This window comes from Arthrobacter halodurans, from assembly GCF_041877255.1.
GTDB classification, from domain to species: domain Bacteria; phylum Actinomycetota; class Actinomycetes; order Actinomycetales; family Micrococcaceae; genus Arthrobacter_N; species Arthrobacter_N halodurans.
This window is the reverse complement of record NZ_JBHDLJ010000005.1, coordinates 110,633-223,543: the sequence shown is the minus strand read 5'-3', so window position 1 is coordinate 223,543 and position 112,911 is coordinate 110,633. Positions and strand designations below refer to the sequence as shown.

Sequence of the window (112,911 nt, the reverse complement as noted above, 5' to 3'; positions counted from 1 at the left end):
CAAGGAGCGGCCCACCACACTGCACTATGACGTGGGAGCTATACGTGAACCATCGACTCAATGTCCTCGTTCGACTCGACCTCGATCCCCGCTCGGCCGTCGTCGTCGTCAGCGGCTGCCTGACCGAAGCCAACGTTCCCGCCCTGGTACCGCTCATCCGGCGGACGCGGGCCATCATTCCCGGCCTCCGCGTGACCGTCGACCTCGCCGGCGCGAAGCACATCGATCACCCCGCGGTCGAGACGCTGCAGCAGTTCGCCGACTCCGAGGGCCTCTCGCTCGACCCGATTCCCTCCCCGCCGCCGATCGTCCTGCGCATGCCGGCGCTGCTGCCCGACTGCCCCGCGCTGGCGCGGACGTACGCGGGCCTCGCCGTCGCCGCGTCCGCGGAAACCTCCGCCTACGCGCCCCGGCCCGTCCGGCGGGACGCCGGCCCGACGACGGCCGCGGCCCGCGCCAGGCGCCGGACCGCCCGGGTGGGCGAACTGGTCTCCTAAGCGGCGGCTCCCCGCGGGCGCACTCGTCGCCGCACCACGATCTGGACATCTTCTTGGGGGGTGTCCAGTCGTCCGTCCGGCCCAGATCGGCGCCGTGGGCGGGGTCCCGCCCCGCGGCGGGATCCGGCCCACGCCTGCGCCCAGCCGCGCCCGTGCCGCACGTCACGCGGCCGCGGGCAATCCGTAGACGCCCCCGGTTGCGAATGATCCCACGTGGCCCGCGCCGGGGGCGGGATCCGCCCTGCCGACCCGGGCCGCACGGGATCCCACACGACGGATCCCCGCGCGACGGCCGGGACCGCGACCGTTGGGGAGGTCGCCCGGCCTGGAGACCACCGCTCTTGGGGGCGGTGGCCCTCAGGCCGTGCGGCGGCCCACCAGGAAGTAGGCGATCGGCCCGGCGAAGTTCACGAACGTCGCGGCGACCCACGCGGTCTTCGGGCCGCGGACCAGGTGCGCCGGGCGGTTCACGAGGTCCTTCAGGGCAGCGCTCTGGAGGGCCACCTGCACGGCCGACAGCACGATGATGCGGGTCTTCTGCGGCTTGCTCAGGTCGTTCCACTTCTGCTTCGCGTTCATGGCGGACCTCTCCGATCGGTGTGGTGTTTCCATCGTAGGATGCGCCCCCGGCACCGGGAAGACCAGCGCCGGGCCTCCGCAGGGGGATAGAGTCGAAGCAACGGATACTCAGCGAGGCACTTGGAGTGAACGATGCGGAAGATGGACTCGACCGATTACCAGCAGGCGCAGTTGGCCAGGATCCACGACGAGAACATCGCTCCCGTCACGGAGCTCTGCCTCCAGCTGCGCGAGAAGCGGCCCGAATCCCCGGTGCCGTTCGTGGACCCGGTGCACGACGTGGACGAGGCGCGCATCATCAGCCTCCTGATCGCCCCCGGCGCGGGCACGGCCTCCGGCTTCCTGTCCCTCGAGAACGACGACGACACGGCCGAACGCCTCGCGGAGGTCTACGACGCCGCCGGGCTGCAGCCCCGGCACGGGATCCCGTGGAACGCCTACCCCTGGCAGCTGCCGGAGGGCCAGAAGCTCGTCCTCACGCCCGAGCAGGTCCACGACGGCATCAGGCCGCTGCGCCAGTTCCTGGAGATCGTCTACCGGGCCTCCGCCGTCGTCGCGCACGGCAGCGGCGCGCACAAGGTCATGGCCGCGTTCGCGAAGGCCGGCGGCGACCGCATCCTCAGCGAGCGCGTCATCAAGGTCTACAAGGTGGACTCCCCCGGCCCCATGGGCTCCGTGGGATCGGCCGCCCACAAGAGCCGGAAGTTCGACGAGATGGTGGCGGCGTACGCGGACGCGATGGGCGGGGTCGGGCTCCCCTCCAAGGGCAGGTAGCCCCGCTCCCCCGGAACCGCCGCCGGGGCTAGCGGTCGGCGTGCGCCTGCAGGAACTGGTAGACCTCGGTCTCGTCGACGCCGGGGAAGGCGCCCGGCGGCATGGCCGCCAGCAGGTGCGAGTTCGCCCGCGCCGCGGGCCACGCGTTGCCGGCCCACCGCACCGCCAGGTCCGCCGGCGGACGCCGGCAGCACGACTCGTCGGGGCACCGCGACGTGGACCGCTCCGTGGTGTCGCGGCCGCGGAACCACTTCACGTGCTGGAACGGGACGCCGATGCTCAGCGAGTACGTCCCCGAGGAGTGGCGCTCCGTGCGCGCGGTGCACCAGAAGGTCCCCACGGCGGTGTCGGTGTACTGGTTGTAGGCGCGGAACTTGTCCTCGACATCGAACACCTCCCGGCTGGTCCAGTACCGGCACACCGGCTGGCCCTCGATGGCGCCGGTGTGGTCGGCGGGGAAGTTGACGCCGTCGTTCTCGTAGGCCTTGTGGATGATCCCCGACTCGTGGACCTTCTGGAAGTGCGTGGTGATGCCCAGGTGCTCCGTGGCGAGGTTCGTGAAGCGGTGCGCCGCCGACTCGTAGGAGACCGCGTACGCGTCGCGCAGGTCCTCGATGGCCAGCTCCTTCGCGTTCTTGGCCTGCGCCAGGAACTCGACCGTCGAGCGCTCGGGCATCAGGAGGGCCGCCGCGAAGTAGTTCGTGTAGACCCGCTGGCGGAGGAACTCCGAGTAGTCGGCCGGCGTCTGGTGCCCCAGCACGTAGTGGCCCACGGCCTGCAGCAGCACCGACCGGGCGTCGTGGTCCTCGCGCCGGGACTGGGTCAGGTAGATTCTGCGGTTCTTCAGGTCCGTCACGGAGCGCGTGGAGTGCGGCAGGTCCCCCACGAACCGCAGGCCGAAGCCGAGGTGCTCGGCGATGTCCGCGGCGACGTGGTGCGAGAGCGGGCCGGAGCGGTGCCCGACGGCGTCGAGCAGCTCCTGCGCCTGGCGCTCGAGCTCCGCGTAGTAGTTGTTCTTCTCGCGCATCTCGCCGCGGATCTCCGTGTTCGCGCGGCGGGCCTCCTCCGGGGTCGCCGCCTGCTCGTCGAGCCGGCGCTCCAGCTCGTTCTGCAGGCCCACGAGCGATTCGAGCACCTCCATGGACAGCCGCGAGGAGACGCGGACCTTCGGCAGCCCGAGCGACCCGTACAGGGGCCCGCGCTGGGCCCGCTCCAGCTCGATCTCCAGCGCGGCCCGGCGGCTCGGCGGCTCCGCCCCGAGCAGCTCGTCCAGGCTGGTCCCGAGCGCGGCGGCGAGCTGGCGGAGCATGCTGAGCTTCGGCTCGCGCTTGCCGTTCTCGATGAGGGACAGCTGCGAGGGCGCGGTCCCCACCGCCTCCCCCAGCCCGTCCAGCGTCAGCCCCTTGGCCTTGCGCAGGTGGCGCACGCGGCGGCCGAGCGCGATCACGTCCAGGTCGGCGCCGCCGGCGGACGCCGCCGACGAGGGTGACTTGCGGGGCCTGTTCCAACTCGATGTGGGCATTTCTTAAGCTTACGCGAAGAATCGCGAATCTTTCCATGCTTGACCCCTAGTTTGTGGTCGAGAAGTGCCGGAACGTTGTTTCTACGAAGAACTTCGCCGGAGAACCGGGCACCGTCGCCCGGCCGAACAGCCCGACGAGAACACGAGGAGATCACGATGACCGAGAACCAGAACCCCACCGCGGACCGCGAAGAGGCCCTGGAGCTGGAGTGGAAGGCCAACCCGCGCTGGGCCGGCACCACCCGCGACTACTCAGCCTCCGACGTCGTCCGCCTCCAGGGCCGGGTCCAGGAGGAGCACACCCTGGCCCGCCGCGGCTCCGAGAAGCTGTGGAACCAGCTGACCGAGGAGGCCAAGACCGGCGGCTACACCAACGCCCTCGGCGCCCTCACCGGCAACCAGGCCGTCCAGCAGGTCAAGGCCGGGCTGCGCGCCATCTACCTCTCCGGCTGGCAGGTCGCCGCCGACGCCAACCTCTCCGGGCAGACCTACCCGGACCAGTCGCTGTACCCGGCCAACTCGGTCCCGCAGGTCGTCCGCCGCATCAACAACGCCCTGCTGCGCGCCGACCAGATCGAGTTCTCCGAGGACATCCAGACCGTCGAGGACTGGATGGTCCCAATCGTCGCCGACGCGGAGGCCGGCTTCGGCGGGCCGCTGAACGCCTACGAGCTGATGAAGTCGATGATCGCCGCCGGCGCCGCGGGCGTGCACTGGGAGGACCAGCTGGCCTCGGAGAAGAAGTGCGGCCACCTCGGCGGCAAGGTCCTCATCCCCACCCAGCAGCACGTGCGCACGCTCAACGCGGCCCGCCTCGCAGCCGACGTCGCCGGCACGCCGTCGGTGGTCATCGCCCGCACCGACGCCGAGGCGGCCACCCTGATCACCTCCGACGTCGACCCGCGCGACCAGGAGTTCACCACCGGCGAGCGCACCGCGGAGGGCTTCTACAAGGTCCGCAACGGGATCGAGCCCTGCATCGCCCGCGCCAAGGCCTACGCGCCCTACTCCGACCTCATCTGGATGGAGACGGGCACACCGGACCTGGAGCTGGCCCGCAAGTTCGCGGAGTCCGTCAAGTCCGAGTTCCCGGACCAGATGCTCTCCTACAACTGCTCGCCGTCGTTCAACTGGAAGAAGCACCTCGACGACGCCACGATCGCCAAGTTCCAGCGCGAGCTCGGCGCCATGGGCTTCACCTTCCAGTTCATCACGCTGGCCGGCTTCCACGCCCTCAACCACTCGATGTTCGACCTCGCCCAGGGCTACGCCGAGTCCGGCATGAGCGCCTACGTGGAGCTGCAGGAGCGCGAGTTCGCCTCCGAGTCCCGCGGCTACACCGCCACCCGCCACCAGCGCGAAGTCGGCACCGGCTACTTCGACAAGATCGCCACCACCCTCAACCCGGGCGGCAGCACCCTCGCCCTCGTGGGATCCACCGAAGAGGGCCAGTTCCACTAACGAGCACCACGGACGACGGCGGCCCGCCGCCTCCGCCACGCACGCAGCGGATCCCGCTCCGCGCCTCCGGCCCCGGCCGGGGCGCGGAGCGGGATCCGGCCACCGCGGCACCGCGCACGCACCGCCGTCGCACCCCCAGAATTCGACAAGGAGTTTCAGCCATGAACGATCCCATCACCCTCAACGGCATCACCCTGACCGCGTCGCCGATCTGCCGGCAGGAGGAGATCCTGACCCCGCAGGCCCTGGACTTCCTGGCGAAGCTCCACAAGACGTTCGACGGCCGGCGGCGCGAACTGGTCCGGGCCCGCGAAACCCGGCGCAACGACATCGCCCAGGGTCGGGATCCGCGCTTCCTGGAGGAGACCCGCTCCATCCGCGAGGACCCGAGCTGGCGCGTGGCGCCGATCGCCCCGGGCCTGGAGGACCGCCGAGTCGAGATCACCGGCCCCACCGACCGCAAGATGACCATCAACGCGCTGAACTCCGGGGCGAAGGTGTGGCTCGCCGACATGGAGGACTCCTCCACCCCGACGTGGCGCAACGTCGTCTCCGGGCAGCTGAACCTCCGGGCCGTGCTGGACCGCAGGATCGACTTCACCTCGCCGGAGGGCAAGGAGTACCGGCTCACCGGGAGCCGGCTGACGGACCTGCCGACCATCGTGGTCCGCCCCCGCGGCTGGCACCTGCCGGAGAAGCACCTGCTGGTCGGCGGCGAGCCCGTCTCCGGGGCGCTGGTGGACTTCGGCCTGTACTTCTTCCACAACGCGCAGCGGCTGATCTCGCAGGGACGCGGCCCGTACTTCTACCTGCCGAAGACCGAGAGCCACCTGGAGGCCCGCCTCTGGAACGACGTGTTCGTGCTGGCGCAGGACCTGCTGGGGATCCCGCAGGGCACCATCCGCGCCACCGTGCTGATCGAGACGATCACCGCCGCGTTCGAGATGGAGGAGATCCTCTACGAGCTGCGGGACCACGCGGCCGGCCTGAACGCCGGGCGCTGGGACTACATCTTCTCGGTCATCAAGAACTTCCGCTCCCGCGGCCCGCGCTTCGTGCTCCCGGACCGTGCGATGGTCACGATGACGGCGCCGTTCATGCGCTCCTACACCGAGCAGCTGGTCCGCGCCTGCCACCGGCGCGGGGCGATGGCCATCGGGGGCATGTCCGCCTTCATCCCGAACCGGCGCGACGAGGCGGCCAACACGGTCGCGTTCGAGAAGGTCACCGCGGACAAGACCCGCGAGGCCAACGACGGCTTCGACGGCTCTTGGGTCGCGCACCCGGACCTGGTCCCCGTGGCCCGCGAGGTGTTCGACTCGGTGCTCGGCTCCCGGCCGAACCAGCTGGACCGCCAGCGCGAGGACGTCGTTCCCGACGACCGCTCGCTGCTGGACATCGCCGGGACGCCGGGCCTGATCACCGAGGGCGGCATCCGGGCCAACATCGAGATCGGCATCCGCTACATCGAGTCCTGGCTGCGCGGCAACGGCGCGGTCGCCCTGCAGAACCTGATGGAGGACGCCGCGACGGCGGAGATCTCCCGTTCCCAGATCTGGCAGTGGATCCACCAGTCCGCCGTGACCGACGAGGGCGAGCTCGTCACCCGCGGCTGGGTGGAGGACCTGGTGGACGAGGAGTTCTCGCGGATGGAGCGCTTCGAGGGCGACCGCTTCGAGGACGCGCGCGAGATCTTCGAGGAGTGCGCGCTCCGCGACGAGTTCCCGGAGTTCCTGACGGTTCCGGCGTACGAGCGCTTCCTCTGCGAGTCGAAGGAGTCCCTGAGCGCCTGATCCGCTTCTTCCACCATCGGACGCTCCCCCTCATCGGACGCTCCCCGGCTTGCGCACCCTCTGGGCCCTCCAGAGACGGCACTTCCCGGGGAGCGTCCCTCCGTGACCCGACGCTCCCCGGCTTGCGCACCCTCCGGGCCCTCCAGAGGCGGCGCTTCCCGGGGAGCGTCCCTCCGTGACCCGACGCTCCCCGACTTGCGCACGCCAAGCCGCCCGCAATCGACCCACGACCCGGGGAGCGTCCCTCCGTGTCCCGACGCTCCCCGACTTAAGCACGCCTCGGGAGCCCGCGGCCTATCCTCCGCCTCGTCGCCGGTCTACCGTGTCCCGCATGGACATGAAACTGGAGCTCGTACCCGTGCCCGTGACCGACGTCGACCGGGCGAAGAACTTCTATGTGGGACAGGTGGGTTTCAACGCCGACCACGACCACCGGGTCTCGACCGAGTTGCGGTTCGTACAGCTGACACCATCCGGTTCGGCCTGCTCCGTCGTCATCGGCGAGGGCATCACCGACATGGCGCCCGGCTCGCAGCGGGGCCTCCAGCTGGTCATCGACGACGCCGACGCGGCGCGCGAGGAACTCCTCTCCCGCGGCGTGGAGGTCGGGGACGTCGACGAGCAACCCTGGGGACGGTTCCTGTACTTCGCGGATCCGGACGGCAACACGTGGGCGCTGCAGCAGTTGCCACCGAAGGCCGGCGCCGCCGCTGAGTGAACCGCGCGTGGAGGCATTTGCACGGGTCAGCAGGGGTCCGAGGGGTCTTCGGGGTCCGGACGGGTCCGAGGGGAATAGGCCCGTCTAGGCCAAGGTTGAAGCTTCCATGACTCAGTCCCGCCTCACCGTCGACATCTGGTCCGACATCGCCTGCCCCTGGTGCTTCATCGGCAAACGCCGTTTCGAGCAGGCCCTCGCCGGCCTCCCCTTCCGGGACGGGGTCGACGTCGTATGGCACAGCTACCAGCTGGACCCCTCGCTGCCCGAGCACTACGACGGCACCGAACTGGACTATCTCGCCACAGTCAAGGGGCTCGCGCCGGAACGGGTAGAGGAGATGTTGGCCCACGTCACGGAACAGGCGGCCGGCGTCGGGCTGGACTACGACTTCGGGAACCTCAAGGTCGCCAACAGCCTGACCGCGCACCGACTCCTGCACCTCGCCAAGGCGCACGGGCGGGCGGGCGAGCTCAAGGAGGCGCTGCTCTCCGCGCACTTCGAGCGCGGGCTCGACACCGGCGACCGCGCAACCCTGCGCGCCTTGGGCTGTCAGGTCGGGCTGCCGGACGACGACGTCGTGCGCGTGCTCGACGGCGACGCACACGCCGCGGACGTCGAGGCCGACGTCGAACAGGCCCGCGCGCTGGGCATCACCGGCGTGCCGTTCTTCGTCCTCGGGATGAAGTACGGGATCTCGGGCGCGCAGCCGCCGGAGGTCTTCGCCGACGCATTGACCGCGGCGTGGACGGAGGCGCATCCTCTCGAGCGCGTGGCCGCGTCCGACGGGGCCGCCTGCGGACCCGACGGCTGCGCTTGAGTCGCGGCAGGGCGACGCGGCCCTCTCCGGGACCTGCGCCGCGGCTTGCCCGGGACCGGACGACACGGACCACTCCGTCCGTCGCGATCGGGCTGACCACTCCCTCCGCCGCGAGTAGAGCCGGGTGCCCTCCGCCGCGGATCGGGCTGGCCGACGCCGCGGGAGGCGCTAGCCGCCCTCCGCCTCCCGGGCGGGCCTGGACGCGGCCGGCGCCCCGGAAGACCCCGCCGCCTCGCCCGCGGCCTTTTCCTCGGCCGTGGCGCGCGGGCAGCTGAGGCGGCCGTCCTTCGTGACGACCTTGGTGGTCTCGACGAACGAGCCGAACTTCTGGCCGACCACGAGGTCCACGGTCGCGGAGCCGCGCTCGGGATCCTTGACGAATTCGGTCCCCTTGATGTGGCGTTGCACGCTCATGGCGTGGGCGCGGCCTTCGGGACCGGAAACCACGGCGGCGACGATGTCGGGATCGTTCAGCGTTTTGTTGCCGATTTCGCCGATCTTGAAGCCCCGCTTCTCCAGCCTGTTGGCGGCGGCGCCCGCGAGGCCGGGGATCCGCGTCGCGTTGTAGACGTTGACGGTGACGCCGGCCGGCTCAACGTAGGCCAAGACGTCGCGGGGACACGCGGGCTCCAGGTCGGGGGCGGCGGCGACCTCCGGCTTCGGTTCCCAGGCCGGGATCACGAGTTGGCGGGTCATCACCAGATAAGCCCCCACGACGGCCGTGGCGACCAGTCCCAACAGCAGGACCAGGACGATGCCGTGCCGCAGCCGCTTGTTGCGGCGGCGCCGATGGTCGGCGTGCGCGGGATCCCTGTCGTCGAAGCTGCGGACCAGGTCGTCCTCCGTGACGATCCGGTGGCCGTGCCAGTCCCGCGGATCGCTCCGCTTGGTTCCCTGGACCACGGCGCTAGTCCTTCAGGACCAACACGCGCGCGTGCATGACCGACCGCTGGTGCAGCGCGGTGCGCACCGCGCGGTGCAGCCCGTCCTCCAGGTACTGCGTGCCGCGCCACTGGACGACGTGCGGGAACAGATCGCCGAAGAAGGTGGAGTCTTCGGCCAGCAGCGCAGCGAGGTCCAGGGTGCTCTTCACGGTCACCAATTCGTCCAGGCGGACCTGGCGCGGGGCGACGTCGGCCCAGTCCTTCGGCGTCACGTGTCCATGGTCGGGGTACGGCCGGGCTTCGCCGACGGATTTGAAGATCACCTCCCCAGCTTAGGGAACCGGGGCCGAACATAAAACGACCGGTGCGTGAACGCCGGCCGTGGCGGGCCCGGCCAATCCCCTGTCAAGCCCTCCGCAACAGGCCGTCATGTGACGGAACGGCGCGTCACAATGGCTGTTCGGGGTCCGTCATGCGGGCCTACCGTTGAGTCATGACTACAGTTCGCACCTCCGTTCCCGTTCTGGACATGTCCGCCGCGCGGACGGCGGACGGCAGCTTCGACCCCGACTTCATCGCCGCCCTGCGCGACGCGACGCACAACGTCGGGTTCTTCCAGATCACCGGCTACGGCGCCGGCGACGGGCAGGCGCGGGAGCTGCTGGACACAATCGCCCGGTTCTTCCGCCTGCCCCTCGAGGAGCGGCTCCGACTGGACAACCGCAGCTCCCCCCAGTTCCGCGGGTACACGCGCCTGGGCAAGGAGATCACCCGGGGACGCGCGGACTCGCGTGAGCAGATCGACTTCGGCCCGGAGCGGGCCCCGCTGGCGGAGGTCCCCGAGGACCGCCCCTACCTGAACCTGCAGGGACCCAACCAGTGGCCCGAGTCCTTCCCGGACCTGGAGCGCGTCGCGATGGAGTGGGCGGGGCTGATGTCGCGGGTCGGCGCGGACCTGCTGGCGGCGATCTCCGTCTCGCTCGGCCTGCCGGAGGACTACTTCGCCGAGCCCTTCGAATCCGCGCCCGCGTGGATGGGCAAGCTGGTGCACTACGTCGGCGGCGGCCAGGTGCCGGAGGCCGGCAACCAGGGCGTCGGGGCGCACGCGGACTACGGCTTCGTCACGCTCCTGCTCCAGGACCTGGTCGGCGGGCTCGAGGTCAAGCCCTACGGGCAGGACGAGTGGATCACGGTCGAGCCGATCGAGGGCGCCCTGGTGGTGAACCTCGGCGAAATGCTCGAGGTCGCCACGAACGGCTACCTGATGGCCACCATCCACCGGGTCACGGCGCCGCCGGCCGGCGTCGACCGCTACTCGGTACCGTTCTTCTGGTCCCCGCGCCTGGATGCGGTGATCGACCCCGTGCCCCTGCCGCCGGAGCTCGCCGCGGACGCCCGGGGCGCCTCGGACGACCCGTCGAACCCCATGCTGGCCTCCTACGGTGCCAACGTGCTCAAGGGCTGGCTGCGAGCGCACCCGGAAACGGCGGAGATCCACTACCCTCAGCTGTCCAAGTAGCCGCGGATCACCGGGCGGCGGGCACGGAGCCTGCCGAGCGAGGAGCCGAGACGGGCGAAGCCGGGGCCGCTAGTCCCGCCGCATCCGCTGGCGGGCTGTCTGCCTCCCGGGGCCGATCCGGACCCGGCGCGTCGCGGCGGCCAGTCCGAAGGGCGGCATGTCGCTGTACACCGACTCCAGGTCCGCCACGGGGACCTGGTAGGTCTCGTGCCATACGCCGACGTCCCCGCTGCCGGCCGTCTCGCGCATGAAGCGGCGCCACGCCTCGAGGTGCGGGGCGTCGCGGTCCGCGGCGAAACGCTGCAGATGCTCGGGGCTTTCCCAGTAGCTGAGCAGGAGGGTGGTTCGCCCGAACCACGAGTGGGCGCCCAGCAGACCCGCCCCGGGGTCCCGCGCCAGGTGGCGCAGCATCCGCGGCATGGCGGCCGCCGTGCGGGCGACAGCGCCGACCTTCCACCACCGGTTGGCGCGCATCCCGATCAGGAAAACCGTCACCGTGGAGCCCTGCGGAGCCGCCGTGAAGCGACCCCGGGAAACCCGCTGCGGCATGGTGCGCCCCCTTTCCGGAAGCGTCCGGCGACGCCGCTGACCGCGTCGCGGAACATCACGCTAGGAACACCGTCGCGCACCGGCGGCCGTGTGGCAAGACCCGCGGCATGCCGCTGAACTGCACGGCACGACGCCGGGCCGCCGCCAGTACATCCGGCACGACGCCGGGCCGCCGGGCCGCCACGCCGGGACCCCGGCGCGGCGACACGCGGTCAGGACGCGATCAGCGGCACGGAGCGCCGGGCCAGCATTCTCCCGGTGATCCAGTGGAACCACTCGATCGTCATGGTGTACTCACCGGCGACCTCCGGCCGGAGCAGTATGTCGTAGCGCTCGGCCGCGCCCATGGCGATGACGTGGGTGATCAGCCGCGCCCGCGGATCCTCGTGCATGCTCGTCGGTATGGCCGGCGCGCCGGGAACCGCGGTGTGGCGGAACGGCCGGCCGTCGTGGGAGATGAGCTCGGCGATGCGCGCCGCCGAACCGTCCGGCGCGAAGAACCGCACGCGGTTCGGCAGGTAGTTGCCATCCAGGAGGCGCATCAGCGTCGGCGCCCGCCCGTCGCCCTCGACGGCGATCGGCAGCTGCGTCGGCGCCCACACCGCCTCGTCCCGTTCCACGCGATCGTCCAGCACGCCCCCGGTGATGTAGAAGTTCGTGGGTTCGAAGCGGTTGAGCCCCACGTCCTCCCCCGAGAGCCCGGCGGCGTGGTTCAGCGTGTGCCACCGCGGATCCACCGAGAACGGCATCACCAGGGACTCCGTGGCCGCGTCGTACAGCGGTCCGTCGGCGAAGGCCCGCCGCATCCCCGCCGGCACCGGGAAGTCCGGCAGGACGATGGGATCGATGATGAGCGGGCCGAGCAAACCCATCTGGGCGTGGAGCGGCGTGTTGACGTGGCAGTGGTAGAAGTAGGTCCCCGCGGCGCCGTAGTTCGGGTCGCCGACACGTCCGCGCTCCGCCTTCCACTGGTACGTGTAGACGTCGTCGATCTCGAACGACGTGTGCCCGACGCCGTCGTTCCGCGGATCCGGCTCCATGCCGTGCCAGTGGATGGTGTGCGGGCCCATGCTCGGCTCGACGGTCGCGTGGAAGATCTCGTCCTCCCGCGGCCGCAGCGTGGGACCCGGGAAACCTCGGCCCGACGCGTCGTTGTCGAAGACCCACATCTCGAACTCGGCGCCGTCAGGGAACACCAGATCGCGGCTGGACACGCCGAGCTCCACCTCGTACTGGGGCTCCTCGCGGAACTCCGTCGGCGGGCTGTCCTGCTGCAGCTGGTGCGACGCGAAGTCGGCCTGCGAGTCGTAGTCGCGCTCCTCGCCGTCGTCGTCCGGCGGGCCGGTGGGCGACGCGGTGGTCGACGGGGCGGACGACGACGAACTCGCGGGGGCGCTCGTCGACGCCGGACCCGAGGAGTCGCTCGGCGACGCCGGCACCGATGTCGTCGGCGCGCTCGTGGTGGCCGGCGCGCTAGTCGTGGCCGGCGCGCTGCTGCTGGGCGGGGCGGACGACGTCGGGCCGGTGGGCGGCCGCGTCGGCGACTTCGTCGGTTTGGGCGACTTCGTCGGCTTCTTTTTGGCCCTCTCCGCCGCCTCCCGCTCCTTCTTCGCCCGCTCGGCCGCCTCCTTGGCGGCCTTCTCGGCCGCCTCCCGGGCCTTCTTGGCCGCCTTCTCGGCCGCCTCCCGGGCCTTCTTGGCCGCCTTCTCCTCCGCCTCCCGGATCTTCTTCGCCGCAGCCGCGCTCGCCTTGGCGGCTTTTTCCTCGGCCTTCCGTGCGGGATACCGGCCGGCAGGCGCCCGTCCCGCCACGCCCCTCACTGGTGTGCTCATGGTCCTAGTCCTCCGTTGCCATCGACTTGAGTTCCCAGTGCGCCACGAGGCCACCCGGATACATTCCGCCGGCGGCGGTCTGCGACGGCTCGGCGTGGCAGTGCATCGGGTACTTCCACGCGGTCGTGCGGTTCGCCCACACCTGGTCGGTGGCGTCCGGCGGCCGCTTCATCGGGATGATGCAGTCCTTGCGGTCCATGGGTTCGAGCTCGACCACGTCCTCCCACTGCTGGAGCACCACGTGTCCGTCGTCGTCCACGACGCCGAACTCGCGCGGCCACTCGCGGTTGTTGCGCCGCACGGTCCACAGGTGGTTCCCGTGGAAGTGGATCTGGTGGTAGACGAGCCCCGGATTGACGAGCCGCACCAGCTGGCCGGCCCGGATGGTGCCCGCGTCGATGTCCTCGCCGAACTGGCGGATGTCGATCTGCCGCGGATAGCCGGAGACCAGGGACTCCTCGTGGGCCGCGAGGTTGATGGCGCGGCTCGGCGAGTGGGCCAGCGCCTCGTAGCCGCTGCGGTCGTTGAGGAGGAAATAGCGCGGCACCGCGGGAGTGACCTCCGGATCCACCGTCCCCCCGGCGGCCTCGATGTCCCCCCATCCGGGATCCACCGCGTGTGTCACCCACAGCCACTGCCGCTCGAAGCCTGCCTGGTCCGGCGCCACCTTCCAGGCGTCGTCCGGATCCATGACGACCAGGCAGCCGAACAGCCCCAGCGCCCGCTGCACGGGCTCGTTGGTCGGATCGTAGTAGACGTACGTCCCCGCCGCCGGGGCATCGAACTCGAGCGTGGCCTCCCCGCCCGGGGGGATCTCGCCGGTCGTGAGGTCGCCCCCGCCGGACCCCGCGCCGGCGATCGCCAGCTCGTGCGGGCCGTTCAGCCGATTGAAGACCCGCAGCCGGACCGTAGAGCCGGTCTCGGCGATCATCGTGCGGGCCGGGAAGTAGCTGGCCCAGTAGTTGCGCCGGATCATGAACTGGCCCACGTTGGCGGCGTCCGGTCCGAGCGGCAGCGGCGTGCCGTTCGCGGGGACGGGCGCGCCGAGCGGATAGGTCCGCGACGTCACGACCTGCCCGTCGCGCGTGAAGACCCTCGGCCGGATCCGCAACGACGGCGATGCCGCGTTCCGCGCGGTCGGCGCGTCACCGAAGCCCCGCTGGTAGACGAGCGAGTCGTCGACCATCCTCGCGTAGCCCTCGTTGATGTAGAGGTCCAGGACTCCGGGCAGCGGCACGGCCGCCGCGGGCACGCGGGTCGCCGCCCGGACGGGCGACGCCGCCCGCAGGGGCGCGGCCGCGGCCGCGGGGGCCGCGGCGAACGCCGCGACGGCCGCGACGCCGGCCACCGCCCCGAGCCTCAGCGCGTCGGCGCGCGGGATGGGCCGCCGCCCGGGCGCCTCCGCGGCCGGGGCGGCGGGCACGGCGTGTTCCGTGTTCTCGGTCGGCTCACGCATGATCCGCCTCCAGGTATCCGGGCCGCCACGCGACCGCCGGCAGCGGCAGGTCCAAGGGGGGAGAACCCGGCGCCATGTCGTCGAACTGGACGCTGAAACGCGCGGCGTCTGAGGGGACCAGGAAACTGATGCTCGCGCTGGCGCGGCCCCCGGCCGGCAGCGCGCCGGCCGGCAGGTCGGAGCCCCGGTTCACCACCAGCCACGGCTGGCTGTCCGGCCGGACCCGGATCTGGCCGGGCGAGAAGAGGACGTCGTCGTCGGACTCGTTCACCGCGTCGACCCGCAGCACCAGATGGTCGCCGTAGGTCATGTTGACCGGCTGCGGCGACGAGCTGCCCGCCATCCGGTGGCCGCCGTGTGCGGCGCCGGCCTCGCCGGAGAGCCGGGACTGCCGTTGCGCGCTGGTGACGCGCACCTGCCCAAAGCTCGTGGGGATGCTCGTGGTCCCCGGGGGGCCGGACGCCGACAGCCCGACGGCCATGGCACTCAGGCCTCCCGCACCGACCACGACCGCCGAACCCATGACCAGGCTGAACCGCCTGCGAGACAATGTGAACTGTTCCTCCGCCGCCGACCCGGACTCCGCCGCGCCACGAACCACAGGCCTTCCCCAAGATGTCCGCACGATCTACCCCAACTTCCTCCGAGATGCCCCAGCATCAAAGGACGGACCCGACTGCCCCCAGCATGTGCGGGTGTTCCCCAACGCCCAACGCGATCAGTATGCATGGCTGTAAAATGGCTGTAAAGGGATTTGCGCAGTGCCTTGAATAACCGCCGGAACCCGCGCCGGAGGGGCTCGTCCGCACGACGGCGCCGCGGCACCGGGCGCGCGGGGGCGCCGCCACATCGTCGCGTCCGGCACGCGAGCGCACCGTGGCTCCCGGGCGCAGACGGCCTGACGTGGGCCGATGCGGGTCAGGGCGAGGCGGAGGCGGGGACCGCGGAATGCTCCTAGAGGGCCGCGCGCACGGCGGCGACGATCTCCGCCGACTGGGGATCGGTCTTCGGTCCGAAGCGCGCGACGATCTCGCCGTTGCCGTCGATGAGGAACTTCTCGAAGTTCCAGGCCACGTCCTCGATCTCGCCGCTCGGATACGCCGTCAATTCCCGGTACAGGGGGTGGGCGTTCTCGCCGTTGACGTCGGTCTTTGCCGCGAGCGGGAAGGTGACTCCATAGTTCAGCTGGCAGAACTCCTCAATCTCGGCGTCGCTGCCCGGCTCCTGTCCCATGAACTGGTTGCAGGGCACCCCGATGATTTCCAGTCCGAGGTCCTTGTGGTCGCGGTAGAGCGCCTCGAGACCCTCGTATTGCGGCGTCAGGCCGCACTTGGACGCGACGTTCACCACGAGCACCGCCTTCCCGGGAAAACGCTCGCCGAGGGTGGCCTCGGTGCCGTCGTTCAGGGTCAGGGGGATCTGGTGCAGGTCGGTCATGGGGGTCTCCATCCGGCGGGAATCGGTCCTTGCCAGTCTAGGTTCCAGCGCGGCCGGTCCGGGTTTCCCGTCGGCAGCACCAGCATCGCGGGCGCCTCGCCAGCTTCACGGGCGGCCACCCCGGCCCGGGCTCCGATAACGAGAGTCATCAACGAGAGCCTTTAACGAAAAAGGCCCCGCCACGAGGGCGGGACCTTTTCCGATCCGCGGAGGATGGGGGATTTGAACCCCCGAGGGCGTGAACCCAACACGCGTTCCAGGCGTGCGCCATAGGCCGCTAGGCGAATCCTCCAGATCGCTCAAAAGAGCAGCCTCCAGAGTAGCGGACATTTCCGTCCCTGCCGAATCGGGCCGTCTGGGGCGTGTGCGGGCGGGCCGCTGTGCGCGGCGGCGGACGCTCCGGACATCGGGTAGACTTTTCGACGGCCCCTCATGTGGTGTCATCCTGTCGAACTCCCCCAGGACCGGAAGGTAGCAAGGGTAGACGGGCTCTGGCAGGTGCATGGGGGGCCTTTAACTTTCTGTCCCGGCCCACCCGCCGGGCGCGCGGAGGAGGCGGACCATGGGCGCAGGACGCTTCGCCCCCAGCCCCTCCGGCGAACTGCACGTGGGAAACCTGCGCACCGCCGTCCTCGCCTGGCTCTTTGCCCGCTCCACGCGGCGGTCCTTCCTCCTGCGGATCGAGGACCTCGACCGGGCGCGCGCCGGGGCCGAGGACGCGCAACTGCGCGACCTCGCCGCCGTCGGGCTGGACTGGGACGGCGCCGTGGAGCGCCAGACGGACCGGCTGGACGGCTTCCACGACGCCGTTTCCACGCTGCGCTCCCGCGGCCTGCTCTATGAGTGCTACTGCACGCGGCGCGACATCGCCGAGGCCCCCTCCGCTCCGCACGCCGCCCCCGGCGCCTACCCCGGGACCTGCAGGAACCTCTCCGACGCCGAGCGGGCCGGGCGGCGCGCCGGGCGCCCGGCCGCCCTGCGGCTGCGCTCCGGCGTCGGGAGCTTCACGGTGACCGATGTGCTCCACGGCGAGTACACCGGGGTCGTGGACGACTTCGTGGCGGTGCGCAACGACGGCGTCCCCGCCTACAACCTCGCCGTCGTCGTCGACGACGCGCTGCAGGGCATCGACCAGGTGGTCCGCGGGGACGACCTGCTCAGCTCCGCCCCGCGCCAGGCGTACCTCGCGACGCTCCTCGGCACGGGTGTCCCGCAGTACGCCCACGTGCCACTGGTCCTCAATCGCGAGGGCCGGCGCCTGGCCAAACGGGACGGCTCGGTGACCCTCGCGGCCTTGGAGCGCGACGGCATCGCGCCGGCCAGGGTGCGGCAGCTGCTGCTGCGCTCGCTCGGCCTTCCCGAGGCCTCGCTCGCGGCCGCGCTGGCGGCCTTCGACCCCGCGCGGATGCCCCGCGAACCATGGATCTACTCCCCCCTCACAGCAGCCGATGCGGGATGCGATGACTAGGCCACTACAGATAGGGTGCAGGTTGTGAGTACAGCCCTTTACCGTCGCTACCGCCCCGATGCTTTTGCGGACGTGATCGGACAAGAGCACGTCACCACGCCGTTGATGGCGGCCCTGGAGAAGAACCGCGTCAACCACGCGTACCTGTTCTCCGGCCCGCGCGGCTGCGGCAAGACCACGTCCGCCCGCATCCTGGCCCGCTGCCTGAACTGCGCGCAGGGTCCCACCGACACGCCGTGCGGGACCTGCGACAGCTGCGTCGAGCTGGCGACCGGCGGCCCGGGATCGCTGGACGTCATCGAGATCGACGCCGCCAGCCACGGCGGCGTCGACGACGCGCGCGACCTCCGCGAGCGCGCCACATTCGCGCCGGTCCGCGACCGCTACAAGATCTTCATCATCGACGAGGCCCACATGGTGACCTCGGCCGGCTTCAACGCGCTCCTGAAGATCGTCGAGGAGCCGCCGGAGCACATCAAGTTCATCTTCGCGACGACCGAGCCGGACAAGGTCATCGGCACCATCCGTTCGCGCACGCACCACTATCCCTTCCGCCTGGTCCCGCCCGAGCCGCTCATGGCGTACCTGGAGAAGCTGAGCGGGTCCGAGGGCGTGGCGGTGGCCCCGGGCGTCCTCTCCCTCGTGGTGCGCGCGGGCGCCGGTTCCGTCCGGGACTCCCTGTCAGTGCTCGACCAGCTCATCGCCGGCGCGGGGCCGGCCGGGCTGGACTACGAGCTCGCCGTCTCGCTGCTCGGCTACACCCATGCCACGCTGCTCGACGACGTCGTCGACGCCATCGCCGCGCAGGACGCGTCCGTCGTCTTCGGCGCCGTGGACCGCGTGATCCAGACGGGGCACGATCCGCGCCGCTTCGTCGAGGACCTGTTGGAGCGCTTCCGCGACCTGATCATCGTCAAGGCCATGCCGGACAGCGCCGGCCAGATCATCCGCGGGCTGCCCGAGGACCAGCTCAACCGGATGCGCCAGCAGTCCGCCCAGCTCGGCCAGGGCGAGCTCAGCCGGTCCGCCGACGTCACCAACCACGCCCTCACGGAGATGACGGGCGCGACCAGCCCCCGCCTGCACCTCGAGCTCCTGTGCGCCCGTTTGCTGCTGCCCGCCGCCGACGCCACGGAGCGCGGGATCAATGCCCGGCTGGACCGGATCGAGCGTCGGCTCGCCTACGCGGGCGACGTGCCCGCCGGCGGGCCGGATTCCGGCACCCGGACCGCCGGGGACCAGGACGACGGCGCCGCCGCCGCGCGCGGCTTCGAGTCCCCGCGCGAACAGGGCGCCGCCCAAGTGCGCGAGGCGCTGCGCTCGGCGCGCCAGCAGGACCGGGCCGCGCCGGAGGCCGCCGATACCGCCGATCCCGCGCAGCTTGGCGTGTCCGCCGACGCGGGCCCGGAGACGCGGCCCGTCCGCGAGGCCCCCCGCGCCGCGGAGGCGCCGGCCCCCGCCGAAGCGCCGGCCGCGGAGCCGGCCCCGGCGCCGGCGGCACAGACCGGCGGGGCGCCTTCGGCCCCTGCCGCCGCGGCGACCGTTGCGCCGACGCCCGAGAGCCCGGCTGTCCCCGCCCACGCGACAAGCCCCGAGCCCGCGGCCGCTCCGGCACCCGATTCACACCGAGCACCCGCGGTCGAGGACGAGTCCCCGGCCGACTGGGGCGGCACGTGGGGCGCCTTCCCCGAGCGCACCCCGGAGCCCGAGGCCCCCAAGCCGACCGCCCCTGCCGCTCCTGCCCCCTCGGAGGGCCCGGAACTGGCGGACCGGTCGGCCGGCGCGGGGCAGCCCGCGACCGCCCCGCGCCCCGAGGACCAGGAAGCCGAACGCCCGGATGACGGACGCGGCCCGCGTACGGGGGACGCCCGGCGCGCGGCACCGCCGGCCGCCGGACCGGCCGACTCCGGCCCGCGGTCCGCCAGCGCGCAGGACGACCGCCAGGCCCCCGCAAAGGCCGACCGTCAGGCCCCCGCAAAGGCCGACCGTCAGGCCCCCGCGCAGGGCGCGCCGACGGCGTCCGCGCCCGGCGCCGGTTCCGTCGAGATGTTCCGCCGTGCCTGGCCCGAGATCATGGACGCGCTGCGGGCTGAGAAGAAGTTCGTTTGGCTGACCATCCAGCCGCACGCGTCGCTCGCCGGGTACGACGGGCGCACGCTGACCGTCGCCTTCGCGAATCCCGGCCCGATGAACGCATTCTCGAGCAAGGCCGAGAACATCGGCCTGCTTAAGCAGTGCATCCACAAGGTCTTGGGCGTCAATTGCGAGATCGTCGTCACCGCCGGGGGTTCCGCTCCGGCGGGTGGTTCGGCCCCAAAAGCTGAACGCCGGCCCACGCCGGCGGCCGCCTCTCCCGTAGCGAACCGCGCCGTGGCGCCGCCGGCCGCGCCCACCGTGCAGGCCGCGCGGGCGTCCGCCACGAATGCCCCGGCGGCAGCGGCGGAGGCGCCGGAGGCGCCTTCCTCGAACACGGCACCTCCGGCGCGTCCGGACCACTCCGGACCGGCGGCCGCTCCCGCACCGGGCACCGCACCGGCCGCGGCAGCCGAGCCCCGCGGCGCGGAGACCGCGGGCGCGCGTGCAGATTCGGCAACGCCCGGCCCCGCCGCCGTGCCGGCGCGGTCGCGCGCGACGCCGGATACCCCGGCGGCACCCGCCCCCACTGCCCCCGCCTCGACGGTGCCGGCAACGCCGCCTCAAGGTCCGCGATCCGCCGTGGCCTCCGCCCGCGCCGCCGCCGGACGGATGGGCAACCCGCAGGATCGGCGGTCCCGGGCCGCATCGACGTCGGCGGCCGCCGGCCCCGGCGAACCCGACTTCGGACCCGAGCCGGACTTCGGCCCCGAACCGGAGGACGAGGGCGGCTACGACTGGGGAGCGGACAACGTCCCCGTGCCCGACTGGGAACTTTCCCCCTCCGGATCCGCCACCGACGAATCCGGGAACACCGTTGCCCGTCCCGCGCCCGGGTCCTCGCACGCCCCGACGGCACAGGAGCCCTCGGGTCGGGGACCCGCAGCCCCAGCACCGTCGAACGCACCGGCCGCACCGGCGCCCTCGGACGGACGTCCCGCAGCCCCGGCACCGTCGGACGGACGTCCCGCAGCCCCAGCACCGTCGGACGGACGTCCCGCAGCCCCAGCACCGTCGGACGGACGGCCCGCAGCCCCGGCGCCCTCGGGCGAGCGTCCCGCAGCCCCGGCGCCCTCGGGCGAGCGTCCCGCGGCTCCGCCGCCCGGGGGCGCCGCCACCGCCTCCTCCCCGACCGCGGCCCCCGGCGCGCCCGCTCGCCCGGCGCCCGCGGAGGCCCCGCCGGGCACGGGACAGAAGCGCATGAGCCGCTACCAGCAGCTGCTCAACCAGGCCCGGGAGACCGGTGCCCCCGAGCCGCGCTCCCAGCAGCCGACCGCACCGTACGGCCGCCCTCCCGGCAACGCCGTAGACTCGAACTACGTTGAGGACATCCCCAGCGACGATGACATCGCGATCGAGGAGTCCGGCGTAGTGGGCCGGCCCGCCATCGAGCGCATCCTAAACGGACGCCTCATCGAGGAACGCAACCACGACGGTTCGCCCGTGAGCTGACTCCGCGTCCCGCGGGTCATCGCAGTCCCTTCCCAGCAGTGTGAGGTTTCGTGTACGAAGGCGCAGTCCAGGATCTGATCGACGAGTTCGGCCGCCTACCGGGCATCGGCCCCAAATCGGCGCAACGCATCGCGTTCCACGTTCTCGAGGCCGACCGCGAGGACATGGAGCGGCTCGCCGCCGCCATCCGCGCGGTCAAGGACAAGGTGAAGTTCTGCTCGATCTGCTTCAACGTGTCCGAGCAGGAGACGTGCAACATCTGCCGCGACCAGCGCCGCGACGAGACGATCCTGTGCGTCGTCGAGGAGTCGAAGGACGTGATGGCCGTCGAGCGGACGCGTTCCTTCCGCGGCCGCTACCACGTGCTCGGCGGGGCCATCAATCCCATCGCCGGGATCGGCCCCGACCAGCTGCACATCCGCGAGCTGCTGGGCCGTCTGCACGACGACAAGATCGAAGAGGTCATCATCGCCACCGACCCGAACCTCGAGGGCGAGGCGACCGCCACCTACCTGGCGCGCATGCTCAAGACGATCGGCATCAAGGTGACTCGACTCGCCTCGGGACTGCCCGTGGGCGGCGACCTCGAGTACGCGGACGAGGTGACCCTGGGCCGCGCCTTCGAGGGGCGCCGCAGCGCCATCGGTTAGGCGGTCCCGCACGGACGCCGCCGAACCGGGCTGGCGTCACCCTGGCGGACGCAGGCACCGCGCCGGGCGGACCGCCCGCCGCCGGGGACTTCTAGTGCAGTGCCTTGAGGCCGACCACACCGCCGACGATCATGGCCAGGAACAGGATCTTGAGCAGGGACACGGACTCCATGCCGGTGGCCATCGCGTAGACGACGGTGAGGACCGCGCCGATACCGACCCACACGGCGTACGAGGTGCCCACCGGAAGCTCCCGCATCGCGTAGGCGAGCCCGGCCATGCTCAGGATCAGCGCGACGGCGAAGACCACCGTCGGGGCGAGCCGGCTGAAGCCCTCGGACTTGCCGAGCGCCGTGGCCCACACGGCCTCGAGGATGCCGGAAACAACGAGTACAACCCACGCCATAGCAGTCTCCTACGGGCCGTCTTGTCGCACACCGGGTACGGCACCCATCGTCCGGGAGACCCATTGCGGGCTCCCCTCCAAGTTCTCACGCCGGGCGGAACAGTGGCAACCGGGGCCACGGGGACGGGCGCGGCCCTTGCCGCGGTGACGCACATGTAATAATATTCTTGCATATGTAACCGCGGACAATCCGCGGTGACCCGCTCAAGACGCCTGGGCCGGCACCTACCCCTGAGGAGACAAGACCGTGGACAACTTCGGAATACCCTGGTTCGCCTGGATCGCCATCGCCGCGATCATCGTCGGCTGCGTCAACACGATCTTCGCGAACCGCCGGTCCGCCGTGCCCGGCGAGGAGCTGAGCCTCCAGCTCGCGGAGAACGCGGAGCTCAACCGACGCCTGCTGGAGCGGCTGGACTCGCTGGACCGACGCGTGGCCGGCGTCGAGAAGACGCTCAGCGACATCCCCAACTAGCCGTGGGAGCCGCGGAAGGGCCGGAAACCGGCCCGCTCGTGGACCGGCTGGCGGCCGTGGCCAGCGCGCCGCGGATGCGCATCCTGGCCGCGCTGGCCACGGAAGACCTGCACGTGAGCGAACTGGCCCGGCGCATGGGAACGTCGCGCCAACTGCTGTACCTGCACCTGACCAAGCTGGAGCAGGCGGGCTACGTCGGTGGAACGCTGGAACTGGGCCCGGACGGCAAGGCCGTCAAGACCTACCGGCTCCTCCCCTTCTCCTTCACGGTGGACATCGGGACCGTCCTCGCCGAGGTCCGGGCGCACGACGCCGGAGCGGGCGGCGCACGGGCGCAGGACACCTGAGGGACAACTGCCCCGGATCCGCGTCGCCGTGGACACCGGCGCCTACTCAGGCGACCCGCGTACCCGCCGTCAGCCTGCCGGCCGGCGTCGCCAGCCGGCGCCGGCCCGACACCACGAGGCCGGATGCGAGCAGCATTTGGAGGCCCAAACCCAACGGCCAGCTGGGCGTCCCGTCCGGCAGCGGTTCGGCCCGCTTCACTCCGTCGATGCACGGCACCTGGTATGCGGGGCCGGCCTGGGAGAGTCGCACCGCCGAGCTGATGCTGGCCATCGGCCCATCGGAGGCCGTCCCGCCGAAGTCCGCGGCCGAGCCCTCATGGACGGCGCGAGTGGGGGCCGCGTCCGCCACGACCACGAAGGGGTTCGCCGCCAGCAGCCAAGTGATGCGCTCGGTGTGGAAGACGTCCTGCGTGTAGGTCGACCCGCTGCAAACGTAGTCGTTCGGATCCCATTCGACGCCCTGCGACTGCCGGTCGAGGTCCCGGAAGTAGGCGTCCTGGTCGGCGATCATGCGCCCCTCGGCGTCCAGCGCCCGCCCCTGCGCGTCGTACTCCACGGCCGACCAGGGGTCGTTGGGCCACGTCTGTTCGGCCACCCGGACCTCCTCGGCGACCAGGGGCATGCCCAGCCCAAAGCCGATCAGCGTCCCCAGCCCGAGGAGCGCCACCAGCAGGTACGTGGACATCACGGCGAACAGGGTGCGCGAGGCACGGGCGGAGACGCCCACGCCGATCGCGCAGGCCACGCCCAGTTCGACGGCGGTCATTCCCAGCAGCGCCGGAACGGCGGGCAGGTGGACGTCGCCGAAGGACATGGCCCAGAGGACCATGGGCAACGACACCACAAGGAACCCGAGCGACGCCACCCACGCCGCCACCCACTTGCCCCAGAGAAGTTGGCCGGGGGTCAGGAGCGTGTTCTGCAGGACCGCCAGAGTCCCCGAAGCCCGGTCTCCGGTGATGGAGTTGGCCGAGAGCGCGGGCGCCACGAGCAGACCGAACAGGAGGACGAACCCCATGACGAGTTCAAACATCATCTGCCCGACGCCCTCGCTGAAGCCCGTCGCGTAGGCGGCCAGCGCGGTGACCACGGCGATCACCGCGAACCAGGCAACCAGCAGCCCGTACCAGCCCCGCGAGCGCAGGCGCTGCTTCATCTCCAACTCGAAGACCGCCCGGACGCCCTGCCCGTAGGCCAGCCGCGTCGACGGTTCCGCGCCGGCGCCGGTATCCGGTGCTCGCGTGTCGGTGCTCATCGCGCCGCCTCCCCCGCCATCGTGCTCAGGTAGGTCTCCTCCAGGGCGCCGGACGCGGGAGCGAACGCAGTGACCGCGACACCGCCGGCGACCAGCCGCCGCAGCAGCTCGGCGGCCTCGGTCTCCGAGCCGACACGGACGACGGCCTCGTCCCGGCGCTGGGCCCGGTGGACGCCGAAGGGCACGGAGAGCGACTCCAGCCGGGCCGCGAGCCCCTGGCCGTCGAGGGCGCGGATGGCGTAGCGCCGAGCCTGCAGATCAGCCTCGGCCACGGACTGGCTGCGCACGGTCCGCCCCCCGGCCACGAACACGGCCCGGTCCGCCATCTCGTCGAGCTCGGAGAGGACGTGGGAGCTGACGACGACGGTGCACCCCTCCGCGGCCAGCCGGCGGAGCATGGAGCGCAGGTCGATCCGGGCGCCGGGGTCCAGTCCGGAGGCTGGCTCGTCCAGCAGCAGGACGCGCGGGCGGTGCATCAGCGCCCGGGCCAGCGAAAGCCGCTGCTGCTGACCGCGGGACAGCACCCGGCCGGGCTGATCCGCCAGCTGCGTGAGCCGCACCTGTTCGAGCAGTTCGTCGGCACGCCGGCGGGCGGCCGCGGCTCCGATCCCGTACATGCGGCCCACGAGGCCGAGGATCTCCCGGGACGTCAGCGACTCCCAGGAACCGAGCGTGTCCGGCATCCACCCGAGGATCGCGCGCACGCCACGCGGGTCGGCGACGGGATCGAGACCGTCCACGCGGATCGTGCCCGCGTCGGGCTTCAGCAGCGACGCGAGCATGAGCATCAAGGTGGTCTTGCCCGAGCCGTTCGGACCGATCAGCGCCGTGACCTCCCCCGGCGAGGCCCGGAAGTCCAGACCGGCCACGGCGCGCACCGCCCCGAAGCCGCGCTCCAGCCCCTCGGCCACGATCCCGCCGTAGTTTCCACCTTCTCCCACGTCAACCACCCTTTTTCCCCGTCCCGCACATACCAGCCGTTCCTGAACAGTAGCGAGGCCACGGCTCCCCCGGCATCATCCCGCGGGATGACCCGCTGGCCGCCCGGCGCCGGGCATTGTGACCCGTGCCGGTCACGCAATCGGGCCGCGGAGGGCTCCTCGCTAGACTGTTACAGCATGTGCCGAGCTCGACGGCACGCTGCCCACCATTCCCCACCCCCCTGGAGTGTGCGTACTCAATGAGCCTGATTGTCCAGAAGTTCGGCGGTTCCTCGGTGTCGGATGCCGACGGCATCAAACGCGTGGCGCGCCGGGTTATCCAGACCCAGGCCGCCGGCAACGACGTCGTTGTGGTCGTGTCCGCCATGGGCGACACCACCGACGAGCTGCTCGACCTCGCTGGCCAGCTGACCGACACCCCGCCGGCCCGCGAGATGGACATGCTGCTCTCCGCCGGCGAGCGGATCTCCATGGCGCTGCTCGCGATGACCATCAACGGCCTCGGCGGCAAGGCCGTGTCCTTCACCGGCAGCCAGGCCGGCATGATGACCGACGCGATCCACGGCAAGGCCCGCATCATCGACGTCTCGCCCCACCGCGTGCGGCGCGCGATCGACCGCGGCTACATCTCGATCGTGGCCGGGTTCCAGGGCATGAACAAGGAGTCCAACGACGTCACGACCATGGGCCGCGGGGGATCGGACACCACCGCGGTGGCGCTGGCCGCCGCGCTGCACGCGGACGTCTGCGAGATCTACACCGACGTCGACGGCGTCTACACCGCCGACCCGCGGATCGTGCCCTCGGCCCAGAAGCTCGACAGGGTCTCCAGCGAGGAGATGCTCGAGCTGGCCGCGTCCGGCGCGAAGATCCTGCACCTGCGCTGCGTCGAGTACGCGCGACGGTTCGGGGTTCCGCTTCACGTGCGGTCGTCGTTCAGCCAAAATGAGGGGACGTGGGTGCTGCCCAGCCCCGACGACCAGATCAAGATCGAAGAAGGAGAACCCTTGGAACAGCCCATCATCTCCGGCGTCGCCCACGACCGTTCCGAGGCCAAGGTCACCGTCGTCGGCGTCCCCGACATCCCCGGCAAGGCGGCGCAGATCTTCGGCGTCATCGCCGGCGCCCACGCGAACATCGACATGATCGTCCAGAACGTCTCGACCGCGGGGTCCGGCAAGACCGACATCTCGTTCACCCTGCCCGTCGTCGACGGCAAGGACGCGCTGGACGCGCTCCGCTCCACCCAGGCGGACATCGGCTTCGAGGCCATCGAATACGACGACCAGATCGGCAAGCTCTCGCTCATCGGCGCCGGGATGCGGTCCAACCCGGGCGTCTCCTACACGTTCTTCGAGGCGCTGCACCAGGCCGGCGTGAACGTGGACATGATCTCCACCTCCGAGATCCGGATCTCGGTCGTCACCCACGCCGACAAGCTCGACGACGCCGTGCGCGCCGTGCACGCGGCCTTCGACCTGGACGGCGAGTCCCAGGCGACGGTCTACGGCGGCACCGGCCGCTAGGCCGCCGGGGGCGGCGCGGCACCGGAGGGCACGTAGCCGCGGGCCTTGTCGACGACGTTCGCGAGCGGGCGCCCGGCAAGGTACGCGTCGAGGTTCGCGAGGAACTGGTCCGCCAGCGCGCCGCGCCATCCCTCCACGTCGCCGCTCATGTGCGCCGAGACGTGGACGTTCTCCATCGACCAGAACGGGTGCCCGCCCGGGAGCGGCTCGGCCGCGAACACGTCCAGCGAGGCCGCCGCGATCGCGCCGCGCCCCAGCGCCGCGACGAGCGCCGGCTCGTCCACGAGGGCCCCGCGGCCCACGTTGACCAGGTGCGCCGAGGGCCGCATGGCCCCGAGGACCTCGGCCCCGACGATCCCCCGCGTCTGGTCCGTCAGCGGCGCCGCCAGCACCACGTGGTCGGCCCAGCCGACGTGCGCGGCCAGCTCGGAGCTCGCGACCACCCGGCCGAAGTCCGGGTCCGCGTCGCGCGCAGTCCGGCCGGCGCCCCGGACCTCCAGGCCCACGGCCCGCAGCAGCCGCGCCGTCGCCCGGCCGATCCCGCCCGTTCCCACCACGAGCGCCCGCGACCCGGCGGTGCGCGCCAGTTCCCGGTGTTCCCACCGGCCGGCGTGCTGCAGCGACTTGCTGGCGTGGAGCCCCTTGTCGTGGGCCAGCACCGACGCCGCCACGAATTCGGCGATCGGCGTGTCGAAGAACCCGTGCGCGTTGGTGAGCACCGCGCGCGAGTCGCGCAGCCCGTCGAAGAGCATGGCGTCGACGCCGGCCGCGGCGACGTGCACCCATGCCGGAATGCCGCCTGGCCCGCCGCCGGTCCCGTCGGCGGGCCAGGCGTCGCGCAGCGCAGTGCTGAAGAAGTCCCAGAGGAAGACGACGTCGGCGTCCCCGAGCGCGCCGGCGAGTCCCGCGGCGTCCACGAGCACGACGTCGGCGCGCTCGCGCAGCGCCGGCAGGTTGTGCGGCGCGGGCACGCCGTCGGCGGTGAGCACCGCCACGCGCGGGCGGTCGCCGCGGAATGCGGCCGGGATGCGGGCGGGGTCGTGGGCTATCACGGAACCCACGCTACGTGATCGGTAGATTGTTGACAATCACTCGGTGTGGCGCGCACCATGGAAGCCATGACCAGCCTCAGCCCCCTCCTGAAGCAAGCGACGCCCGTCGTCGTCGACCATGCGCTCGGTTCCTGGATCTACGGGACCGACGGCCGCGAGTACCTGGACTTCACAACCGGCATCGGCGTCACCAGCACGGGACACTGCCACCCGAAGGTCGTCGCCGCGGCCCGCGAACAGACCGGCAAGATCATCCACGCGCAGTACACCACCGTGATGCACCGCCCGCTGCTGGAACTCACCGACCGGCTCGGGGAGGAACTGCCGTCCGGGCTGGACTCGGTGTTCTACGCCAATTCCGGATCTGAGGCCGTCGAGGCGGCCGTCCGCCTGGCCCGCATGGCGACCGGCCGCCCGAACATCGTCGTCTTCCAGGGCGGCTTCCACGGGCGCACGGTCGCGGCCGCGTCGCTGACCACGGCCGGCACCCGCTTCTCCGCCGGCTTCGCCCCGCTCATGGCCGGCGTCCACATGTCCGCCTTCCCCTACGCCTACCGCTACGGCTGGGACGAGGACGCCGCCGTCGCGTTCGCGCTGCGGGAACTGGACTACCTGCTGCAGACCCGCACCGCCCCGAACGACACGGCCGCGTTCCTCATCGAGCCCGCCCTGGGCGACGGCGGCTACCTGCCCACCCCGCCGGCCTTCCTCGAGGGCCTGCGCGAGCGCGCCACGGCCCACGGCATCCAGCTGATCATCGACGAGGTGCAGGCGGGCGTCGGCCGCACCGGACGCTTCTGGGGCCACCAGTGGTCGGCCGCGGAGCCGGACATCCTGGTCACCGCGAAGGGCATCGCCTCCGGCTTCCCGATCTCCGCCATCGCGGCGTCCACCGCGACCATGTCCAAGGGCTGGCCCGGATCGCAGGGCGGCACCTACGGCGGCAACGCCGTGTCCGCGGCGGCCGGCGTCGCGACGCTGGAGGTGGTCCGCGAGGAGTCGCTCGTGGAGAACGCCCTGCTGCGCGGGGAACAGCTCCACGCCGGCCTGCTGCGGCTCAAGGACCGGTTCCCGGCCATCGGGGACGTGCGCGGGGTGGGGCTGATGCAGGGCATCGAGTTCAGCGCGGCCGACGGCACGCCGGACGCCGCGACGGCCGGGGCGGTCCAGCAGGCCACCACGGAGCAGGATCTGCTGACGCTGACCTGCGGCCCGGCCGGAAACGTCGTCCGGCTGATCCCGGCGCTCGTGGTCACCGCGGCCGAGATCGGCCTGGGGCTGCGCCGCCTCGAGGCCGCGCTGGAGTCCGTCGCCGAGACGGCGCCCGGCACCGGACCCGCGTTCGGGCACGACGCCGGGTCCCGCCCCGGCGAGCGCGTCGCGGCCGGCGCGCGGTAGCCGGGGCCAGCCGTGACCGCCCCACCCTCCGACGCCGTGCTGCCTCGCGGCGGCCCCGCGCCAGACGACCGCCCCGACGACCTCGCCGGCGGGCCGAACCCCGGCGCAGCAACCGCCGGCGGGCCGAACCCCGGAGGTGCCCCGGCCGGCTCCGTCCTGTCCCGGCTACGCGACGCCGGCGTCGCCGCGGACGCCTCCCCGCGGCGCCTCGCGGAATACTCCTACGACGCCTCGAACTACCGGGTCCCGCCCGCCGCCGTCGTCTTCCCGCGCGGCACCGACGACGTGGTGCGCGCGGTGCGCGCCTGCCGCGACGCCGGGGCCCCGCTCATCGGGCGCGGCGGCGGCACGTCCATGGCCGGCAACGCGATCGGCCCCGGCGTCGTGCTGGACTTCTCGCGCCACCTCACCGCCGTCCGCTCGCTCGATGAGGACGCGCTGGTCGTCGACGTCGAGCCCGGCGTCGTCCTGGCCACGCTGTCCGCCGAGGTGGAGCGGCGCACCGGCGGCCGACTCACCTTCGCCCCGGACCCGTCGTCGAAGACGCGCGCGACCGTCGGCGGCGCGATCGGCAACGACGCCTGCGGGAACCACTCGGTGCGCCACGGGCGCACCAGCGACCACGTGGAGGAGCTCGACGTCGTCACCTCCGACGGTTCCCGGCTCACCGCCACCCACACCGGGGTGCGCGCGACCGACCCGGCCGACGCCCCCTCCGTCCGGCGCGCCACCGAGCTGACCGCGGGGCTGGCCGGGCTGGCCGCGGCGAACCTCGCCGAGTTCCGCGTCGGCCTGGGCCGGATCCAGCGGCAGGTCTCCGGCTACCACCTGCAGCACCTCCTGCCGGAGCGCGGCTTCGACGTCGCCCGGGCGCTCGTCGGCTCGGAGGGAACGTGCGCCGTGGTCGTGGGCGCCCGGCTCCGGCTCGTCCCGCGTCCGCCGGCGGAGCTGCTGGTCTGCGTCGGCTACCCGGACGTGGTCGAGGCCGCGCGCGACGTCCCGACGATCCTCGGCTTCGACCCGGCCGCCGTCGAGGGCATCGACGACGAGATCGTCGAGACCATGCGTTTCCGCCGCGGCGACGACACCGTCCGTGGGCTGCCCGAGGGACGCGCCTGGCTCTACATCGGGCTGGACGGCGCGAACCCGGAAGCGGTCGAGGCGGACGCCGAGCGGTTGCTGGCCGCCCTGCGCGCCAACGGCCGGATGGTCGACGGGCGCCGCGTCCCGGACGCGACCGAGCGCGCCAGCCTGTGGCGGGTCCGCGAGGACGGCGCCGGGCTCTCCTCCCGCCTGCACACCGGCGGGGAGTCCTGGCCCGGCTGGGAGGACTCGGCCGTCGCGCCGGAGCGCCTCGCCGACTACCTGGACGACTTCCGCTCCCTGCTGGCCGAGCACGGGCTGCAGGGCGTCATGTACGGGCACTTCGGCGCCGGCTGCATGCACGTGCGCATTACCTACGACCTGCGCAGCGATGCCGGACGCAGTGTGGTCCGCACATTCACCGAGGCCGCGGCGCGGCTGGTCGTCGCCCACGGCGGCTCGCTGTCCGGCGAGCACGGGGACGGCCGCGCCCGGTCCGAGTTCCTACCCCTCATGTACTCGCCGGCGCTGCTCGAGGCCTTCCGCGGCTTCCGCGCGGCGTGGGACCCGCACGGCATCCTCAACCCCGGCTCGCTGACCGAACCGGATGCCTTCGACGCGCACCTCGCGCTGGCCGGGGTGCCCGAACGGGAATGGCGCACCAGCTTCGACCTGCGCCCCCTCGGACGCCACGACGCCGGCGCGGGCCCGGTCCCCCCGGGCGGGGCGGCCACCGACGGCGGGGCGGCCCGCAACGAGCCCGCGCACCCGGAGACCGATGCCCCCGGCCCGCTGGACGACTGGGTCCACGCGCTGCAGGGCTGCATCGGCGTGGGGCGCTGCCGCGCGCCGTCGGGCGGCGTCATGTGCCCCAGTTACCGGGCCACCGGCGACGAGAAGGACTCGACCCGCGGCCGCGCGCGCGTGCTGCAGGACATGGTCCGCGGCGCCCGCACCGTCGACGAGGGCTGGCGCTCGGAGGAGGTGCGCGAGGCGCTGGACCTTTGCCTCTCCTGCAAGGCCTGCTCCAGCGACTGCCCCACGGGCGTGGACATGGCCACCTACAAGTCCGAGTTCTTCTCCCACTTCTACGCCGGCCGGCCGCGCCCGGCGGCCCACTACTCGCTGGGGTGGCTGCCGCGCTGGCTGGGGCTCGCCGGCCGGATCGCGCCGCTGGTCAACGCCGCGCTCGCGACGCCGCTGACGCGCCTGGCCCCGCTTGCCGGCGTCACGGCGCACCGCGCGATGCCGCGCTTCGCCTCCGCGGGGACATGGCGCCGGGAGCTGCGCGACGCGGGCGTGCTGCCCGCCGCCGCGCGGGGAGGCGCGGCGGACGGCCGCGTCGGGGGCGCCGGCGGGGACACCGGCGTGGTGCTGTTCGTGGACACGTTCACGCGCGGCTTCCGCCCCGAGGTCGCCGGCGCCGCGGCCCGCGTCCTGGCGGGCTCCGGCGAACCCGTGCAGTGCTCGGCGGACGCCTGCTGCGCGCTGACGTGGATCTCCACGGGCCAGTTGGGCACCGCGAAGCGCAAGCTGGCCCGCGCGGCGGCCGCCCTCGACGACGGCACGGACCGCCCGATCGTCGTCGTCGAGCCGTCGTGTGCCGCGGCCCTGCGCAAGGACCTGCCGGAGCTGGTCCACACCGACCAGGCGAAGCGCGTCGCGGCCCGCGTGCGCAGCTTCGCCGGGCACGTCGCCGAGCTCGCCGACCGCGGGACCCTGCCGCGGCCGGCAGTGCCGCTGCCGGAGTCCGTGGTGGTGCAGACGCACTGCCACGAGTACTCGGTGTTCGGCGCCGCGACGCAGCGCAAGGCGCTGGCCGCCGTGGGAGTGCCGGAGGTCTCCGAGGCGACCGGCTGCTGCGGCGTCGCCGGGAACTTCGGCTTCGAGAAGGAGCACTACGAGACCTCCATGAAGGTCGCCGAACAGGCGCTCGCGCCGGCGCTGCGGGCCGGCGGGGACGCCGTTCCCGTGCTGGCGGACGGCTTCTCCTGCACCCTGCAGGTCAAGCAGCTCGACGCCGCCCGGCGCGGCCGCCACCTGGCCGAACTGCTCGATCCGCGACACCCCATCCCCTCCCGAAGGAGCACCCCGTGACCACCGCGCAAAACCACGCAGCCCCCGCCGGCCTCAGCATCCTCCGTCCCGGGGAGGGCCCCGGGGCCGCCGCCGGCGCGGGGCGCTCCGAGGCCGCGCGTGCGGCCGTCGCGGCCGTCCGCACCGGGGTCTTCATCGACGGCACCTGGTCCGAGTCGGGCTCGGGCCGGCGCTTCGACGTCGTCAACCCGGCCACCGAGGAGGTCGTCGCGACCGTCGCCGACGGCGACGCCGGGGACGCCCGGCGCGCCATCGAGGCCGCCGGGCGCGCCCAGAAGGGCTGGGCCCGGACGCCCCCGCGCGAACGCAGCGAGATCCTGCGCCGCGCCTACGACCTCATCATGGCGCGGCAGGACGCGCTGGCGCTGGTCATGACCACGGAGATGGGCAAGCCGTTCGCCGAGGCCCGGGGCGAGGTCGCCTACGCTGCCGAGTTCTTCCGCTGGTTCTCCGAGGAGGCCGTGCGCATCGGCGGGGACCTGACCACCACCGGGGACGGCGCGAACCGCATCCTGGTCTCCAAGGAGCCCGTCGGCCCGTGCGTGCTGGTCACGCCGTGGAACTTCCCGCTCGTCATGGGCACGCGCAAGATCGGTCCCGCGATCGCCGCCGGCTGCACCATGGTGTTCAAGCCGGCCAACCTGACGCCGCTGTCCTCCCTGGCGCTGGTGGGGATCCTCGAGGAGGCGGGGCTGCCCGCGGGCGTGCTCAACGTCGTGTGCACCACGAGCGCGGGCGACGTCGTCACACCGTGGATGGAGAGCGGGATCGCCCGCAAGATCAGCTTCACCGGCTCCACGGGGGTCGGCATCCGGCTGCTGGAGCAGGCGGCGCGGCACGTCATGCGCTCGTCCATGGAGCTCGGCGGCAACGCGCCGCTGCTCGTGTTCGAGGACGCGGACCTGGACCGCGCCGTCGACGGGGCCGTGGCCGCGAAAATGCGCAACATGGGCGAGGCCTGCACCGCGGCGAACCGGATCTTCGTCCAGCGGTCCGTCGCCGACGAATTCGCCGCCCGCCTGGCCCGGCGCCTGGGCTCGCTGGCGGTCGGGGACGGCGTCGCCGAGGGCACGGAGGTCGGCCCGCTGGTGGAGGGGAAGGCGCTGGGGAAGGTCCAGGAGCTCGTGGACGACGCCGTCTCCCGGGGGGCGAGGGTCCTCTGCGGCGGCGGGCGGCCGGAGGGCCCCGGCTTCTTCTACAGCCCCACCGTCCTGGCCGGCGTCCCCGCGGACGCCGCGCTGATGACGCAGGAGATCTTCGGCCCGGTCGCCCCGGTCATCCCCTTCGACACCGAGGATGAGGTGGTCCGCTTGGCCAACGACACCCCGTGGGGCCTGGCGGGCTACCTGTTCACGTCCGACCTGGACCGCGCCTTCCGCGTCGGCGACGCGTTGGAGGTCGGCATGGTCGGGCTGAACACCGGGATCGTCTCCAACCCCGCGGCGCCCTTCGGCGGCATCAAGGCCTCCGGGCTCGGGCGCGAGGGCGGGCGCGTGGGCATCGAGGAGTTCCTCGAGACCAAGTACATGGCGATGCCCCGCGGCGGCTCCCGGGCGTGACGCCCAACGCCACACGCGGGGACCTTGTCACCGCCCAGACCCGTGGCTAGGATTGTCGACAATCTACCGCGTGAGGCGGATCATCGCGACGCCCGGCCCGCCGGGCGCGGTCCGAGCACCGAAGGAGACCCCGTGGACCCCACCGGCACCGCAACGCAGGCCTTTTCCGCCGAGGAGTTCGCCGGACGGCTGGCGGCGGTCCGCGCGCGCATGCAGGAGCAGGGGCTGAACGCCCTGGTCGTGACGGACCCGGCGAACATCTACTACCTCACGGGCTACAACGCCTGGTCCTTCTACACCCCGCAGCTGGTCTTCGTGCCCGACGACGGCGACATGGTCCTCTACGCCCGCGAGATGGACGCCAACGGCGCGTTCCGGACCACGTGGCTCGACGAGGCGAACATCGTCGGCTACCCGGAGAGCTACGTACACCGCCCGCACGTCCACCCGTTCGACTGGGTGGCCTACTCCATGCGGCAGCGCCACCTCGTCGCCAAGGCCGCGCGCGGCTGCGTCGGACTGGAGATGGACTCGCACTTCTTCTCACCCAAGGCCTACCGCGCGCTCTTCAACGCGATCCCGGAGTGGACCCTGGTGGACAGCTTCGAGCTGGTGAACTGGGTCCGGGCCGTGAAGTCCCCCGCGGAGATCGCGCTCATGCGCCGCGCGGCCAGCGTCACCAACCTGGCCATGCGCGCGGCCGGGGACGCGATCGACGTCGGGGTCCGCCAGTGCGACGTCGCCGCGGCGATCTCCCACGCGCAGATCACGGGCACGCCCGAGTTCGGCGGCGACTACACGGCGATCGTGCCGATGCTGCCCACCGGGGCCTCGGCGGACACGCCGCACCTGACCTGGAACGACGAGAGGCTGCGGCCGGACGAGGCCGTCATCGTCGAGCTCGCCGGCGCGGTCCGCCGCTACCACGTCCCGCTGGCGCGGACCTTCGTCCCCGGCCGCCCCGCGCAGCGCGTCCAGCGCCTCGCGGCGGCCGCCGACCACGGCCTCGCCGCGGTCCTGGAGACCGTCGCCGCGGGTGTGCCAGTCTACGAGCTCGCCCAGGCGTGGAACCACACGCTCTTCGAGTACGGGTACGAGAAGCCCTCCCGGATCGGCTACTCGATCGGGGTCGGCTACCCGCCGGACTGGGGCGAGCGGACCATCAGCCTGCGCAGCGAAGACCAGACCGTGCTGCGGGAGAACATGACGTTCCACCTAATGTGCGGCATGTGGATGGACGGCTACGGCTACGAGGTCTCCGAGTCCATCCGCGTGACGGACGCCGGCGTCGAGGTCCTCACCGACCACGCGCGCGGCCTGCTCCCCGCCGGGGCCGCCCAGCGCGCGGCCGCCATCCCCACCCCGAAGGACCAGCCATGAGCACGTTCACCCTCCCCCTCGCCGGCCGCGCCGGCCAGCTCGTCGGATCCGTGATCGATTCGAGCACCTCGCTGCTCGCCGCGCAGCGCCACGACGTCGTGCGCTTCGCCATGGGCTCCCCCGCCGCCGAGTTCGTCCCCGTCGGCGTCTTCAACGACATCGCGGCCACGGTGCACGACGCGTCCTCCTACGCCTACGGCGCGACGGAGGGCGAACCCCGCCTCCTCCGCGCCCTCCTCGGCCACCTCGCGACGACGCCGGAGCCCAGCTCGTCGGACCGCATCACCATCACCTCCGGCGGCATGCAGGGGCTGGACCTCGCCTGCAAGCTGTTCGTCGATCCCGGCGACCTCGTCGTCGTCGAGTCCCCCACCTACACGAACGGGTCGGCGACCGCGCTGAGCTACGGCGCCCGGCTGCTCGAGGTCCCGATGGACGCGGACGGCCTGGACGTCGACGAGCTCGAGCGCCTCGTCGCGGAGTCGGGGCGGACGCCCAAGGCCATCTACACCATCCCGAACTTCCAGAACCCGTCCGGCACCACGCTGTCCACCCCGCGGCGCATCCGGCTGATCGAGCTGGCCCGGCGGTGGAACGCCGTGATCATCGACGACGACCCCTACGGACTGCTACGTTTCGACGGTGAGGACCTGGCCGGCTTCCGCGAGCTCAGCGGCAACGATCCGCTGGTCTTCTCAGTGCGCACGTTCTCCAAAATCCTGGCCCCCGGGCTGCGGGTGGGCTGGGTCGACGCGGACCCCTCCCTGCGGCAACTCGTCATCAACGCCAAGCAGGCCATGGACACCTGCGCGAACGTCCCGGCCCAGCACGTCGTCGCCGAGTTCATCCTCCGCGGCGGCCTCGACGCGCACCTGGACCGGCTGCGCGTCGAGTACCGGCGACGCAAGGAGGCGATGATGGCCTCGCTGCACCGCCATCTCGCCGGACGGATCCGCACCACCGATCCCGAGGGCGGCTTCTTCCTGTGGGTGACCCTCCTGGGCGAGGACGCGGCGGTCGACACGCGCCGCCTGTTCGAGATCGCCCTGGCCGAGGGCGTCGCCTTCATCCCGGGCCCTGCGCTGTCGGCCGGCGGCCGGTTCGCCGACGCCTTCCGCCTCTGCTTCGCCTCCAGCGACCCGGAGCGCACCGACGTCGGGGTGCGCCGCCTGGCGGCGGCGCTGGACCTGGCGCGCGCCGAGGCCTCCCGGCCGTGAACGCGGCCGAGGCCGGGCTCCTGGCGGCCGTCGACGAGGACGCCCTGCTCCGGCTCGCCGCCGACCTGGTCGCCGCGGGCGGCGAGAACCCCGGCGGCACCGAGGCGGCGACCGCCGGCGTCCTGACGGAAGCGGCCCGGCGGATCGGGCTCGAGGTCGAGGTCGCCGAGGTCGCCCCCGGGCGGCCCAACGTCCTCGCTACGCTGCCGGGAACCGACCCGGACGCGGAGGGCCTGCTCTTCCTCGGCCACTCCGACGTGGTCCCCGCCGGGCCGGGCTGGAGCCGCGATCCGTTCGCGCCGCTGGTCTCCGGCGGACGCCTCCACGGCCGCGGATCCACGGACATGAAGGGCGGCCTCGCGGCGGTCCTCGCGGCGATCTCCGCGCTGCGCGCGTCCGGAACGCCGCTGCGCGGGCCCGTGACGCTCGCCTGCACGGTGGACGAGGAGGACCTCGGCCTGGGCATCCGCGCCCTGGTCGACGCGGGACTGGCGCGGCGCTACGCCGGCTGCGTGGTCGCCGAGCCGACGGATCTGGAGACCGTCGTCGCCTGCCGGGGCGACAGCTACCTGGAGCTCGAGGTGGCCGGGCGCGCCGCGCACTCCGGGCGGCCCTCGGACGGGCGCAACGCGATCGACGCGGCGTCGCGCATCTGCGCGCTGCTGCGCGAGGACCAGGAGAGGCTGCAGCGCGATCCCGATCCGCTCCTCGGCGCCGGGACGTGGAACGTGGGCGTGATCTCCGGCGGCCGCGGCACCTCGATCGTCGCGCCGTCCTGCCGGCTGTCCCTGGACCGGCGCCTAATGCCCGGCGAGGACCCGGACCTGATCCGGGACGGTCTGCTGCGCGGCATCTCCGAGGCCGGGATCGACGGCGGCGGGATCACGGTGGACGCCCGGGTCACCATGCGGATGCCCGGCTTCCGCACGCCCTCCGACCACCCGCTCGTGCGCGCGGCGACGCTTGCGGTCGCCGACGCCGGCGCGCGGACCCGGATCACCGGGTGGACGGCCGCGTGCGACGGCGGCTTCGTCGCCGAGTCGTTCGGCATCCCCACCATCGTCCTCGGTCCCGGCGGCCTCAACGACCAGGCCCACCAGGTCGACGAGTCCGTCGGGGTCCGGGAACTCGGCGCGGCCGCCCGCGCCTACGCGCTGCTCGCGCTCCGACTGCTCGGCACCACCCCATCCCGCCGGACCGACCACCGGCCCGGCACCCGCATGGAAGGCAGGACCAGATGAACGAGCAACTCCCCCCCGGGGGCGAGCCGATGGTGGAGGACCCCTCCGTCCCCGGCGCCGAACCCCAGACGCCCGAGGGCAAGAGCGAGCTGAAGCGGTCCATCCTCGGCTCGGCCCTCGGCAACGCCGTCGAGTGGTTCGACTACGGCGTCTACGGCTACCTCACGATCTTCATGGCGGTGAACTTCTTCGGCTCCGAGGAGGGCGACGGCGGGCTCGGGGTCACGCTGACGCTGGCCACGCTGGCGCTGTCCTTCCTCGTGCGGCCGCTGGGCGGGCTCGTGCTGGGGCCCCTCGGCGACCGGATCGGCCGACAGAAGGTCATGGTGCTCACCGTTACCCTGATGACCGTCGCCACCGGCGCGATCGGCCTGCTGCCCACCCTGGAGACGGTGGGCATCCTCGCCCCGATCCTGCTGCTGGTCTGCCGGCTGGTGCAGGGCTTCTCCGCCGGCGGCGAGTACGGCGGCGCGGCCGTGTACATGGCGGAGTACGCGCCCGACCGGCGCCGCGGGTTCCTGGGCTCCTTCCTGGAGTTCGGCACAACGGTCGGCTTCATCCTCGCCGCGATCGTGTGCACGTCGCTGATCACGATCGTCGGCGAGCAGGCCATGATGGACGGCTGGTGGCGCGTGCCGTTCCTGCTCACGGTGCCGCTGGGGCTGACCGCGCTGTACATCCGCACCCGCCTCGGGGAGCCCCAGGTCTTCTCCGAGGCCACCGAGTCGCAGGAGATCACCAAGAGCCCCATCCGCGACGTCCTCACCCGCCACTGGCGCCAGATCCTGGTGCTCATGGGCTTCGTGGTGCTGCTCAACGTGGCCTTCTACCTGATCCTCGGCTACATGCCCACGTACCTCAGCACCCAACTCGGCCACAGCGCGGCGCAGGGCAACTGGATGCTCGTGGCCATCATGGCGCTGATGCTGGTGGCGATCCCCCCGATGGGCTCGCTCTCCGACCGCGTCGGGCGCAAACCGCTCCTGCTGGCGGCGGCCGGCGGCTACGCGGTCCTCTCCGTGCCGGCGATCATGCTGCTGGGCATCGACAACCTGTTCCTGCAGTTCGTCGGCCTCGCGGTACTCGGGCTGCTGCTGGTGATCCTGGTGGCCTCCGTCTCCTCCACCCTCCCGGCGCTGTTCCCGACGGCAGTCCGGTACACCGGCTTCGCGATCGGCTACAACTTCTCGACGGCGTTTTTCGCCGGCCCGTCCCAGACGTTCGCGAACGCCCTGGTCGAGTCCACGGGGAACGTGCTGATCCCCGGCTGGTACCTGGCCATCGCCGGCGTCGTCGGCTTCGTCAGCATCCTGTGCATGCGCGAGACCTCGCAGGCGTCCCTGCGCCATGAGGACATCCCGGGGGACCCGGGCTCCGTGGGCTTCCCGAGCCGCGAATGGGTGCGCAGGAACCGGGCGGCGGCGGACGCCGGGAAGGCCCTGGCCGGCTGACCGCCGTCGCCCGTGCGGGGACCGTGCGGCGACCGGGTCCGGCCTGATCACGCCGGGTCGGGTCGGGTCGGGTCGGGTCGGGTCGGGCCCGCCCGGGCCGGGCCAGGCTATCCGAGCCTGGCCCGATCGGGCCCGGCCTGATCAAGCCGGGCCAGGTCGTGGACCCGCAGCTGGGCCAGGGCCAGCCGGGTCAGCGGGACCTCCATCCCCACCCGCTCGGCGACGGCCACGTACTCGCCGAGGAGGTGCTCGCCCTCGTGGTGCCGGCCGGCGAGCACGTCGCGGTAGAGGGACGAGGTGAAGACCGAGCCCTCCTCGGTGAACATCTCCAGGCTCGCGGCGTGCGCGGCCGCCGAGGGCGCGTAGCCGGCCGCCGCGGCCACCCGCTCGGTCTCGTCGATGACGTCCAGGATGAACTCCTTGCCGCCCGGGGCGGCGATCACGTGCCCGATCGCGCCGCGCATGAGGCAGGTGATGGTTCCCCCCGCCGTGATGAAGGCCCACTTGTGCCACATGGACGCCATGATGTTGTCCGCTACGGACAGGCGGAAGCCGGGCGCCGCCAGCTCCTGGCCAACGCGCGCGACCCGCTCCGTCGGGCGCCGGTCCTGCGCGCCGAAAGTCAGCGAGGCGTGCGGCTTCATCTGGAGGACCGCGCCGTCGGGCTGGACGGCGCAGACGACGCGGACGATCCCGCCCAGGACCGCGTCCTCGCCGAACCGCCGGTTGAGCCGCTCCAGGTGGGCCATGCCGTTGAGTAGCGGCAGGATCGTCGTGTCTGGGCCGACCGCCGGCGCGATGTCCTCCAGCGCTGAGTCCAGCGACCACGCCTTGACCATCAGCAGCACCAGGTCGTAGGGGCCCTCCAGCCGGTCGGCCGTGGCGGTCCGGACGGGCACCGTCTCGTCGTACCCGGGACCGTGGACCCGCAGTCCCGCGCGGAGTTGCTCCGCCCGGTGCGGATGGACCAGGAAGGTCACGTCCCGACCGGCCTGGGCCAAGCGCGTCCCGAAGTATCCGCCGGTGGCCCCGGCGCCGACTATCAACGTTCTCATGGCCGTTTCTCCTCTGGATCGGGGGTGGGTGTGGCAGGGCTGGAACGGGCGGGACCGGATGCGGCACGCCGGGACCCGGCCGTGCTGGCGGCGGCGCGACCGGACCCGGCGCGACGTCGTCGGCCGGGGCGCCACCTCGCCCCGGGGGCTTCGCGTGGCGCCCGGGGGCGCTCCCGGGGCGTGCGGATCCGCGTGCGGACCCAGTCGCTGGCGTCCGAGACGATCGTCTCGAGCGGTCCGCGGCCCATGCAGCTGCGCCACATGAGCGCGAACAGCATGAAGGAGATGACCTGGATCCACAGCGAGACCATGGGCTTGTCCTCGTCCAGCACCTCGAGGGACTCCACGATGACGTGGGCCGAGTAGAGCGTCAGGGTCATCGCCCCGATCGCCGCGAAGGGCGAGAACACCGCGCCTCCGCGGCGCGTCAGCAGCAGCATGATCCCGAGGGCGGCCACGGCCGCGCCCAGGTTGTGCAGGATGTTCAGCGGCGTGCTGGAGTAGGGCGAGACGGCCGCCAGCCACCACCACGTGGTGTCCGGCATCGTCACCCCGTCCGGCCCGTAGGCCAGCTGCCCGGCGATTTCCGCGCGCGTGTATTCCGGAGTCGCTGCGACCAGCCGCTCCATTCCCCCGGCGGGTCCCAGGAGGACCTTCGAGAGCACCCACATCGCGGCCGCCAGCGCCGTTCCCCAGCCCACCAGCGCCAGCGCGACCTTCACGGAGGTGAGCATCTGGCGGCCGATGACCATGCCCACGCAGATGTAGGCCATCCACATCAGCGCCGGATAGTAGCCGGTCAGCAACATGTCGACGGCGAAGGGCACCGGTTGCCCGAAGGCCGTGCTCAGCGTGTAGTCGGCCTCCGGATCCAGTTGCTCGGGGGCGGTGCCGCCCAGCACATGGCGGAGGACCGGCCCGAGGACGGCGAACAGCGGTGCCGAGATCAGCAGGAAACGGGACGAACGGCCGTAGAACGGCACGGCCAGGAGGAACAGGACGCCGAAGTAGGGGATGATCGTGACGATCGTGCTGTCCGCGTGCCCCAGCAGGAGGCCGACCAGGATGATCAGCAGCCCGCGGACCACCAGCGCCGCCCGGTCGGCCGCCAGGGTCCGGCCGTACAGCTGGCCGCGGGACCGCTTCTCCACGAAGGCGATGGACACCCCGGCCAGCACCGCGAACAGGGCGGCGGCCCTGCCCCCGAAGACGGCGAAGGCCAAGGTCATCACATCCTCGTCGTTGCTCTCCGGGAAGACGTGGACGGAGATCATGCCGATCAGCGCCACGGCGCGGGCCACGTCGACGCCGATCGCGCGCCGCGACGACGGAGCCGAAGGAACCCGCGGGGACGCCGCGGGCGACGGCGGGAGTTGTGGAGAGGACGCCGGAGCGGGCCTTGAACCTCTCATCGCGGACCTCGGGAATCGTCTCGGTGGCTTTCTGCTCGGCCCCCGACAGCGATTTTCTAACTCCGGCGTTACCGCCCCGTCACTGATCCGTTATCGGGCGCGCGCGAGGCCCCCGATGACGGGTCAGCCCGCGGTCGCGGCGGCGGTTTTCCGCCCCCCGGCGGGTGTCTTCCCGGCCGCGGTCTCCCGTCCGGCGCCGGCGCGCGCCGCGGACATCGTGGCCGAGATCTGCGCGACCGCGCCGTCCATGTGCCGGGCCAAGAGCCGGTGGAGCAGGGGCACGTCGGCGTCGATCATCGCCCGGGCGATGGCGCGGTGCTCGGCGACGCGGTCCCCGGGCGAGTAGCCCGTGTCCTCGAGCGCCGACAGGCAGATGCGCGTCTCCGTGACCAGCGTGCGGTGCATGCGGGAGAGCCGGGGGCTGTCCGCCAGGCGGACGAGCGTCTCGTGGAATTCGATGTCCAGCCCCGTGAGGTTCCGCGCGGTGGCGTTCCCCTCCGCCGCCAGGGCCTCCATGCGGTCCACGATGCCCAGCAGCGCCTCCCCGACCTCGCGGTGCCGGGCCTCGAGTTCGATGATCTTCAGGCACGCCGACCGCTCCACCGCGGTGCGGGCCAGATAGATGTCGGACACGTCCTCCGCGGTCGGCTGCACGACGAAGAGCCCCCGGTTGCGGATGCTGGTCAGCAGGCCCTCCTGCGCGAGCCGCTGCATCGCCTCGCGCAGCGGGCCGCGGCTGACGCCGAGCTGCCGCGCCAGTTCCGCCTCACCGAGCTGCTCGCCCGGCCTGAACTCCCCGTCGCCGATGGCCGCGCGGAGTTTCCGGGCGATGATCTCGGGCGTGGACTCCTGCCGGAGGGGTTCCAAGGGGCTGCGCGCGGGCATGTTCGGTCTTCCGGTTCCGGCCGTCCCGTGGGGGCGGCGTCGATGTTGTCCTGATGCAGACAATCCTACAAGGGAGTCCTCCTCCGCACCACGGAAAGGCCCCGACCGGCGGACCGGTCGGGGCCTCCCCCAGGCGCCGTGAGGGGCACCGGATGGCTACTTGCCGAAGGCGTTCTCCATCGTCGACTTCGGCAACTTCGCGAAGTCCTCACCCGTCACGACCAGCGGTTCGGCGGCCGGAGCCGCCGACGTCCCGACGTTGACCTGCACGGCGATCGCCTTCCCGGTCTCGCCGAGGACGACGGAACCGAAGTAGGTCCCGGTCGACAGGCCCGACCAGGCGGCGTCGATGGTGCTTGTGCCGCCGTTCGTCAGCGCCAGCGGATCCGGGGTGACCGTGAGGTTCCCGGCGTCTCCCTGGAGGGCGACGAAGTCCAGCGACGCCGTGGCCGGCCCGCCGTCGTTCGTCGCATACAGGTTGCCGATGATGTAGTACTGCCCGGGCGCCGGGTTCTTCAGCACGATCTGCTCGGACGCCGAGGCCGTCGCTGCCTGCAGGACCGCTCCCGTCTGGGCGTTGTACAGGGCCAGGTCCCAGTCGTCGGCCTGGTCGTCGGCGTTCACCGCGAACGTGGCGCTGGTGGCGCCGGCCGGGACGGTGACAGGCTTGAAGCCCGTGGAGGCGTTCGAGCCCAGGACCAGGGGCAGGCCCGGGACCTTCTCGATCACGGTGCCGTCCGCCTTGGCGAGGCCGTCGACGGAGAGGTCCACCGTCTTGTCCACGCCGCCGAGCACCTCGATGGAGCCGGAGCCCGCGGCGCCGCCGGAGAACGTGGCGACGCTCGGGGCGACCACGGTCACCGGACGGACGGACACCGGGCTGGTGACCGAGATGCCCCGGCCCTTGCCCGCGAAGTCCCAGGTGAGGGAACCGTGCGTGAACTTCTCCGCCGCTGCGGTGGCGTTCCTGAACGTGACCTTGAAGCTCTTGGTCTCGCCCGGCTTGAACGTCAGCTTGGACGGCGTGACCTTGACGTCGACGCCCGGCACGTTCGCGGACGCCGTGTACTTGCCCGGCACCAGGGCGGTGACGCTGCGGGTCACCGTGATCTCGCCGGCGAGCCCGCCGAGGGCGTAGGACGCGACGTTCATGTCGCGGGCCTGGATCTCGCCGTTGATCAGCGCGTTCCAGTCCTCGACGTCGTGGTCGTAGACCAGGCCGGGGTTGGCCATGGCCTTCGGGTCGACCATGCCGGCGCCCGTGGCGAAGTTGTCCGTGTCGGCGGAGCCGTCGGCGGTCACCGCGTCGTTGGCCGTGGTCATCATGGCGGACTTCACCGCGGCCGGGGACCACAGCGGGTTCTTGCCCAGCATCAGCGCGCCGAAGCCGGCGACGTGCGGCGCGGACATGGAGGTTCCGGACATGAAGCCGTAGTTGTTGCCCGCATAGGCGGCGGGCACGACGCCGGCCAGCACGTTGACCCCCGGGGCGGCGACGTCGGGCTTGAGCAGGTCCGAATTCGCGGCCAGGCTGGGACCGCGCGAGGAGAACGCGGCGATCTGCGGGAACGTGGTCGCCGGCAGGTCGGTGGTGTCCGTGTTGCGCAGGGCCGCCGTGATGCCGGGGTTGGCGGCGATCTGGTCCTTGATCTCCGTGCCGGTGATGTGCACGGTCGGGACTGCGTGCATGTCGGAGTCCTCGGATCCCGCCGTGACATTCACGAGCACCATGCCCACGGCGCCGGCGTCGCCGACCACCGTCGACTTCTCGGCGCGGGCGTTCTCGCCGCGGTCGCAGACGACGATCTTGCCGTCGGCCTTCGCGGGGTCGATGGTGCCGGGCAGGCAGAGGTTCGCCTTGGCGGCGCCGGCGAGCGCGGCGTCGGCCGCGAGCACCAGCTCGGTCTGCTCGACCTCGCGCGGGGCGATCGAGACGCCGCGGTACTTGGTGCCGTCCTCCATCTCGACGGTGCCGTTCAGCCCGCTGGTGAACGTGGCGGCGGCGACGGTGGTCAGCCACGGCGAGGCGTGGTTGACGGTGCTCACGGTGGGGCCGGAGTTGCCGGCCGAGGCGGCGACGAAGACGCCGGCGGCGGCGGCGTTCTTGAAGGCCATGGCGACCGGGTCGACGAAGCTGTTGTTGTTGCCGGAGATCGAGTAGTTCAGCACGTCGACGCCGTCGACGATGGCCGCCTCGATGGCCTGGACGGACGCGGAGCTGTAGCAGCCGCCCGTGTTCGGGTCCTTGTCCTCCCAGCAGACCTTGTAGACGGAGACCTTGGCCGAGGGCGCGACGCCGGAGCCGGACCCGAAGTCGCGGCCGTCGACGACCTGCTTGACGTTGTTGTTTCCCGCGGCGGTCGAGGCCGTATGCGTGCCGTGGCTTCCGATGTCGACCGGGGAGATGACTTCCTCCTCGGCACGGTTGGCCTCGGGGACGTACGTCGTGAAGTCGTCCGCGAAGTAGCGGGCGGAGACCACCTTGTCGTTGCACAGGGAGCCGTCGAAGTCCTCGCCGACCTGGCATTCGCCCTTGAAGGTGGTGCCGTCGGACTTGAGCATGGCGATCTGGCCGTCCGCGGCGCGATACGGCACACCGACGGCCGGGCTGGCGCCCGGCGCCAGGGGCCTGACGGGCGCGCCCGCGAGGAACGCGTTGCCGGGCTCGTAGCCGGTGTCGATGACGCCGACGACGACGCCCTTGCCGGCGAATCCTTCGCCGCCGTAGGTGGTGTCCCACGTGCCGCCCTTGCCGCGGAGCTCCAGGAAATCGGTGGACGAGTAGTCCGGCGCGTACTGGACGTTCTCGGAGACGGACAGGACGTTCTTGTCCTTCGCGAGTTCCGCGGCCTGCTCGGCCGTGAGATCCGCCTGGAACCCGTTGACCGCGGTGGTGAAGGTGCGCTCCGCGGACACGCTCTGGGTGGCCGCGACGGCCTTCTGGCGCTTCTTCAGGTGCGCCTCGTAGGCCTTGACGTTCGGCGCGCGCATGTCCAGCTTCTTGCCCTTGGCCGGCTTCGTCGCCGCGATGCCGGCGACACCGCCGTCGTAGCTGGCGACCGGATCGGCCTTGAGCAGAACGATGTAGTTGCCGTCCTTGAAGGACTCGAGCGCCGGGGGCGCGCTCTCGACGGTATCGGTGAGGGGGGCGCCGACGGCCTGTTGGGCTCCGAGGCCCATCGTGACCAGCAGCGGCAGGCCCATGGCCACCGCGGTGACGGCGCGCCACTTGGGCAGCCGTCCCCCCTGGCCTGAGACGTGATTCATGAGAAGTACCTTTCGTGGGTGCGGTGGCAACGCGTTCGGTGGGAACGCCATCCCCCGCGGCTTACCACGGTGACCCAACTCACACGCGGGGGATATGAAAGGAACCTATCGCAATGTCACCGGAAATGAAATGACTTCTTGACACTTTTGGTCCAATTTCCACAACGTCACACGGCGATGGCCGCGGGCCGGTGCGCGGACAGGTCGCGCGGCGGGATAATGGAGGCATGAGCGCGTCGACGACTCCGGCGACGGCAACGGTCGTCCTCCGGCCCGAGGAGTGGATGCCCCGTGCCGAGAACCACCGGACGCGTGTGGAGCGCTTCGCGGCGCCCTTCGTGGCGCGGCGCATGGCGGGCACGAAGCATCCCGTCGAGGATTTCCTGTTCACCTACTACACGCAGAAGCCCGGCCAGTTGCGGCGGTGGCACCCCGGACCGGGCGTTGTGCTCGCCGGATCCTCCGCCGGGGAGCGGCTCGGGTGGAAGTTCTACCGCGCGGCCGGCCACGACGGCGGCGCGGGAACCGGCGTGGAGCTGGACACCGCGGCCTTCGCGGCGGCGCGCGCCGACGCCGTCGCGTTCGCCCGGACCATCCTCGCGGGCACCGCCCTGCGCCCGGCGCAGTTCTCCTGTTTCGGGCTCCACGAGTGGGCCATGGCCTACCGCTCGGAGGAGAACGGGATCCGCCACGAATACCTCCCCCTGCGCCTCGGCGCGGAGGGCACGGACGAAGTGGTCGAACGGAACCGGATCCGCTGCACGCACTTCGACGCCTTCCGCTTCTACACGCCCCAGGCCACGCCCCTCAACGAGCTCCGCCCCACGCGCGAGACGCAGCGGGACCTGGAGCAGCCCGGCTGCCTGCACGCCAACATGGACCTCTACAAGTGGGCCTACAAGCTCTCGCCGGCGATTCCCAGCGAACTGGTGATGGACTGTTTCGAGCTGGCGTGGGACATTCGAATCATGGACATGCAGGCATCCCCGTACGACCTCGCCGCGTGGGGCCACGAGCCCATCCGGATCGAGACGCCGGCCGGGAAAGCCCGCTACGTCGAGTTCCAGCGGGGCTTCGCCGAACGCTCCCAGGCGCTGCGCGCGCGGCTCCTGGCGGCCGCCGAGGCGATCGGCGACGCGGGCGGGACAAGACCATGACCGGGCCCCGGAAGACCCGGCGGCCCGCCGCGGTCCTGGCCGCGGCGTGGTTCGCCGCCGCCTGCCTGGCGCTCGCCGCCTGCGTCCCGACCACCCCCTCCGAGGAGTCCACGATGACCGACGAACCCGCCACGTCCGCACCCGGCGCCGATCTGCGGGTGTCGCTGCGGCCGGACGGGGAGACCGTGGACGCGGAATACCGGCTGGTGTGCGTCGACGGGGTCCCGGCGGACGGCACCGACCACCCCAACCCGGAGGCGGCCTGCGCGTTCCTGAGCGGGACGGGCCAGCGCGTGCTCACGGCCGTTCCGGCGAAGAACCGGATGTGCACGCAGCAATACGGCGGCCCGCAGGTGGCCGTCGTCGAGGGAACCCTCGACGGCCGGCGCGTGCTGAAGACGTTCTCGCTGCGCGACGGCTGCCAGATCTCCGAGTGGCGCGCCTCGGAGGCGCTGATCGGCCCCGGCAGCGCGGGCGGCGTCTAGCCCGCCGTGTAGCGGTGTTCCGGCCGGCCGCGGCTGCCGTAGCGCAGGTTCAGCCGCAGGTGGCCCGCCTGGGCCAGCTGGGCCAGGTAACGCTGGGCCGTGGCCCGGGAGATGCCCACGACCTCCGCCACCTCCACCACCGTGACCTCGCCCCGGGCCGCGGCGACGGCCTGGAGCACCGACTGCTCGGTCGCGGCCCCGGACGCCGTGGCCGGGTCCTCCCCGGCGAAGAGCGCCTTCAGGGCCTTGTCGATCTCACCCTGGTCCAGCGTGGGCCCGGACGCCAGCACGCGCCGGTAGCGGGCGTAGGCGCGGAGCTTGAGCCCGAGCAGCTTCGGGTCGAACGGCTTCACGAGGTAGGCCAGCGCGCCGCGCCGCAGGGCGGTGAGCACCGTCGCCGGCTCCGCGGCGGCGCTGAGGACCATCGCGTCCACATCGATCTCGCGCAGCAGGTCCAGCCCGGAGCCCTGCGGCAGGTAGACGTCCAGCAGCACCAGGTCCGGGCGCAACTCGGCCACACGCAGCGGGACCAGCCGCGCGTCGTGCACCGGAGGCAGCGCCGTGAAGCCCGGCACGGCGTCGACGTAGCCCGCGTGGAGCGCTGCGACATGGAAGTCGTCGTCCACGATCAGGACCTTGAGGTCTCCGGGGTGCGCCGCCGTCATCGTCTCTCCTCGTCGGTCGTCAGGACTTGCGGGAGCCGCGCGCAGAACACGGCCCCCAGGCCGGGGGGCCTCCCCGGGTCGGCCAGCCAGACGTCGCCGCCGCGCTGCCGGGCGAGCCGCCGCGCGAGCGTGAGGCCCACTCCGTGGCCGTGCGCCGCGTCGCCTCCGCGAAGCGCCGTCGTGGCCCCGTCCGCGAAGACGTCCAGGCCCTCGGGCACCCCGCCGCCGGAATCGGCGACGGCGACGTGCAGCGTCCCGCCCTCGCTGAGCAGATCCACCTCGACCCAGGGCGGTCCCGCCGCCGCGTCCTCCGGGCCCACGGCCGCGACCGCGGCGGTGACCGCGTTGTCCACGAGGTTGCCCAGGACGGCCGTCACGTCCTGGGCGTCCGCGACCCGGCCGAACAGCGCCGTCCCCTCGCCCACGCGCAGGGCGACCCCGCGTTCGTGGGCCTGGACGCCCTTCGCGCCGAGGAACGCCCGGAGGTAGGTGTCGTGGACCGCGGCGAGGTTCTCGACAGGCTCGCGGACCGGGCCGGCGGTAATGACCTCGCCGAGGTAGGAGCGGGCGTCGTCGACGGCCCCGTTCTCCAGCAGCCCCGAGAGCGTGTGCAGGCGGTTGGCGAACTCGTGGCGCTGCACCCGCAGGGCGCCGGCCATCGCCTCGACCGCGTCCAGCTTCGTCCCCAGGCTCTCCATGGCCGTCAGGTCGCGCAACATGACGACGACGCCCAGCTCGCTGCCGCCGCGGCGCACCTCGCGCACGCGCGCCACCACCACGTGGTCCCCCAGCGGCAGCCTCAGCGGCCCGGGCACGCGGTCGGCGATGGCGCGGACCAGGCCCGCCGGCAACCCGGCGTCGCGGTAGTCCCGCCCCACGATGTCCCCGGGCTCGGTCCGCCGCGGCACGCCCAGCAGCTCCCGCGCCGCCCGGTTGCGCACGCTGATCCGGTGATCCGGGCCGATCCCGATGACGCCGTCGTCGACCCCGTAGAGCACGGCCTCCTGGTCCCGGAGCAGCTGGGACATGTCCTCCGGCTCCAGCCCCAGGGTCAGCCGCCGCAGCCGGCGCACCAGCGCCGCGGTGCCGAGCGCCCCGAGCAGGAGCGCGCCGGCCCCGACGCCGAGGACGGGAAGCACCGCCGCGCGGACCTCGCCGGACACCCGGTCCACGGCCAGCCCCAGGCTGACCTCCCCGACGACGGCGGGCGCCGGACCGGCCCCAGGCCCGGCGTCGGGCCCGGCTCCGGGCGCGAACACGGGCACCTTCGCGCGGACGGATTCGCCCAGGGTCCCGCGCTCGAGGGACACCGACTCCTCGCCGCCGAGGGCCGCCGGGTCCGTGCTCACCAGCCGCCCGATCTCCGCCGGGTTCGGGTGCGAGAGCCGGTAGCCCCGGTCCTCCGTGACCACCACGAACAGCGCTCCCGTGGCGGACCGGACGTCCTCCGCGCCCGCCTGGAGGGGCCCGGCGCGCAGCGCCTCCTCGTCCAGGTCCTCCAACTGCGCCTGGTCCGCGACGGCCCGGCGCAGCCCGTCGTCCGCCGCGACCGTCCGCGCGATGGCGAGCGCCTCCCGTTCCGCGTGGTCGTGCACGCGGGCGGTCGCCTGCCAGGCGGCCGCGGCGACGCACAGGCCGATCACGACGGCGACCAGTCCGAACTGCAGCGCCATCAGGCGGCGGACGAACGATCCCGGGCGCCGGCTGGTCTTCACCCCCACAGTCTAGTTCCCGGTGAGCAGAATGCACTTAAACAGCGCAATGGGCAGATTCGGGCGAAGCAATCACAAACGCGCCCCCGCCGGGCAGCGTCCGTAGCGTGGTGCGTCACGGCGTCGTGGGTCACAGGCCACTGTGCCCCGCGCCACACACCCCGTCCATCCCCGGACCTCAACGTCGAGGAGAACACCCATGCTGGTCATCCTTGGATTCGCGATGGTCGCCACCTTCATGGCGCTCATCATGACCAAACGCCTCACGCCACTGCTGGCGCTCATCATCGTCCCCACCGTCTTCGGCCTGTTCGCCGGGGCCGGGCTGGGCATCGGGGACATGGTCCTCGAGTCGATCGCGGACATGTCCTCCACGGCCGCCCTGCTCATGTTCGCCATCATCTACTTCGGCCTCATGATCGACGTCGGGCTGTTCGACAAGCTCGTCGCCGGGATCGTGCGGCTCGTCGGCCACGACCCCGCAAAGGTCGTCCTGGGCACGGCGATCCTCACCGGCATCATCTCGCTGGACGGCGACGGCTCCACCACCTTCATCGTGGTCACCGCCGCCCTGCTGCCGGTCTACCAGCGGCTGGGCCTGAGCCCCGTGGTGCTGACCTGCGTCGCCGGCCTGACCAACGGCACCCTGAACATCGTCCCGTGGGGCGGCCCGACCGCCCGCGCGGCCGCGGCCCTCGGCGTCGACGCGTCCGACGTCTTCGTCCCCATGATCCCCGCCCTGGCGGTTGGCCTGGCGTTCGTCCTGGCCTTCGCGTGGCTGCTCGGCGTCTCCGAGCGCCGCCGCCTGCAGCGCGAGGACCCGCTGCGCTGGGGCGCCGAGAACCGCCGCGGCGGCAAGCGCGCCGACGGGACGGCGGCGGATGGCGGAACCACCGCGTCCAGCGGCGTCTCCGGCACCCGGCCCGGGCCGGGCGCCGCGGGCTCCCGGCCCGCGCCGGGCGGCGCCCTGCGCGAGCCGTCGGGCGGCGTCGCCGTCCTCGAACGCGACGACGACGCCCCGTCCCTGGACGGGCTCGCCGACACCGTGCTGGACCCGAACCGCCCGACCCTGCGCCCCAAGCTGTTCTGGTTCAACCTGTCCATGACGGTCGCAATCATGGTCCTGCTGGTTCTCGACGTGCTGCCCCTGCCGTACCTGTTCATGGTCGGATCCGCCATCGCGCTGGTCGTGAACTTCCCCCGGGTCTCCGACCAGGCGAAGATGCTCACCTCGCACTCGTCCTCCGTGATCGCCGTGGTCTCCATGGTGCTGGCCGCTGCCGTGCTGACCGGGGTCCTCTCCGGCACCGGGATGGTCGACGCGATGTCGCAGTGGCTGGTCGCGGTGATCCCCGACAGCATGGGCCCCTACCTGGCCGTCATCACGGGGCTGATCAGCATCCCCGCCACGTTCTTCATGAGCAACGACGCGTTCTACTTCGGGATCCTGCCGGTCCTGACCGAGACGGGCGCCCACTACGGCATCCCCGCCGTGGACATGGCGCGCGCCTCCATCACGGGCCAGCCCGTGCACATGCAGTCCCCGCTGGTCCCCGCGATCCTGCTGCTCGTCTCGCTCGCCGGCGTCGACCTGGGCGACCACCACAAGAAGGTGCTCTGGCGCGCGCTGATCGTCTCGCTGGTCATGCTCGCCACGGGCGTGCTGGTCGGCGCCATCGGCTTCGGCTAGAGACCCGACGCCGCACCACCACCCACCAGCGCGGCCCACGACGCCGCGGGAACAGGAAGACGCACCGTGTCAAACCTCTACACCACCACCGAGTCCCCGTCGCCCCGCGCGCACGTCGTCGCCGAGTCGCCCGGCGTCGACGCGGCCCCGTCCGCGATTGTCGTCGCGTCGCTGCGCGGCGACCCGGGGCACGCGGTCCTCGACGAGGCCGTGTGCGAGGCCGTGTTCCGCGGGACGCGCGACCAGCCCGCCGCCCTCCACGTGGTGTCCTTCGTGACGGACCAGTCGGCGACCCCTGGGCGCGGGGAGTCGGCGGAGGCCCGCGAGATCGCCCGGCAGCTCGAGGAGGCCGGGATCGAGTACCGCGTCTACGGCGCCTCCGCCGAACCCGTGGACCAGGTGCTGGCGCTCGTGGAGGCGACGCGGGCGCAGCTGCTGGCGATCTCCGTGCGCAAGCGCTCCCCGATGATGAAGCTGTTCCTGGGTTCGGTGGCCCAGCAGCTGATCCTCGAGGCCCCCTGCCCCGTGCTCGCCGTCAAGTAGCCCCGACGGGTCGCGCCGGGTCACACGCCGGCACCGCCGAGGCGGTGCCGGCGTCGCCGTGGGACCATGTCCCCAGAAGGGGGAGCCCATGGAATTTTTGATACTGCTGGTGGGGCTGCTGCTGGGGACGGTGCTGCTCGCGGGGATCGGCGAGCGCATCCGCCTCCCCTACCCCGTGCTCATGCTGGTCTTCTCCGCCCTGGTCGCGTTCCTGCCCTTCCTGCCCGAGGTCCACATCGACCCGGAGCTCATCCTTCCCCTCTTCCTCCCGCCGCTGCTCTACGCGGCGGCGCAGCGCAGCTCCTGGTCGGTGTTCCGCCTCCGGTGGCGCTCGCTGGTGCTGCTGGCCGTGGCGCTCATCGTCGTCACGGTCGCCGTCGTCGCCGGCATCTCCTGGCTGATGGTCCCCGCGCTGGGGCTCCCCGCCGCCATCGCGCTCGGGGCCATCGTCGCGCCGCCGGACCCGGTGGCCGTCGAGTCGGTCGCCGGCAAGGTGAAGATGCCGCGCCGCCTGATCACCGTCCTGCAGACCGAGGGCCTGTTCAACGACGCGATGGCGATCGTCATCTTCCAGGCCGCCGTGGCCGCCGCCGTCAGCGGCGGAGAGGTCGGCTGGGAGGTAGCCCCGCGCTTCCTCGTCGGCGCCGCGGGCGCCGTCGTCCTGGGGCTCGGCATGGCCTGGCTCGTCGGCTCGCTCAACCGCTTCGTCCCGAATCTCGTGGCGCGCTCCGCCTCCACCCTCGTCGCGCCCTACGCCGTCTACCTGCTGGCCGAGGAGCTGCACTTCTCCGGCGTCGTCGCCGTCGTCGTCACGGCGCTCGAACTGGGCCGCCGGGCCCGCCCGCAGGACTCCGAGGAGCGGCTGACAAGGACGTCCTTCTGGGACGTCGTGGAGCTGTTGACCACCGGCGTCGCGTTCGGGCTGATGGGCATCGAGATGCGCTACGTGATCGAGGACGAGGGCGCCGACATCCTGGGGTTCGTCCCCGGCATCGCGGCCGTCTGCGGCGCCGTGCTGGCGGTGCGCTACCTCTGGATGTTCGCGCTCTACCGGTTCGGCGGCGCGGAGAAGCGGAACCGGACGCCCGGTTCGCCGCGGGAGGTGCTGGTGCTCACCTGGTGCGGGATGCGCGGCCTCGCGACGCTGGCCCTCGCCCTCGCGCTGCCGGCCACCACGCTGGCCGGGGAGCCGCTGCCCGGCCGGAACTTCATTGTCGCCTGCGCCTGCGCCGTCCTGATGGTCACCCTGGTCGGTCCCGGCCTGACGCTCCCGTGGCTGATGCGCGCCCTGCGCCTGCCCAGCGACCACGCGGCGTCGGAGCGCAACGAACGCCACCTCGCCCGCCGCGCCGAGAAGGTGGCGCTGGAGGCCATGAGGCGCTCGCCGGCGGCCACGCGCCTGCCCGCGGAGCGGCGGAACACGCTGGCCCGCCGCATGTCCTCCCTGCACACCCTGCTCGAGTCCGACTTCGAGCAGGACCCGGAGAAGATGCTCAGCCTCAAGTCGACCCTCGAGGTCATGGACGAGGTGCAGCGAGACGCCTTGAACGCCGCCCGCCAGGAGATGCTCTCCGCCCGCCGGGAACCCGGCGTGGACCCCGAGGCGGTGGACCGGGTGCTGCGCCGGCTCGACCTGCGCACGGTGACCCTGGACCCCCGCCACCACCACTAGGGACCGCGGCTACCGCCCGTCGAGGTAGTACCAGCGCCCGCCCTCGCGGACGAAGCGCGAGGTCTCGCGCTGCGTGCCGCGCCCGGAGTCGTCCCGGTAGTGCGCGGCGAACTCGACGAGGCCGTCCGCGTCGAACGGGCCGCCCGCCTCGCGGCGCAGGATCTCCAGCCCCGTCCAGGCCACGCCGTCGTCGAGCCGAAGCCCCGCGGGCCGCGTGGACGCGTGCCACGTGGCCAGGAGGTAGTCCGGCCGCCCGGCCGCGAACGCGGAGAAGCGCGAGCGCATCAGGGCCTCCGCGGTCGCCGGCCAGACGCCCTCGGCGAATCCGGCGTGGAAGGCGCCGCAACAACGGCCGTAGGTCTCCCCGGAGAGGCACGGGCAGCGCCCGGCGGCCGGGGGTCCCCCGGCGGGCGGTCCGCCGTGTTGGGCTAACGGCGTCGATGGTCCGGCGTCGCGGCGGTTCGCCACCTCGGCGCCGGCCTAGGCGCCGGCCCGGGGCCCCGGAGCGGCGTGCTTGGTGTGGGCGGTCCGATGGTGCGCCTTGCGCCGGTCGCTCTCGCGCTTGTGGATGACCAGGCGGACCAGGCCGGCCGTCACGGCGGCCGCCATGATGGGCAACAGCAGGGACGGGGGGCCCTCGCGGGGCTCTGAGCGCGCCGGTTTCTTCGCCATGGGAACACCATACGGCGGGACGGTGGCCCGCGTCACGCCCGCGATCCGGCGGTCCGCAAGCCGGTAGACTGGGCGGGCAAGCTCGCGGAGCGCCATCCTCCCCCGGCGTGAGACGGCACCTCCGCAGGCGTTTAACCAGACCTCGCGCACAGGAGACCCCGGATGCCCCGGATCGTTGTTGATGTTATGCCCAAGCCCGAAATCCTCGACCCGCAGGGCAAGGCGATCGTCGGGGCGCTCCCCCGGCTCGGCTTCGACGCCTTCAGCGGCGTCCGCCAGGGCAAGCGGTTCGAGCTGACCGTCGAGGGCGAGGTCACCGAGGCGGTCCTGGAGCAGGCGCGCTCCGCCGCCGCGACACTGCTGTCCAACCCGGTCATCGAGGACGTCGTCAACGTCGAGGTCGTCGCGGACTAATGACCCCCACCGACCTCCCCCTGATCGGCGACTACTCGCCCGCGCCCGGCGCCGCGCTCTCCGGCGCGCGCATCGGCGTCGTCACCTTCCCCGGCACCCTCGACGACCGCGACGCGGCGCGCGCGGTCCGCCTCGCCGGCGGCGAGCCCGTCATGCTGTGGCACGGCGACTCCTCGCTCGGCGACGTCGACGCCGTCGTCATCCCCGGCGGCTTCTCCTACGGCGACTACCTGCGTGCCGGGGCGATCGCCCGCTTCGCGCCGATGATGTCCCGGATCATCGACGCCGCGAACTCCGAGGCCCGCCTCCCGGTCCTCGGCATCTGCAACGGCTTCCAGATCCTCACCGAGTCCCACCTGCTCCCGGGCTCGATGATCAAGAACGACCACCTGAAGTTCATCTGCCGGGACCAGGTGCTGCGGGTGGAGAACAACGCCACCGCGTGGACGGGCGCCTACGCCGCCGGCCAGGAGATCACGGTGGTCCTGAAGAACCAGGACGGCCAGTACGTCGCGGACGAGAAGACCCTCGACGCCCTCGAGGCCGAGGGGCGCGTGGCACTGCGCTACGTCGGCTGGAACCCGAACGGCTCGCGCCGCGACATCGCGGGCATCTCCAACGCCGCGGGCAACGTCGTGGGGCTCATGCCGCACCCCGAGCACGCCGTCGAGGCCGGCTACGGCCCCGACCACACCGGAACCGACGGGCTGGGGTTCTTCACCAGCGTCCTGACCACCCTCGTTGGAGGCACGAAGTGAGCCAGCAGTTCAACATCGACACGGTCGAGCACGCCGCGGCCACGCCCGAGACGGAGCTGCCGTGGGCGGAGCTCGGCCTGAAGCGCAACGAGTTCGACGAGGTCGTCAAGGTCCTGGGCCGCCGCCCGACCGCCGCGGAACTGGCCATGTACTCCGTCATGTGGTCCGAGCACTGCTCCTACAAGTCCTCCAAGAACCACCTGCGCCAGTTCGGCGACAAGGTGACCGAAGAGATGAAGAAGGACATGCTGGTGGGCATCGGCGAGAACGCCGGCGTGACCAACCTGGGCGACGGATGGGCCGTCACCTTCAAGATCGAGTCGCACAACTCCCCGACGATGGTCGAGCCGTTCCAGGGCGCGGCCACCGGCATCGGCGGCATCGTGCGCGACATCATCTCCATGGGCGCCCGCCCGGTCGCGGTCATGGACCCGCTGCGCTTCGGCGCCATCGACCACCCGGACACCGCGCGCGTCATCCACGGCGCGGTGGCGGGCATCGGGGCCTACGGCAACTCCCTGGGCCTGCCGAACATCGGCGGCGAGGTGGTCTTCGACTCCGTCTACCAGGGCAACCCGCTGGTCAACGCCTTGGCCGTGGGCGTCATGCGCCACGAGGACATCCGCCTGGCCAACGCCTCGGGCAAGGGCAACAAGGTGGTCCTCTTCGGCGCGCGCACCGGCGGCGACGGCATCGGCGGCGCTTCCGTGCTCGCCTCGGAGTCCTTCGACGACACCAAGCCGTCCAAGCGCCCGGCCGTGCAGGTCGGCGACCCGTTCGCCGAGAAGGTGCTCATCGAGTGCTGCCTCGAGCTGTTCAAGGGTTCGCTCGTCGAGGGCATCCAGGACCTCGGGGCCGCGGGCATCTCCTGCGCCACCTCGGAGCTGGCCTCCAACGGCGACGGCGGCATGGAGGTCGAGCTGACGTCCGTGCTGCTGCGCGATCCCACCCTGACGCCGGGCGAGATCCTCATGTCCGAGTCCCAGGAGCGCATGATGGCGGTGGTCTCCCCGGAGAACATCGAAGCCTTCGAGGCCGTCATGGACAAGTGGGCCGTCGAGTACTCCTGGCTCGGCGAGGTCACCGACACCGGCCGGCTGATCATCAAGTGGGACGGCGTGGTCATCGTCGACGTGGACCCGCGCACCGTGGCGCACGACGGACCGGTCTACGACCGCCCGTACGCCCGCCCCGAGTGGCAGGACCGGCTGCAGGCCGACACCTTCAGGTCCTCGGCCGCCGGCGCCGACCTGCCCTCCACCGGCGAGGAGCTCAAGGCCGCCGTGCTGGAGCTCATGGCCTCCCCCAACATGTGCTCCAAGGACTGGGTGACAAACCAGTTCGACCGCTACGTCGGCGGCAACACCGCGCTGTCCGCTCCGGACGACGCCGGGGTGATCCGCGTGGACGAGGAGACCGGGCTCGGCGTCGCGCTGGCCACCGACGCCAACGGGCGCTACACGTTCCTGGACCCGTACCTCGGCGCGCAGCTGGCGCTGGCCGAGTCCTACCGCAACGTCGCCACCTCCGGCGCCGTGCCGATGGCGGTCTCCGACTGCCTGAACTTCGGCTCCCCCGAGGACTCCGACGTCATGTGGCAGCTCGCCGAGGCCATCCGCGGCCTCTCCGACGCCTGCATGGAGCTCGGCGTCCCGGTCACCGGCGGCAACGTCTCGCTCTACAACCAGACCGGCTCCACGCCGATCCACCCGACCCCGGTGGTGGCGATGCTGGGCAAGTTCGACGACGTCGCCCGCCGCACGCCGTCGGGCTGGCGCGACGACGCGGACGGCCAGGCGATCTACCTGCTGGGCGCCACGCGCGACGAGCTCGACGGCTCCGAGTACGCGAACCTGCGCGGGCACCTCGGCGGCCTGCCGCCGCGCGTGGACCTGGCGGCGGAGAAGACGCTCGGCGCGATCCTGGTCAACGCGTCGCGCGACGGCATGGTCGACTCCGCGCACGACCTCTCCGAGGGCGGGCTGGCGGCGACGCTCGCCGAGATGGCACTCCGCCACGGCGTCGGCGCGCGGGTCGCGCTGGACGACCTGTGCGAGCGCGACGGCGTCGATGCGTTCACCGCGCTGTTCTCCGAGTCGCAGGGCCGCGCCGTCGTCGCGGTGCCGCGCTCCGAGGAGGTCCGGTTCAACGACATGGCGACCGCGCGCAACTACCCCGTGGTGCGCCTCGGCGTCGTGGACACGCAGTCCGACGCCCTGGAGGTGCAGGGGCAGTTTGCGCTGGACCTCGCCGAGCTGCGGGCCGCCCACGAGGCGACGCTGCCGAAGTACTTCTAGGCGCTTCGGAGATACGGTGAGGGGCGCCCCGGCAACCGCCGGGGCGCCCCTCGCGCGTCGGTGCGGCGCGGTCGACCGCCGCCGCGCGCCGACGTCTGGTGTGATGGTGCCATGCGCATCACACGCCTTCTCGCGGCCCTGCTGCTCGCCGCCACCCTGTCGGCCTGCGCTGGACCCGCCGCGCCGTCGATCCCGGTGGACGAGGGGCTCGTCACCGGAGACCTGGCGGCCGACCTCGTCGCCACCGGCGTGCCCGCAGACGCCGCCGGGGACCGGGACACCATCGACTGGCACACCGCGGCGGTGTGCGGGTCCTCGACGGCGCGCGGCGACGGTGCGGAGACCGACTTCGCTGTCGCCGTCCGCGAGAAGCTGAGCGACGCGGGCATCGCGGCGGACACCCTGCGCGTCTTGGCGGCGTACGGCTGCCCCGAGCGCGGCGCGGCGCTCGAGACCGCCATCGCGGAGTCGGACGCCGCGGGGAACTGACCCGGTGTGCGCCGCCCGCACCGGCTTTGCCACCGGTCCGGTCGTGCTGGCAGAATGGAGGTGTCCGCGGCGGAACGCCGTGGGCCTTTTTCGTATCCGCACTCCCGTAGAAGGAACCGATGTCCACTCCCGGTGACAGTCCGGGGCACAGTCCGTGCCCCCCGCCGACGCGCGTCCACGCGCCCGGATATTCCGGTGGGGGGTGTAGTCGTTGGAAGTAGTCTCGATCCTCATCGGCCTGGTGCTCATTGCGGCCTGCGGCCTGTTCGTCGCCGCCGAGTTCTCCCTCATCACGGTCAACCGGAACACCGTCCGTGACGCCGCAGCGGCCGGCGACAAGAAGGCCGCGGGGGTGCTGAAGGGCCTCAACACGCTCTCCACCCAGCTCTCCGGCGCCCAGTTGGGCATCACGCTGACGAACCTTGGCATCGGGTTCCTGGCCGAGCCGGCCATCGCGGAACTCGTGGTCGGCCCGCTGACGGACGCCGGACTCGCCGAGCCGGTCGCGCGCTCCGTGTCCATCACCATCGCGCTGGTCCTGGCCACGGTGCTGACCATGGTCTTCGGCGAGCTGGTCCCGAAGAACCTCGCGATCGCCCGGCCGCTGGCCACCGCTCGCGCCGTCACCGGCTTCCAGCGCGGGTTCAGCACCGCGACCAAGCCGCTGCTGGTCTTCTTCAACGGAACCGCCAACAGGATCGTCCGCGCCCTGGGGATCGAACCCCAGGAGGAGCTCGCCTCGGCACGCTCCGCGGAGGAGCTGACGGTGCTGGTCCGCCACTCCGCCCGCCAGGGCGTCCTGCCCGAAGAGACCGCCGAGCTCATCCAACGCTCCTTCGCGTTCGGTTCCCGGCGCGGCCACGACGCGATGACGACCCGCACGCGCATGGTGGTCCTGGCCCCGGACCAGAGCGTCCAGCACATGCTCGACACCGCGGCGGCCACCGGCCACTCGCGTTTCCCGGTCATCGAACCCGGCTCGCACCAGGTGCTCGGCATCGTGCACATCCGCCGCGCCCTGGCGGTCCCGTTCCCCGACCGGCCGGACACTCCCGTGTCCGAGGTCATGGACGCCCCCACGCTCATCCCGGACACTGTCGAGCTCGATGACCTCATGGACACCCTGCGCTCCGGCGGCCTGCAGATGGCGGTGCTGATCGACGAGACCGGCGACGTCGCCGGCCTGATCACGCTCGAGGACCTCGTGGAGGAGCTCGTGGGCGAGGTCGTGGACGAACACGACCCCGACGACGACAGCAGCGAACGCCTGCCCTTCGGGGTTTGGCGGCTCGACGGCGCCCTGCGGCCCGACGAGGCGACCGCTGTGCTCGGCCACCGGATCCCCGAGGGAACCGAGTACGACACCCTCGCCGGCTTGGTGACCCTCCACCTGGGCCGCATCGCCGAACCCGGCGACACGGTCGAACTGGCCACCGAGCGCCACCACGACCAGCCCGCGGCGACAGTGGAGCTCCGCGTCGAGGAAATGGACGGCGCGCGGATCGCCAAGATCCTCGCCACCGCCACACCACGCGACAACGAAGAGGAGGGGACCCGCTAGTGGATGCCACCGGAATCATTCTGACCATCGTCCTGCTGGCCGCGAACTTCTTCTTCGTCGGCGCCGAATTCTCCCTCATCGCCGCGCGGCGCAGCATCATCGAGCCCAAGGCCCAGGCCGGCGGCCGGGCCGCGAAGACCACCCTGTGGGCGATCGAGAACGTCTCCCTGATGATGGCCGGCGCGCAGTTGGGCATCACGGTCTGTTCCCTGGCCCTGGGCTACGTCACCAAGCCCATGGTCGTGTACGCGCTCGAGGGGCCCTTCACCGCGTGGGGCGTCCCCCAGGGGTGGATCGACCCCATCGCCTACGCCATCGCGCTGTCCGTGGTGACCTACCTGCACGTGGTGCTGGGCGAGATGGTGCCCAAGAACATCGCGCTGGCCGGTCCCGAGCGGATGGCGCTGGTCCTGGGCCCGGCGCTCGTCGTCGTCGTCAAGATCCTGCAGCCCCTGCTGTGGGTGATGAACGCGATGGGCAACTCCATCCTGCGCCTGTTCAAGGTCGAACCGAAGAACGAGGTCGCCAGCGCCTTCACCCGCGACGAGGTCGCCGGGCTGGTGGAGGAATCCCGCGAAGGCGGGTTCCTCGACCGGCAGGACGAACGCCTCCTGCTCGGCGCCCTCACCTTCGAGGAGCGCTCGGTCGAAAGCATCGTGATCCCGCTGGGGAAGGTGACCACACTGCCGACCGGCTGCACCCCGGAGCAGATCGAAAGCGTGGCCGCCAACGGGTTCTCCCGCTTCCCTGTCCAGTCCCACGCCGGTGAACTCGACGGGTACGTGCATGTGAAGGACCTCCTCGGCCTCGGCGCTGCGGAACGGACCAGGCCGCTGCCGGGAAGCCTCGTCCGGCCGCTGCCGCGCGTGGACCTCAATGACGCCCTGCGCGCCTCCCTGCACCGCATGCAGCGCGAGGGCGCGCACCTGGCGCTGGCCGTCGACAAGGCGGGACAGCCCTACGGGATCGTGACCCTGGAGGACATGCTCGAGGAACTCGTCGGCCAGATCCGCGACGACAGCCGGTCGCCGAACACCGCGTAGCCCTCTCGGACCGCGCGTCGCGGGCCGTCCCACCCGGATTCGTCCAGGCGGGACGGCTCGCCCCGTCGGCGCCGGGGCCCGGGGCATGCCGGGCCCCGGTGCGGTCCACCACCGGCCCTCCCCGGACGGGGTCCCGACGCACCGCCCCAACACAACGAACGGGTCACCGATGCTTCCGCCGGAGGGCGGAGCCGGCGCGTCGACCGGTACCTTGGGAACATGGAGAACGTGGTTCTCGTGGGTGTCGATGGTTCCGCCGAGAGTCGGGAGGCGGCGGGCTGGGCCACGGCCGAGGCCGCTGCCCGCGGCTGGCCCCTTCTGTTCGCCAACGCCTGCCCGCAACCCGTGGTCGCCGACCCCTTGGTCGAAGCCGCCTACCTCCTTGCCACGGGACGCGCCGCCGAGCCGATGTTCGCGGATCTCGCCGCCGCCGCCAGGGCCCTGGGTGTGGTGGCGGAGTGCCGCGTCCTGAGGGGATCCGCCAGCGACGTGTTGGTGCGGCTCTCGGCCAGGGCCGGGCTGAACGTCGTCGGACGCAGGCCCCGGGCCGGCCTCCCGTCGCGTCTGGGCAGCGTTTCCTCCACCCTGGCGGCGCACTCCCACTGCCCGACGGCCGTCATCCCTTACCGTCCGCCGTCCGTCGGGCACCGGGACGGCGCCGTCTCTCGGTCCATGTTCGCCGGCCACGTCGTGGCGGCCGTGGAGCCCGGTCCTTCGGCGTCGGAGGTGCTGACGGCCGCCGCCGATCTGGCGCAGCGCCACGGACTGGTCTTGAGCGCGCTGACGGTCGATTCCACCGGCGACCGGGATCACGTTCCCTACCCGGCCGGCCACCTAACCCGGATCGGTCGCCAATATCCGGGGCTGGAATGCGGCTTCCACTCCCTGTCCGGCAGGCCCTCCCACGAGATCGCGCAGGTTGCGCGTCACGCGTGGATGCTGGTCGTCGGAACGCGCGGCTTCAGTGGCCTGTCGGGAATAGTGCACGCATCGGTCAGTCAGGCGCTGCTGCAGCATGCGTCGTCGCCGGTTCTGGTGGTGCCGCACGCGGCCAGCGAAAGGTAACGGGTGTAGCGATCCCCCGTGGTCCGGGCACGCGCGGCGGTCAGGCGACGGCGGCGCCGAGTCGGGACCGGAGGTGGGGCACGCCGGGTCCGTCGAGGTCCTCCAGATAGGCCTCGCGGCCGGCCATCGCCATGACCAGCGCGAGGGTCGGACCGGTGACCAGGGGTCCGGTCCCGCTCGCGAACGGCCCGTCGTCCGCCTGCAGGCGCAGGCCGGCGGCGCGGGTGCGGCTGTCGACCGTGAAGTTGCGGCGCGCGTAGAACTCGGCGACGGGCGTCAACGCCTCGACGCGCGGCACGCGCGGGATCCCGAGAGGGCGGCGGATGTCCTGCGCGTGCACCACCACCTCCCCGAGGTACGCGGCCGTGTCCCGGGACGGCGCGACGCTGCTCCCGACCACCGCGCGGAAACGATCCAGGGTCTCGTCCGGGGTGCCGCCGCGATGCTCCTCGAGCCGGCGGCGGTTGTGCACGTCGGGGCGGAAACGCGCGCCGGCCATGCTGCGCACCCACCGCCACCCGTTCAGGCTCGCCGCGGCCGTGAGGTGGGCGACGACCTGCTCCACGTCCCACCCACCGCAGAGGCTCTCCCGGCGCCACTGCCCCGGGCCCAGGCCCGCCAGGTCCTCCGCCAGCGCGGCGCGTTCGGCGTGCGCCAGGGCCCACAGGCGGTCGTCCTCGGGTTTTCCCATGGGGTGCCCCTCCTCGGTTCCCCGCCGAGTCTTCCACCGTCCGGCCGCGGGCGCTACAGGTCCCCCACGATGACGACGTCGAGCCGGCGGGGCCCGTGGACGCCCTCGACGCGCTCGAGTTCGATGTCACTGGTGGCGCTGGGTCCGGAGATCCACGTCTGCGGGCGCGTGGGGTCCAGCCGCGGCAGGGCCTCGGGGAGGATCTGGACGATCGAGGACGCGGCAACCACGCAGATGTGTTGGTCCGGGATCAGGCTGATGGCACGCCGGCCCTGGTCCGGGCCGCCGTCGAGCACGATCGTGCCGGGCTCGGCGACGGACACCGTGCTGGAGGTCAGCACCGCGTCGGTCGCGTCCAGCTCGGCCACGCCGAGCGGCGCGTCCGGGCCGACTTCCGCGCGCTCGACGCCCGCTTCCACGTGCTGCTGTCCTCGCTGGGCGGCAACGCGGTCATCGAGGCCATGATGGAGTCGATCCGGCTGTCCATCAGCGACTACGTGGCCGAGTCGATCCGCAGCGACGAGGCGTGGGAACCCGTCGCGGAGGTGCTCCGCGGGCAGCACCACGGCATCCTCGCCGCCTTCTCCGCCGGGGACGGCCGACGGGCCGCGCGGCTGCTCCACGAGCACATCGAGTGGTTCCACGCCGAAACCCACGGCTGAGGCGCAGGTCTGGCGGGACGAGGCGGGGCAGCCTCACCGCCCCCGCGTCACCGCGCACGCGCCCGGCCCCGCGAGAGGTTTCGCCGGTGCAGGGCCACCGCGAGGATGATCAGCGGAACGTGGATCGCCGGGAGGTTCCCCGCCAGCCACCGCGGCAGGTAGATGTCGGTGACGGATCCCGTTCCGTCGCCGAGGTTCCGCGCGACCGCCGTCAGGGGGCAGCGGAATCCGTTGGCCGCGAACACCGCCGTCTCCAGGGCCACGACGGCGGCCGCGAGCCCGGCCCGCCGGTCAGACCGGCCCCGGAGGCCGACGAACAGGACGTAGACCATGCAGGCCTCGATCGTGAACCACGCCAGCGTGTGGACCAGCTTCACCGCGGTGAGCAGCATGCCGCGTTCCTCCATGCCCCCATGATCGGGCACGGCGACGCATCCGTCGATGCCGTCCATCCCGACTCCTTGCCCCCCGGAGCCGGTCGACGGGGAGTCGGCGATGCCGCCGATGGTATCGCGGCGGCCGGGAGCCCGCCGGGTGGTTCCCGGCCGCCGACGCGGCTACCGGTAGTCGGCCAGCAGGTCCTTCATCACCTCGATCTCCGCCTTCTGGTCCTCGATCATCTTCGACGCGAAATCCACGACGTCTTGGTTGGTGCCGTTGGCGACCTCCCGCTCCGCCATCTGGACGGCCCCCTGATGGTGGACGATCATGTGGGTGAGGAAGACCCGGGCGGCCTCGTCTCCCTCCGCCGCCTCGAGTTCGGCGATACCGCGCTCGCCTGCCATTCCGCGCATCTGGCCCCGCCCGGACCCGGCCGGCAGGGTGGGCTGGCCCCACTCGGAGAGCCAGGATTCCATTTGCTCGATCTCGGGTTCCTGGGCGGCCTTGATCTTGTTGGCGAGGTCCACGATGGGTTCGTCGATGCCGCTCTTGGCGAGCACGATGTCGCTCATCTGCACGGCCTGCTCATGGTGCGGGATCATCATCCGCACGAACATCGTGTCCGTGGGGGTCCGGGTGCGGGAGGAGTTCCCGGGCATGGCGCCCATGCTCGAGCCTCCCATCATCGAGCTGCCGGGGGCAGCGGATTCGGTGGCCGCCCCGGTAACCGGCGATTCGGTGGCCGGCGGCTCGGTGACCGGCGGCTCGGAGGCCACGGTTCCTGTGGTCGCCGATTCAGTGGCGCCGGGATCGGTGCCACCGCCGGTGCAGCCGGTGAGGATCAGCCCACCCGCCAGGAAGGTGGCGGACAGCGCGGTGCGGTTTTTCGACATGTCAAACATTGCGGGTTCCTTAGTTCGTTGCGTCAATTCTTCGACACCGTCCCGCGTCGGGACGGGCTGGTGGGCCTGAGGGCCCGGCAAGACGGGCGCTGTTTCCTACGTCCGGCTGATCGAAAGCCGTAGCAACGACGGTCGCGGCGCAGCCCGGGACGCCGGCGCCGGGCGCGCGGACGGCACGGTCGGGACCCGTCCCGGAGCCGGTCGGAAGGCGCGTGCGGCGAGGTGCAGGAGCACCGGGCCGGCGGACAGGGCCATCGCGCACATCCCCGCCATGGCCATCTCCAGGTGGCAGCCGCCCACGCAGGCGCCGCCGGAATCACCGAACGTCCAGGGCGCGGCGGGCTGGTGCTGGCCGGTCGCCGCATCGGCCGCCGGTTCGCCCGCCCCGGCGTGCGCCGGGAGGGGTGCCCCGCGATGCACGGCAGCGGACGCGGACACGTGGCCGGCGGTCTGGTGCGGCACCCGGTGGTCGACGCCGAGGGTGTGCATGCCGAGCAGGCCCAGCACCAGGACCGCCAGCCCCAGGACGAGGGGAAGGAGCCTGCGCGGGGCCGTGCCGCGGTATCGGCGGTGCGGGTCCATGACCTGCTCCTCTCCCGTCGGGCGGTTGGCGGCCCGGTTGTCCGTGCCGTCGGGTGTCGGCGCTAGCCGATGCGTGCGGGGTCCAGGTCGATCCGGCGCAGCAGCTGCGCGTTCAGCGCCACCACGATGGTCGAGACCGACATCAGGACCGCGGCCACGGCCGGGGACATCACGACCCCGGCGAACGCCAGCGCGCCGGCCGCGACCGGCACCGCGACGACGTTGTAGCCGGTCGCCCACACGAGGTTTTGGATCATTTTGCGGTAGCTGGCCCGCGACAGGTCGATCATGGACAACACCGCACGGGGGTCGTTCCCGGCCAGCACGACGCCGGCGGACTCCATGGCGACGTCGGTGCCCGCGCCGATCGCGATGCCCACCTCGGCGCGCGCGAGGGCCGGCGAGTCGTTCACGCCGTCTCCAACCATCGCGACCCTGAGCCCGCGCCGCTGGAGTTCGTGGACCTTCGTGTCCTTGTCCCGCGGAAGCACTTCGGCGAACACCTCGTCGATGCCCAGGTCCTTGCCGACGGCGTCGGCCACCTGGCGGGCGTCGCCGGTCACCAGCGCGACCTTCACCCCGCGGCGTTGCAGCGCCTTGACCGCGGCCCGGGATTCGGGACGGACCCTGTCCTCCAGCGCCAGCGCGCCGATGATCCGCCCCTCCCGGACGACGTGGAGCACGCCCGCCCCGCGCGCCATCCATCCCGTGGCGGCCTCGCGGAGTTCCTCCGGCGTCGCCAACCCCAGCTCGCGGAGCATGTTCGGCCCTCCGACCGAGGCCTCCACCCCGCCGACGGTGGCGCGGACGCCACGCCCGGTCAGCGACGCGAAGTCGGAACCGCGCAGCCTGAGGCGCGAGGCGTCGTCGTCCGATGCCGCAGCGCGGACGATGGCGCGGGCCACCGGGTGCTCGCTGTCGGCCTCGACCGCCGCGGCCACGGCGAGCAGCTCCGCGGCCGAGGTCCCCGGCATGGGCGCCGTCCCGGTCACGGCGTGCCGCCCCTCGGTCAGGGTGCCGGTCTTGTCGAAGAGCACCACGTCGACGGTGCGCATCCGCTCGAGCGCCATGCGGTTCTTGATCAGGACCCTCGAACGCGCGGCGCGTTCCGTGGAGATCGCGATGACCAGCGGGATCGCCAGGCCCAGGGCGTGGGGACAGGCGATGACCAGCACGGTCACCGTGCGCACCACGGCCTCGTCGATGTTGCCCAGCAGCGTCCAGACGACGAACGTGATGATGCCGGCGCCGAGCGCGAAGTAGAACAGCAGGGCCGCCGCGCGGTCGGCGAGCGCCTGCGCCTTCGATGAGGACTCCTGCGCCTCGGCGACGAGACGCTGGATGCCGGCGAGCGCCGTGTCCGCGCCGACGGCCGAGATGCGCACGCGCACCGAGCTGTCGGTCGCCACCGTTCCGGCCACGACCCTCTCCCCCACCCCGCGCGCCACGGTGCGGGACTCGCCGGTGATCATCGCCTCGTCGAACTCCGCGGCGCCTTCGACGATGTCGCCGTCGGCCGGGACGCGGGCACCGGAACGCACCAGCACGACATCGCCGACCGACAACCGTGCGACCGGAACCGTGCGCACCCCGTCCCCGGTGACCAGGTCCGCCTCGTCGGGCAGCAGCGCGGCCAGCGCGTCCAGCGCGCCGGACGCCGCGCCGAGGGCGCGCATCTCCATCCAGTGGCCCAGCAGCATAATGTCGATCAGCAGCGCCAGTTCCCACCAGAAGTCCAGATCGAACCCCCCGATGCCCAGCGTGGTGGCCCACGAGGCCGCGAACGCCACCGTGATGGCCATCGCGATCAGCAGCATCATCCCCGGCCTGCGGGACCTGATCTCGGCCAGGCCTCCCCTGAGGAACGGCGCGCCGCCGTAGGCGAAGACGGCCGTTCCGAGGACCGGCGGTATCCAAGCCGACCCCGGGAACACGGGAATGTGGTAATCGAGCAGATGGCCGATCATCGGGCTGAAATAGACCACCGGCACCGACAGGGCAAGGCTCAACCAGAACCTGTTCCTGAACATGGCGGTGCTGTGACCGGCGTGTTCCCCGTGGCTGTGCACGACGTGGTCCTCGTCCACCTGGCGCTCGGCCGCGGACGCGGACGCGTGGCCCGCGGGAAGGTCCTCCGCAACCGGGTTTCGGGGGCGCGTCACCTCGTGGCGATGGTGCGGGTCCATGGTCTTCCCCTTTCCTCCGCCGGGCCGGGCTTCCCGCCGCGACATGCTCATCGTATACCCCTAGGGGGTATGAGTGAAGGGGTGGGGCGCATGAAAATGGGCGCCGTTCCCGGCGGCGCCGCGTACCATGGACTGGATATTTCCTCCCCGCGCCACCAGGACACGATGCAGACCATGACAGACGCCGCCGTGCCCGCCGGCTCCCCCGACAGCGGCGCGGCTCCGGCCCGCGGTCCGCGCCTCCTGGCGCTGGACGCCACGCGGGCGGCCGCCATCGTCGGCATGATCGCGGTGAACGTCGGCCCGCGCACCGGCGACGGGCCGGCCGCGTTCCTCTACCACCTGCCGCTGGGCCGCGCCTCGCTGCTCTTCATGCTCCTCGCCGGCATCGGCATGTCCCTGCTCACCCGGTCGGCGCGGCGCCCCGGGGGTTCGCTCCCCTGGCCGACGATCCTGTGGCGCGCGGCGCTCCTCCTCGCCGCCGGACTCGCCCTGCAACCCCTGCCCCACGATGTCAGCGTCATCCTCCCCACCTACGGGCTGCTGTTCATGGCGTGCCTGCCCCTGCTGAAGGCGCCGACGAGGATCGTCGCCGCGGTCACCGGGATCCTGTTCGCCGCCGGGCCGGTGGCGTGGATCGCCCTGCAGGTGGCCACCGGCGAAACCTACGACTTCACCGCACCCTCGATCACCGACGGCGCCGCGGACATCCTCCACGGCATCGTTCTGTCCGGACCGTACCCGGCCATCATCTGGGCCGCGCCCTTCCTCGCGGGCCTGCTGCTGGGACGCGCCGATCTGGGCAACCGCGCACTGCAGAAGCGACTCGCGTGGTGGGGAGCGGCGACCGCGGCGGGCGGGTACCTGCTCTACCGGGCGCTCGTCGCCCTGCTCGGCCAGCCCGGGGACGCCATGGGCTTCGACCACCTGGTGTCCGGGGTCAACCACTCCCAGATGCCACTGTGGATCCTCTCCGGCACGGGCAGCGCCGTGTTCGTGCTCGGGGCCTTCCTGCTCTGTGAGGCCTTCGTGGCCGAATGGCTGGGCGCCCTCGTCTCGGCGGGCCAGCTGTCCCTCACCATCTACGTGGGGCACCTCGTGTGGCTGGCCGCGCTGGTCCGCCCCGAGCCGCACTACCTGTACGAGGGCATCTTCATCACCATCGCCATGTCGCTCGCGGCCCTCGTCTTCGCCGACATCTGGACAAGCCGGTTCAAGATCGGGCCGCTGGAACGCCTTTTGCACTGGCCGGCCCGGAAGACGAGCCGGCGCTGAGCCCGGGTCCGCATCGGCGGACTGGGAGTGCGGCCCGGCGCGGCCCAGGAGCCTAGGGGACGTCCGTGTCCGGGTAGGTGCCGTCACCCAGATCGGGGTCGGGCAGCCGGCCGGCCGGGTCCACCAGGGAGACGGGGCGGCCGTCGAGACGCAGGCGGCGCAGCCCCTCCAGCACCACGCGGCGCCCCACGTCCGTGAAGTGGTCCACGCGCGCGGTGTCGAAGACGACGCGCTCGGCGCCGCCGTCGCCGGCCAGGCGCTCCACGATCGCCTCGGCATCGGTGAAGTCCACGGATCCCTGCAGCTCGTAGACGATGCGGTCCGCTTCCCGGCGCACGTCGCGGACGGGGTCGGACCGGCCCGTCGAGGGTTGCATGAGATGCATGCCCATGTCCCGCGAGAGGCGCTCGAACATCTTGACCCCGCGCACGCTGTTGCCGTGCTCGTCGAGCCGTGGCGACATTGCGCCGATGCCGACCTGGCCCGGAAGCGCGCCAATGAGACCGCCGGAGACGCCGCTCTTCGCGGGGATGCCCACGGTCGTCAACCAGCTGCCGGCTGCGTCGTACATGCCGGATCCGGCCATCACCGCCAAGGTGTGGCGGGCCGTCGCGGCGTCGACCACCCGCTCGCCCGTCACGGGCTGCACGCCGCCGCAGGCGAGCGTCGCGGCCATCACCGAGAGGTCGGCCGCCGTCACGGTGATGGAGCACTGCCGCGTGTAGCCATCCACCACGTCGTGCGCCGCGGCGGCGATGACCCCGTGGGTGCGCAGCATGTGCGCGATCGCGAAGTTCCTGTCGGCCGTGGCCATCTCCGACTCGTACACGGCCCGGTCGACGGCCAGCGGGCGGCCGGCCAGCCGCGAGAAGAAGTCCAGGGCGCGCTCCACGCGCGCGTCCTCGTCGGCGTCCTCCCCCAGCAGCAACTGGTGCGTCGCGATCGCGCCGGCGTTGATCATCGGGTTCTTCGGCCTGTGTGTGCCGGTCTCGAGCGAGAGCTCATTGAAGGCCTCGCCGGACGGTTCGAGGCCGACCGTCCGCAGGACCCGTTCCAGTCCGCGGTCCATGATCGCCGCCGCATAGGCGAACGGCTTCGAGATCGACTGGATCGAGAACTCCACGTCGACGTCCCCGGCCGCATGCGTCCGCCCATTCACGGTCGTCACCGCAATGGCGAGCGTGTCCGGGGAGGCCTCGGCGAGCTGCGGGATGTAGTCGGCCACGGCCCCGCCGTCGTCCTCCCTGACGGCTTCGGCGACTTCGAGAAGGTAATCGGGCACCGGAGACCTCATGGCGGACACTCCTTCGATGTGGGCAACCGGTCGAGACCCCGTTCCGCGAAGTCCCCGCCCGGTCGCGTGGCGCGGGGCGCTCCGGATGAGGGCAGTGTCAGCCTAACGGACCCGCGGATGGCGCGGCACCCTCAGCAACCCCATCGGCGCGATCGCCAGCGCCGCGCTGATGCTGGACCGCTTCGGCCTGCACGAGGAGGCCCGCAAGGTCGAGGCCGCCATCGAGGCCGCCACCGGCGGGGCACCTCCCCCGGGACATTGGAGGACAGTCCGACACAGACAAGGTCACCGACTCGATCGTCGCCGCGCTGGGCTCCAGGCTCTCCGCGGTCTAACCGGGACCCCGGACCGGGCGGCGCGCGCCGTCCGGGCCGGGACGCCATGTCCCGCGGACCCCGCAGGACACGCCTGCGCCCCGCGTCGCGACTCGGGCGGGGGTCTCACGCGGCCGGCCCCGCGCCGCCGGCGAGACGGGCCACCTCCTGTGTCGACCAGTCCATGCGCGCTCCCCTCCGTCCGCCATCCACGCCAGGGGGATGGCGCACGGGCAGGGTCATCAGTCCGCGTCCGGACACCCGCCGGGCAGGCCCGGCGGGTGTCCAGGCCCGGCCGGTGTTCAGGAGCGGCGGGTGTCCAGGAGCGGGGCGAAGAACGCGCCCAGTTCCCCGGTCGCGGTCAGCGGCAGGACGTGGGCCACGTACTGGTCCGGGCGCACCACGACGACCACGCCGTCGCGGGACAGGCCCCGCACGTCGAAGATGTCCTCGCCCGGGACGGTCCCGAAGACCTTCTGCAGGTCCGTCAGCCCGAACGGGCCGACCTCGGGCTTGAACACCGCGGGGACGGCGTTGATGTCGATGTCCTCGTGCCTCTGCTGGTAGACCACCTTCACGTCGAACCACGCGTCGGTGTCCGCGCCCTCCGGCGTGGCCGCCAGCGGGGACTCCGGCGCGGTGGCGAGCCACCGGGCGAGGTCCGTGGTGGGCGAGTCCGCGCCCGCCGGCGCCGCGTCGGCGAAGACGTAGATCCGCCAGCGGCCGTCCGCCTGCGCCTGGTGGCCCAGGTGCAGCGGGTTCGTGTCGCACACCCGGCTGGCCAGGGCGGACTTGAAACGCTTCCCGACCGGGAAGCCCGTGGCGAGGTCCTGGTGCGTGGCCTCGCCGACGATGAGCGATGGCGTGTACTCGGTCATGAAACCCGCCGGGAACTCGGCGGTGCGCACATAGAAGTCCTCGAGCTCCGAGGGGTCATCGAACTCCTCCGGCTTCTTGGCCATCATCGTCGACCACGTCTTGTCGAAGTCGATGAGGTTCTTGGCGACCACCTGCCGCTCGGCGGAATAGGTGGACAGCAGCGACTCGGGGCTGCGCCCCTCCAGCACGTGTCCCAGCTTCCAGGCGATGTTGAACCCGTCCTGCATGGACACGTTCATGCCCTGGCCGGCCTTCGCCGAGTGCGTGTGGCAGGCGTCGCCGGTGATGAACACGCGCGGCGCGCGGATGCCCAACTGCTCCGGCGGGACGTCGTCGAACCGGTCGGTGAGGCGGTGGCCGACCTCGTAGACGCTGTGCCAGGCGACGTTGCGGACCTCCACCGTGTACGGGCGCATGATCCGGTTGGCCTTGGCGATGATCTGTTCGATCGAGGTCTGGCGCACCTTGCCGTGGTCGTCCTCGGGGACGACGCCCAGGTCCACGTACATGCGGAACAGGTGCCCGCCCTCGCGCGGGATTAGCAGGATGGAGCCGCCGTCGTGCGATTGGATCGCGCACTTCGTGCGGATGTCGGGGAAGTCGGTCTTGGCCACGACGTCCATGACGCCCCATGCGTGGTTGGCCTTGTCCCCGGCCATGGTGCAGCCGATCGACGCGCGGACCTTGCTGCGCGCGCCGTCGGATCCGATGACGTACTTGGCGTGCACCACGCGTTCGCCGCCCTCGTCCGGACCGGCGCTGCGCACGAGCGTCACCTTGACCGGGTACTCGCCCTCGTCGGTGTTCTCGAGCGACTGGAAGTCCCAGCCGTAGTCGGGCGTGAGGCGCGTGGGGGAATTGACGGCGACCCGGGCGAAGTAGTCCAGCACGCGCGCCTGGTTGACGATCAGGTGCTTGAACTCGCTGATGCCCGACTCGTCGTCCTTCGCGCGTCCGCCGCGGACGATCCTCGTGGGTTCCTCGGTGTCGGGTCGCCAGAACGCCATCTCGGTGATCCAGTAGGCCTCGGCGGTGATCTCCTCGGCGAAACCGAAGGCCTGGAAGGTCTCCACGCTGCGGGCCTGGATGCCGTCCGCCTGGCCGATCGCCAGCCGGCCGGGGCGGCGCTCGACGATGCGCGTGGTGATGCCCGGGAACTGGGCCAGCTGTGCGGCCGCCAGCATCCCCGCGGGGCCGGAACCGACGATGAGGACGTCGACCCGATCGGGCAGTTCCTCGGGGCGGTTGATGCCGACGCCGGCCGCCGGTTGGATGCGCGGGTCACCGGATACGTAACCGTGGTGGTGGAACTGCACGGGCTTTCCTCACTTCTTTGTGGTCTGTGCCGCCATGGCCCTGTGTTCTATATTGGAACAGTACGTTCTATAATCGGACACCGAGAGGGTAAAGAAGACTTTACGGCACGGATGATGCTGGTTTCAAGCACTGTGACCACGGGCAGTCGCGGAGCTGGGATTCGGCCCCCCCTCTTGGCGTGCGCCTCTCCGGTCGGGCGCGGGCCGGTGTTGCGCCCCCCACCGTCCGCCGGCCGGACCGGGATCGCCGTCGGGATTTAACCGTCCGTTAATCCGACGTCGTGGCGCAGGGAGGAGACTTGGATCACGGCAAGGTCGTGGACCGAGGAGGAAACGGTGGATGCTCTGGGCGGGAACAACGATCTGCGCGAGGGCCAACCGGTGGTCGCCTGGCCCGAGGGGCGCGAGGTGCGCGGCCGCGTGGACCAGGCGGCCCCGCACCTGGACCTGCTCTGGATCCGCGAGGACGGCACCGGCTCGCGGCGACTGCTGACCGCGTCCGACCTCGCACCCCGGGAACGGGGTTCCCGGCACGACGGCGGGGCAGACGGCTATTCGGCCACGAACTCCCGGTAGCTCGTCAAGGACCCGGTCCCGACATACCCCAGATCGGCGGGCGACACCGCGGAGGCGCCCCCCGCGGAGACGACCTGGATCGCGAGATTCACCTCCGGGTCCCCGTCCGCGGCTTCCACAATCGCCGGCATGGCCTTCGTCAGAATGCCGACCATGGTCTCCCGGTCGGAGGTGTCGGCGTGGATGAAGACGTCCCCGCTCCGACCGATGCCGCCGGAAGACCTGTAGCTTGCCTCCACGCGCTCCACGTCTGCCAGCAGCTCGACCGCCGCCCTGTATTTCGCGGCGTAATCCGCGTCCGTGGTTCCCGCCGGTCCCCCGCAGCCCGACAGGACCACGGACAGCAGACCAACGACCAGGACGGTGGGGACTCTGCGCATGCTCCCGGCTGTAGGCCCGCGACCCATGCCGCGGGGCCATCGACCCGGTGAGGCGGAGGCCGCAGCCCGCGGACCTGACGGACGGTTGGCCGCCTCGAGGGAGGTCAAAAGTCGAGCTGTCGCGAGCTGGGTTCCGGAACGCCGCGCTCCGCGCGCACCCTCTTGGCCCCAAACTCCGCCCTCGCGAGCCTGCCCGCAGAGGCGGCACCACACAGCGCGCCGAGCGTGAGCGGCAGCGCCGCCCACCAGGGATCCCCGCCGCGGGACACGGGAGCCACGAGGAGGACAACGGACCCCACGGCGAAGGTCGCGAAAACCACGGTCAGGACCAGCATGCCCGCGGCGCTCGTCACGATGGGCCCGGACCCGGCGCGGACGAACCCGACCTCGTCGCGGTCGTAGCCATGGACGCCCCGTCCCGGGCGCGGAGGAGCACCCGCCCGTCCCCCGCGACCCGACCACGGTCCGCCAGCGATGTCACATCGATCCTACGCGGCAACGCCAACGGGCCCATCTGTAGGCTGTGCCCATGACCGGACCACAGATCTACGTCAGTTTCCCCGGCACGGCGCGCGAGGCCCTCGGCTTCTACGCCAGGGTGTTCGGTGGCGAGCTCTCCCTCCACACCAGAGCGGACTTCGGCGCCAGCGACGGCGATCCGCACGCCATCGCCCACGGGGTCTTGAGCGGCGTCGTCGCCTTGGCCGGGTCCGATGCACCGGCGGACGGGAAGACCGTCAAGTTCGAGGGCCTGATGCTCTCGCTGCTCGGCACGGCCGAACCCGCGGTGCTCCACGAGTGGTTCGACAAGCTCGCCGCCGGAGGCCGGGTGGTCGACCCGCTGGCGCCGAAACCCTGGGGTGCCTCCGACGGGCAGGTCATCGACCGCCACGGCCTGCACTGGCTCATCGGCTACGAACCCGCGCCCTGAGCGACGCCCAGCCGCTCGGGCGCCTGCCGGACGGGCGCCGGCATGTGCGCCGGACGGCCGGCGAATTCCGCGGCGGCATCGGAATCGTCCGCGAGAACACGTTCCTGACGGACACGATCATCACCCGCGAAGGGGAACGCCACGAGTCGGACCGGCCGTGGGGCGCCTTCGGCGGCCACCATGGCCTGAACGCCTCGCTGGTGAGGAACCCGGGACGCGAGGTCGACGGCAAGATGCGGGTCGACGCGGACGTGACGGCGAAACTGCGGACGAACATGGCCCGCGTGTGCCCACCGCGCACAGGCAAGAAGAGGCCACGCCGGATCTCAGGCCCAGAACGCGTCCGCCTTTGCCGGGTCCTCGAAGAACTCCTTGGCCTCCCCCACCTTTCCGTCCCGGATTACGAACACGACGACCGCGGCCTGGTCGTACGTCTTTCCGTCGATTTCGGCGTGGCTGTGGTGGATTCCCACGGTGTGCTTTTCCCCGCCGACGATGTCTTGGACGGTCACCCGGAGTGAGCCCCGGGAACGGGCTCCCAGTTCGCCGAAGTAGGCCAAGATAGCCGCGCGTCCCCGCTTCGTGCCGGCCAGCACGCCGCTTCCGGGGACTGACCAGGCTGCGTCCTCCGCGAACAATGTGCCGAGAGTCGCCAGATCGCCCGCGATGAATGCCTCATATCCCCGCCGAACCAGTTCAGCGTTTTCTGCCGCTCCCACGTCGGTCACCTCTCCGTCTTCCTTACAGGTCATGCTGGGACGGCCCGAGCCTATTCCTGGCTCGGGTGCCTGTCGATGGGCCCCATCTCAAGATTCGGGCCCCGCCGTGGTTCTTCCCGCGCGGTCAAGCTGCCCGGTGTGGACCGACCGCGTTCCGCAGAGGGCCGCACCGAGCGGGCCAGGTGTTCGAGAACAATGCGTGTCTTCGTCTCCCGGACCGAACCGGGGTCGATGCCGTGTGCCCGGAAGAGCTCCTCAAAGTCCCGCTGCGCCTCCACCGCGTCCTCCGGTCTCGTACGGATGGAGAATTCAAGGAAACTCAGCCCGTCACCCACCGCCCACTGTTCGGCGACAATCTCCCGCCCTTTTCGGTCCAGTTCCCATTTGGTGCCCTCGATGGGGCCCAGCAGCGTCAGCCGCGACAGGTCGACAGGTCCCCGTGCGCAGTCCTCCAGGAAACGCCTCTGCTTCTTCACCAAGGGAATCGGAAGGCCTTCCGCCGTCAGGTCCTCGATGATGCCCTCCTCGATTTCCGCCACCAGCGACGCCGAGACGACACGGCGTGGGCCGGCCCAGTCGCCTTCGACCCGGAATTCCCAGCCGTCCCCGCGGCGCGCGTCGATCCACCGCCGCGTGAGCTGGGATGCCGCGCAGGGCCTGAGTTTGGCAGTGATGTCGTCCGGCCGACCCTTGTTTCTGCGCAACCGGAGAATGACCCCTCCTGTGAGCAGGGGAAGGCCCGCGGGCCCGTCCCCGCCCGTGAGGTCCTCGCAGAAGTAGATCGTCCGACGCCGCTTTTCGGCATTGGCCAAGCCAAAGCACTCGGCAGCGGCCAGCATGTCTGCCGCACCGATGTTGACCTTAATCTCCACGGCATCAAGCCGCTCCTGCAGCGGGATGCTCATTCGTCGCCCCGATCGTGCGTCACTCTGCAACTGTCTCGCGTCGGCGCTCTGGAAGCTACCCCGTGGATCTCCGGGTCCTTCTCGAAACACGCCGAATCTCATGCCGGGGGGAGCGTGCCATGGCGACAGGCAAGCTGCCCCGGGGAAGGCGTTCGGGGGACCGGGCCACACCGCGTCGTAAGGGTCTTGTGAGGTTTCCTCGCTTCTCCGTATGGGTTCCGTAAGGACGGCATCCCGGCACCCGGGCACGGGTATCTAATCGGAAGCGGTGCCGCTGCGGCACCCGCGGCCCGGTGTGGTGTCCGCGTCGCCCTCCCTCGGATCGGGGTTCCTGTGCTTGACGTTGTCTACGTGCTCACCATCATCGCGGTGTTCGCACTTGTCGGTGGTATCGGGTGGGGGGTCGAGAAGCTGTGATCTTCTTCGACTTCGTCGCCGCGACCCTGGCCGTGGCCGCAGTGGTCTACCTGGTGTTCGCCCTCGTGCGACCGGAGCGGTTCTAGATGGGCGTCCTCCCCGCGATCCTCCAGGTCGCGACCCTCGTCCTCGTCCTCACCCTGGTGTACCGCCCCCTGGGCGACTACATGGCCCACCTCTACACCGCGAAGAAGGACCTCGGGATCGAGCGCGGCTTCTACCGGGTGATCGGCGTGGACGCCGGCGCGGAGCAGACCTGGCAGTCCTACCTGCGCGGCGTGCTGGCGTTCTCCGCGGTCGGAGTGGTCTTCGTCTACCTCCTCCAGCGGCTGCAGGCCGTGTTGCCGTATTCCCTGGGGCTGCCCACCGTTCCGCCGGGGCTGTCCTTCAGCACCGCCGCGTCCTTCGTGACGAACACCAATTGGCAGTCGTACTCCCCGGAGGTGACGCTGGGGTACGCGGTCCAGATGGCCGGCCTGGCGGTGCAGAACTTCGTCTCCGCGGCCGTCGGCATCTCGGTCGCCATCGCCCTGGTGCGCGGATTTTCCCGGCGCAAGTCGGGCACGATCGGCAACTTCTGGGTGGACCTGACCCGCGGCACGCTCCGCCTGCTCCTGCCGGCTTCCGTGCTCGGGGCCATCGTCCTCATCGCGGGCGGCGTGGTCCAGAACCTGAACGGCTTCACCGAGATCACCACACTGGCCGGCGGGGCACAGAGCCTGCCCGGCGGTCCGGTCGCCTCGCAGGAGGCGATCAAGAACCTGGGCACCAACGGCGGCGGCTTCTTCAACGCCAACGCCTCGCACCCCTTCGAGAATCCCGCTGCCTGGACGAGCCTGTTCCAGATCGTGCTCATGCTCGCGATTCCGTTTTCCCTGCCGCGTACCTTCGGGCGCATGGTCGGGGACCGGAGGCAGGGCTACGCGATCCTCGCGGCGATGGCCGCGATCTTCGCGACCTCGCTGGCGCTCATGACGGCTTTCGAAACCGGCGGCGCGGGCACTGCGCCCGAACTGGCCGGCGGCGCGATGGAGGGTAAGGAGCAGCGTTTTGGGATCTCCGCGTCGACGCTGTTCGGCTCGACGAGCACGCTCACCTCCACCGGGGCCGTGAACTCGATGTTCGACTCCTACACGGCGCTCGGCGGCATGATGCCGATGATCAACATGATGCTCGGCGAAGTCGCGCCCGGCGGCGTCGGATCCGGCCTCTACGGCATGTTGGTGCTCGCCGTCATCGCCGTGTTCATCGGCGGGCTGCTGGTCGGCCGCACCCCGGAGTATCTGGGCAAGAAGATCGGACCGAAGGCCATCAAGCTCGCGAGCCTCTACATCCTGGTGACCCCGGCCCTGGTGCTGGCCGGCACCGCGCTGAGCTTCGCGGTCCCGTCGATCCGGGCCGACGTCGAGGCCACCTCGATCTGGAACCCCGGCATCCACGGCCTTTCCGAGGTCCTCTACGCCTTCACCTCCGCGTCGAACAACAACGGTTCCGCCTTCGCCGGCCTGACGGCGAACACCCCGTGGTTCAATACCGCGCTGGGCGTCGCGATGCTGCTGGGCCGCTTCGTCCCCATCGTGCTCGTGCTCGCTCTGGCCGGCTGCCTCGCCGCGCAGGACAAGGTCCCTTCCACGACGGGGACCCTGCCCACCCACCGACCGCAGTTCGTCGGTCTGCTCGTCGGCGTGGCGGTCCTCGTGACCGCACTCACCTACTTCCCCGTACTGGCGCTGGGTCCCCTGGCGGAAGGATCGCTGTAAACCATGACCACCACCACTCCCACGACCGCTCCCCCGTTCAAGCCCGGCGAAAGCCACAGCAAACGTGCCAAGAGCGCGTTCAGCCTGGAACAAGTCGTCGCCGCCGTGCCCGGCGCGTTCGGCAAGCTCGATCCCCGGCGGATGTGGCGCAACCCCGTCATGTTCATCGTCGAGGTCGGCGCCGTCCTGACCACCGTCCTCGCGGTGGCCGAACCGTTCCTCGGCGGTCCGCAATCCTCGGGCGGATCCGCCGTGCCCGGCTCCTTCACCGGGGCCATCGCCGCGTGGCTGTGGCTGACGGTGCTCTTCGCCAACCTCGCCGAGTCCGTGGCCGAAGGGCGGGGGAAAGCGCAGGCCGACAGCCTGCGCAAGACCCGGACCAGCACGATGGCCCGCAGGCTGCGGAACCACAACGGCTCGGCAGACCCCGCCGCGGAACGCGCCGACACCGTGGCGGTCTCCTCCGCGGACCTGGCGCCGGGTGACGTGGTCGTCGTGACCGCGGGGGAATTGATCCCCGGCGACGGGGACATCCTCTGGGGCATCGCCTCGGTCGACGAGTCCGCGATCACCGGCGAGTCCGCCCCCGTCGTGCGGGAATCCGGCGGCGACCGCAGCGCGGTCACCGGCGGCACCCGGGTGCTCTCGGACCGCATCGTGGTGCGCATCACCGCGAAGCCGGGAGAGACGTTCGTCGATCGCATGATCGGCCTCGTCGAGGGCGCCTCCCGGCAGAAGACGCCCAACGAAATCGCGCTGAACATCCTGCTGGCCAGCCTGTCGATCGTCTTCGTGATCGTGACGCTGACCCTGAACCCGATCGCCTCGTACGCGGCCTCGACCGTCAGCCTGCCGATCCTCATCGCGCTGCTCGTCTGTCTGATCCCCACCACGATCGGCGCCCTGCTGTCCTCGGTCGGCATCGCCGGGATGGACCGCCTCGTGCAACGCAACGTGCTGGCCATGTCGGGGCGCGCGGTGGAGGCCGCCGGCGACGTCACCACCCTGCTGCTCGACAAGACCGGCACGATCACCTACGGCAACCGCCGCGCGACGGAATTCGTCGCGCTCGGAGGCGTCGATCCCCGGGACCTCGTCCGGGCCGCTGCCCTGTCCTCGCTGGCCGACCCGACCGCCGAGGGCAAGTCCATCGTCGCCCTCGCGGAATCGGACGGGGTGCGCGTGGGCGCGTCCGCGCCCGGCGACGTTGTTCCCTTCACCGCGCAGACGCGCATGAGCGGCCTGGACCAGCCGGACGGCACGAGCATCCGCAAGGGCGCGGCCTCCGCCGTCGCCGCGTGGATCGATGGGGACGGCCAGGACGCTTTCACGATGCCGGCGGACCTCGCCCAACAGGTGGAGCGCATCTCCGCCAGCGGCGGAACCCCGCTCGTGGTCGCGGTGAAGGGACCGTCCGGCGAAGGCAGCGTCCTGGGCCTCGTTCATCTGAAGGACATCGTCAAGGAGGGGTTGAAGGAGCGTTTCGCCGAGATGCGGGCCATGGGCATCCGCACGGTGATGGTCACCGGCGACAACCCGCTCACCGCCAAGTCGATCGCGGCGGAGGCCGGGGTCGACGACTATCTCGCCGAGGCCACTCCTGAGGACAAGCTGGCCTTCATCCGCCGGGAACAGGAGGGCGGCAACCTCGTCGCAATGACCGGCGACGGCACCAACGACGCCCCGGCGCTCGCGCAGGCGGACGTCGGGGTGGCCATGAACACCGGGACCTCCGCGGCGAAGGAGGCCGGGAACATGGTCGACCTCGACTCCGACCCGAGCAAGCTCATCGACATCGTGCGGATCGGCAAGCAGCTGCTGATCACCCGGGGCGCGCTCACGACGTTCTCCATCGCCAACGACCTCGCGAAGTACTTCGCGATCATCCCGGCCATGTTCATGGGCGTTTTCCCGGGCCTCGCGGCGCTGAACATCATGGGCCTGCACTCCCCGGCCTCGGCGGTGCTCTCCGCGATCATCTTCAACGCCATCGTCATCGTCTTCCTCGTACCGCTGGCCCTTCGTGGGGTGAGGTACCGGCCGATGTCCGCGTCCAGGATCCTGAACCGCAACCTGCTGGTCTACGGCCTCGGCGGCGTGGTCGCCCCGTTCATCGGGATCAAGCTGATCGATCTGGCCGTCGCCCTGATCCCCGGCTTCTAAGACCGATCCCGTCGATAGGAAAGAGACATCACCATGAGTTCACCCAGCACGGCCATCCGGCACTACGGGGTCGCCCTGCGCGCCATGCTCGTCCTCACAGCGGTACTGGGCCTGGCCTACCCACTGGCCGTCACCGGAATCGGCCAAGCCGCCCTCCCCGCTCAGGCCAACGGGTCCGTCGTGACCGCGGACGACCGGGCCGTCGGCTCCGCCCTCATCGGACAGTCGTTCGCGGATGCCGATGCCAATCCCCTGCCCCAATGGTTCCAGTCCCGGCCTTCGGCAGCCGGCGACGGCTACGACGCCGGGGCCTCCAGCGGCAGCAACTGGGGGCCGGAGAACGAGGACCTGATCGCCGCGGTCACGGAGCGCAAGACGCAGCTTGCCGCGTTCAACGGCGTCGCACCCGAGGACATCCCGGCGGATGCCCTCACCGCCTCGGCGTCTGGGCTCGACCCGCACATCAGCCCCGAGTACGCCCTGCTCCAGGTCCCGCGGATCGCCTCGAGCCGCGGACTCCCCGAAGCACGGGTGCTGGCACTGGTCGAAGCTAACATTCAGGGAAGGGGCCTCGGCTATCTCGGAGAACCCACGGTGAACGTGCTGGAAGTGAACATCGCCCTGGGCGGGTTGGAGGGCTAGACCATGAAACGAGGACGGCTGCGGGTGCTGCTCGGCGCCGCCCCCGGGGTCGGCAAGACGTACACCATGCTCGAGGAGGGCCACCGGCTCCGCGCCGAGGGCAGCGACGTGGTGGTCGCGGTCGTGGAGACCCACGACCGCGCCGCCACGGCCTCCATCGCCGAAGGCCTCGAGGTCCTCCCCCGCACGACCGTCTCCCACCGGGGCGTCGAACTGACGGAGATGGACCTCGCCGCCGTTCTCGCCCGCAAACCCGACGTGGCGCTCGTCGACGAGCTAGCCCACACCAACGCGCCGGGCTCCCCGCACCGCAAGCGCTGGGAAGACGTCGAGGTCCTGCTCGATGCCGGCGTCGACGTCATCTCCACGGTCAACATCCAACACATCGAGTCCCTCAACGACGTCGTCCGGGAGATCACCGGTGTGCCGCAGCGGGAGACGATTCCCGACGCGGTGTTGCGCACGGCCGACCAGATCGAGGTCGTCGATCTGGCACCGCAGGCCCTTCGCGACCGTCTCGCCGACGGGCGCGTCTATCCGGCCGAACGGATCGACGCGGCCCTGTCGAACTACTTCAGGCTCGGGAACCTCACCGCGCTGCGCGAGCTCGCGCTGCTGTGGCTTGCCGACGAGGTCGACAGCGCGCTGAAGCACTACCGCGCCGAGCACGGCATCGACAGCAAGTGGGAAGCCCGCGAACGGGTCGTCGTCGCGCTCACCGGCGGCGCCGAAGGAGAAACCCTGATCCGCCGTGGCGCGCGGATCGCGGCCAGATCCGCCGGCGGTGAGCTCCTGGCGGTCCACGTCGCCGGCCAGGACGGGCTGCGCGCGGCCCATCCCGAGGCCCTGGCGCGGCAGCGCGTGCTCGTGGAGAATCTCGGCGGCACCTACCACCAGGTCGTTGGCGACGACATCCCGCAGGCGCTGGTCGAGTTCTCGAAGGGCGCGAACGCCAGCCAGCTCGTGCTGGGGGTCAGCCGCCGCAGCCGGCTCACGGCCGCCCTGACGGGGCCAGGCATCGGGGCGACCGTGGTGCGGGAGTCCGGGAACATCGATGTCCACATCGTCACGCATTCCGCGGCGGGTGGCCGATTCGCGCTGCCGCGGCTCGCCGGGTCGCTGACCCGGAAGCGCCGCATCGCCGGGTTCGGCCTCGCCCTCATCGGCGGACCGCTCGTGACCTGGCTGCTCATGACTCTCCGCAGCCCCGAGTCGATCACCAGCGACGTCCTCACCTACCAGCTTCTCGTGGTCGTCGTCGCGCTCGTCGGCGGAATCTGGCCCGCCCTCTTCGCCGCGTTCCTGTCCGGGCTCACGCTGGATTTCTTCTTCGTCGAACCGTTCTACACCGTCACCGTCGCCGAACCGTTCCACTTGCTCGCCCTGGTCCTCTACCTGCTCAACGCGGTGCTGGTCAGCTACGTCGTCGACCAAGCGGCGCGCCGCACCCGCGCGGCTCGCCGGGCGGCCGCGGAGTCCGAACTCCTCGCCACGATCTCCGGGAGCGTCCTCCGGGGCCAGAACTCCCTCCAGGCACTCGTCGGGCGAACCCGGGAGGCCTTCGGGCTCACCGCCGTGCGACTCACCGACGCAGACACGACCCTCGTGAGCGAGGGCGACCCTGCTCCGGAGGAGCCGCACACGACGATCCCGGTGGGGACCCGGGCCACCCTCGAGCTCCACGGGGGCGCCCTCCAGGCATCGGACCACCGCCTGCTCGCGGCCATCGCCGCGCAGATCGACGCGGCGCTGGAGCACGCCGACCTCGCCGAAGCCGCCAGCGAGGTGGGGCCCCTCGCCGAGGCCGACCGGGTGCGCAGCGCGCTGCTCTCCGCCGTCAGCCACGACCTGAGGCGACCCCTCGCCGCCGCCGTCGCCGCGGTCAGCGGTCTACGCTCCACCGAGGTGGACTGGTCCGCCGCGGACCGGGACGAGCTGCTCGCCACCGCCGAAGAGAGCCTCGGAATGCTTGCCTCCCTGGTCACCAACCTCCTGGACGTCAGTCGGGTCCAAGCCGGAGTCCTCGGAGTGTCCCTCCGGCCCGTCGACGCCGAGGACGTGATCCTGCCCGCCCTCGACGAATTGCGCCTCGGTCCCCGGGATGTGGAGCTCGACCTCGACGCCGATCTTCCGCCCGTGCTGGCAGACCCCGGGCTGCTCCAACGCGTCGTCGTCAACCTCCTCGCCAACGCGGCCCGTTTCGCGCCGCCCGGTACCCGAGTCCGCATCGCCACCAGCAGTTTCGGCGAAACCGTGGAGATCCGCGTCATCGACCACGGGCCCGGGATCGCCCCCGACCGCCGCGACGAGGTGTTCGTTCCCTTCCAGCGCCTCGGCGACACCGACAACGTCACAGGGCTCGGTTTGGGCCTGGCGCTCTCCAAGGGCTTCACCGAGGGCATGGGCGGAACCCTCGAGGCCGAAACCACGCCGGGCGGTGGGCTCACCATGGTCATCGCCCTTCCCCAGGCGATCGAACCCCCCACCGACGAGGACACCCCGTGAAGATCCTGATCGCCGACGACGATCCGCAAATCCTCCGCGCCCTCCGCGTCACCCTCACCGCGCGCGGCTATGAGGTCGTCACCGCCACCAACGGCACCCAGGCGATCAACGCGGCCATCGCCTGCCGCCCCGACGTCTTCATGATCGACCTCGGCATGCCCGAACTCGACGGCATCCAGGTCATCCAGGCCCTCCGCGGCTGGACCACGGCACCCATCCTCGTGGTCTCCGGCCGAGCGGGGGCCGCCGACAAGGTCGAGGCCCTCGACTCCGGCGCCGACGACTACGTCACCAAGCCCTTTTCCATCGACGAACTCCTTGCCCGCATCCGTGCCCTCACCCGCCGGGCCCAGGGCGCCGGGGCCGAGCCCGTCACGCGCATCGCCAACACCACCATCGACCTCGCCGCCAAGAGCATCACGAGGACCACCCCGACGGGAAGTGAGGTCGTCCGCCTCACCCCCACGGAGTGGGAGATGCTGGAGATCCTCGTCCGCAACGCCGGCAAACTCGTCACCCGCCACAGCCTCCTCACCAGCATCTGGGGCTCCGAACACGTCACCGACACCGGCTACCTCCGCCTCTACATGGCCCAACTCCGCAAGAAGATCGAACCCGACCCCGGCAACCCCCGGTACCTCCTCACCGAGCCCGGAATGGGCTACCGGTTCCAACCGGAGACCGGCCACCACGACGGACCGGCGTAGGCACCACGGTTCACCGTCCCGCCCGTCGCGCACCGATCTCGGGAGGGTGCGTCCCCTCCCCGTCCGGTCGCGCCGGAACTCGCCTCCACGCGGTGGTCGGGGCAGCGCACCGTCCGCCGGACAACACCGCGCGGATGCCGTGCCACCGCCGGCGGCGCGGGAAGACGGCCATGGCTACGGGTGGACCAGGATCTTCACCGCGGTGTCGTTGTGGTTGATCAACGTATCGAACCCCTGCTCGACGAGGTCATCCAGGGCGATCCTGCCGGTGATGAAGGGCTTGAGGTCCACCTTGCCCTCCTGGACCAGCCTGATCGTCTCCGCGTGGTCGCGGACGTAGGCGATGGTGCCGCGGAGATCGATCTCCTTCAACACGATCTTCTGCATGTCCACCGTCGCGGGATGGCCCCAGATGGAGACGTTAACCACCACTCCGGCGGGCTTCACCGCGCTCAGCAGGGTGTCCAGCACGGCGTCGACACCCGCGCATTCGAAGGCGACATCCGCGCCGACGCCGCCGGTGATCTCCTGGACCCGCTCCGGCACGTCCTCCTGGCTCGGGTCGATGACATGGTCCGCGACCCCGCTGGAGTGCGCCTTGTCCTTGCGGGCCGCACTGAGCTCGCTGATGATGGTCGTGACCCCCACGCTCTTCAGAACGGCCGCCGTCAGCAGCCCGATGGGTCCGGAACCACCGATCAGGGCGACGTCGCCCGCCTTGGCTCCGCTGCGCATCACCGCGTGGTGGGCCACCGACAACGGCTCGATCAACGCGGCCTCATCCAGCGGGATGCCACCGATCTTGTGGACCCACCGCGCGTCCACCACGATCTTCTCGCCGAGTCCGCCGCCCCCGCCGGACAGGCCGATGAAGCCCATCTTCGTGCACAGGTGGTAGTTGCCTGCCTTGCAGGGCGCGCACTCGTCGCACACGAAATAGGGTTCGACGACGACGCCGTCGCCAACCGCCAGATCGCCGACCCCCTCACCCACCTCGACGATCGTGCCGGAGAATTCGTGGCCGAGGGTGACCGGGGCCTCCTCCCCGGAGAGGGGATGCGGATGCCCTGGGGACGGGACGAAGATGGGACCCTCCAGGTACTCGTGGAGATCGGTTCCGCAGATGCCGCACCACGCGACCTGGATCTTGACGGTACGGGCCCGCACGTCCGGCTCGGGGACGTCGTCGATCCGCACGTCGTTGCGTGCGTAGAACCGTGCTGCCTTCATGGTCTTTTCCGCCTTCGTGTCGAGGGGTGTTGCGTTGGCCCAGCTATACAGCATGCCGCCGTCCACGAGAAGCGCTTCCGACGGAAGCGTCGCTCCGGCGACGCGGTCCGGGCCCGGACCGGCGCGGGAGGGAAACCACCCGCGTGCCGGTCCGGCCCCTTTCCGGGGGGCGGTGTCCTCACCGCGTGTGGTGCGATGCCTGCAGCTCGTACACCGGCGTGGGCAGGCCCTCCATCCGGGCCTTGATCTGCAGGGCCAGGTAGTTGGAGTAGTGCCGGCTCTGGTGCAGGTTGCCGCCGTGGATCCAGAGGTTGTCCACGTTGGTGGGCTTCCACATGTTGCGCAGCTCCCCCTCCCACGGGCCAGGGTCCTTCGGCGTCTCCGAGCCGAAGCCCCAGCACTTGCCCACCCTGTCGGCGACCTCGGGGGAGACGAGGTCCGCGAGCCAGCCGTTCATCGAACCGTAGCCGGTGGCGTAGATGACCACGTCGGCCTCCAGCTCGGTGCCGTCGTCCATCACGACGGCGTTGCCCGTGAGCTTGTCGACCTGGCCGTTGGCCAGCTTCACGCGGCCGTCGATGATCAGCTGGGACGCGCCGACGTCGATGTAGTAGCCGGAGCCGCGGCGCAGGTACTTCAGGAACAGGCCCGATCCGTCCACGCCGAAGTCCAGGTCGAATCCGGCCGCCTCCAGCTGCGAGTAGAACCCGGCGTCGCGCCGCGCCATCTCCTGGTACACCGGGATCTGGGCCTCCGGCAGGACGCGGTACGGCAGGGAGGCGAAGAGGAGGTCGGCCTTTTCCGTGGTGACGCCGTTGTCCAGCGCCCTCTCGGAATAGAGGTCGCCGAGGGCCAGGTCCATCAGCGACTCGCTGCGGGCGATGTGGGTGGAGGAGCGCTGGACCATGGTGACGTCGGCCCCGTGCTCCCAGAGGTCCGCGCAGATGTCGTGGGCCGAGTTGTTCGAGCCGATCACGACGGCCTTCTTGCCCGTCCAGTCTCCGCCGCCCGGGTGCTGGGACGAGTGGTACTGCTGCCCCAGGAAGGTCGCGGCGCCGTCGAACGTCGGCACGTTCGGGTACCCCGACACGCCGAGGGCGAAGACGAGGTGCCGGGGGCGCAGGGTGACGGGCTCGCCGTCGCGGACCACGGAGACCACCCACTCCCCGGCCTCCTCGTCGAAGCGGGCGTTGGTGCACTCCGTGCCGGACCAGTAGTTCAGCTCCATGATCCGCGTGTAGTGCTCCAGCCAGTCGCCGATCTTGTCCTTGGACGCGAAGACGGGCCAGTCCTCCGGGAACTTCAGGTACGGCAGATGGTCGTACCAGACGGGGTCGTGCAGGTGCAGGGACTTGTAGCGGTTGCGCCAGGAATCGCCGGGCCTCTCGTTCTTCTCGACGATGATGGTGGGCACGCCGAGCCGGCGCAACCGCGCGCCGAGACCGATGCCGCCCTGCCCGCCGCCGATGATCACCGTGTAGGGCTGGTCCTCGTAGCCGAGGCGGGCCTCCCGCTCCTCCTTCAGCTCCAGCCAGGACTTGCGGCCCTGGCTGATGTGGTGGGCCACGCCCTTCTCGCGGTTGGCCCCCTTCTTCTCCTCGAAGCCCTTCAGCTCCTGCATGGTGGTGAGCAGGGTCCAGCACTTGCCGTTGCGCAGGCGGAGGTGCGCGTGGCCCCGGGCCTGCGCGGTTTCGAAGTCGACCCAGGCCTCGGTGCTGGCGGCGTCCCCGGTGGCGTCCTCGGCCAGGGTCCAGCGGGAGGGCTGGACGTCCTGCAGCGTGGCGTCCAGCATCCTTCCGATCTCGTCCTTGCCCTCCATGGTCTTGAGGTTCCAGGTGAAGGACACGAAGTCGCGCCAATACGAGTCTTCCTCGAAGAGTTCCAGCGCCGCCTCGGTGTCGTGGCTACGCAGCGCCTCGTCGAGCTGCGCGAGCCAGGCCTCGGCTATGTCGTTTGCGGTCTCCGGCATGTCTCCTCTTTCCCGATGCTGACGATCAGTCGCTGCTCGGCGCCGTCATGGCCGCCCGAGAAGTGACGTGCATCACCAGTAGACGTCGCCGAGGGTTACAATCGGGTTGCATGCCCCCTCCGTCTCCGTGGGGTTTCCGGGCAGACCGATTCGACGGCGAGTGGGGAGTGGGCGAATGCGGCACTCGGTGGTCCCCGATCCCAGACTCCGTTTCACCGCTCCGTTGGAGTACTCCCGGGCGCTGCGCCGCGCGCAGGAGTCCACGCTGGCCGGCTCGCCGGATCCCGCGTTCTCGCCCCTGTTGATCGAGTCGTGGCGCCGTTCCCTGGCCCTGGGCATCAATCCCGAGCGGCACAGTCCGATGCACGTGCACGAGGTGTCCGAGGCCCGGACGCTGCGGTCGCAGCACCGCCTGGCGTCCGCGGTTCCCGCCTTGTCGCAGATGCTTGCCGACGAGTCGGCCGACGGCCGCCACCTCCTGATCGTCACCGACCGGCGGGGCGAGGTACTGTGGCGGATCGGCAGCGTGCCCGCCTTGCGGCAGGCCGACGCGCTGGAGTTCATCGAGGGTGCCGACTGGTCCGAATCCGGCATCGGCACCAATGCCATCAGCGAGGCCATCACCACCGGAGAGCCGGCCCAGTTGTTCTCGGCCGAGCATCTCGTCCGGACACACCACGACTGGGCCTGCACCGCCGCCCCGATCCGGGACCCGTCCACCGGGGAAATCGTCGGTGTGCTGGACGTCTCCGGGCCGATCGATACCGTAACGCCGGACAGCCTGCGCATGGTGCGCTGCGGCGTCCGCTTGGCCGAGGAACTCCTGCGGTCCGCGGGCACGACGGCGGAGGCGCGTCCGCCCGCCACCGCCGGGCTCCGCCCTCCCGGCACCGCCTCCACCCTGTTCCTGCGGTTCCTCGGCGACAAGCCGACGGCGGAACTCGACGGCGGCCGTCGCGTTCCGATCACGTTGCGCCGAGCCGAGATCCTGGCCCTGCTCGTCTCCCGCACCCAAGGCTGGAGCGCCGAAGAGCTGGCCTACCGGTTGCACGGGGACGACGGAGCGGCCTCGACCGTCCGGACGGAGATGCACCGGATCCGCGCGGTGATCGGCGCCGTGGTGGAACCCAATCCGTACCGCTTTGCCGCTGGCGTGCGGGTGGTGTCGGACGCCGACGTCGTGGTCGGGCATCTGCGGGCCGGCCGCCTCGCCGAGGCCTTGGCGGCGTACCCGGCCCGGTTGCTCAACCGCTCCGCGAATCTGAGCGTGGAGCTCATGCGCGACGACTTGAACGAGGCCGTGGCGGCTTCGGTCCGGTCCAGCGGAAACGCCGAGATGATCTCGCAGTGGTGCTCCAGCGACATGGGCTCGGGCGACATCGCCGCCGCCGCCACGCTGGCGAGATTGACCGGTCCCGGGGACCCGCGTTTCCACGTGGTGCGGGCCCGCATGGACCGTATTGACCGGGAGTTGCGGGCGTAGGCTGGGCTCGGACCGGTCACAAGAACGGAAGGCGCGCGATGGGCACGGAATACCAGGTCGGCGATCACGTGGGCTGGAACTCGGAGGCCGGCCGGATTACCGGCGAGGTCACCAGGATCCACACCCGGGACTTCAGCTTCATGGGACGCCAACGGCGCGCCAGCCCGGAAGAGCCGCAGTACGAGGTGGAGAGCGACAAGACCGGCAACCTCGCTGCCCACAAGGGCGGGGCGCTCCACAAGTTGGAGTAGACGGGCGGCTCCTGCCGGTTCCGGGCCTCGCTGCCCGGAGCGCGGACCGTCGCCGGACCTAACCGCCGGGCCGAATCGCCGGTTCGCCCCAGAACAGACCGACCCGGACGAGGAGAAGACGATGTCATTCCAGGCGTATCTCGACACCATCGAGGACAAGACCGGCCTCACGCCGCGGGAACTCCTCGCCCTCGCGAGCGAACGCGGCCTCGACCGGCCTCCGGTCAAGGCCGGAGCCATCGTCGACTGGCTCAAGGAGGACTATGGACTCGGGCGTGGACACGCGATGGCCATCGTCCACATCGTCAAGAATGGGCCGACGATCAGCGGAAAGCACGTCGGATCGGGCGGCACCCACCGCGACGAGTCGACCGACCTGTGGCTGGACGGGAAGGACAACCGTCCCGCCTGAGGGTCCGAACGTTCGCGCACTCCGGGACGCCGCGCCTCAAGCCAAGACCTCAGCCAGCCGGTCCAGCCCGGTCACGGTGTGGTCCGGCGCCGCGAAATACCCCGGATACCTCCCGCCCGAGCGGTTGACCCAGGCCGTGCGCAGGCCGGCCCTGGCCGCGCCGTGAATGTCCCACGGGTGCACGGCCGCCAGCACCATCTCCCCCGGGGATGCGCCGCACGCCGACGCCGCGTACTCGTAGGCCGTTTTTCCCGGCTTCCATGACGGCGCGTCCTCCACGGAAAGCAACAGGTCGAACTTGTCCCCAATGCCCGCGGCGGAAAACAACCTCTCCGCCGCCCGGGTCGAGCCGTTGGTCAGGGTGGCCAGCCGGAACCCGGCCTCCTTCAGGGCCCGCACGCCCTCGATGACGTCATCATGCAGGGCCAGCCCGCCGAGTCCGTCCATGACGTGCTCCACGGCGGCCTCCGGTTCGCGATCCAAGTCCATCCCGGCGAACAGGCCACGCAGCACCTCGGCACCGATGTCCGCGAAGGTTCCCTTGTCGCCGGCCGCCGTGAGGGCGAACCCGTCGCGCAGCAGCGTGGCGAACCAGACCCGCGCCAACGACGCCGGAGCCCCCACCTCGGCGAACCGTTCCGCCATCGGGGACATGTCCGACAGCCCCAGCGCGGAACCACCGAACGGAGGCGAAGTGCTCTCCCCGTCATCGACGACCGGGGCGACCTGTCGGCCTTCGCCCAACACGCACGGACGGGCCGCAGGGGTCGGCCGTCGTCGTGCCATACGGTGTAAGTAATTAACGAGAGGACCCCCTATGGCCTGCGCCGGCTGCACGACATCTTCAAAACTGGACTTCGAGTTCAGCATGGCCTTCCAGCCGATCTACGATGCCGTAGCCGGTCGCGCGTGGGGTTACGAGGCGTTGGTCAGGGGCCTGTCGGGCGAGGGTGCCTTCGAGGTCCTGTCGAAGGTCTCGCCGGAGCAGAAGTACCGCTTCGACCAGGACTGCCGCGTCAAGGCCATCGAGCTGGCATCGCGCCTGTTTCCCGCGGGAGAGGACTTGATGCTGTCGATCAACTTCATGCCCAACGCGGTCTACGAACCGGCCGCCTGCCTCCGTGCGACGCTGCTCGCCGCCGGGCGATACGGCTTTCCGACGTCGTCGATCATGTTCGAGTTCACCGAGAACGAGGAGGTCACGGACACCGCCCACCTGACGAACATCATCACCGAATATCGGAAGCGCGGTTTCACGACGGCCATTGACGATTTTGGTGCCGGTCATGCGGGTCTCGGGCTCCTGGCCGACTTCCAACCGGACCTGATCAAGATCGACATGAGGCTCGTGCGAGGGATCGACACCAGTCCGGCCCGCCAGGCCGTTGTTGCCGGCATCGTCGGCATCAGCAAGGAACTCGGCATCACGGTGCTCGCGGAAGGCATCGAGTCCGAGGCGGAGTTCCTGGCCTTGAAGGCAAAAGGCATCCGCCTGTTCCAAGGATATTGGTTCGGAAGGCCGGCGTTCGAGGAGCTTCCGCAGGTCCGCTACGCGTCCGTGTGACATCTCGGGCGCATGTACGGTGGGTCCATGAGCGCATCCCTCGGTGACTTTCTGCGGGGACTCCCGGATTTTCCCGAGAACCTTCCGGACTTCGACGTCGCATCCGCGCCGGCAGACCCTGCCGCGCTGTTCCGCGCGTGGCTCGAGGAGGCGGCTGCCGCCGGCGTGCGGCAGCCACATGCCTGCAGCCTCGCCACGGTTGGCGCGGAAGGACAACCATCGTCCAGGATGGTGCTCCTCAAGAACATCGATGCGGACGGGTGGCACTTCGCCACATCCCGTACCTCCCGCAAGGGAACGGAATTGACCGCCAACCCGAGGGCCGCGCTGAACTTCTTCTGGGCTGACCAGGGACGCCAGGTCCGGGTGGTCGGGAAGGTTGTCGAGCTGTCCGCAGAGGCTTCCGCCGCGGACTGGCGGGGCAGGCCTGCGGACGACGGTCGGGACAACCCCCACTGGCAGCTGTATGCCGTTTTGCCCCGCGAGATCGAGTTCTGGCAGGGGCGCCACGACCGCAAGCACATCCGGCACATCTACCGGCCAGGCGTCCAGTCCGGTCCTCCGACGCCATTCCCCGAAGTTGTCAGCCGGCCGTTCCCAGGGCCTTCTTGCCCGGACACTGGGTCGCGATGACGCGCTGGATCGCGTCGCGTTCGGCCGGGGTCATCCAGAGTCCGTGCTTGGCCTTGACCGCCGTTTGCCGGGCGACGTAGTCGCAGCGGAACCCCTTGTTCGGCGGTAGCCAGGTCGCGGCATCGCCGTCACCCTTGGATGCGTTCGTTGGCCCGTCCACGGCCATGAGGTTCAACGGATCGTTGGCGAACACGAGCCGCTGCTCGGCGGTCATCCGCTGGGCGCCCTTCTGCCACGCGTCGGACAACGCCACGAGGTGGTCGATCTGGACCCGCGTGCTGGTCCCCTGTCCCCGGACGAAGCCGATCGTCCGGCCGGTGAACGGGTCCCGGAGGACACCGGTGGCGATGACGCATCCGCGGGTTCCGGGTTTCGCGGTCGTGTCCCGGAGGTCCCGGCGGAGGATGTCGTTGCGGGCATCGCACCCGTTGCGGTCCGGGTCCTTCCACCCCGATCCGAAGAGGTCCCGGTCGTACCCGGTCTTCGGCGCCCGCCCCTTGACCTCGATGCCCGCCAGCTGCGCCAGTACCGTCCCGGTACCCGGGACGGCCGTGGACGACTTTGGTATGGGTGGCTCCGCAGCCGGCAGGGGCGTGCGGGACGGGGCCGCGGATGTCCGTGGCGTCGGCGAAGCCACGGCCGCGGTCGTAGTCTCGGACAGGGCCGGCGCCGTGGGCGCCGGGGCGTCCGGGGCGGCCGGGGTCGGGGCCTCGGACCAGACGGTGATCGGTGCGCGGGTCGGGGCCTCCGTATGGATCGCGATGGGTTCCACCGGCGGCGACGCGGCGATGTCAGCGCCGCAGCCCGCCAGCGCCCACGTCAGCGCGGCCCCGAGGATGACCAGACCGCGCCCGCGGTGTCCGTTGGCGCTCATTCGCAGCCGACGCCGTCCCCGTCGCGGTCCAGCTTCCGGCTGTACCCGGGGTCGCCCGAGTAGACCGGGTCGGCCCCGGCGGCCCTGACCGCGTCGCAGTTCTCGTAGTAGGCCGATGATCCGGCGGTGTCGTCCACGAGAGTCTCGATCTGGGCCTGTTCTTCCTCTTCCGCCCGACGTTCGGCCTCCGCGGCGGCGTCCGCGGCCGCCTGCTGCGCCGCGGCTTCCTTGGCCTCCGCGGCTGCCTTCCGCTCGGCCTCTGCCTTCGCTTGGGCCTTCGCTTCCGCGACCGCCTGCTCCTCTGCCGCCTTCTTCGCGGCCGCCTTTTCTTCCGCGGCCTTCTTGGCCACCGCCTGCTGCTTCGCTTTCTCCTGCGCGGCCTTCTTCGCCGCGGCCTCTTCCTTGGCCTTGGCCTCGGCGGCGGCCTTCGCCTCGGCCAGTTCCTTGGCGTCGGCGACGTCCTTCTCGTGGGTCGTCTGGCTCACCCAGACGAAGGCCCCGGCGTCGTCCTCGTTGCAGTAGTTGCTCTCCTCGCCTTGGGTCATGACCAGGTGGTCGGCCTCGCAGGCTTGGCCCACGAAGCTGGCCAGTGTCGGCTCCTCGGCGGGGCTCGACGCCCCGGTACCGGCGACTGCGCTGTCCTCGTCGCTCGGAGCCGAGCCCGCTCCAAACACGATGAGTGAGAGGACGAGGAGGGCCGTGGCCGCGCCGGTGAAGGCGCCGGCCCCCTTGCGATTCGGGATGCGCGCCCACCTGACGCGACCGATGATCAGGGCCGCCAGGCCGAACAGCAGCGCAAGGAGGCTGAGCACGAACACCAGGCCCGGCACCAGAGCGAGCAAGAGGATCAACAGCACGGCCAGGACGGCGACGACCATCCACCAGGTGCGTGTCCGGGAATTTTTGCGGGCAGGCAAAGGCCCCGAGAAGTTGGTCATGGTGATATTCCCCCGGTGTAAAGCAAGTCCATCAGATAGGCAAAGCATAAGGCCCCGGCGCTTTCTCGCGTTCGAGGCGCGTCGGCGGACTCCAGCCCCCTCCTCGTCGACCCATGTAGGTGGCGGTCGATCACCGGGCACTCTCCGACGCGCCGGGCGCAGTCATCGCCGTCGCCTTGATGGTTTGCGGGGTCGCCCTGCTTGGCGTGGTGACCGCAACGCTGGCCTCCCGGATCGTCGAGAAGGCGTCCGCGCAAGCGATGGCGTTCTTCGACGAGAGTGCCCTGCCTCCCGGCTTGGTGCAGCAAGGCGAAAGCATTCGCTCTACGGGTAGGGCACCACCCAGTGGTTCCGGCCGAGGCGCCATTCGAGGCCGTCCAGCTCGATGCTCACGACCGGTACCGTGCCGCGGCGGAACAGCCGCCGCCGTTGGTCGATGCGCGCTTCGCCTCGAAGGTAGGCGCGCATGACGAGGCAAAGCCGTCGAAGTTCGTCTTCCTTCTCCTGCTCCACGTCGTCGTAGTCGAAAACGGTGGTCTGGACGTTCAGCTCCGGGATGAAAGCGTCCATCCACTCATAGGTGGCACGAATAATTGCCGTCCGGTCCTGTTTGTCCCGGTTGAACACGCGGACCGCGTGACGCAGGGGATCGTCGCTGGAAGTCGCATCTTCGACGGTGAAGTCCCCGTCGAACACCTCCGCGACGATCCGGTGGAGCATGGCTTTGATGTCGATGGTCACGACGACAGTCTCGCAGGTGCTTCCAGCCCGCGATGCTGCCGTGCAGCTGGGTCCCTCAACCATGGAAACGTGCATGATGCACGCAACCTCCAGCGGGCTGGCAGGCATGCCAGACCGGCACCACTTGGCCGTCCGCTGCGGAGACAGGATCCATTCCTGACATGCGCAGACGATGGCGTTCGGCGTGAGCCGGGGGTTGCTTCGCACACGCAATTCCCGGTGGATAGACGCCGATGGCGGCGCGTACGACGGCCGTGCATCTCTCGGAACGCCGATCCGACGTCGATGGCCTACCGTGCTCCCCGTGGGGCGGCGCGAGGCCGGCACCTGATGGGCCCCGGGACTATTGGAAGTCCGCGAGCCACAGGTCCGGGCCGAACACCTCGTACTGGATGTCCCTAGCGGGGACCCCGCGCCCGATCAGGGCACTGCGCACCGCTTGCATGAACACGAGCGGGCCGCAGAGGTAGTACTCGGCGTCAAGGGGCAGTTCCACGGATCCGACGTCCATGAAGCCCACGAGTTCGCCGTCGGCCATCTGGGTCGGATCCCCCTGCTCCGCATACCAGGTCACCAGGGAGGCTTCCGGGAGTCTCCCCAGGTCCTCGGTCACCTGGCGGCGCAGGGCGAAGGTGTCCGAGGAGTTGGCCGCGTGCAGGAACAACACCTGCCGCCGGCTGGCGGACTGGACGAGATGGGACAGCATCCCGGCCATCGGGGTGATGCCGATGCCCGCACTGGCGAGCACCAAGGGACGGTCCGAGTACTCCAGCACCACGTCGCCGAACGGGGCGCTGAGCACCACTTCGTCCCCCACCTGCACGTCGTGGTGGAGCAGGTTGGACACCTCGCCGTCCGGGGCGCCGCCACCGTGCACCCGCTTGACCGAAAATTGGCGGTGCATCCCGTCGTCCGCCCGGGTCAAGCTGTATTGCCGGGGCTGGTGCACGCCGTCGGGCATCTCGATCTTCAGGGTGACGTACTGGCCAGGCAGCGAGGGTTTCACCTCCCGCTCGTCCGTCCGCTCCACGAGGAACGTGACCACGTCCTCCGTTTCCGGGGTCCGCTCCACCACGCGCCAGGTCCGCCAGATCGTCTCCGGGGATAGCCGCACGGCCCCGTACAGGCCTCGCTCCTTGTTGATGAGCATGTTGGCCATCAGCCAGTACACCTCGTCCCACGCGGCGGCGACCTCGGGCGTGACGGCGTCGCCCAGGACGTCGACGATGGCCCACATCAGGTTGTCGTGGACGATCTGGTACTGGTCCGGCCGCAGCCCCAGCGAGACGTGCTTGTGGGCGATGCGCGACAGCAGATGGTCCGGCAGCTGCTCCGGCTTGTCGACCAGATACCCGGCGAAGGCCGCGATGGACCCCGCGAGGGCCTGCTGCTGGCGGCCGTCCGCCTGGTTGCCCCGGTTGAAGAGCCCGTCCAGCAACTCCGGATGCGCGCTGAACATGTGACCGTAGAATCTGCGGGCGATCTCTTGGATGTTCTCGCCGACGACGGGAAGCGTGGCCTTGACGATGGGTAGCGCGGTGTCCGACAGCACGTGATGCTCCTGGGTGGTTGATGATGGTTGCTGCCGGGGCGACCCGCAGCCAAGGCGGCGCGGGTTGGCCGCCCCCCGGGACGGCTCGGGAAGGTTCGACCGACCCGGCGGCCGCGGGGCGTCAGGACACGGCCCGGCGGATGTTCTTCTGCTCGGTGCGCCTATCCCACCAGCGCTGGAGCACGAGGAACCCGAGGATCCACGTCCCGAGGGCGGTCACTATCCAGACCAGCAGTGTTGCGAGGATCCAGGCGGTGAGACCGGAGACCGTCAAACCGTCCGGGATGAGGGTCGCGATCCATATAGCGAGCAGGGTCGACACCAGGCCCACTCCGCCGAGGATGGCCGAGGCGTACTGGCGGGCCATGTTGAACACGAACGGGCCCAGGATGGCCTGGGCCACGACAAAGACGATCACGGCGGTGACGAATCCCGAGGTCTGCAGCGTGACTCCGTCAATCATCGCCCCGGCCAGCAGTAGCCCGGCGGCAGCCGTCACCAGGTTGATGGCCGCCTGAAGCAGCATGCGGATCATGGCAAGTCCTCTTCCGGGGACCCGGCCGACGGGTGCGGACGGCTGGGCCCCCTGTGTACAGGGTGGCAAGAACCTCTTCCGACCACTCCATGAGAGACCTTGGGCGGCCCGGGGTCAAGGGGCGACAGCCGCTACTTCCGCCCCTCCGTCCGTGTTCTTGCGGCACAGCGTACGGCCCGCTTGTCTTCAAGTACTTGAAGTTCCTATCGTTGATGGTGTGAGCTCACCGAACATCCGGCCTACATACTCCATCAAGGAAGCTTCGGCGTTGTCCGGACTGCCGGCCAGCACGCTGCGGTACTACGAATCGATCGGCGTGATCGCGCCGATCGGCCGCGGGGCGAGCAGCAGGCACCGGGTCTACACAGAGGAGGACCTGGACCTGTTGACCTGGGTGGCCTGCCTGAGCGCGACGGGAATGTCGGTGGGCGACATGCGCCGCTACGTCGAGAACGGGGCGCTGGGCCCGGCTGCGGCCCCCGGGCAGATCGAGCTGTTGGAGGCCCAACAGGAGCAGCTGGCTCTGGAGGCGAAGTCGATCGCACTGCGGAGGCGGTACGTCGGGCTGAAAATCGAGTACTGGCGCGCGGTCCAGGCCGGCGACGATGCCCGGGCCATGCAGCTGTCGGACGAGGCACGCGCCTTGGCCGAGGACCTGAAGAAGACCAAGGAGCAGTAGACAACACGCCCCGCCCCGCCCTCCAGGAAGCGGACGACCACGGCCCGGCCGTGACGCGGGGACCACCTTGCCGAGCAGGATGACTGCCGGCAGACCTGAATCACCAACCGACCATTGCCACAAGGAGTAAACACATGACCACCACTGTCCACGCCTACGCCTCCCCCTCCGCCGACGGGGACCTCGCCCCCACCACCATCGAACGCCGCGACGTCGGTCCCCACGACGTGCTGATCGAGATCAAGTACGCCGGCATCTGCCACTCCGACATCCACACCGTGCGCGGGGACTGGGGACCGCAGCCGTACCCGCTGGTGCCCGGGCACGAGATCGCCGGCGTCGTCGCCGAGGTCGGATCCGAGGTGACCAGGCACTCCGTCGGCGACCGGGTCGGCGTTGGCTGCATGGTCAACTCCTGCGGCGAGTGCAAGAACTGCACGGCGGGCGACGAGCAGTACTGCCTCAAGGGGATGGTCGGCACCTACGGCGCCACCGACCGCGACGGAACCGTCACCCAGGGCGGCTACTCCACCCACGTTGTCGTCACCGAGGACTTCGTGCTCGGGATCCCCGAGGGCATCGGGCTCGACGCCGCGGCGCCCCTTCTCTGCGCCGGCATCACCACCTACTCGCCCCTGCACCGCTGGGGCGCCGGACCCGGCAAGAAGGTCGCCGTCGTGGGCCTCGGCGGCCTCGGGCACATGGCCGTCAAGATCGCGCACGCGATGGGCGCCGAGGTCACCGTCCTCTCGCAGTCCCTGAAGAAGCAGGAGGACGGACTGCGCCTGGGCGCGGACCACTACTACGCCACCAGCGACGAGGCCACGTTCACGGAACTCGCCGGTTCGTTCGACCTCATCATCAACACGGTCAGCGCCGCGATCGACGTCAGCGCCTTCCTGGGACTCCTGACGGTCGGCGGCGCCATGGTGAACGTGGGCGCGCCCGCCGAGCCGCTGCCGGTGAATGCGATGGCGCTCATCGGCGGCCGCCGCTCGTTCGCCGGCTCCATGATCGGCGGCATCCCGGAGACCCAGGAGATGCTCGATTTCTGCGCCGAGCACAACATCGGCGCCGAGATCGAGGTCATCCCCGCCGACAAGATCAACGACGCCTACGAGCGCGTCCTCGCCTCGGACGTGCGCTACCGCTTCGTGATCGACACCTCCACCCTGGGATAGCGGATCGATCTGGACGGGATGTGGCGGATACCATTCCGCCACACCCCGTGGCCAGGATCGGACGGGAACGCGGACACGAGCACCTTGGCCGGGGCGACACCCTAACCGCCGGATCCCGAGCCCCCAACGGCGGATCCTCCGCCCGGGGCGCCGATGCCGGTACCCATCAACAACCGAAAGGCCACCATGGACCTCGACGATCTCCTGGCGGCGCTGAACGCCGGCGAGACCATCACCGGGGGCTCACCGTTGCATCACGTCATGCACCTCACCAGCCAGGATGCCCTGCGCGTGACCGGCGAACTCAACAGCGGATACCGGGAACCAGCTCACGTGCGGGAACTGCTGGCCCGACTCACCGGTCAGCCGATCGACGAATCCGTGACGGTCTTCCCGCCCTTCTACTCCGACTTCGGGAAAAACATCACCCTCGGCAAGCGCATTTTCATCAACTCCGGGTGCAAGTTCCAGGACCAAGGTGGCGTCGTCATCGGGGACGACTGCTTGATCGGGCACAACACCGTGCTGGCCACGCTCAACCACGACCTCGACCCGTCCCGCCGCGCGGACATGCACCCAGCCCCCATCGTCATCGGCCGCAATGTGTGGATCGGGTCCAATGTCACCGTCCTGCCGGGCGTGACCATCGGGGACAACGCCGTCGTCGCGGCCGCTTCCGTGGTGACGAAAGACGTTCCACACCATGCGGTTGTCGTGGGCTCGCCGGCCCGAGTGGTGCGCTCGCTCTCCAGCTGAACCATGTGTCCGGTCCCGGATGCACCGGGCACCATCGAAGGACCATGTGACCATGACGGCGCCGGTGGTCTGTACTCCCGGCGGCAGCGGTCCTATCCTGACCGAAGCACCTCCTACGAGGCGGCGCAGCGGAGCTGGATGGCAATCCCCAGCGACGGACGGGCAACACCGTTCCCAGAGACGATCCGGTGGACTCGTCACCTTGCAGCTGACAGGAATCGTGGGGCCCGTAATGCGTGCTGGAAGCCCGGAACCCCTGTCGAGCGGGAATCTCGCGCGGACATCGGTCGCGGAGTCCCCACCGGCGGCGTCTTCCGTTTCGCGCCGCGCCCTCGGTGTCGACGTTGCCCGCGCGGTCGCGTTGATCGGCATGATTGCCGTGCACGTATTCCCCGAGGAGAACGCCGACGGCCAGATGACGTGGGCCTTCGGAATTTTCGGCGGACGCGCCGCCGCCCTGTTCGCGGTGCTCGCTGGCGTGTCCATCGCCTTCGTGGAGCGGCGGTCGCACGGCCAGCTCTATGGCCGCACCCTGGCGGCCGACCGGATGGCACTGGTGGTGCGCGGGCTGCTTATCCTGTGGATAGGGCTGCTGCTGGGTTATCTCGGGGCAATTGTCACCATCATCCCGTATTTCGGTGTCCTGTTTCTCCTGGTGGTGCCGTTCTTCGGACGCTCGTCCGGCTTCCTGCTGCTTGCCGTCCCGGTCTTTGCCATCGGTGGGCCGGTGCTCCGCCACCTGTTTGCCGCGGACATGCCGGAACGGCCGAACGACACAGTCGACTACACGGTGGCCACGGCCACGAGCCACCCGTTGGTGTTCGTGACGGACATGCTGCTCGCCGGCGACTATCCCGCGCTGCTGTGGATGGTGTACGTCTGCGTGGGCATCGTCATCGGCCGCCAGACGCTCACGTCACGAAAGCTCGCGCTGGTGCTGGCGGGATGGGGAACCGTCCTGGCGGCCACGACGTGGGCCATCTCGAAGCTCCTGCTGGGACCGGCCGGAGGACTGGAACGCCTCGTCGCGGCGACACCCGATTTAACCCGCGCAGAAATCGTCGAGCAGCTGGCCTACGGGCCCGAAGACGAGGTGCTGCCCGACACCACGTGGTGGTGGCTCACCGCGATCTCCCCCTACTCCAACACGCCCCTGAACCTGCTGCACAACCTTGGCGCGGCCGTCGCCGCCCTGGGCATCGTGCTGCTCCTGACCCACCGCGGGGGCAGGATCTTCACTCCCTTCGCCGCCATGGGGGCCATGACGCTCACCCTGTACTCGGCCCATTGCGTCGTGGAGATGCTCGAGGTCCTGGACGAGGACCGGCCGGTCGTCGCGCTGTGGATCCAGATCATCGCCTTCATGCTGTTCGCCCTGATCTGGCGAAACTCCGTCGGCAGGGGACCGCTCGAAACCATCATCTCCGATGCCAGCGACTGGGTCCGGACGCGCGTGGGAACTCCGCGGAACAAGACCCGTGCGGAAACGCCGGGGCGGGAAAAGACCGGGAGCCGCCGAAAGACGGCGGCAGACAGGGCCGCGACATAGCGGGCAGGGCATGAAATTACTGTTCGTCGGGTCGGGGCGATTGACGGGTCCCCGGGCCCCGCAAAGCCGGGCGGCGCGGGTCGAATGGCCGTGCCGACCACCGATGGCGGCGCCAATCTCGTTGGCGGAGATCCCACACTAGGCGATGAGCGCCACCCCCATGACCATCGGCAACGAGACCACCGAGGCGATGGAGGTGACCATCGTCAGCGTCTTGAAAGTCCCTTGGGTCGATAGTCCGAGCAGCGACTTGAACATCCAGAAGAAGTTGCTGTTGACCTGAAGGGCGAACATCGCGCCCGAGGCGATGGCGAGTCCGATGACGATCGGCGAGACGTTGATCGAGCCGAGTACCGGGCCGATGATCCCGGCGGCTGCGATGGCCGCCACCGACACCGACCCGATCGCCAGATGTAGCACCGCGGCGATGAGCCAGGCAAGCAAGATGCTGAGGATGACCGGCGCCCCCGCGTCGGCGGTGAAGAGATCGGCCAGGATGGCGTCGAGCCCGGTCGCCCCGATGACGGCCCCCAGGGAACCGCCGATGCCGGTGATGAGCAGGATCTCGCCGGTGGTGTGGAAGCCCTCGCTCATCGCCGTATCGGTGCCCTTCGAGCCAAGGGTTCGACGGCACAGCACATAGGCACCGAGCAGGCCGACGAACAGCGCGAAGTTGGCGTCTCCGAGGAAGGCAATGAAGTCGTTGGAGAACCCGAACAGCTCGGCGAAGGCACCGAAGGCTATCATCACCAGCGGCACGAGGATGGGCAGAAGGCAGACAAACAGCGGGGGGCCGCGCTATCCTCCCCGACCAGCTCGGTGGTCTCCAGCTCGACCATCGCCGGGTCGACCTCTTCGTCCTTCTCCGGCTTCCAGTAGCGGCCGCGCAGGAGCAACACCGTTCCCTCTCGCGTTCAGCCCAGCGACGAGCGTGTCTCGGCGAGCGAGCGCTCCAGCAGCTCGCGGAGCGCGTCGCGATCCACCCCCGTCAAACGCGTGAGGTAGAGGCAGGCCTTGCTCGCACGGTGCTTGCCGAGCAGGGGCGCCAGGTCGGGCCAGCGCTGCGAGAAATCGTTGACGAGGTAGATCGTGTGCTGCGCGGGACCCGGCGCGAAGGCGAGCAGGGGAGCGCGGCCCCCGTGCCCGCTCGCGTAGCGGTACTCGTACTCCCCGAAACCGATGATGCGGCCCGCCCACACGACGGGCTGCTCCCCGCTGATCTCGCCAAGGAGCGCCAGCAGTTCGTCGGCCTCGGCGCGCCGTGGGCCCGTGGCGCGGTCCAGCACCTCCGCCACCGGCAGGTCGGACGGGGACATTGCGGGCGGCTTCGCTGCCATGGTTCTCCTCGCGATCGTGCTGGATCACCCAGAGTACTTCGCCATGGCCGAATCCCGGTGGTGGTCCCGTCAAGCGTCCGTGCCGCGGCCGCGAGGCCCTTCACCGCACCTCCGATGTTTACCGCGCGCCACAGACACCCGGTCAGGGTATCGCCCCCGTGTCCACGGATCGGCCGCCGCGTTCCGGCGCGGCCGGCCGCGGTGACGGTCCGCCGTCGGGCAAGGGGGCCGGGGAATTCGCGGGGGCGACTGCCAGGACCACCAGCGCCGCGCCGATGGCCGACAGGCCGATCCAGCCGGTGGGGGCCAGACGTTCGCCGACCACGAGGACCGCGAGGGCCGCTGCGACCGCGGGCTCGCTGAGCGTCAGCGTGGTGGCGGTGCTCGGCAGCACCCGCGTTAGTCCGTAGCCGAAGAGCAGGTATCCCAGGAACATGGGCACCAACGCCATATAGGCCGCGACGCCGAACGCCTGCGCCGAGGCGACGAGCGGCGCGCCCGCCACCAGCAGCACGGGCACCAGAAGCAACCCGCCGCCGCCGAAGACCGCCCCCATCGAGGCGGCGCGCCCGACCCGGTGGGCCATGAGCCGGTGGACCACCCAGGAGTACGCGGCATAGGTGGTGCCGGCGACCAACCCGAGGGCGATGCTGGCGGCCAGTGCTGCGACACCCGCCGTTGTGCCGTCCATCGTGGACAGGCAGAGCAGGACGGAACCGGCGATGCCCAACAGGGCCGCGAGCATCCACCAGCGGCTCAGCAACCTTCTCTCCAGGACTCGTTCGAGGATGCCCGAGGCGAGAGGGGCCGACGCCAGCGACACGACGGTGCCGATCGCGACGCCGCCCAGCCGCATCGAACTGTAGAAGGCCAGCGGGTAGATGGCAACGGCCAGCGCACCGGTGGCCACGAGCGGCGCGTGGCGGCGCAACAGGCCCCGCGATCGACGGAGGGAGGGCACGGCGATCGCCGCCTGGAGCAGGCCGCCGATGCCGAGGGCGGCCGCACCCATGGCCAGGGGCCCCACGCCCGGGGCGAAGGTGGCGGCCGTGCCGGTAGTGCCCCACAGGAACGAGGTCACCAGAATCGCCGCCACGCCGCCGTTCAAACGGTCCGTCGGCCGGGGGCTCACAGGCGGTCCAGCATGTCCGCCGCGATCGCGCGCGCCCTGACGAGCCGGGTGTCCTGGCCCTCGAGTCCCGCTCGGGCCATCGCCCCCTCGAGCAGGAAACACAGGTGTTCGGACAAATCCGCCGCGCGGTCCGCCTGCGCGCCGCCGCCCAGTGCCTCCGCGAGGATGCCCTCGACCTCCTCCTTGTGACGGCGGACGGCCGCGCGGGCCGGGGCGTCGGCGCCGAGCTCGGCGGCGGCGTTCAGGAGGCCGCACCCGCGGAAACCCTGTCTGTGGGCCGCGGCCGCGTGGTCGATGTACGCGTCGAACACGGCGAGGACGAGTCCCGCGGGCGACGCGGCCAGCGCCGCGCGCGCCCTATACAGCCCCAGCCACTCCTCGTGGCGCGCATCCACATACGCCTCGACCAGCGCCGCCTTGGAGGCGAAGTTGTTGTAAAGGCTCATCTTGGCCACCCCGGCGTCGGCCGTGATCGCGTCGATTCCCGTGGAGGCGATGCCGTCCGCGTAGAAACGCCGCCCCGCCGCCTCGAGGATCCGTCCCCTCGCGCTCCCGCGCCGTTCGCGGACGTTCATATGTGCCCCCACCGTTGCTCGCCGCAGACTAGGTAGATCAGTCTACCGAGGGTCGACGCCCCCGTCGGACGAGATCGGTCGACCGGTCGCTGCCGCGCGGGGGGCGAAGAGCGCAGGTTGCCTCGCGACCGGCGGGTTTCACGAGGGTCGCTCCGAGGCCCCTGGACGAAGCGCGCAGGGGCCGGTTGCCGGAGGAGGTTTCTGGCGTCCCGCTACTTCTTGGCCTCCTTCGGGTGGTCGGCGTCCTTGAGCTCCACCTCGGCCGTGGCCTGGATCAGCGCGAGCAGTTCGGGGTCCAGACCGGGCGAGAATTCCTCCCGCCGTTCTGGCGCGATGGTCATGGGGAATCCCTGCGGCATGACCTCGGTCCGCAGCTCCTGGGAAGCGTCGGACGGGGACGCGCCGCGGAACAGCTTGCCGGCCTCGCTGAGGTCGTCCGCGCCGAAGGTGTACTGCACGTTCTGGAGCCCCTGGTCCAACAGCTTCTTCACCTCCGGGAACCGCTCGGCATTGGTCTTCGGGATTGGCAGGGCCGCGCCCCAGTTGACGCCCAGGCTCTCGAGGGCCTTCGCGTAGGCGTTCTCGTGAGCCTGGTCCCGCACGATCAGGTAGGCGACCGTGGACCGCGCCGTCTTGTTCTCCGTCATCTCGTAGATCCGGCACTTCTGCAGCCGGCCGGTGGACTCCAGCATCAGGTTGTAGAGCAGGTCCAGGACCAGGTTGCCGCTGTTGTAGACGTAGCTGCCGCTCCAGGGGTTCCCGGCGGCGTCGACGGGCAGGGCGCCTTGAGCGGCGACGAGGTAGTGGTGGATGTTGCCGGTGTCCAAGGCGATCTTCAGGGGGGTCGCGCCCTTGGCGCCGGGCTGGTCGACGGGGTCGGTCTTCTTCCCGTTGTAGCGCGGGGACCCGTCGAGCAGCCGGGAGATCGTGGTTCCGATGAGCTCGACGTGGCTGATCTCCTCGGTGCCGATGCCCTGCATCAGGTCCTTGTACGGTTTTCCGGCCGCGTCGCCGCGGAAGTTCATGCTTTGGAACAGGTACTGCATCATCGTGCGCATCTCGCCGAACTGTCCGCCGAGGCCTTCCTGGAGGGCGTTGGCCGCGGCCGGATCGGGTTCGTCGACCGCGATCTCATTGATCAGCTGTTGGGTGTGCAGGTACATTTCCGACTCCTGGAACGAAGGACCGGCCGCGCCGAGGGACTGCGCCATCTCGGCACCAAACCGCCTGACCCGGACCACGTTCCTCGCCGCCGCCACCGGGGTCAAGGGTTGCGTACGATGTAAATCCGCGTCCGGCGAACCCTCGTCCATGCCCGGTGAAGAGCCGGACAGCCACGGTCCACATCCGCCGGAACCACGGCGTTCGGGGCCGGACCCGGCGTCGGACCGGCTGCCCGTGACGCCGCCGCGGAGCACACCGTCGCCAGTTGCCGGACGCGGTCCATCCCGAGCCATGCGCGGCGACCGACACCCACAGCCCCTCCGAGCGACGATCGGCCGGCTCCCGCGGAGGCAGTTCGGGCGGTCACCGAAGACGGCCCCCTCGCGGGACGGTTGGTCGAAGCGTGCTCGCGGAGGTCGTTCGGCCGCCGTGAGCATCCGTCCGGCCAGATTGACGCGTTCCCCGACAACGAGGGCCGCTTGCTGGCCGCGTCCAGGAGTAGCATTCACGCACGGACTCTCACGCGCGCCCGGGTCAGGAGGACCTCCGATGCCGAAGTTGATCTATTCGTACCTCGCCTCGCTCGACGGCTACGTCGCCGACCCAGGTGGACAATTCGATTGGGCGGTCCCGGACGAGGAGGTGCTCGACTTCATCAACGCCACCGAGCGCGACATCGGGACCTACCTGTACGGACGCACCATGTACGAGATGATGACCGGCTGGGAAAACGATCCTGCGGTGGCGGAGCAGTCCCCCAAGAGCGCGGAATTCGCCCGGATCTGGCAGGCCGCGGAGAAGGTTGTCTTCTCGCGCAGCCTCGAGTCGGTCTCCACGCGGCGCACGCGGCTCGAGCGCGAATTCGATCCCTCCCTCGTTCGACGGATCAAGGCCGCTGCGGATCGCGACCTCAACGTCTCGGGTGCCTCGATCGCGGCCTCGGCGTGGCACGCCGGACTGATCGACGAGTGCCACGTGTTCCTGGCGCCGATGCTCGTCGGGGGCGGCAAGAGGATGTTTCCCGGCGGCCTCCGCCAACCGCTGGAACTCCTCGACGAACGCCGCTTCGGCAACGGCATGGTCTTCCTTCGCTATGCCGTGGACCGCTGAGCCGCGGTCGGGGCCGGGGCCCTTGCGGCGCTCGGGCGCGGGGAGGGACGGCATGCGCAAGCGCCGGCCCGCGCCCGATCGTGCCGTCCACGGATGCGGGTGGCGCCGTTGGGTCAGATGCCGGTGATCGCTTCCAGCCGTCCGGCACGGACCGCGTCGGCGAAGGACCGGTAGTCCCGTTCATTCTGGTCCGCGTAGCGCCGGGAAAAATCGGTGATGGAGCGGTCGAACCTGTCGCTCTTGCCGAGGTAGGCGGCGATCGCGACCGGATCCCCCGACCGGGCGTGCGCCCGGGCGAGGGTCCAGCCGCAAGCGTCGGCATACAGCGTCATGCCCAGCGGTTGCATCCCCTCCACCACGGCCGAGCCCTTCATGTCCCGCAGCTGGCGCCAGTACAGGTACCGGTCGTCCCGCGAGCCCTTGGTCCATCCCAGAAAGATGTCGCTCGCGGCCTGCATCATCCGCTGCCCCCGCACCACACGCTCGCCCGGCTGGCTGAACCTGCTCTTCGGCAGGTGGGCCTCGAGCACCGACCGTGAGGCCTCCTTGACCTGGAGGAACAGCGGATCATGTTGATCGCGCCCCTGAAGCAGGGCGATGAATGTCCGCGTGCCCACACTGCCGACACCCACGACCTTGCGGGCGATGTCGACGAGCTCAAAGCGCTCCAGCAGGTGACGCCGGTCATCCGGCAATGAGGCCCGGTACGAGCGGAACTGCTGGCGAATCACGTGGTCAAGCTCGTCGGCGGACATGCCGTATGAAACCCCCAGTTCCCGGAGGGGGATGACGATGGGCGGCTGACTGACGATTCGGTACTTCCCGTCGACGCGCTCGGCGAGCTTGGACAGCGCCTGCAGGCTGTCCCGGGTGTGGGCCTTCGCAACGTTCTCCCGCGCGGTGATGGCCGCGCTCCGGGCCTTCTTCAGGGCCTTGCCCTTCTGGCTGGCCACGGCCAGATCCAAGGCTTCCATCAACTGCTCCGCGGACAGGCGGGCATACCAGATATCCAGCGTCCGCATCTGCGCGAACACGGCCATCGCTTCGCGGTAGGCCCGGACCGCGGCGAGCGTCACATCACGCGTTTCGTCATGGGTGAATGCGTTGTTCCGCGCCGCGATGGTGAAGCTCGTGGACAATCTCTTGACGTCGTATTCGAACGGGCCCGGCAGTGTCTCGTCGAAGTCCGTGAGGTCGAACAGCAGGTTTCGCTCTGGCGAGGCGAAGACGCCGAAGTTGTCCAGGTGAGCGTCCCCGCACAGCTGGGTCGCCAAGCCGGCCCGCGGCGTGTCCATCAGGTCGGTGGCCATGATCTTGGCCGCGCCTCGGTAGAACGTGAACGGTGAGACCAGCATCCGACCATGGCGCACCGGCACGAGGTCGCGTTCCCGCGTCCGGTTCTGTTCCTCGAGGAGCGCCACCGGATCCGGCCGGTCGGGAGCGGGAACCCACGCCGTGTGGCTGGAAACGGGTGTCCTCTCCCGGCGCTCCTTGCCCGCCGCCGCACGTTCCTCGACACTCGGGTGCTTGACTCTCTGGCCAGCCATGCTCGGCGACCCCCTGGGGATGTCCGGAACCGCACATCGCGCGTGGAACGTGGGAATCGCCTCGCCCGACCGACGTTCCTTCCACCGGGGCTGCGGCATCTCGTCCACCTTGATAAGGCGATTGTGGCTCCGGCGCGGCCGATCGTCAACGCTCGGCACCGCCGTGGCGGGGACCGTCCTCGTCGCCGGGCTCGTCTGCTGGTCGTACGGTCTCGCGATGGTCACCCTGGCCGCGCTGGGACTCGTCGGGCTCGGGGCGGCCATCACGCTCCCCGCCAACCTGGTTCCCGCGAAGGATGCCGCGTCGATCTGAGGCGGGCCGTCGGGGCACCCACCCCGGTGTCCCGGCCGGGTAGGGAGCGCCGTAGGCTGGCGTTATGCCATCCCTCGAGTCCGCCGACCCCTCCCCCGGCAACCGCACGCTGGAACGGACCGCCGCCATCCTGGACGCCGTCGGGCCAGCGTCGGTCACGGCCAGCGAGCTGGCGCGCCGCACCGGGCTCTCCGTTTCGACAACCCACCGCCTCGCCCTTTCCATGGTCGAGTACGGTTTCCTCCGTCGGGCCGACAGCGGCAGCTTCCGCCTGGGCCACCGGTTTGTGCGTACGACCCTGGAGAGCTCCGCCCTTCCGGTGCTCGAGGAACTGCGGGAAACCACCGGTGAAACGGCCCAGCTGTGGATCCGCCGCGGCAACGAGCGCGTCTGTGTGCTGAGCGCGGACAGCCGCCACGAGCTGCGGGCCACCCTCCCCCCGGGCTCGCGACTGCAGCTCCCCGCCGGATCGAGCGGGCGCCTCCTCGCCGGCGAACCCGATGCCCTCCGTGAACTCGAGACCGGCGGATGGGTCGAATCCGTGGGCATGCGCACCCCGGGCCTCGGCTCGGTCAGCGCCCCCGTCCGCACGCAGGGCAACATCGTCGCGGCGATCTGCCTCGCCATGCCGCTGGCCCGGGTGGCGCACTCCCCCGGCGCGGACTTCGGCGACGCCGTCCTCCGGGCCGCGCAGCGCGTGGGTGACGAACTCGAGGGACTCGGACACTAGGGCGGAGCCGCGCCCGCCGCGTGCAGCCGCCTTTCCGAAAGGTCGGACTGGGGGTTGTGTGTGCCGTGGATCACTTGCTACTCTCTTCCCGCTAAATGGCAATCAGTTCCCACTTAGTAGGAAATTGCCGGAACCGGAAGGAAGTAGACGCTGTGACTGAGAATCTGCGCATCGAGGGCAACACCCTCCCGCTCGAAGGCATCCGGGTCCTGGAGCTGGGCAGCTTCATCGCCGCCCCCTTCGCCGCGCGCCTCTTCGGCGACTTCGGTGCGGAGGTCATCAAGATCGAGCGCCCCAACGGCGGCGACGAACTCCGCGACTGGCGCAAGACGCGCGGCGCGACCTCCATGCTCTTCAGGACGCTGGGCCGCAACAAGAAGTCGGTCGTCCTGGACCTGCGCACCGACGAGGGGCGCGAGGCGGTCAAGAAGATCGCCGCCCAGTGCGACGTCGTCATCGAGAACTTCCGACCCGGCACCCTCGAAAAGTGGGGGCTGGGCCCGGACGTCCTGACCGAACTCAACCCCGAGATCGTGATGGTACGCATCTCCGGCTACGGCCAGACCGGCCCCTACAAGGACCGCGCCGGCTTCGGCAGCTCCGCGGAATCCTTCGCCGGACTGCGCTACATCACCGGCGAACCGGACCGCCCGGCCGGCCGCGCCGCCGCCAGCATGGGCGACACCGTCGCCGGACTCTACGGCGTCATCGGCGCGCTGATGCTGATGCTGCAGAAGGCCAAAGGCGTCCGGCACACCGGACCGCAGACGGTCGACGTCGCACTCTACGAGGGCGTGTTCAGCCTCCTGGAATCCCTCGTCCCGGACTACGACGCCTACGGGATGGTCCGCAAGCGCACCGGCGGCGCCCTCCCCGGCGTCGTCCCGACGGGCTCCTACCTGTGCGGCGACGGCCTGGAGGTGGTCATCGGCGGCAACTCCAACTCTGTCTTCGTCCGCCTGATGAAGGCGATGGGCCGTGGGGACCTCGCCGCGGACGAGTCGCTGCTGACCACCGAGGCGCGCGGCTCCCGCGAGGAGGAGCTCAACGGCGCGATCTCCGCGTGGACCGGAAGCCGCACGCTCACCGAGGTCCTGGACCTGCTCGACGCGGCCGGCGTTCCCGCCGGCCCGGTCTACGACGCCCCGAGCATCGCCGAGGACAAGCACTACCTCGCCCGCGACATGATCCAGACCCACGAGGTCGTCGTCGACCAGGAACCCGAGCTGATCCGATTCCCCGGCGTCGTCCCGAAGATCCCCGGCCACGAGGGCCGCGTGCAGTGGGTCGGCCCCGACCTGGGCGAACACACCGAGGAGGTCCTGCGCGACCTCGCCGGGCTCGGCCCGGACGAGATCGCCCGCACCAACCCGAAGGTGGCGCTCTAAATGAAGGTGCAGATCACCGACGTCTTCCTCCGCGACGGCCTGCAGGACGAGCCCGTCATCGTCTCCACCGAGGACAAGCTCGCCGTCGCCGACTCCCTCGTCGCCGCCGGATTCACCCGCCTGGAGGTGGCCTCCTTCGTCAACCCCGCGAAGGTCCCGCAGATGGGCGACGCCGCCCGGGTCCTCGGCGGCCTCCCCCGGCGCGACGGCGTCACCTACACGTCCCTGGCGCTGAACGGCCGCGGCATCCAGCGGGCGGTCGACGCCGGAGCCACCGACATCCAGGTGGTCACGTCCGCCAGCCAGGCCCACAGCAACGCCAACGCCGGGCAGGGCATCGAGTCCGCCCTGGCCGACCTGGGCCGGGAGGTGGCGCGCTTCCCGCGCGTCGGCTTCTTCGCCGGCATTTCCACGGCCTTCACCTGCCCGTTCGAGGGCGAGATCGACCCGGGGCACCTGCTGCGCGTGGTCCGCGCCTTCAAGGATCTGGGTATCCGCGACATCGGCCTGGCGGACACGCTCGGAACGTCGCCGACCGAACAGGTCATGGAATCCCTGGCGCACGTGCGCGCCGGCGAACCGGACCTGACCTACCACCTCCACCTCCACAACGCCCGCGGCCAGGCCCTGGCGACGGCGAGCGCCGCCGTCGAGGCCGGCATCGTCCGGTTCGACGCCGCTCTGGGGGGCTACGGCGGGTGTCCCTTCGCCCCCGGCGCGCACGGCAACATCGCCACCGAGGAGCTCGTGCGGCACCTGCACGACGCCGGTCACGAGACCGGCATCGACGAGGACCTCCTCGCGGACGCCGTCCAGCTGGCCCGCGACGTCGTCCTCCGCTCCCCTGCGTTGTCCGCCGCACCGGCCACGCGCTGACCCCGTACCCTTTTCCCACAGACCCCTTGGAGACAACGATGTCGACAACACCCCGCACGGCCGGCCCCGACACGGGCCCGGCGGACTCCACCCAGCCCGACGACGGCGCACGCCTCCCGAACTCGGCGACGCCGGTGGCCCCCTCGCGGGCCGTGCACCACCCCTACCCCCGCGGCTTCCGGATCGCCAGCCTCCCCGGCGGCATCTACTGCGTCCTGTTCGCCCTGCTGCTCGTCTCCGCCCTGACCGGCAACCTGCCGGACTCCATGATCGTCGGCTTCGCCGTGACCATCGTCCTGGGCGGCCTGCTGATCTGGATCGGCAATCTGGTCCCGGTGGTGCGCGACTTCGGCCTCCCGACCATCCTGTGCACGTTCGTCCCGGCCACGCTGCTCGTCTTCGGCCTGATCCCGCAGAACGCGGTGGACGTGGTGCAGAACTTCGTCGGCGGCTACGGTTTCCTGGACTTCTTCGTGGTGGCGATCATCGCCGGCAGCATCCTGGGCATGCCCCGCGCCCTGCTGCTCAAGGCCGGCCCCCGCTTCGCCGTCCCGCTCGTCGGCTGCCTGTTCGCCACCTTCGCGCTGGTGGGCCTGCTGGGCCTGGTCACCGGCTTCGGCTTCCTCGAGGCCGTCCTCTTCATCGCCGCGCCCATCATGGCCGGCGGCCTCGGCGTCGGCGCCCTGCCGATGTCGGAGATGTACGCGTCCGCCACCGGCGGCGACTCCGGCGCCTTCATGGGCGACCTCATGTCCGCCGTCGTCATGGCCAACGTGGTCTGCATCCTGATCGCCGGCCTCTACAACGGCATCGGCAAGCGCGGCCTCCAGCCGTTCGTCGGCTTCAACGGCAACGGCCAGCTGATGCGCATCGAGGGCAAGGCCAGCGAGCTCGCCGTCCCGGCCAAGAAGGACATGTCTTCCTACATCTCCCTCGGCAAGGGACTGGTCATCGCCGGCAGCCTCTTCGTCGCCGGGAACCTGATCGCCGCCTACCTGCCCGCCCTGCACCCGTACGCCTGGACCATCATTCTGGCGGCGGCCGTCAAGATCTTCGGCCTGTTCCCCCGGGAACTCGAGGAGGCCAGCTCCGAGTGGGGCGACATGCTCAGCGCCATCCTGATCCCCGCGCTCCTGGTCGGCGTCAGCATCACCTACATCGAGATCAACGAGGTCCTCTCCTCCCTGAGCAACCCGCTGTTCATCCTGCTGACGGTCGCCACCGTCATCATCGCCAGCCTGACCTCCGGCGTCCTGGGCTGGCTGGTGAAGTTCAACTTCGTCGAGGCCTCCATCACCCCAGGGCTCGTGATGGCGGACACCGGCGGCAGCGGCGACGTCTCCGTGCTCAGCGCCGCCAACCGCATGCACCTGATGCCCTTCGCGGCCCTGACCAACCGCATCGGCGGAGCGCTGGTCCTTTTCGTCACCTCCCTTCTGGTTCCGCTGCTCGCCGGGGCGGCCGGCTGATGGCGGGCCACGTCCTGGGCATCGACGGGCGCGCGCCGCGCCTCCCGGCCGGCGCGTGGGTCGCGCCGACGGTGGTGGGTGCTGGATCGCCCACGGAGACGGAGCCGGCGCGCTGCCTCGCGAACGCCGAGACCCACCGGACGCTGACCGCGCTGCACGCGGAGGCCAGCGGCGGCGCTACGCTGGCTTCCGTCACCACCCGGCCCAACGGAGAGTTGCCATGACCGCCATCGATCCCCCGTCCGCACCCGTGCGCTTCCCGGACCAGGAGCCCACGGTCTCCAGCGCGGTCGCCGAGGCCTTGGCCGGACGAACGCGGCACCTCTTCGGCCTGATGGGCAACGGCAACGCCCACCTCATCAGCCACCTGACGCGGGCGGGCTTCCCGTTCACCTCCGCGCGGCACGAATCGGCGACCGTCACCATGGCGGACGCCTACCACCGCGCCACCGGGGAGATCGCGGCCGCCACCACCACCTACGGCGCCGGGTTCACGAACACCTACACGGCCCTCGCGGAGGCGCGCATGGCCCGCATCCCGCTGGTCCTCGTGGTGGGCGACGCGCCCACCACCGGGCTGCGGCCGTTCGACGTCGACCAGCCGGGCGCCGCCGCGGCCGTCGGCGTCGCCACCCTGACGGCGGGTCCCGGGAACGCGGCGGCCATCACGCACCGCGCCTTCGACCTCGCCCTCCGGACGTTCCAGCCGGTGGTCCTCGCCATCCCCTACGACCTCGGCAACCTGCCCCTCACGGATCCGGAGGACCTCGGGCCGCTGCCTGACAAGCCGGCCCACCTGGCCACCACCGTGGAGCTCGATGAGGTGGCGGCGGTCCTGCGCGCCGCCGACCGACCGCTGATCCTCGGCGGCCGCGGCGTGCTGCTCTCCGGTGCGGCCGCCGCGCTGAAGGAGCTCGGCGACCGC

Annotated in this window: 105 protein-coding genes, 1 tRNA gene, 1 other RNA gene, 2 pseudogenes and 1 riboswitch (1 of these 110 running past the window's edge); of the genes and pseudogenes, 61 read left to right on the top strand and 48 right to left on the bottom strand. The window is 71.1% G+C overall.

The genetic code is table 11. The annotated features are described in order from the left end of the window. Positions 1-44 precede the first annotated feature (44 nt). Positions 45-497: a hypothetical protein gene (locus ACETWP_RS08755; RefSeq protein ID WP_373971844.1), complete on the top strand. Its 453-nt coding sequence runs from the start codon at positions 45-47 to the stop codon at positions 495-497. 357 nt (positions 498-854) lie between these two features. Here ACETWP_RS08755 and ACETWP_RS08750 read toward each other — a convergent pair whose 3' ends face one another. Further along, complete coding sequence (locus ACETWP_RS08750) at positions 855-1,076, bottom strand: PLDc N-terminal domain-containing protein (RefSeq protein ID WP_373971843.1); 222 nt, start codon at positions 1,074-1,076, stop codon at positions 855-857. A gap of 141 nt (positions 1,077-1,217) precedes the next feature. Between ACETWP_RS08750 and ACETWP_RS08745 the strand changes: the two genes are divergently transcribed. After that, the gene (locus ACETWP_RS08745) at positions 1,218-1,850 is read left to right on the top strand and encodes a uracil-DNA glycosylase family protein (protein ID WP_373971842.1); all 633 of its coding nucleotides are present in this window, start codon (positions 1,218-1,220) and stop codon (positions 1,848-1,850) included. A gap of 28 nt (positions 1,851-1,878) precedes the next feature. On the opposite strand, the gene ACETWP_RS08740 is transcribed toward ACETWP_RS08745, so the two are convergent. Beyond that, a complete protein-coding gene (locus ACETWP_RS08740) occupies positions 1,879-3,372 on the bottom strand; it encodes a helix-turn-helix domain-containing protein (RefSeq protein ID WP_373971841.1) in 1,494 nt (497 codons plus the stop codon). Between the two features lie 156 nt (positions 3,373-3,528). Between ACETWP_RS08740 and aceA the strand changes: the two genes are divergently transcribed. The 4 genes from aceA to ACETWP_RS08720 all read left to right on the top strand — a co-directional run bounded on the left by aceA (position 3,529) and on the right by ACETWP_RS08720 (position 8,161). Continuing rightward, positions 3,529-4,833, top strand: coding sequence for an isocitrate lyase (aceA, locus tag ACETWP_RS08735; RefSeq protein ID WP_373971840.1), 1,305 nt, complete (start codon positions 3,529-3,531; stop codon positions 4,831-4,833). A gap of 161 nt (positions 4,834-4,994) precedes the next feature. Beyond that, the gene (aceB, locus tag ACETWP_RS08730) at positions 4,995-6,626 is read left to right on the top strand and encodes a malate synthase A (RefSeq protein ID WP_373971839.1); all 1,632 of its coding nucleotides are present in this window, start codon (positions 4,995-4,997) and stop codon (positions 6,624-6,626) included. 331 nt (positions 6,627-6,957) lie between these two features. After that, a complete protein-coding gene (locus ACETWP_RS08725) occupies positions 6,958-7,344 on the top strand; it encodes a glyoxalase superfamily protein (RefSeq protein ID WP_373971838.1) in 387 nt (128 codons plus the stop codon). Between the two features lie 106 nt (positions 7,345-7,450). Further along, positions 7,451-8,161 (top strand): DsbA family oxidoreductase, encoded by a 711-nt coding sequence (locus tag ACETWP_RS08720; RefSeq protein ID WP_373971837.1) that lies wholly within the window; start codon positions 7,451-7,453, stop codon positions 8,159-8,161. Positions 8,162-8,329: 168 nt separating this feature from the next. On the opposite strand, the gene ACETWP_RS08715 is transcribed toward ACETWP_RS08720, so the two are convergent. Both ACETWP_RS08715 and ACETWP_RS08710 read right to left on the bottom strand, forming a co-directional pair. Further along, a complete protein-coding gene (locus tag ACETWP_RS08715; protein WP_373971836.1) occupies positions 8,330-9,064 on the bottom strand; it encodes a LytR C-terminal domain-containing protein in 735 nt (244 codons plus the stop codon). Positions 9,065-9,068: 4 nt separating this feature from the next. Beyond that, the gene (locus tag ACETWP_RS08710; RefSeq protein WP_373971835.1) at positions 9,069-9,368 is read right to left on the bottom strand and encodes a type II toxin-antitoxin system VapB family antitoxin; all 300 of its coding nucleotides are present in this window, start codon (positions 9,366-9,368) and stop codon (positions 9,069-9,071) included. 170 nt (positions 9,369-9,538) lie between these two features. Between ACETWP_RS08710 and ACETWP_RS08705 the strand changes: the two genes are divergently transcribed. Then, positions 9,539-10,564, top strand: a complete 1,026-nt coding sequence (locus ACETWP_RS08705; protein ID WP_373971834.1) for an isopenicillin N synthase family dioxygenase — start codon at positions 9,539-9,541, stop codon at positions 10,562-10,564. A gap of 69 nt (positions 10,565-10,633) precedes the next feature. Here ACETWP_RS08705 and ACETWP_RS08700 read toward each other — a convergent pair whose 3' ends face one another. The 6 genes from ACETWP_RS08700 to ACETWP_RS08675 all read right to left on the bottom strand — a co-directional run bounded on the left by ACETWP_RS08700 (position 10,634) and on the right by ACETWP_RS08675 (position 16,130). Then, a complete protein-coding gene (locus tag ACETWP_RS08700) occupies positions 10,634-11,113 on the bottom strand; it encodes a DUF4188 domain-containing protein (protein ID WP_373971833.1) in 480 nt (159 codons plus the stop codon). Positions 11,114-11,325: 212 nt separating this feature from the next. Beyond that, positions 11,326-12,945, bottom strand: a complete 1,620-nt coding sequence (locus ACETWP_RS08695) for a multicopper oxidase domain-containing protein (protein WP_373971832.1) — start codon at positions 12,943-12,945, stop codon at positions 11,326-11,328. A 4-nt stretch (positions 12,946-12,949) separates the two neighbouring features. Then, a complete protein-coding gene (locus ACETWP_RS08690) occupies positions 12,950-14,401 on the bottom strand; it encodes a multicopper oxidase domain-containing protein (protein WP_373971831.1) in 1,452 nt (483 codons plus the stop codon). Then, positions 14,394-14,951 (bottom strand): hypothetical protein, encoded by a 558-nt coding sequence (locus ACETWP_RS08685; RefSeq protein ID WP_373971830.1) that lies wholly within the window; start codon positions 14,949-14,951, stop codon positions 14,394-14,396. Before ACETWP_RS08685 ends, ACETWP_RS08690 begins: the two co-directional genes overlap by 8 nt. Before the next feature lie 404 nt (positions 14,952-15,355). Continuing rightward, the gene (locus tag ACETWP_RS08680; RefSeq protein WP_373971829.1) at positions 15,356-15,838 is read right to left on the bottom strand and encodes a glutathione peroxidase; all 483 of its coding nucleotides are present in this window, start codon (positions 15,836-15,838) and stop codon (positions 15,356-15,358) included. A gap of 207 nt (positions 15,839-16,045) precedes the next feature. Beyond that, positions 16,046-16,130 (bottom strand) — tRNA-Ser (locus ACETWP_RS08675). Positions 16,131-16,259: 129 nt separating this feature from the next. Between ACETWP_RS08675 and ffs the strand changes: the two genes are divergently transcribed. The 4 genes from ffs to recR all read left to right on the top strand — a co-directional run bounded on the left by ffs (position 16,260) and on the right by recR (position 21,541). After that, positions 16,260-16,356, top strand: an RNA gene (gene ffs / locus ACETWP_RS08670) — signal recognition particle sRNA small type. A 44-nt stretch (positions 16,357-16,400) separates the two neighbouring features. Beyond that, positions 16,401-17,306: a tRNA glutamyl-Q(34) synthetase GluQRS gene (gluQRS, locus tag ACETWP_RS08665; RefSeq protein WP_373971828.1), complete on the top strand. Its 906-nt coding sequence runs from the start codon at positions 16,401-16,403 to the stop codon at positions 17,304-17,306. Between the two features lie 24 nt (positions 17,307-17,330). Further along, entirely contained in the window at positions 17,331-20,891 is a 3,561-nt protein-coding gene (locus ACETWP_RS08660) for a DNA polymerase III subunit gamma and tau (RefSeq protein WP_373971827.1), read from the top strand. Between the two features lie 50 nt (positions 20,892-20,941). Then, positions 20,942-21,541 (top strand): recombination mediator RecR, encoded by a 600-nt coding sequence (recR, locus tag ACETWP_RS08655; protein WP_373971826.1) that lies wholly within the window; start codon positions 20,942-20,944, stop codon positions 21,539-21,541. A gap of 91 nt (positions 21,542-21,632) precedes the next feature. On the opposite strand, the gene ACETWP_RS08650 is transcribed toward recR, so the two are convergent. Next, on the bottom strand, positions 21,633-21,947 hold the full coding sequence (locus tag ACETWP_RS08650; protein ID WP_373971825.1) for a DMT family transporter: 315 nt from the start codon (positions 21,945-21,947) through the stop codon (positions 21,633-21,635). A gap of 10 nt (positions 21,948-21,957) precedes the next feature. Then, a riboswitch (guanidine-III (ykkC-III) riboswitch) is annotated at positions 21,958-22,023 on the bottom strand. A gap of 171 nt (positions 22,024-22,194) precedes the next feature. Between ACETWP_RS08650 and ACETWP_RS08645 the strand changes: the two genes are divergently transcribed. Together ACETWP_RS08645 and ACETWP_RS08640 are read left to right on the top strand one after the other, a co-directional pair. Continuing rightward, positions 22,195-22,422 carry a hypothetical protein gene (locus ACETWP_RS08645; RefSeq protein WP_373971824.1) on the top strand — a complete coding sequence of 76 codons (228 nt, stop codon included), beginning with the start codon at positions 22,195-22,197 and terminating at the stop codon, positions 22,420-22,422. A 2-nt stretch (positions 22,423-22,424) separates the two neighbouring features. Beyond that, positions 22,425-22,769 carry an ArsR/SmtB family transcription factor gene (locus tag ACETWP_RS08640; protein WP_373971823.1) on the top strand — a complete coding sequence of 115 codons (345 nt, stop codon included), beginning with the start codon at positions 22,425-22,427 and terminating at the stop codon, positions 22,767-22,769. 46 nt (positions 22,770-22,815) lie between these two features. On the opposite strand, the gene ACETWP_RS08635 is transcribed toward ACETWP_RS08640, so the two are convergent. Both ACETWP_RS08635 and ACETWP_RS08630 read right to left on the bottom strand, forming a co-directional pair. Continuing rightward, positions 22,816-24,024 (bottom strand): ABC transporter permease, encoded by a 1,209-nt coding sequence (locus ACETWP_RS08635; protein WP_373971822.1) that lies wholly within the window; start codon positions 24,022-24,024, stop codon positions 22,816-22,818. Further along, positions 24,021-24,965 (bottom strand): ABC transporter ATP-binding protein, encoded by a 945-nt coding sequence (locus ACETWP_RS08630; protein ID WP_373971821.1) that lies wholly within the window; start codon positions 24,963-24,965, stop codon positions 24,021-24,023. Before ACETWP_RS08630 ends, ACETWP_RS08635 begins: the two co-directional genes overlap by 4 nt. A gap of 239 nt (positions 24,966-25,204) precedes the next feature. Between ACETWP_RS08630 and ACETWP_RS08625 the strand changes: the two genes are divergently transcribed. After that, positions 25,205-26,491, top strand: a complete 1,287-nt coding sequence (locus ACETWP_RS08625; RefSeq protein WP_373971820.1) for an aspartate kinase — start codon at positions 25,205-25,207, stop codon at positions 26,489-26,491. On the opposite strand, the gene ACETWP_RS08620 is transcribed toward ACETWP_RS08625, so the two are convergent. Continuing rightward, the gene (locus tag ACETWP_RS08620; protein ID WP_373971859.1) at positions 26,488-27,540 is read right to left on the bottom strand and encodes a D-2-hydroxyacid dehydrogenase; all 1,053 of its coding nucleotides are present in this window, start codon (positions 27,538-27,540) and stop codon (positions 26,488-26,490) included. The genes ACETWP_RS08625 and ACETWP_RS08620 overlap by 4 nt on opposite strands. 69 nt (positions 27,541-27,609) lie before the next feature. Between ACETWP_RS08620 and ACETWP_RS08615 the strand changes: the two genes are divergently transcribed. From ACETWP_RS08615 to ACETWP_RS08585, 7 genes are all read left to right on the top strand, one after another. Beyond that, entirely contained in the window at positions 27,610-28,941 is a 1,332-nt protein-coding gene (locus ACETWP_RS08615; RefSeq protein ID WP_373971858.1) for an aspartate aminotransferase family protein, read from the top strand. Positions 28,942-29,097: 156 nt separating this feature from the next. Next, entirely contained in the window at positions 29,098-32,121 is a 3,024-nt protein-coding gene (locus ACETWP_RS08610; protein WP_373971857.1) for an FAD-binding and (Fe-S)-binding domain-containing protein, read from the top strand. A 134-nt stretch (positions 32,122-32,255) separates the two neighbouring features. Beyond that, positions 32,256-33,680 (top strand): NAD-dependent succinate-semialdehyde dehydrogenase, encoded by a 1,425-nt coding sequence (locus ACETWP_RS08605; RefSeq protein ID WP_373971856.1) that lies wholly within the window; start codon positions 32,256-32,258, stop codon positions 33,678-33,680. A gap of 132 nt (positions 33,681-33,812) precedes the next feature. After that, positions 33,813-35,060 carry a M24 family metallopeptidase gene (locus tag ACETWP_RS08600; RefSeq protein ID WP_373971819.1) on the top strand — a complete coding sequence of 416 codons (1,248 nt, stop codon included), beginning with the start codon at positions 33,813-33,815 and terminating at the stop codon, positions 35,058-35,060. After that, the gene (locus ACETWP_RS08595) at positions 35,057-36,277 is read left to right on the top strand and encodes an aminotransferase-like domain-containing protein (RefSeq protein WP_373971818.1); all 1,221 of its coding nucleotides are present in this window, start codon (positions 35,057-35,059) and stop codon (positions 36,275-36,277) included. The genes ACETWP_RS08600 and ACETWP_RS08595 overlap by 4 nt, the downstream gene beginning before the upstream one ends. Then, a complete protein-coding gene (locus tag ACETWP_RS08590) occupies positions 36,274-37,518 on the top strand; it encodes a M20 family metallopeptidase (protein WP_373971817.1) in 1,245 nt (414 codons plus the stop codon). The genes ACETWP_RS08595 and ACETWP_RS08590 overlap by 4 nt, the downstream gene beginning before the upstream one ends. Further along, positions 37,515-38,969, top strand: a complete 1,455-nt coding sequence (locus tag ACETWP_RS08585) for an MFS transporter (RefSeq protein WP_373971816.1) — start codon at positions 37,515-37,517, stop codon at positions 38,967-38,969. Before ACETWP_RS08590 ends, ACETWP_RS08585 begins: the two co-directional genes overlap by 4 nt. A 107-nt stretch (positions 38,970-39,076) precedes the next feature. Here the strand turns inward: ACETWP_RS08585 and ACETWP_RS08580 are convergent, their stop codons facing one another. The 4 genes from ACETWP_RS08580 to ACETWP_RS08565 all read right to left on the bottom strand — a co-directional run bounded on the left by ACETWP_RS08580 (position 39,077) and on the right by ACETWP_RS08565 (position 45,588). After that, entirely contained in the window at positions 39,077-40,024 is a 948-nt protein-coding gene (locus tag ACETWP_RS08580) for a ketopantoate reductase family protein (protein ID WP_373971815.1), read from the bottom strand. Then, complete coding sequence (locus tag ACETWP_RS08575; RefSeq protein ID WP_373971814.1) at positions 40,021-41,436, bottom strand: heparan-alpha-glucosaminide N-acetyltransferase domain-containing protein; 1,416 nt, start codon at positions 41,434-41,436, stop codon at positions 40,021-40,023. Before ACETWP_RS08575 ends, ACETWP_RS08580 begins: the two co-directional genes overlap by 4 nt. 123 nt (positions 41,437-41,559) lie before the next feature. Then, positions 41,560-42,321: a GntR family transcriptional regulator gene (locus ACETWP_RS08570; RefSeq protein ID WP_373971813.1), complete on the bottom strand. Its 762-nt coding sequence runs from the start codon at positions 42,319-42,321 to the stop codon at positions 41,560-41,562. A 156-nt stretch (positions 42,322-42,477) separates the two neighbouring features. Then, positions 42,478-45,588, bottom strand: coding sequence for a S8 family serine peptidase (locus ACETWP_RS08565; RefSeq protein ID WP_373971812.1), 3,111 nt, complete (start codon positions 45,586-45,588; stop codon positions 42,478-42,480). 227 nt (positions 45,589-45,815) lie between these two features. Here ACETWP_RS08565 and ACETWP_RS08560 point away from each other — a divergent pair, with 227 nt between their 5' ends. Further along, positions 45,816-46,745, top strand: coding sequence for a 3-methyladenine DNA glycosylase (locus tag ACETWP_RS08560; RefSeq protein ID WP_373971811.1), 930 nt, complete (start codon positions 45,816-45,818; stop codon positions 46,743-46,745). Next, positions 46,742-47,230 (top strand): SSI family serine proteinase inhibitor, encoded by a 489-nt coding sequence (locus ACETWP_RS08555; protein ID WP_373971810.1) that lies wholly within the window; start codon positions 46,742-46,744, stop codon positions 47,228-47,230. The genes ACETWP_RS08560 and ACETWP_RS08555 overlap by 4 nt, the downstream gene beginning before the upstream one ends. On the opposite strand, the gene ACETWP_RS08550 is transcribed toward ACETWP_RS08555, so the two are convergent. Further along, positions 47,227-47,895 (bottom strand): response regulator, encoded by a 669-nt coding sequence (locus ACETWP_RS08550; protein ID WP_373971809.1) that lies wholly within the window; start codon positions 47,893-47,895, stop codon positions 47,227-47,229. The two genes, ACETWP_RS08555 and ACETWP_RS08550, sit on opposite strands and share 4 nt — an antisense overlap. Further along, positions 47,892-49,610 (bottom strand): sensor histidine kinase, encoded by a 1,719-nt coding sequence (locus ACETWP_RS08545; RefSeq protein WP_373971808.1) that lies wholly within the window; start codon positions 49,608-49,610, stop codon positions 47,892-47,894. The genes ACETWP_RS08550 and ACETWP_RS08545 overlap by 4 nt, the downstream gene beginning before the upstream one ends. A gap of 196 nt (positions 49,611-49,806) precedes the next feature. Between ACETWP_RS08545 and ACETWP_RS08540 the strand changes: the two genes are divergently transcribed. The 3 genes from ACETWP_RS08540 to ACETWP_RS08530 all read left to right on the top strand — a co-directional run bounded on the left by ACETWP_RS08540 (position 49,807) and on the right by ACETWP_RS08530 (position 53,512). Beyond that, a complete protein-coding gene (locus ACETWP_RS08540) occupies positions 49,807-51,297 on the top strand; it encodes a CitMHS family transporter (RefSeq protein ID WP_373971807.1) in 1,491 nt (496 codons plus the stop codon). A gap of 66 nt (positions 51,298-51,363) precedes the next feature. After that, positions 51,364-51,840: a universal stress protein gene (locus tag ACETWP_RS08535; protein ID WP_373971806.1), complete on the top strand. Its 477-nt coding sequence runs from the start codon at positions 51,364-51,366 to the stop codon at positions 51,838-51,840. Between the two features lie 88 nt (positions 51,841-51,928). Beyond that, complete coding sequence (locus ACETWP_RS08530; protein ID WP_373971805.1) at positions 51,929-53,512, top strand: Na+/H+ antiporter; 1,584 nt, start codon at positions 51,929-51,931, stop codon at positions 53,510-53,512. Between the two features lie 9 nt (positions 53,513-53,521). Here ACETWP_RS08530 and ACETWP_RS08525 read toward each other — a convergent pair whose 3' ends face one another. Then, entirely contained in the window at positions 53,522-53,980 is a 459-nt protein-coding gene (locus tag ACETWP_RS08525; RefSeq protein WP_373971804.1) for a YchJ family protein, read from the bottom strand. 12 nt (positions 53,981-53,992) lie between these two features. After that, positions 53,993-54,184 carry a hypothetical protein gene (locus tag ACETWP_RS08520; protein ID WP_373971803.1) on the bottom strand — a complete coding sequence of 64 codons (192 nt, stop codon included), beginning with the start codon at positions 54,182-54,184 and terminating at the stop codon, positions 53,993-53,995. Positions 54,185-54,346: 162 nt separating this feature from the next. Between ACETWP_RS08520 and purS the strand changes: the two genes are divergently transcribed. From purS to ACETWP_RS08485, 7 genes are all read left to right on the top strand, one after another. Next, entirely contained in the window at positions 54,347-54,598 is a 252-nt protein-coding gene (gene purS, locus ACETWP_RS08515) for a phosphoribosylformylglycinamidine synthase subunit PurS (protein ID WP_373971802.1), read from the top strand. Beyond that, the gene (purQ, locus tag ACETWP_RS08510) at positions 54,598-55,356 is read left to right on the top strand and encodes a phosphoribosylformylglycinamidine synthase subunit PurQ (RefSeq protein WP_373971801.1); all 759 of its coding nucleotides are present in this window, start codon (positions 54,598-54,600) and stop codon (positions 55,354-55,356) included. Before purS ends, purQ begins: the two co-directional genes overlap by 1 nt. Then, complete coding sequence (gene purL, locus ACETWP_RS08505; RefSeq protein ID WP_373971800.1) at positions 55,353-57,653, top strand: phosphoribosylformylglycinamidine synthase subunit PurL; 2,301 nt, start codon at positions 55,353-55,355, stop codon at positions 57,651-57,653. Before purQ ends, purL begins: the two co-directional genes overlap by 4 nt. A gap of 111 nt (positions 57,654-57,764) precedes the next feature. Further along, on the top strand, positions 57,765-58,142 hold the full coding sequence (locus ACETWP_RS08500) for a hypothetical protein (protein ID WP_373971799.1): 378 nt from the start codon (positions 57,765-57,767) through the stop codon (positions 58,140-58,142). A gap of 211 nt (positions 58,143-58,353) precedes the next feature. Then, complete coding sequence (locus ACETWP_RS08495) at positions 58,354-59,703, top strand: hemolysin family protein (protein WP_373971798.1); 1,350 nt, start codon at positions 58,354-58,356, stop codon at positions 59,701-59,703. Continuing rightward, positions 59,703-60,746, top strand: a complete 1,044-nt coding sequence (locus ACETWP_RS08490) for a hemolysin family protein (RefSeq protein ID WP_373971797.1) — start codon at positions 59,703-59,705, stop codon at positions 60,744-60,746. The genes ACETWP_RS08495 and ACETWP_RS08490 overlap by 1 nt, the downstream gene beginning before the upstream one ends. Positions 60,747-60,965: 219 nt before the next feature. Next, positions 60,966-61,811: a universal stress protein gene (locus tag ACETWP_RS08485; protein ID WP_373971796.1), complete on the top strand. Its 846-nt coding sequence runs from the start codon at positions 60,966-60,968 to the stop codon at positions 61,809-61,811. A gap of 40 nt (positions 61,812-61,851) precedes the next feature. On the opposite strand, the gene ACETWP_RS08480 is transcribed toward ACETWP_RS08485, so the two are convergent. Next, entirely contained in the window at positions 61,852-62,502 is a 651-nt protein-coding gene (locus tag ACETWP_RS08480) for a maleylpyruvate isomerase family mycothiol-dependent enzyme (RefSeq protein ID WP_373971795.1), read from the bottom strand. A 53-nt stretch (positions 62,503-62,555) separates the two neighbouring features. Then, a pseudogene (locus tag ACETWP_RS08475) lies at positions 62,556-62,882 on the bottom strand (LutC/YkgG family protein); the annotation flags it as partial. A gap of 39 nt (positions 62,883-62,921) precedes the next feature. Between ACETWP_RS08475 and ACETWP_RS08470 the strand changes: the two are divergent. Next, entirely contained in the window at positions 62,922-63,164 is a 243-nt protein-coding gene (locus tag ACETWP_RS08470) for an FCD domain-containing protein (RefSeq protein WP_373971794.1), read from the top strand. A 47-nt stretch (positions 63,165-63,211) separates the two neighbouring features. Here ACETWP_RS08470 and ACETWP_RS08465 read toward each other — a convergent pair whose 3' ends face one another. The 4 genes from ACETWP_RS08465 to ACETWP_RS08450 form a co-directional block, all read right to left on the bottom strand. Next, positions 63,212-63,616, bottom strand: a complete 405-nt coding sequence (locus ACETWP_RS08465) for a hypothetical protein (protein ID WP_373971793.1) — start codon at positions 63,614-63,616, stop codon at positions 63,212-63,214. A gap of 105 nt (positions 63,617-63,721) precedes the next feature. Continuing rightward, the gene (locus tag ACETWP_RS08460) at positions 63,722-64,447 is read right to left on the bottom strand and encodes a DUF305 domain-containing protein (protein WP_373971792.1); all 726 of its coding nucleotides are present in this window, start codon (positions 64,445-64,447) and stop codon (positions 63,722-63,724) included. Positions 64,448-64,543: 96 nt separating this feature from the next. Next, positions 64,544-65,029, bottom strand: coding sequence for a DUF6153 family protein (locus ACETWP_RS08455; protein WP_373971791.1), 486 nt, complete (start codon positions 65,027-65,029; stop codon positions 64,544-64,546). Positions 65,030-65,091: 62 nt separating this feature from the next. Beyond that, positions 65,092-67,215 (bottom strand): copper-translocating P-type ATPase, encoded by a 2,124-nt coding sequence (locus ACETWP_RS08450; RefSeq protein WP_373971790.1) that lies wholly within the window; start codon positions 67,213-67,215, stop codon positions 65,092-65,094. Positions 67,216-67,389: 174 nt separating this feature from the next. On the opposite strand from ACETWP_RS08450, the gene ACETWP_RS08445 reads away from it, so the two are divergent. Then, positions 67,390-68,490 (top strand): DUF418 domain-containing protein, encoded by a 1,101-nt coding sequence (locus ACETWP_RS08445; protein ID WP_373971789.1) that lies wholly within the window; start codon positions 67,390-67,392, stop codon positions 68,488-68,490. 52 nt (positions 68,491-68,542) lie between these two features. Here the strand turns inward: ACETWP_RS08445 and ACETWP_RS08440 are convergent, their stop codons facing one another. Both ACETWP_RS08440 and ACETWP_RS08435 read right to left on the bottom strand, forming a co-directional pair. Beyond that, complete coding sequence (locus ACETWP_RS08440) at positions 68,543-69,772, bottom strand: glutaminase (protein WP_373971788.1); 1,230 nt, start codon at positions 69,770-69,772, stop codon at positions 68,543-68,545. Between the two features lie 628 nt (positions 69,773-70,400). Further along, the gene (locus ACETWP_RS08435) at positions 70,401-72,293 is read right to left on the bottom strand and encodes an FAD-binding monooxygenase (protein WP_373971787.1); all 1,893 of its coding nucleotides are present in this window, start codon (positions 72,291-72,293) and stop codon (positions 70,401-70,403) included. Between the two features lie 336 nt (positions 72,294-72,629). Here ACETWP_RS08435 and ACETWP_RS08430 point away from each other — a divergent pair, with 336 nt between their 5' ends. Next, positions 72,630-72,869 carry a hypothetical protein gene (locus tag ACETWP_RS08430; protein WP_373971786.1) on the top strand — a complete coding sequence of 80 codons (240 nt, stop codon included), beginning with the start codon at positions 72,630-72,632 and terminating at the stop codon, positions 72,867-72,869. Here the strand turns inward: ACETWP_RS08430 and ACETWP_RS08425 are convergent. Together ACETWP_RS08425 and ACETWP_RS08420 are read right to left on the bottom strand one after the other, a co-directional pair. After that, positions 72,845-73,249 (bottom strand): hypothetical protein, encoded by a 405-nt coding sequence (locus tag ACETWP_RS08425; protein WP_373971785.1) that lies wholly within the window; start codon positions 73,247-73,249, stop codon positions 72,845-72,847. The genes ACETWP_RS08430 and ACETWP_RS08425 overlap by 25 nt on opposite strands. A gap of 104 nt (positions 73,250-73,353) precedes the next feature. Continuing rightward, positions 73,354-73,602, bottom strand: a complete 249-nt coding sequence (locus ACETWP_RS08420; protein ID WP_373971784.1) for a hypothetical protein — start codon at positions 73,600-73,602, stop codon at positions 73,354-73,356. A 176-nt stretch (positions 73,603-73,778) separates the two neighbouring features. Here ACETWP_RS08420 and ACETWP_RS08415 point away from each other — a divergent pair, with 176 nt between their 5' ends. Together ACETWP_RS08415 and ACETWP_RS08410 are read left to right on the top strand one after the other, a co-directional pair. Continuing rightward, complete coding sequence (locus ACETWP_RS08415) at positions 73,779-74,180, top strand: VOC family protein (RefSeq protein WP_373971783.1); 402 nt, start codon at positions 73,779-73,781, stop codon at positions 74,178-74,180. 44 nt (positions 74,181-74,224) lie between these two features. Then, positions 74,225-74,389 (top strand): annotated as a pseudogene (locus ACETWP_RS08410) (hydantoinase B/oxoprolinase family protein); the annotation flags it as partial. 117 nt (positions 74,390-74,506) lie between these two features. On the opposite strand, the gene ACETWP_RS08405 reads toward ACETWP_RS08410, so the two are convergent. Continuing rightward, positions 74,507-74,932 carry a nuclear transport factor 2 family protein gene (locus ACETWP_RS08405; RefSeq protein WP_373971782.1) on the bottom strand — a complete coding sequence of 142 codons (426 nt, stop codon included), beginning with the start codon at positions 74,930-74,932 and terminating at the stop codon, positions 74,507-74,509. Positions 74,933-74,949: 17 nt separating this feature from the next. Further along, complete coding sequence (locus tag ACETWP_RS08400) at positions 74,950-75,804, bottom strand: hypothetical protein (protein WP_373971781.1); 855 nt, start codon at positions 75,802-75,804, stop codon at positions 74,950-74,952. Positions 75,805-76,217: 413 nt separating this feature from the next. Here ACETWP_RS08400 and ACETWP_RS08395 point away from each other — a divergent pair, with 413 nt between their 5' ends. The 6 genes from ACETWP_RS08395 to ACETWP_RS08370 are packed head-to-tail and all read left to right on the top strand — an operon-like array spanning position 76,218 to position 83,998. Continuing rightward, positions 76,218-76,307: a potassium-transporting ATPase subunit F gene (locus tag ACETWP_RS08395; RefSeq protein WP_373971780.1), complete on the top strand. Its 90-nt coding sequence runs from the start codon at positions 76,218-76,220 to the stop codon at positions 76,305-76,307. Continuing rightward, positions 76,308-77,981, top strand: coding sequence for a potassium-transporting ATPase subunit KdpA (gene kdpA, locus ACETWP_RS08390; RefSeq protein WP_373971779.1), 1,674 nt, complete (start codon positions 76,308-76,310; stop codon positions 77,979-77,981). Positions 77,982-77,984: 3 nt separating this feature from the next. Continuing rightward, complete coding sequence (kdpB, locus tag ACETWP_RS08385; protein WP_373971778.1) at positions 77,985-80,144, top strand: potassium-transporting ATPase subunit KdpB; 2,160 nt, start codon at positions 77,985-77,987, stop codon at positions 80,142-80,144. 33 nt (positions 80,145-80,177) lie between these two features. Next, positions 80,178-80,786 carry a potassium-transporting ATPase subunit KdpC gene (gene kdpC / locus ACETWP_RS08380; RefSeq protein ID WP_373971777.1) on the top strand — a complete coding sequence of 203 codons (609 nt, stop codon included), beginning with the start codon at positions 80,178-80,180 and terminating at the stop codon, positions 80,784-80,786. A gap of 3 nt (positions 80,787-80,789) precedes the next feature. Continuing rightward, positions 80,790-83,291 (top strand): DUF4118 domain-containing protein, encoded by a 2,502-nt coding sequence (locus ACETWP_RS08375; RefSeq protein ID WP_373971776.1) that lies wholly within the window; start codon positions 80,790-80,792, stop codon positions 83,289-83,291. Beyond that, positions 83,288-83,998, top strand: a complete 711-nt coding sequence (locus ACETWP_RS08370) for a response regulator (protein WP_373971775.1) — start codon at positions 83,288-83,290, stop codon at positions 83,996-83,998. The genes ACETWP_RS08375 and ACETWP_RS08370 overlap by 4 nt, the downstream gene beginning before the upstream one ends. Before the next feature lie 174 nt (positions 83,999-84,172). Here the strand turns inward: ACETWP_RS08370 and ACETWP_RS08365 are convergent, their stop codons facing one another. Together ACETWP_RS08365 and ACETWP_RS08360 are read right to left on the bottom strand one after the other, a co-directional pair. Beyond that, complete coding sequence (locus ACETWP_RS08365) at positions 84,173-85,228, bottom strand: 2,3-butanediol dehydrogenase (protein WP_373971774.1); 1,056 nt, start codon at positions 85,226-85,228, stop codon at positions 84,173-84,175. A gap of 178 nt (positions 85,229-85,406) precedes the next feature. Continuing rightward, positions 85,407-87,197 (bottom strand): NAD(P)-binding domain-containing protein, encoded by a 1,791-nt coding sequence (locus tag ACETWP_RS08360; RefSeq protein ID WP_373971773.1) that lies wholly within the window; start codon positions 87,195-87,197, stop codon positions 85,407-85,409. 175 nt (positions 87,198-87,372) lie between these two features. Between ACETWP_RS08360 and ACETWP_RS08355 the strand changes: the two genes are divergently transcribed. From ACETWP_RS08355 to ACETWP_RS08345, 3 genes are all read left to right on the top strand, one after another. After that, complete coding sequence (locus ACETWP_RS08355; RefSeq protein ID WP_373971772.1) at positions 87,373-88,680, top strand: GAF domain-containing protein; 1,308 nt, start codon at positions 87,373-87,375, stop codon at positions 88,678-88,680. 38 nt (positions 88,681-88,718) lie between these two features. Next, a complete protein-coding gene (locus tag ACETWP_RS08350) occupies positions 88,719-88,931 on the top strand; it encodes a hypervirulence associated TUDOR domain-containing protein (protein WP_373971771.1) in 213 nt (70 codons plus the stop codon). A gap of 121 nt (positions 88,932-89,052) precedes the next feature. Further along, positions 89,053-89,343 (top strand): DUF4287 domain-containing protein, encoded by a 291-nt coding sequence (locus tag ACETWP_RS08345; protein WP_373971770.1) that lies wholly within the window; start codon positions 89,053-89,055, stop codon positions 89,341-89,343. A 36-nt stretch (positions 89,344-89,379) separates the two neighbouring features. On the opposite strand, the gene ACETWP_RS08340 is transcribed toward ACETWP_RS08345, so the two are convergent. After that, complete coding sequence (locus ACETWP_RS08340) at positions 89,380-89,997, bottom strand: haloacid dehalogenase type II (RefSeq protein WP_373971769.1); 618 nt, start codon at positions 89,995-89,997, stop codon at positions 89,380-89,382. A gap of 214 nt (positions 89,998-90,211) precedes the next feature. On the opposite strand from ACETWP_RS08340, the gene ACETWP_RS08335 reads away from it, so the two are divergent. Together ACETWP_RS08335 and ACETWP_RS08330 are read left to right on the top strand one after the other, a co-directional pair. Continuing rightward, positions 90,212-90,907: an EAL domain-containing protein gene (locus ACETWP_RS08335; RefSeq protein WP_373971768.1), complete on the top strand. Its 696-nt coding sequence runs from the start codon at positions 90,212-90,214 to the stop codon at positions 90,905-90,907. A 27-nt stretch (positions 90,908-90,934) separates the two neighbouring features. After that, the gene (locus tag ACETWP_RS08330; protein ID WP_373971767.1) at positions 90,935-91,540 is read left to right on the top strand and encodes a pyridoxine/pyridoxamine 5'-phosphate oxidase; all 606 of its coding nucleotides are present in this window, start codon (positions 90,935-90,937) and stop codon (positions 91,538-91,540) included. Here the strand turns inward: ACETWP_RS08330 and ACETWP_RS08325 are convergent. The 5 genes from ACETWP_RS08325 to ACETWP_RS08305 form a co-directional block, all read right to left on the bottom strand. Beyond that, complete coding sequence (locus tag ACETWP_RS08325; RefSeq protein WP_373971766.1) at positions 91,491-92,414, bottom strand: HNH endonuclease family protein; 924 nt, start codon at positions 92,412-92,414, stop codon at positions 91,491-91,493. The two genes, ACETWP_RS08330 and ACETWP_RS08325, sit on opposite strands and share 50 nt — an antisense overlap. Then, on the bottom strand, positions 92,411-93,352 hold the full coding sequence (locus ACETWP_RS08320; RefSeq protein WP_373971765.1) for an excalibur calcium-binding domain-containing protein: 942 nt from the start codon (positions 93,350-93,352) through the stop codon (positions 92,411-92,413). Before ACETWP_RS08320 ends, ACETWP_RS08325 begins: the two co-directional genes overlap by 4 nt. 324 nt (positions 93,353-93,676) lie before the next feature. Further along, a complete protein-coding gene (locus ACETWP_RS08315; RefSeq protein WP_373971764.1) occupies positions 93,677-94,093 on the bottom strand; it encodes a hypothetical protein in 417 nt (138 codons plus the stop codon). A 343-nt stretch (positions 94,094-94,436) separates the two neighbouring features. Further along, the gene (locus ACETWP_RS08310; RefSeq protein WP_373971763.1) at positions 94,437-95,645 is read right to left on the bottom strand and encodes a globin domain-containing protein; all 1,209 of its coding nucleotides are present in this window, start codon (positions 95,643-95,645) and stop codon (positions 94,437-94,439) included. 121 nt (positions 95,646-95,766) lie between these two features. After that, positions 95,767-96,180, bottom strand: a complete 414-nt coding sequence (locus ACETWP_RS08305) for a hypothetical protein (RefSeq protein ID WP_373971762.1) — start codon at positions 96,178-96,180, stop codon at positions 95,767-95,769. Between the two features lie 217 nt (positions 96,181-96,397). Here ACETWP_RS08305 and ACETWP_RS08300 point away from each other — a divergent pair, with 217 nt between their 5' ends. The 4 genes from ACETWP_RS08300 to ACETWP_RS08285 all read left to right on the top strand — a co-directional run bounded on the left by ACETWP_RS08300 (position 96,398) and on the right by ACETWP_RS08285 (position 100,345). Continuing rightward, positions 96,398-96,859 carry a MerR family transcriptional regulator gene (locus tag ACETWP_RS08300; RefSeq protein WP_373971761.1) on the top strand — a complete coding sequence of 154 codons (462 nt, stop codon included), beginning with the start codon at positions 96,398-96,400 and terminating at the stop codon, positions 96,857-96,859. Between the two features lie 134 nt (positions 96,860-96,993). Beyond that, positions 96,994-98,040 (top strand): NAD(P)-dependent alcohol dehydrogenase, encoded by a 1,047-nt coding sequence (locus ACETWP_RS08295; RefSeq protein ID WP_373971760.1) that lies wholly within the window; start codon positions 96,994-96,996, stop codon positions 98,038-98,040. 186 nt (positions 98,041-98,226) lie between these two features. Further along, positions 98,227-98,796, top strand: coding sequence for a DapH/DapD/GlmU-related protein (locus ACETWP_RS08290; protein WP_373971759.1), 570 nt, complete (start codon positions 98,227-98,229; stop codon positions 98,794-98,796). Next, positions 98,744-100,345: a heparan-alpha-glucosaminide N-acetyltransferase domain-containing protein gene (locus ACETWP_RS08285; protein WP_373971758.1), complete on the top strand. Its 1,602-nt coding sequence runs from the start codon at positions 98,744-98,746 to the stop codon at positions 100,343-100,345. The genes ACETWP_RS08290 and ACETWP_RS08285 overlap by 53 nt, the downstream gene beginning before the upstream one ends. Positions 100,346-100,483: 138 nt before the next feature. Here the strand turns inward: ACETWP_RS08285 and ACETWP_RS08280 are convergent, their stop codons facing one another. The 5 genes from ACETWP_RS08280 to ACETWP_RS08260 form a co-directional block, all read right to left on the bottom strand. Next, positions 100,484-101,104: a GntT/GntP/DsdX family permease gene (locus ACETWP_RS08280; protein ID WP_373971757.1), complete on the bottom strand. Its 621-nt coding sequence runs from the start codon at positions 101,102-101,104 to the stop codon at positions 100,484-100,486. A 155-nt stretch (positions 101,105-101,259) separates the two neighbouring features. Continuing rightward, a complete protein-coding gene (locus ACETWP_RS08275; RefSeq protein ID WP_373971756.1) occupies positions 101,260-101,682 on the bottom strand; it encodes a DUF1801 domain-containing protein in 423 nt (140 codons plus the stop codon). A gap of 142 nt (positions 101,683-101,824) precedes the next feature. After that, a complete protein-coding gene (locus ACETWP_RS08270; RefSeq protein WP_373971755.1) occupies positions 101,825-102,778 on the bottom strand; it encodes a DMT family transporter in 954 nt (317 codons plus the stop codon). A gap of 32 nt (positions 102,779-102,810) precedes the next feature. Next, the gene (locus tag ACETWP_RS08265) at positions 102,811-103,389 is read right to left on the bottom strand and encodes a TetR/AcrR family transcriptional regulator (protein ID WP_373971754.1); all 579 of its coding nucleotides are present in this window, start codon (positions 103,387-103,389) and stop codon (positions 102,811-102,813) included. 212 nt (positions 103,390-103,601) lie between these two features. Beyond that, positions 103,602-104,552 (bottom strand): manganese catalase family protein, encoded by a 951-nt coding sequence (locus tag ACETWP_RS08260; RefSeq protein ID WP_373971855.1) that lies wholly within the window; start codon positions 104,550-104,552, stop codon positions 103,602-103,604. A 550-nt stretch (positions 104,553-105,102) separates the two neighbouring features. On the opposite strand from ACETWP_RS08260, the gene ACETWP_RS08255 reads away from it, so the two are divergent. Next, positions 105,103-105,663 carry a dihydrofolate reductase family protein gene (locus tag ACETWP_RS08255; RefSeq protein WP_373971753.1) on the top strand — a complete coding sequence of 187 codons (561 nt, stop codon included), beginning with the start codon at positions 105,103-105,105 and terminating at the stop codon, positions 105,661-105,663. A gap of 113 nt (positions 105,664-105,776) precedes the next feature. Here ACETWP_RS08255 and ACETWP_RS08250 read toward each other — a convergent pair whose 3' ends face one another. Then, positions 105,777-107,210 (bottom strand): DUF2252 domain-containing protein, encoded by a 1,434-nt coding sequence (locus tag ACETWP_RS08250; RefSeq protein ID WP_373971752.1) that lies wholly within the window; start codon positions 107,208-107,210, stop codon positions 105,777-105,779. Between the two features lie 163 nt (positions 107,211-107,373). Between ACETWP_RS08250 and ACETWP_RS08245 the strand changes: the two genes are divergently transcribed. From ACETWP_RS08245 to ACETWP_RS08215, 7 genes are all read left to right on the top strand, one after another. Then, entirely contained in the window at positions 107,374-107,523 is a 150-nt protein-coding gene (locus ACETWP_RS08245) for a hypothetical protein (RefSeq protein ID WP_373971751.1), read from the top strand. Between the two features lie 64 nt (positions 107,524-107,587). Next, positions 107,588-108,253, top strand: a complete 666-nt coding sequence (locus ACETWP_RS08240) for an IclR family transcriptional regulator (protein WP_373971750.1) — start codon at positions 107,588-107,590, stop codon at positions 108,251-108,253. A 152-nt stretch (positions 108,254-108,405) separates the two neighbouring features. Further along, positions 108,406-109,641 (top strand): CaiB/BaiF CoA transferase family protein, encoded by a 1,236-nt coding sequence (locus tag ACETWP_RS08235; RefSeq protein WP_373971749.1) that lies wholly within the window; start codon positions 108,406-108,408, stop codon positions 109,639-109,641. Then, positions 109,642-110,517: a hydroxymethylglutaryl-CoA lyase gene (locus ACETWP_RS08230; RefSeq protein WP_373971748.1), complete on the top strand. Its 876-nt coding sequence runs from the start codon at positions 109,642-109,644 to the stop codon at positions 110,515-110,517. It abuts the gene before it with no gap. Between the two features lie 38 nt (positions 110,518-110,555). Then, the gene (locus ACETWP_RS08225; protein ID WP_373971747.1) at positions 110,556-111,986 is read left to right on the top strand and encodes a 2-hydroxycarboxylate transporter family protein; all 1,431 of its coding nucleotides are present in this window, start codon (positions 110,556-110,558) and stop codon (positions 111,984-111,986) included. Then, complete coding sequence (locus tag ACETWP_RS08220) at positions 111,986-112,210, top strand: hypothetical protein (protein ID WP_373971746.1); 225 nt, start codon at positions 111,986-111,988, stop codon at positions 112,208-112,210. Before ACETWP_RS08225 ends, ACETWP_RS08220 begins: the two co-directional genes overlap by 1 nt. Continuing rightward, positions 112,207-112,911, top strand: the 5' end (the start) of a protein-coding gene (locus tag ACETWP_RS08215; protein ID WP_373971745.1) for a thiamine pyrophosphate-binding protein. Its footprint extends 990 nt past the window's final position; 705 of the gene's 1,695 nt are visible here — the first part of the coding sequence; its start codon is at positions 112,207-112,209; the stop codon falls past the right edge of the window. Before ACETWP_RS08220 ends, ACETWP_RS08215 begins: the two co-directional genes overlap by 4 nt.

What these genes read in the sequence shown, in the direction of transcription:
- ACETWP_RS08750 (WP_373971843.1), bottom strand. Translation starts at nt 1,076, where the DNA reads ATGAACGCGAAGCAGAAGTGGAACGACCTGAGCAAGCCGCAGAAGACC.
- ACETWP_RS08745 (WP_373971842.1), top strand. Translation starts at nt 1,218, where the DNA reads ATGGACTCGACCGATTACCAGCAGGCGCAGTTGGCCAGGATCCACGAC.
- ACETWP_RS08740 (WP_373971841.1), bottom strand. Translation starts at nt 3,372, where the DNA reads ATGCCCACATCGAGTTGGAACAGGCCCCGCAAGTCACCCTCGTCGGCG.
- aceA (WP_373971840.1), top strand. Translation starts at nt 3,529, where the DNA reads ATGACCGAGAACCAGAACCCCACCGCGGACCGCGAAGAGGCCCTGGAG.
- aceB (WP_373971839.1), top strand. Translation starts at nt 4,995, where the DNA reads ATGAACGATCCCATCACCCTCAACGGCATCACCCTGACCGCGTCGCCG.
- ACETWP_RS08725 (WP_373971838.1), top strand. Translation starts at nt 6,958, where the DNA reads ATGGACATGAAACTGGAGCTCGTACCCGTGCCCGTGACCGACGTCGAC.
- ACETWP_RS08720 (WP_373971837.1), top strand. Translation starts at nt 7,451, where the DNA reads ATGACTCAGTCCCGCCTCACCGTCGACATCTGGTCCGACATCGCCTGC.
- ACETWP_RS08705 (WP_373971834.1), top strand. Translation starts at nt 9,539, where the DNA reads ATGACTACAGTTCGCACCTCCGTTCCCGTTCTGGACATGTCCGCCGCG.
- ACETWP_RS08700 (WP_373971833.1), bottom strand. Translation starts at nt 11,113, where the DNA reads ATGCCGCAGCGGGTTTCCCGGGGTCGCTTCACGGCGGCTCCGCAGGGC.
- ACETWP_RS08695 (WP_373971832.1), bottom strand. Translation starts at nt 12,945, where the DNA reads ATGAGCACACCAGTGAGGGGCGTGGCGGGACGGGCGCCTGCCGGCCGG.
- ACETWP_RS08690 (WP_373971831.1), bottom strand. Translation starts at nt 14,401, where the DNA reads ATGCGTGAGCCGACCGAGAACACGGAACACGCCGTGCCCGCCGCCCCG.
- ACETWP_RS08680 (WP_373971829.1), bottom strand. Translation starts at nt 15,838, where the DNA reads ATGACCGACCTGCACCAGATCCCCCTGACCCTGAACGACGGCACCGAG.
- gluQRS (WP_373971828.1), top strand. Translation starts at nt 16,401, where the DNA reads ATGGGCGCAGGACGCTTCGCCCCCAGCCCCTCCGGCGAACTGCACGTG.
- ACETWP_RS08650 (WP_373971825.1), bottom strand. Translation starts at nt 21,947, where the DNA reads ATGGCGTGGGTTGTACTCGTTGTTTCCGGCATCCTCGAGGCCGTGTGG.
- ACETWP_RS08635 (WP_373971822.1), bottom strand. Translation starts at nt 24,024, where the DNA reads ATGAGCACCGACACGCGAGCACCGGATACCGGCGCCGGCGCGGAACCG.
- ACETWP_RS08625 (WP_373971820.1), top strand. Translation starts at nt 25,205, where the DNA reads ATGAGCCTGATTGTCCAGAAGTTCGGCGGTTCCTCGGTGTCGGATGCC.
- ACETWP_RS08615 (WP_373971858.1), top strand. Translation starts at nt 27,610, where the DNA reads ATGACCAGCCTCAGCCCCCTCCTGAAGCAAGCGACGCCCGTCGTCGTC.
- ACETWP_RS08595 (WP_373971818.1), top strand. Translation starts at nt 35,057, where the DNA reads ATGAGCACGTTCACCCTCCCCCTCGCCGGCCGCGCCGGCCAGCTCGTC.
- ACETWP_RS08585 (WP_373971816.1), top strand. Translation starts at nt 37,515, where the DNA reads ATGAACGAGCAACTCCCCCCCGGGGGCGAGCCGATGGTGGAGGACCCC.
- ACETWP_RS08580 (WP_373971815.1), bottom strand. Translation starts at nt 40,024, where the DNA reads ATGAGAACGTTGATAGTCGGCGCCGGGGCCACCGGCGGATACTTCGGG.
- ACETWP_RS08575 (WP_373971814.1), bottom strand. Translation starts at nt 41,436, where the DNA reads ATGAGAGGTTCAAGGCCCGCTCCGGCGTCCTCTCCACAACTCCCGCCG.
- ACETWP_RS08570 (WP_373971813.1), bottom strand. Translation starts at nt 42,321, where the DNA reads ATGCCCGCGCGCAGCCCCTTGGAACCCCTCCGGCAGGAGTCCACGCCC.
- ACETWP_RS08565 (WP_373971812.1), bottom strand. Translation starts at nt 45,588, where the DNA reads ATGAATCACGTCTCAGGCCAGGGGGGACGGCTGCCCAAGTGGCGCGCC.
- ACETWP_RS08560 (WP_373971811.1), top strand. Translation starts at nt 45,816, where the DNA reads ATGAGCGCGTCGACGACTCCGGCGACGGCAACGGTCGTCCTCCGGCCC.
- ACETWP_RS08555 (WP_373971810.1), top strand. Translation starts at nt 46,742, where the DNA reads ATGACCGGGCCCCGGAAGACCCGGCGGCCCGCCGCGGTCCTGGCCGCG.
- ACETWP_RS08550 (WP_373971809.1), bottom strand. Translation starts at nt 47,895, where the DNA reads ATGACGGCGGCGCACCCCGGAGACCTCAAGGTCCTGATCGTGGACGAC.
- ACETWP_RS08540 (WP_373971807.1), top strand. Translation starts at nt 49,807, where the DNA reads ATGCTGGTCATCCTTGGATTCGCGATGGTCGCCACCTTCATGGCGCTC.
- ACETWP_RS08530 (WP_373971805.1), top strand. Translation starts at nt 51,929, where the DNA reads ATGGAATTTTTGATACTGCTGGTGGGGCTGCTGCTGGGGACGGTGCTG.
- ACETWP_RS08520 (WP_373971803.1), bottom strand. Translation starts at nt 54,184, where the DNA reads ATGGCGAAGAAACCGGCGCGCTCAGAGCCCCGCGAGGGCCCCCCGTCC.
- purS (WP_373971802.1), top strand. Translation starts at nt 54,347, where the DNA reads ATGCCCCGGATCGTTGTTGATGTTATGCCCAAGCCCGAAATCCTCGAC.
- purQ (WP_373971801.1), top strand. Translation starts at nt 54,598, where the DNA reads ATGACCCCCACCGACCTCCCCCTGATCGGCGACTACTCGCCCGCGCCC.
- ACETWP_RS08500 (WP_373971799.1), top strand. Translation starts at nt 57,765, where the DNA reads ATGCGCATCACACGCCTTCTCGCGGCCCTGCTGCTCGCCGCCACCCTG.
- ACETWP_RS08485 (WP_373971796.1), top strand. Translation starts at nt 60,966, where the DNA reads ATGGAGAACGTGGTTCTCGTGGGTGTCGATGGTTCCGCCGAGAGTCGG.
- ACETWP_RS08480 (WP_373971795.1), bottom strand. Translation starts at nt 62,502, where the DNA reads ATGGGAAAACCCGAGGACGACCGCCTGTGGGCCCTGGCGCACGCCGAA.
- ACETWP_RS08465 (WP_373971793.1), bottom strand. Translation starts at nt 63,616, where the DNA reads ATGGACGGCATCGACGGATGCGTCGCCGTGCCCGATCATGGGGGCATG.
- ACETWP_RS08460 (WP_373971792.1), bottom strand. Translation starts at nt 64,447, where the DNA reads ATGTTTGACATGTCGAAAAACCGCACCGCGCTGTCCGCCACCTTCCTG.
- ACETWP_RS08455 (WP_373971791.1), bottom strand. Translation starts at nt 65,029, where the DNA reads ATGGACCCGCACCGCCGATACCGCGGCACGGCCCCGCGCAGGCTCCTT.
- ACETWP_RS08450 (WP_373971790.1), bottom strand. Translation starts at nt 67,215, where the DNA reads ATGGACCCGCACCATCGCCACGAGGTGACGCGCCCCCGAAACCCGGTT.
- ACETWP_RS08445 (WP_373971789.1), top strand. Translation starts at nt 67,390, where the DNA reads ATGACAGACGCCGCCGTGCCCGCCGGCTCCCCCGACAGCGGCGCGGCT.
- ACETWP_RS08425 (WP_373971785.1), bottom strand. Translation starts at nt 73,249, where the DNA reads ATGCGCAGAGTCCCCACCGTCCTGGTCGTTGGTCTGCTGTCCGTGGTC.
- ACETWP_RS08415 (WP_373971783.1), top strand. Translation starts at nt 73,779, where the DNA reads ATGACCGGACCACAGATCTACGTCAGTTTCCCCGGCACGGCGCGCGAG.
- ACETWP_RS08405 (WP_373971782.1), bottom strand. Translation starts at nt 74,932, where the DNA reads ATGACCTGTAAGGAAGACGGAGAGGTGACCGACGTGGGAGCGGCAGAA.
- ACETWP_RS08400 (WP_373971781.1), bottom strand. Translation starts at nt 75,804, where the DNA reads ATGAGCATCCCGCTGCAGGAGCGGCTTGATGCCGTGGAGATTAAGGTC.
- kdpA (WP_373971779.1), top strand. Translation starts at nt 76,308, where the DNA reads ATGGGCGTCCTCCCCGCGATCCTCCAGGTCGCGACCCTCGTCCTCGTC.
- kdpB (WP_373971778.1), top strand. Translation starts at nt 77,985, where the DNA reads ATGACCACCACCACTCCCACGACCGCTCCCCCGTTCAAGCCCGGCGAA.
- kdpC (WP_373971777.1), top strand. Translation starts at nt 80,178, where the DNA reads ATGAGTTCACCCAGCACGGCCATCCGGCACTACGGGGTCGCCCTGCGC.
- ACETWP_RS08375 (WP_373971776.1), top strand. Translation starts at nt 80,790, where the DNA reads ATGAAACGAGGACGGCTGCGGGTGCTGCTCGGCGCCGCCCCCGGGGTC.
- ACETWP_RS08365 (WP_373971774.1), bottom strand. Translation starts at nt 85,228, where the DNA reads ATGAAGGCAGCACGGTTCTACGCACGCAACGACGTGCGGATCGACGAC.
- ACETWP_RS08360 (WP_373971773.1), bottom strand. Translation starts at nt 87,197, where the DNA reads ATGCCGGAGACCGCAAACGACATAGCCGAGGCCTGGCTCGCGCAGCTC.
- ACETWP_RS08355 (WP_373971772.1), top strand. Translation starts at nt 87,373, where the DNA reads ATGCGGCACTCGGTGGTCCCCGATCCCAGACTCCGTTTCACCGCTCCG.
- ACETWP_RS08350 (WP_373971771.1), top strand. Translation starts at nt 88,719, where the DNA reads ATGGGCACGGAATACCAGGTCGGCGATCACGTGGGCTGGAACTCGGAG.
- ACETWP_RS08345 (WP_373971770.1), top strand. Translation starts at nt 89,053, where the DNA reads ATGTCATTCCAGGCGTATCTCGACACCATCGAGGACAAGACCGGCCTC.
- ACETWP_RS08340 (WP_373971769.1), bottom strand. Translation starts at nt 89,997, where the DNA reads ATGTCCCCGATGGCGGAACGGTTCGCCGAGGTGGGGGCTCCGGCGTCG.
- ACETWP_RS08335 (WP_373971768.1), top strand. Translation starts at nt 90,212, where the DNA reads ATGGCCTTCCAGCCGATCTACGATGCCGTAGCCGGTCGCGCGTGGGGT.
- ACETWP_RS08330 (WP_373971767.1), top strand. Translation starts at nt 90,935, where the DNA reads ATGAGCGCATCCCTCGGTGACTTTCTGCGGGGACTCCCGGATTTTCCC.
- ACETWP_RS08325 (WP_373971766.1), bottom strand. Translation starts at nt 92,414, where the DNA reads ATGAGCGCCAACGGACACCGCGGGCGCGGTCTGGTCATCCTCGGGGCC.
- ACETWP_RS08320 (WP_373971765.1), bottom strand. Translation starts at nt 93,352, where the DNA reads ATGACCAACTTCTCGGGGCCTTTGCCTGCCCGCAAAAATTCCCGGACA.
- ACETWP_RS08305 (WP_373971762.1), bottom strand. Translation starts at nt 96,180, where the DNA reads ATGATCCGCATGCTGCTTCAGGCGGCCATCAACCTGGTGACGGCTGCC.
- ACETWP_RS08295 (WP_373971760.1), top strand. Translation starts at nt 96,994, where the DNA reads ATGACCACCACTGTCCACGCCTACGCCTCCCCCTCCGCCGACGGGGAC.
- ACETWP_RS08290 (WP_373971759.1), top strand. Translation starts at nt 98,227, where the DNA reads ATGGACCTCGACGATCTCCTGGCGGCGCTGAACGCCGGCGAGACCATC.
- ACETWP_RS08285 (WP_373971758.1), top strand. Translation starts at nt 98,744, where the DNA reads ATGCGGTTGTCGTGGGCTCGCCGGCCCGAGTGGTGCGCTCGCTCTCCA.
- ACETWP_RS08275 (WP_373971756.1), bottom strand. Translation starts at nt 101,682, where the DNA reads ATGGCAGCGAAGCCGCCCGCAATGTCCCCGTCCGACCTGCCGGTGGCG.
- ACETWP_RS08265 (WP_373971754.1), bottom strand. Translation starts at nt 103,389, where the DNA reads ATGAACGTCCGCGAACGGCGCGGGAGCGCGAGGGGACGGATCCTCGAG.
- ACETWP_RS08260 (WP_373971855.1), bottom strand. Translation starts at nt 104,552, where the DNA reads ATGTACCTGCACACCCAACAGCTGATCAATGAGATCGCGGTCGACGAA.
- ACETWP_RS08255 (WP_373971753.1), top strand. Translation starts at nt 105,103, where the DNA reads ATGCCGAAGTTGATCTATTCGTACCTCGCCTCGCTCGACGGCTACGTC.
- ACETWP_RS08250 (WP_373971752.1), bottom strand. Translation starts at nt 107,210, where the DNA reads ATGGCTGGCCAGAGAGTCAAGCACCCGAGTGTCGAGGAACGTGCGGCG.
- ACETWP_RS08240 (WP_373971750.1), top strand. Translation starts at nt 107,588, where the DNA reads ATGCCATCCCTCGAGTCCGCCGACCCCTCCCCCGGCAACCGCACGCTG.
- ACETWP_RS08230 (WP_373971748.1), top strand. Translation starts at nt 109,642, where the DNA reads ATGAAGGTGCAGATCACCGACGTCTTCCTCCGCGACGGCCTGCAGGAC.
- ACETWP_RS08225 (WP_373971747.1), top strand. Translation starts at nt 110,556, where the DNA reads ATGTCGACAACACCCCGCACGGCCGGCCCCGACACGGGCCCGGCGGAC.
- ACETWP_RS08220 (WP_373971746.1), top strand. Translation starts at nt 111,986, where the DNA reads ATGGCGGGCCACGTCCTGGGCATCGACGGGCGCGCGCCGCGCCTCCCG.